This is a genomic window from Marinomonas lutimaris (assembly GCF_019426345.1).
GTDB classification, from domain to species: Bacteria; Pseudomonadota; Gammaproteobacteria; order Pseudomonadales; family Marinomonadaceae; genus Marinomonas; species Marinomonas lutimaris.
Genome location: NZ_JAHLLW010000004.1, coordinates 57,672 through 173,014, shown reverse-complemented (window position 1 = coordinate 173,014; position 115,343 = coordinate 57,672). Strand labels below are relative to the sequence as shown.

115 protein-coding genes and 1 other RNA gene (2 of these 116 cut by a window edge) are annotated in these 115,343 nt (G+C 42.3%); 76 read left to right on the top strand and 40 right to left on the bottom strand.

Annotated elements, in window-relative coordinates; translation table 11 throughout:
- Together KPL72_RS07195 and KPL72_RS07190 are read right to left on the bottom strand one after the other, a co-directional pair.
- Positions 1-239, bottom strand: partial view of a DUF2927 domain-containing protein gene (locus KPL72_RS07195; protein WP_249422133.1) — the 5' end (the start) only. Its footprint begins 574 nt before the window's first position; the window shows 239 of its 813 coding nt (coding positions 1-239); its start codon is at positions 237-239; its stop codon lies off the left edge, out of view.
- The gene (locus KPL72_RS07190) at positions 196-732 is read right to left on the bottom strand and encodes an NUDIX hydrolase (RefSeq protein ID WP_212917975.1); all 537 of its coding nucleotides are present in this window, start codon (positions 730-732) and stop codon (positions 196-198) included. Before KPL72_RS07190 ends, KPL72_RS07195 begins: the two co-directional genes overlap by 44 nt.
- A 273-nt stretch (positions 733-1,005) precedes the next feature.
- Between KPL72_RS07190 and astE the strand changes: the two genes are divergently transcribed.
- The 7 genes from astE to traF all read left to right on the top strand — a co-directional run bounded on the left by astE (position 1,006) and on the right by traF (position 8,182).
- Complete coding sequence (astE, locus tag KPL72_RS07185) at positions 1,006-2,022, top strand: succinylglutamate desuccinylase (RefSeq protein ID WP_219702316.1); 1,017 nt, start codon at positions 1,006-1,008, stop codon at positions 2,020-2,022.
- Positions 2,023-2,130: 108 nt separating this feature from the next.
- Positions 2,131-3,105, top strand: a complete 975-nt coding sequence (gene znuA, locus KPL72_RS07180) for a zinc ABC transporter substrate-binding protein ZnuA (RefSeq protein ID WP_219702315.1) — start codon at positions 2,131-2,133, stop codon at positions 3,103-3,105.
- Positions 3,106-3,221: 116 nt separating this feature from the next.
- On the top strand, positions 3,222-4,208 hold the full coding sequence (locus KPL72_RS07175; RefSeq protein ID WP_212917978.1) for a KpsF/GutQ family sugar-phosphate isomerase: 987 nt from the start codon (positions 3,222-3,224) through the stop codon (positions 4,206-4,208).
- Positions 4,209-4,282: 74 nt separating this feature from the next.
- On the top strand, positions 4,283-5,149 hold the full coding sequence (gene kdsA / locus KPL72_RS07170; protein ID WP_219702314.1) for a 3-deoxy-8-phosphooctulonate synthase: 867 nt from the start codon (positions 4,283-4,285) through the stop codon (positions 5,147-5,149).
- Positions 5,150-5,152: 3 nt separating this feature from the next.
- Entirely contained in the window at positions 5,153-5,734 is a 582-nt protein-coding gene (locus KPL72_RS07165; RefSeq protein ID WP_219702313.1) for a KdsC family phosphatase, read from the top strand.
- Complete coding sequence (gene kdsB, locus KPL72_RS07160) at positions 5,734-6,552, top strand: 3-deoxy-manno-octulosonate cytidylyltransferase (RefSeq protein ID WP_249411707.1); 819 nt, start codon at positions 5,734-5,736, stop codon at positions 6,550-6,552. Before KPL72_RS07165 ends, kdsB begins: the two co-directional genes overlap by 1 nt.
- A gap of 199 nt (positions 6,553-6,751) precedes the next feature.
- Positions 6,752-8,182: a conjugal transfer protein TraF gene (gene traF / locus KPL72_RS07155; protein ID WP_219702312.1), complete on the top strand. Its 1,431-nt coding sequence runs from the start codon at positions 6,752-6,754 to the stop codon at positions 8,180-8,182.
- Positions 8,183-8,186: 4 nt separating this feature from the next.
- On the opposite strand, the gene KPL72_RS07150 is transcribed toward traF, so the two are convergent.
- The 3 genes from KPL72_RS07150 to KPL72_RS07140 form a co-directional block, all read right to left on the bottom strand.
- The gene (locus KPL72_RS07150) at positions 8,187-8,771 is read right to left on the bottom strand and encodes a 5-formyltetrahydrofolate cyclo-ligase (protein ID WP_219702311.1); all 585 of its coding nucleotides are present in this window, start codon (positions 8,769-8,771) and stop codon (positions 8,187-8,189) included.
- A 4-nt stretch (positions 8,772-8,775) separates the two neighbouring features.
- A non-coding RNA gene (gene ssrS, locus KPL72_RS07145) (6S RNA) lies at positions 8,776-8,953 on the bottom strand.
- Positions 8,954-9,082: 129 nt separating this feature from the next.
- Positions 9,083-9,382 carry a cell division protein ZapA gene (locus tag KPL72_RS07140; protein ID WP_012068846.1) on the bottom strand — a complete coding sequence of 100 codons (300 nt, stop codon included), beginning with the start codon at positions 9,380-9,382 and terminating at the stop codon, positions 9,083-9,085.
- Positions 9,383-9,526: 144 nt separating this feature from the next.
- Here KPL72_RS07140 and prfB point away from each other — a divergent pair.
- From prfB to KPL72_RS07105, 7 genes are all read left to right on the top strand, one after another.
- Positions 9,527-10,622, top strand: a protein-coding gene (prfB, locus tag KPL72_RS07135; RefSeq protein WP_212917983.1) for a peptide chain release factor 2 whose coding sequence is annotated in 2 segments (ribosomal slippage) — positions 9,527-9,598 and positions 9,600-10,622 — 1,095 coding nt in all. Because the reading frame shifts where the segments join, the coding sequence is not laid out codon by codon here.
- A gap of 49 nt (positions 10,623-10,671) precedes the next feature.
- Complete coding sequence (gene lysS / locus KPL72_RS07130; RefSeq protein WP_219702310.1) at positions 10,672-12,174, top strand: lysine--tRNA ligase; 1,503 nt, start codon at positions 10,672-10,674, stop codon at positions 12,172-12,174.
- Between the two features lie 111 nt (positions 12,175-12,285).
- Complete coding sequence (hisC, locus tag KPL72_RS07125) at positions 12,286-13,347, top strand: histidinol-phosphate transaminase (RefSeq protein WP_212917985.1); 1,062 nt, start codon at positions 12,286-12,288, stop codon at positions 13,345-13,347.
- 122 nt (positions 13,348-13,469) lie between these two features.
- On the top strand, positions 13,470-13,946 hold the full coding sequence (locus KPL72_RS07120) for a prolyl-tRNA synthetase associated domain-containing protein (RefSeq protein ID WP_212917986.1): 477 nt from the start codon (positions 13,470-13,472) through the stop codon (positions 13,944-13,946).
- 47 nt (positions 13,947-13,993) lie between these two features.
- Positions 13,994-14,410: a hypothetical protein gene (locus KPL72_RS07115; RefSeq protein WP_212917987.1), complete on the top strand. Its 417-nt coding sequence runs from the start codon at positions 13,994-13,996 to the stop codon at positions 14,408-14,410.
- Positions 14,411-14,479: 69 nt separating this feature from the next.
- Entirely contained in the window at positions 14,480-15,049 is a 570-nt protein-coding gene (locus tag KPL72_RS07110) for a sigma-70 family RNA polymerase sigma factor (protein WP_212917988.1), read from the top strand.
- Positions 15,046-15,810, top strand: a complete 765-nt coding sequence (locus tag KPL72_RS07105) for an anti-sigma factor (RefSeq protein WP_219702309.1) — start codon at positions 15,046-15,048, stop codon at positions 15,808-15,810. Before KPL72_RS07110 ends, KPL72_RS07105 begins: the two co-directional genes overlap by 4 nt.
- A 103-nt stretch (positions 15,811-15,913) precedes the next feature.
- On the opposite strand, the gene KPL72_RS07100 is transcribed toward KPL72_RS07105, so the two are convergent.
- From KPL72_RS07100 to KPL72_RS07090, 3 genes are all read right to left on the bottom strand, one after another.
- Positions 15,914-17,101, bottom strand: a complete 1,188-nt coding sequence (locus KPL72_RS07100) for a quaternary amine ABC transporter ATP-binding protein (RefSeq protein WP_219702308.1) — start codon at positions 17,099-17,101, stop codon at positions 15,914-15,916.
- Complete coding sequence (locus KPL72_RS07095; protein ID WP_219702307.1) at positions 17,091-17,993, bottom strand: ABC transporter permease; 903 nt, start codon at positions 17,991-17,993, stop codon at positions 17,091-17,093. Before KPL72_RS07095 ends, KPL72_RS07100 begins: the two co-directional genes overlap by 11 nt.
- 85 nt (positions 17,994-18,078) lie before the next feature.
- A complete protein-coding gene (locus KPL72_RS07090) occupies positions 18,079-19,083 on the bottom strand; it encodes an ABC transporter substrate-binding protein (RefSeq protein ID WP_219702306.1) in 1,005 nt (334 codons plus the stop codon).
- Between the two features lie 409 nt (positions 19,084-19,492).
- On the opposite strand from KPL72_RS07090, the gene KPL72_RS07085 reads away from it, so the two are divergent.
- From KPL72_RS07085 to KPL72_RS07070, 4 genes are all read left to right on the top strand, one after another.
- Complete coding sequence (locus tag KPL72_RS07085; RefSeq protein ID WP_219702305.1) at positions 19,493-19,918, top strand: DUF7282 domain-containing protein; 426 nt, start codon at positions 19,493-19,495, stop codon at positions 19,916-19,918.
- Between the two features lie 428 nt (positions 19,919-20,346).
- Positions 20,347-20,739: a rhomboid family intramembrane serine protease gene (locus KPL72_RS21185; protein WP_219702304.1), complete on the top strand. Its 393-nt coding sequence runs from the start codon at positions 20,347-20,349 to the stop codon at positions 20,737-20,739.
- Complete coding sequence (locus KPL72_RS07075) at positions 20,729-21,118, top strand: T6SS immunity protein Tdi1 domain-containing protein (protein WP_212917994.1); 390 nt, start codon at positions 20,729-20,731, stop codon at positions 21,116-21,118. The genes KPL72_RS21185 and KPL72_RS07075 overlap by 11 nt, the downstream gene beginning before the upstream one ends.
- 40 nt (positions 21,119-21,158) lie before the next feature.
- On the top strand, positions 21,159-21,605 hold the full coding sequence (locus KPL72_RS07070) for a hypothetical protein (RefSeq protein ID WP_219702303.1): 447 nt from the start codon (positions 21,159-21,161) through the stop codon (positions 21,603-21,605).
- Positions 21,606-21,684: 79 nt separating this feature from the next.
- On the opposite strand, the gene KPL72_RS07065 is transcribed toward KPL72_RS07070, so the two are convergent.
- Positions 21,685-22,632: a LysR family transcriptional regulator gene (locus KPL72_RS07065; protein ID WP_219702302.1), complete on the bottom strand. Its 948-nt coding sequence runs from the start codon at positions 22,630-22,632 to the stop codon at positions 21,685-21,687.
- A gap of 89 nt (positions 22,633-22,721) precedes the next feature.
- Between KPL72_RS07065 and KPL72_RS07060 the strand changes: the two genes are divergently transcribed.
- The 4 genes from KPL72_RS07060 to KPL72_RS07045 all read left to right on the top strand — a co-directional run bounded on the left by KPL72_RS07060 (position 22,722) and on the right by KPL72_RS07045 (position 24,645).
- Positions 22,722-23,150: a DMT family transporter gene (locus tag KPL72_RS07060; RefSeq protein ID WP_219702301.1), complete on the top strand. Its 429-nt coding sequence runs from the start codon at positions 22,722-22,724 to the stop codon at positions 23,148-23,150.
- An 11-nt stretch (positions 23,151-23,161) separates the two neighbouring features.
- Positions 23,162-23,623, top strand: a complete 462-nt coding sequence (locus KPL72_RS07055; protein WP_219702300.1) for a DMT family transporter — start codon at positions 23,162-23,164, stop codon at positions 23,621-23,623.
- A 215-nt stretch (positions 23,624-23,838) separates the two neighbouring features.
- Complete coding sequence (locus KPL72_RS07050; protein WP_219702299.1) at positions 23,839-24,282, top strand: GNAT family N-acetyltransferase; 444 nt, start codon at positions 23,839-23,841, stop codon at positions 24,280-24,282.
- Between the two features lie 30 nt (positions 24,283-24,312).
- Positions 24,313-24,645: a YnfA family protein gene (locus KPL72_RS07045; protein WP_219702298.1), complete on the top strand. Its 333-nt coding sequence runs from the start codon at positions 24,313-24,315 to the stop codon at positions 24,643-24,645.
- A 36-nt stretch (positions 24,646-24,681) separates the two neighbouring features.
- On the opposite strand, the gene dxs is transcribed toward KPL72_RS07045, so the two are convergent.
- From dxs to KPL72_RS07030, 3 genes are read right to left on the bottom strand one after another with little or no spacing between them, the layout of a single operon-like run.
- On the bottom strand, positions 24,682-26,559 hold the full coding sequence (gene dxs / locus KPL72_RS07040; protein WP_219702345.1) for a 1-deoxy-D-xylulose-5-phosphate synthase: 1,878 nt from the start codon (positions 26,557-26,559) through the stop codon (positions 24,682-24,684).
- 50 nt (positions 26,560-26,609) lie between these two features.
- On the bottom strand, positions 26,610-27,503 hold the full coding sequence (locus KPL72_RS07035) for a polyprenyl synthetase family protein (RefSeq protein ID WP_219702297.1): 894 nt from the start codon (positions 27,501-27,503) through the stop codon (positions 26,610-26,612).
- Positions 27,500-27,742, bottom strand: a complete 243-nt coding sequence (locus KPL72_RS07030; RefSeq protein WP_212918001.1) for an exodeoxyribonuclease VII small subunit — start codon at positions 27,740-27,742, stop codon at positions 27,500-27,502. Before KPL72_RS07030 ends, KPL72_RS07035 begins: the two co-directional genes overlap by 4 nt.
- A 174-nt stretch (positions 27,743-27,916) precedes the next feature.
- Between KPL72_RS07030 and pomA the strand changes: the two genes are divergently transcribed.
- From pomA to dapB, 3 genes are all read left to right on the top strand, one after another.
- A complete protein-coding gene (pomA, locus tag KPL72_RS07025; RefSeq protein WP_212918002.1) occupies positions 27,917-28,672 on the top strand; it encodes a flagellar motor protein PomA in 756 nt (251 codons plus the stop codon).
- A 26-nt stretch (positions 28,673-28,698) separates the two neighbouring features.
- Positions 28,699-29,691: a flagellar motor protein MotB gene (locus KPL72_RS07020; RefSeq protein WP_219702296.1), complete on the top strand. Its 993-nt coding sequence runs from the start codon at positions 28,699-28,701 to the stop codon at positions 29,689-29,691.
- Positions 29,692-29,828: 137 nt separating this feature from the next.
- Positions 29,829-30,629: a 4-hydroxy-tetrahydrodipicolinate reductase gene (gene dapB, locus KPL72_RS07015; protein ID WP_212918004.1), complete on the top strand. Its 801-nt coding sequence runs from the start codon at positions 29,829-29,831 to the stop codon at positions 30,627-30,629.
- A gap of 215 nt (positions 30,630-30,844) precedes the next feature.
- Here dapB and KPL72_RS07010 read toward each other — a convergent pair whose 3' ends face one another.
- The 4 genes from KPL72_RS07010 to KPL72_RS06995 form a co-directional block, all read right to left on the bottom strand.
- Positions 30,845-31,333 carry a MarR family winged helix-turn-helix transcriptional regulator gene (locus tag KPL72_RS07010; protein ID WP_212918005.1) on the bottom strand — a complete coding sequence of 163 codons (489 nt, stop codon included), beginning with the start codon at positions 31,331-31,333 and terminating at the stop codon, positions 30,845-30,847.
- Positions 31,334-31,486: 153 nt separating this feature from the next.
- Positions 31,487-32,899, bottom strand: coding sequence for a deoxyribodipyrimidine photo-lyase (gene phrB, locus KPL72_RS07005; protein WP_219702295.1), 1,413 nt, complete (start codon positions 32,897-32,899; stop codon positions 31,487-31,489).
- Between the two features lie 14 nt (positions 32,900-32,913).
- Complete coding sequence (locus KPL72_RS07000; protein ID WP_219702294.1) at positions 32,914-33,894, bottom strand: YbgA family protein; 981 nt, start codon at positions 33,892-33,894, stop codon at positions 32,914-32,916.
- A gap of 31 nt (positions 33,895-33,925) precedes the next feature.
- Positions 33,926-34,939, bottom strand: a complete 1,014-nt coding sequence (locus KPL72_RS06995) for an NAD(P)/FAD-dependent oxidoreductase (protein ID WP_219702293.1) — start codon at positions 34,937-34,939, stop codon at positions 33,926-33,928.
- A 184-nt stretch (positions 34,940-35,123) separates the two neighbouring features.
- Here KPL72_RS06995 and KPL72_RS06990 point away from each other — a divergent pair, with 184 nt between their 5' ends.
- Together KPL72_RS06990 and KPL72_RS06985 are read left to right on the top strand one after the other, a co-directional pair.
- Positions 35,124-36,050, top strand: coding sequence for a MerR family transcriptional regulator (locus KPL72_RS06990; RefSeq protein ID WP_249422132.1), 927 nt, complete (start codon positions 35,124-35,126; stop codon positions 36,048-36,050).
- Positions 36,051-36,153: 103 nt separating this feature from the next.
- A complete protein-coding gene (locus KPL72_RS06985) occupies positions 36,154-36,393 on the top strand; it encodes a DUF2061 domain-containing protein (RefSeq protein ID WP_212918010.1) in 240 nt (79 codons plus the stop codon).
- A gap of 106 nt (positions 36,394-36,499) precedes the next feature.
- Here the strand turns inward: KPL72_RS06985 and KPL72_RS06980 are convergent, their stop codons facing one another.
- The gene (locus KPL72_RS06980; protein ID WP_212918011.1) at positions 36,500-37,858 is read right to left on the bottom strand and encodes a sodium-dependent transporter; all 1,359 of its coding nucleotides are present in this window, start codon (positions 37,856-37,858) and stop codon (positions 36,500-36,502) included.
- 446 nt (positions 37,859-38,304) lie between these two features.
- On the opposite strand from KPL72_RS06980, the gene ectA reads away from it, so the two are divergent.
- The 5 genes from ectA (at position 38,305) to KPL72_RS06955 (ending at position 43,561) form a co-directional block, all read left to right on the top strand.
- The gene (gene ectA, locus KPL72_RS06975; RefSeq protein WP_249411709.1) at positions 38,305-38,805 is read left to right on the top strand and encodes a diaminobutyrate acetyltransferase; all 501 of its coding nucleotides are present in this window, start codon (positions 38,305-38,307) and stop codon (positions 38,803-38,805) included.
- 180 nt (positions 38,806-38,985) lie between these two features.
- On the top strand, positions 38,986-40,299 hold the full coding sequence (gene ectB / locus KPL72_RS06970; RefSeq protein WP_219702291.1) for a diaminobutyrate--2-oxoglutarate transaminase: 1,314 nt from the start codon (positions 38,986-38,988) through the stop codon (positions 40,297-40,299).
- A 148-nt stretch (positions 40,300-40,447) separates the two neighbouring features.
- Positions 40,448-40,921: an ectoine synthase gene (locus KPL72_RS06965; RefSeq protein WP_219702290.1), complete on the top strand. Its 474-nt coding sequence runs from the start codon at positions 40,448-40,450 to the stop codon at positions 40,919-40,921.
- Between the two features lie 66 nt (positions 40,922-40,987).
- A complete protein-coding gene (gene thpD / locus KPL72_RS06960; protein ID WP_283247981.1) occupies positions 40,988-42,025 on the top strand; it encodes an ectoine hydroxylase in 1,038 nt (345 codons plus the stop codon).
- Between the two features lie 93 nt (positions 42,026-42,118).
- Entirely contained in the window at positions 42,119-43,561 is a 1,443-nt protein-coding gene (locus KPL72_RS06955; RefSeq protein WP_212918015.1) for an aspartate kinase, read from the top strand.
- 135 nt (positions 43,562-43,696) lie between these two features.
- Here the strand turns inward: KPL72_RS06955 and KPL72_RS06950 are convergent, their stop codons facing one another.
- Both KPL72_RS06950 and KPL72_RS06945 read right to left on the bottom strand, forming a co-directional pair.
- Positions 43,697-45,892, bottom strand: a complete 2,196-nt coding sequence (locus KPL72_RS06950) for a bifunctional diguanylate cyclase/phosphodiesterase (protein ID WP_212918016.1) — start codon at positions 45,890-45,892, stop codon at positions 43,697-43,699.
- A 236-nt stretch (positions 45,893-46,128) separates the two neighbouring features.
- Positions 46,129-46,713 (bottom strand): HupE/UreJ family protein, encoded by a 585-nt coding sequence (locus tag KPL72_RS06945; protein WP_212918017.1) that lies wholly within the window; start codon positions 46,711-46,713, stop codon positions 46,129-46,131.
- A gap of 251 nt (positions 46,714-46,964) precedes the next feature.
- Between KPL72_RS06945 and KPL72_RS06940 the strand changes: the two genes are divergently transcribed.
- Positions 46,965-47,600, top strand: coding sequence for a LysE family translocator (locus tag KPL72_RS06940; RefSeq protein WP_219702289.1), 636 nt, complete (start codon positions 46,965-46,967; stop codon positions 47,598-47,600).
- 28 nt (positions 47,601-47,628) lie between these two features.
- Here KPL72_RS06940 and KPL72_RS06935 read toward each other — a convergent pair whose 3' ends face one another.
- Entirely contained in the window at positions 47,629-48,732 is a 1,104-nt protein-coding gene (locus KPL72_RS06935; protein WP_219702288.1) for an OmpP1/FadL family transporter, read from the bottom strand.
- Between the two features lie 179 nt (positions 48,733-48,911).
- On the opposite strand from KPL72_RS06935, the gene KPL72_RS06930 reads away from it, so the two are divergent.
- Together KPL72_RS06930 and KPL72_RS06925 are read left to right on the top strand one after the other, a co-directional pair.
- Entirely contained in the window at positions 48,912-49,175 is a 264-nt protein-coding gene (locus KPL72_RS06930; protein ID WP_219702287.1) for a DksA/TraR family C4-type zinc finger protein, read from the top strand.
- Positions 49,176-49,367: 192 nt separating this feature from the next.
- A complete protein-coding gene (locus KPL72_RS06925; RefSeq protein WP_212918021.1) occupies positions 49,368-49,952 on the top strand; it encodes a hypothetical protein in 585 nt (194 codons plus the stop codon).
- Between the two features lie 79 nt (positions 49,953-50,031).
- Here the strand turns inward: KPL72_RS06925 and KPL72_RS06920 are convergent, their stop codons facing one another.
- Together KPL72_RS06920 and KPL72_RS06915 are read right to left on the bottom strand one after the other, a co-directional pair.
- The gene (locus KPL72_RS06920) at positions 50,032-51,243 is read right to left on the bottom strand and encodes a phosphoribosyltransferase family protein (protein WP_212918022.1); all 1,212 of its coding nucleotides are present in this window, start codon (positions 51,241-51,243) and stop codon (positions 50,032-50,034) included.
- A gap of 222 nt (positions 51,244-51,465) precedes the next feature.
- Positions 51,466-52,410, bottom strand: a complete 945-nt coding sequence (locus tag KPL72_RS06915) for an AraC family transcriptional regulator (RefSeq protein ID WP_219702286.1) — start codon at positions 52,408-52,410, stop codon at positions 51,466-51,468.
- Between the two features lie 131 nt (positions 52,411-52,541).
- Here KPL72_RS06915 and KPL72_RS06910 point away from each other — a divergent pair, with 131 nt between their 5' ends.
- The 4 genes from KPL72_RS06910 to KPL72_RS06895 all read left to right on the top strand — a co-directional run bounded on the left by KPL72_RS06910 (position 52,542) and on the right by KPL72_RS06895 (position 54,581).
- Positions 52,542-53,708, top strand: a complete 1,167-nt coding sequence (locus KPL72_RS06910) for an MFS transporter (RefSeq protein WP_219702285.1) — start codon at positions 52,542-52,544, stop codon at positions 53,706-53,708.
- 17 nt (positions 53,709-53,725) lie between these two features.
- Positions 53,726-53,950: a DeoR family transcriptional regulator gene (locus KPL72_RS06905; protein ID WP_212918025.1), complete on the top strand. Its 225-nt coding sequence runs from the start codon at positions 53,726-53,728 to the stop codon at positions 53,948-53,950.
- A 102-nt stretch (positions 53,951-54,052) separates the two neighbouring features.
- The gene (locus KPL72_RS06900) at positions 54,053-54,301 is read left to right on the top strand and encodes a CopG family ribbon-helix-helix protein (RefSeq protein ID WP_110577332.1); all 249 of its coding nucleotides are present in this window, start codon (positions 54,053-54,055) and stop codon (positions 54,299-54,301) included.
- The gene (locus KPL72_RS06895; protein WP_219702284.1) at positions 54,273-54,581 is read left to right on the top strand and encodes a type II toxin-antitoxin system RelE/ParE family toxin; all 309 of its coding nucleotides are present in this window, start codon (positions 54,273-54,275) and stop codon (positions 54,579-54,581) included. Before KPL72_RS06900 ends, KPL72_RS06895 begins: the two co-directional genes overlap by 29 nt.
- Position 54,582: 1 nt before the next feature.
- Here KPL72_RS06895 and KPL72_RS06890 read toward each other — a convergent pair whose 3' ends face one another.
- From KPL72_RS06890 to KPL72_RS06880, 3 genes are all read right to left on the bottom strand, one after another.
- Entirely contained in the window at positions 54,583-55,182 is a 600-nt protein-coding gene (locus KPL72_RS06890; RefSeq protein ID WP_219702283.1) for a hypothetical protein, read from the bottom strand.
- Between the two features lies 1 nt (position 55,183).
- Entirely contained in the window at positions 55,184-55,489 is a 306-nt protein-coding gene (locus KPL72_RS06885) for a hypothetical protein (RefSeq protein ID WP_219702282.1), read from the bottom strand.
- Positions 55,490-55,722: 233 nt separating this feature from the next.
- Complete coding sequence (locus KPL72_RS06880; RefSeq protein ID WP_219702281.1) at positions 55,723-57,249, bottom strand: DUF3612 domain-containing protein; 1,527 nt, start codon at positions 57,247-57,249, stop codon at positions 55,723-55,725.
- A 143-nt stretch (positions 57,250-57,392) separates the two neighbouring features.
- Here KPL72_RS06880 and KPL72_RS06875 point away from each other — a divergent pair, with 143 nt between their 5' ends.
- From KPL72_RS06875 to KPL72_RS06840, 8 genes are all read left to right on the top strand, one after another.
- Positions 57,393-59,564: a malate synthase G gene (locus tag KPL72_RS06875; RefSeq protein ID WP_219702280.1), complete on the top strand. Its 2,172-nt coding sequence runs from the start codon at positions 57,393-57,395 to the stop codon at positions 59,562-59,564.
- 60 nt (positions 59,565-59,624) lie between these two features.
- Positions 59,625-61,226 (top strand): isocitrate lyase, encoded by a 1,602-nt coding sequence (locus KPL72_RS06870; protein ID WP_219702279.1) that lies wholly within the window; start codon positions 59,625-59,627, stop codon positions 61,224-61,226.
- Between the two features lie 188 nt (positions 61,227-61,414).
- Entirely contained in the window at positions 61,415-63,232 is a 1,818-nt protein-coding gene (locus KPL72_RS06865; RefSeq protein WP_219702278.1) for an ATP-binding protein, read from the top strand.
- Positions 63,233-63,351: 119 nt separating this feature from the next.
- Positions 63,352-63,624 carry a hypothetical protein gene (locus KPL72_RS06860; protein ID WP_212918032.1) on the top strand — a complete coding sequence of 91 codons (273 nt, stop codon included), beginning with the start codon at positions 63,352-63,354 and terminating at the stop codon, positions 63,622-63,624.
- 154 nt (positions 63,625-63,778) lie between these two features.
- Positions 63,779-65,197, top strand: a complete 1,419-nt coding sequence (locus tag KPL72_RS06855; RefSeq protein WP_219702277.1) for an esterase-like activity of phytase family protein — start codon at positions 63,779-63,781, stop codon at positions 65,195-65,197.
- Between the two features lie 204 nt (positions 65,198-65,401).
- Positions 65,402-67,393, top strand: a complete 1,992-nt coding sequence (locus KPL72_RS06850; protein ID WP_219702276.1) for a cache domain-containing protein — start codon at positions 65,402-65,404, stop codon at positions 67,391-67,393.
- Positions 67,394-67,564: 171 nt separating this feature from the next.
- Complete coding sequence (locus KPL72_RS06845) at positions 67,565-68,044, top strand: MgtC/SapB family protein (RefSeq protein ID WP_212918035.1); 480 nt, start codon at positions 67,565-67,567, stop codon at positions 68,042-68,044.
- 1 nt (position 68,045) lies between these two features.
- Positions 68,046-68,474 carry a GNAT family N-acetyltransferase gene (locus KPL72_RS06840; protein ID WP_219702275.1) on the top strand — a complete coding sequence of 143 codons (429 nt, stop codon included), beginning with the start codon at positions 68,046-68,048 and terminating at the stop codon, positions 68,472-68,474.
- A 1-nt stretch (position 68,475) separates the two neighbouring features.
- Here the strand turns inward: KPL72_RS06840 and KPL72_RS06835 are convergent, their stop codons facing one another.
- Positions 68,476-69,513, bottom strand: coding sequence for a GGDEF domain-containing protein (locus tag KPL72_RS06835; RefSeq protein ID WP_219702274.1), 1,038 nt, complete (start codon positions 69,511-69,513; stop codon positions 68,476-68,478).
- Between the two features lie 264 nt (positions 69,514-69,777).
- Here KPL72_RS06835 and KPL72_RS06830 point away from each other — a divergent pair, with 264 nt between their 5' ends.
- Entirely contained in the window at positions 69,778-70,497 is a 720-nt protein-coding gene (locus KPL72_RS06830; protein ID WP_212918038.1) for a YccT family protein, read from the top strand.
- A 73-nt stretch (positions 70,498-70,570) separates the two neighbouring features.
- Here the strand turns inward: KPL72_RS06830 and KPL72_RS06825 are convergent, their stop codons facing one another.
- Entirely contained in the window at positions 70,571-71,446 is an 876-nt protein-coding gene (locus KPL72_RS06825; protein ID WP_212918039.1) for a carboxylate/amino acid/amine transporter, read from the bottom strand.
- 315 nt (positions 71,447-71,761) lie between these two features.
- On the opposite strand from KPL72_RS06825, the gene KPL72_RS06820 reads away from it, so the two are divergent.
- Complete coding sequence (locus KPL72_RS06820; protein WP_212918040.1) at positions 71,762-72,376, top strand: OmpW family outer membrane protein; 615 nt, start codon at positions 71,762-71,764, stop codon at positions 72,374-72,376.
- A gap of 129 nt (positions 72,377-72,505) precedes the next feature.
- Positions 72,506-73,144, top strand: a complete 639-nt coding sequence (locus KPL72_RS06815; RefSeq protein ID WP_219702273.1) for an HD domain-containing protein — start codon at positions 72,506-72,508, stop codon at positions 73,142-73,144.
- Positions 73,145-73,150: 6 nt separating this feature from the next.
- On the opposite strand, the gene KPL72_RS06810 is transcribed toward KPL72_RS06815, so the two are convergent.
- Positions 73,151-73,480: a Rieske (2Fe-2S) protein gene (locus tag KPL72_RS06810; RefSeq protein ID WP_212918042.1), complete on the bottom strand. Its 330-nt coding sequence runs from the start codon at positions 73,478-73,480 to the stop codon at positions 73,151-73,153.
- Between the two features lie 288 nt (positions 73,481-73,768).
- On the opposite strand from KPL72_RS06810, the gene KPL72_RS06805 reads away from it, so the two are divergent.
- Together KPL72_RS06805 and KPL72_RS06800 are read left to right on the top strand one after the other, a co-directional pair.
- Positions 73,769-76,069 (top strand): transglycosylase domain-containing protein, encoded by a 2,301-nt coding sequence (locus KPL72_RS06805; protein WP_219702272.1) that lies wholly within the window; start codon positions 73,769-73,771, stop codon positions 76,067-76,069.
- 284 nt (positions 76,070-76,353) lie between these two features.
- Positions 76,354-77,181 (top strand): substrate-binding periplasmic protein, encoded by an 828-nt coding sequence (locus tag KPL72_RS06800; protein WP_219702271.1) that lies wholly within the window; start codon positions 76,354-76,356, stop codon positions 77,179-77,181.
- A 74-nt stretch (positions 77,182-77,255) separates the two neighbouring features.
- Here KPL72_RS06800 and glgA read toward each other — a convergent pair whose 3' ends face one another.
- Positions 77,256-78,692, bottom strand: a complete 1,437-nt coding sequence (gene glgA / locus KPL72_RS06795) for a glycogen synthase GlgA (protein ID WP_219702270.1) — start codon at positions 78,690-78,692, stop codon at positions 77,256-77,258.
- Between the two features lie 93 nt (positions 78,693-78,785).
- Here glgA and glgC point away from each other — a divergent pair, with 93 nt between their 5' ends.
- From glgC to acpS, 8 genes are all read left to right on the top strand, one after another.
- The gene (gene glgC, locus KPL72_RS06790; RefSeq protein WP_219702269.1) at positions 78,786-80,039 is read left to right on the top strand and encodes a glucose-1-phosphate adenylyltransferase; all 1,254 of its coding nucleotides are present in this window, start codon (positions 78,786-78,788) and stop codon (positions 80,037-80,039) included.
- Positions 80,040-80,409: 370 nt separating this feature from the next.
- Positions 80,410-81,042 (top strand): riboflavin synthase subunit alpha, encoded by a 633-nt coding sequence (locus KPL72_RS06785; RefSeq protein ID WP_219702268.1) that lies wholly within the window; start codon positions 80,410-80,412, stop codon positions 81,040-81,042.
- A 245-nt stretch (positions 81,043-81,287) separates the two neighbouring features.
- Positions 81,288-83,093: a translation elongation factor 4 gene (gene lepA / locus KPL72_RS06780; protein WP_212918048.1), complete on the top strand. Its 1,806-nt coding sequence runs from the start codon at positions 81,288-81,290 to the stop codon at positions 83,091-83,093.
- A 50-nt stretch (positions 83,094-83,143) separates the two neighbouring features.
- Positions 83,144-83,968 (top strand): signal peptidase I, encoded by an 825-nt coding sequence (lepB, locus tag KPL72_RS06775; RefSeq protein WP_219702267.1) that lies wholly within the window; start codon positions 83,144-83,146, stop codon positions 83,966-83,968.
- Positions 83,969-83,985: 17 nt separating this feature from the next.
- Positions 83,986-84,669: a ribonuclease III gene (gene rnc, locus KPL72_RS06770; protein WP_212918050.1), complete on the top strand. Its 684-nt coding sequence runs from the start codon at positions 83,986-83,988 to the stop codon at positions 84,667-84,669.
- Positions 84,662-85,564 carry a GTPase Era gene (gene era, locus KPL72_RS06765; RefSeq protein ID WP_169459435.1) on the top strand — a complete coding sequence of 301 codons (903 nt, stop codon included), beginning with the start codon at positions 84,662-84,664 and terminating at the stop codon, positions 85,562-85,564. The genes rnc and era overlap by 8 nt, the downstream gene beginning before the upstream one ends.
- A 5-nt stretch (positions 85,565-85,569) precedes the next feature.
- Entirely contained in the window at positions 85,570-86,307 is a 738-nt protein-coding gene (gene recO / locus KPL72_RS06760) for a DNA repair protein RecO (RefSeq protein ID WP_219702266.1), read from the top strand.
- Positions 86,308-86,335: 28 nt separating this feature from the next.
- Positions 86,336-86,719, top strand: a complete 384-nt coding sequence (gene acpS, locus KPL72_RS06755; RefSeq protein WP_219702265.1) for a holo-ACP synthase — start codon at positions 86,336-86,338, stop codon at positions 86,717-86,719.
- 6 nt (positions 86,720-86,725) lie between these two features.
- On the opposite strand, the gene KPL72_RS06750 is transcribed toward acpS, so the two are convergent.
- Entirely contained in the window at positions 86,726-89,518 is a 2,793-nt protein-coding gene (locus KPL72_RS06750; RefSeq protein ID WP_219702264.1) for a response regulator, read from the bottom strand.
- Between the two features lie 382 nt (positions 89,519-89,900).
- Here KPL72_RS06750 and cysM point away from each other — a divergent pair, with 382 nt between their 5' ends.
- The 9 genes from cysM to KPL72_RS06705 all read left to right on the top strand — a co-directional run bounded on the left by cysM (position 89,901) and on the right by KPL72_RS06705 (position 101,423).
- A complete protein-coding gene (gene cysM / locus KPL72_RS06745) occupies positions 89,901-90,794 on the top strand; it encodes a cysteine synthase CysM (protein WP_212918054.1) in 894 nt (297 codons plus the stop codon).
- Positions 90,795-90,936: 142 nt separating this feature from the next.
- Positions 90,937-92,253 (top strand): 23S rRNA (uracil(1939)-C(5))-methyltransferase RlmD, encoded by a 1,317-nt coding sequence (rlmD, locus tag KPL72_RS06740; RefSeq protein WP_219702263.1) that lies wholly within the window; start codon positions 90,937-90,939, stop codon positions 92,251-92,253.
- Positions 92,254-92,269: 16 nt separating this feature from the next.
- Positions 92,270-94,519, top strand: coding sequence for a GTP diphosphokinase (gene relA, locus KPL72_RS06735; protein ID WP_212918056.1), 2,250 nt, complete (start codon positions 92,270-92,272; stop codon positions 94,517-94,519).
- A complete protein-coding gene (gene mazG / locus KPL72_RS06730; RefSeq protein WP_219702262.1) occupies positions 94,516-95,325 on the top strand; it encodes a nucleoside triphosphate pyrophosphohydrolase in 810 nt (269 codons plus the stop codon). Before relA ends, mazG begins: the two co-directional genes overlap by 4 nt.
- A gap of 69 nt (positions 95,326-95,394) precedes the next feature.
- Positions 95,395-98,025: a phosphoenolpyruvate carboxylase gene (gene ppc / locus KPL72_RS06725; protein ID WP_212918058.1), complete on the top strand. Its 2,631-nt coding sequence runs from the start codon at positions 95,395-95,397 to the stop codon at positions 98,023-98,025.
- A 225-nt stretch (positions 98,026-98,250) separates the two neighbouring features.
- The gene (adk, locus tag KPL72_RS06720) at positions 98,251-98,907 is read left to right on the top strand and encodes an adenylate kinase (RefSeq protein ID WP_212918059.1); all 657 of its coding nucleotides are present in this window, start codon (positions 98,251-98,253) and stop codon (positions 98,905-98,907) included.
- 7 nt (positions 98,908-98,914) lie between these two features.
- Positions 98,915-99,622: a tRNA (adenosine(37)-N6)-threonylcarbamoyltransferase complex dimerization subunit type 1 TsaB gene (gene tsaB, locus KPL72_RS06715; protein ID WP_212918060.1), complete on the top strand. Its 708-nt coding sequence runs from the start codon at positions 98,915-98,917 to the stop codon at positions 99,620-99,622.
- A gap of 4 nt (positions 99,623-99,626) precedes the next feature.
- Positions 99,627-100,427 carry an undecaprenyl-diphosphate phosphatase gene (locus KPL72_RS06710; RefSeq protein ID WP_219702261.1) on the top strand — a complete coding sequence of 267 codons (801 nt, stop codon included), beginning with the start codon at positions 99,627-99,629 and terminating at the stop codon, positions 100,425-100,427.
- Positions 100,428-100,628: 201 nt separating this feature from the next.
- The gene (locus KPL72_RS06705; protein ID WP_212918062.1) at positions 100,629-101,423 is read left to right on the top strand and encodes a class I SAM-dependent methyltransferase; all 795 of its coding nucleotides are present in this window, start codon (positions 100,629-100,631) and stop codon (positions 101,421-101,423) included.
- An 11-nt stretch (positions 101,424-101,434) separates the two neighbouring features.
- Here KPL72_RS06705 and KPL72_RS06700 read toward each other — a convergent pair whose 3' ends face one another.
- Positions 101,435-101,647, bottom strand: a complete 213-nt coding sequence (locus KPL72_RS06700) for a SlyX family protein (RefSeq protein WP_072839623.1) — start codon at positions 101,645-101,647, stop codon at positions 101,435-101,437.
- Positions 101,648-101,936: 289 nt separating this feature from the next.
- Here KPL72_RS06700 and KPL72_RS21365 point away from each other — a divergent pair, with 289 nt between their 5' ends.
- Entirely contained in the window at positions 101,937-102,407 is a 471-nt protein-coding gene (locus KPL72_RS21365; RefSeq protein ID WP_012068975.1) for a cold-shock protein, read from the top strand.
- 26 nt (positions 102,408-102,433) lie between these two features.
- Complete coding sequence (tpx, locus tag KPL72_RS06690; protein ID WP_212918063.1) at positions 102,434-102,931, top strand: thiol peroxidase; 498 nt, start codon at positions 102,434-102,436, stop codon at positions 102,929-102,931.
- Between the two features lie 80 nt (positions 102,932-103,011).
- Here tpx and panD read toward each other — a convergent pair whose 3' ends face one another.
- The 4 genes from panD to dapE form a co-directional block, all read right to left on the bottom strand.
- A complete protein-coding gene (panD, locus tag KPL72_RS06685; protein ID WP_212918064.1) occupies positions 103,012-103,392 on the bottom strand; it encodes an aspartate 1-decarboxylase in 381 nt (126 codons plus the stop codon).
- A gap of 67 nt (positions 103,393-103,459) precedes the next feature.
- The gene (locus KPL72_RS06680) at positions 103,460-103,834 is read right to left on the bottom strand and encodes a hypothetical protein (protein ID WP_219702260.1); all 375 of its coding nucleotides are present in this window, start codon (positions 103,832-103,834) and stop codon (positions 103,460-103,462) included.
- 107 nt (positions 103,835-103,941) lie between these two features.
- On the bottom strand, positions 103,942-104,208 hold the full coding sequence (locus KPL72_RS06675) for a hypothetical protein (RefSeq protein WP_212918066.1): 267 nt from the start codon (positions 104,206-104,208) through the stop codon (positions 103,942-103,944).
- A gap of 42 nt (positions 104,209-104,250) precedes the next feature.
- Positions 104,251-105,393 carry a succinyl-diaminopimelate desuccinylase gene (gene dapE, locus KPL72_RS06670; protein WP_219702259.1) on the bottom strand — a complete coding sequence of 381 codons (1,143 nt, stop codon included), beginning with the start codon at positions 105,391-105,393 and terminating at the stop codon, positions 104,251-104,253.
- Between the two features lie 79 nt (positions 105,394-105,472).
- On the opposite strand from dapE, the gene KPL72_RS06665 reads away from it, so the two are divergent.
- A complete protein-coding gene (locus tag KPL72_RS06665; protein WP_212918068.1) occupies positions 105,473-105,676 on the top strand; it encodes a hypothetical protein in 204 nt (67 codons plus the stop codon).
- On the opposite strand, the gene KPL72_RS06660 is transcribed toward KPL72_RS06665, so the two are convergent.
- The 5 genes from KPL72_RS06660 to map all read right to left on the bottom strand — a co-directional run bounded on the left by KPL72_RS06660 (position 105,673) and on the right by map (position 112,008).
- A complete protein-coding gene (locus KPL72_RS06660) occupies positions 105,673-106,056 on the bottom strand; it encodes an ArsC family reductase (RefSeq protein WP_346729498.1) in 384 nt (127 codons plus the stop codon). The two genes, KPL72_RS06665 and KPL72_RS06660, sit on opposite strands and share 4 nt — an antisense overlap.
- A gap of 34 nt (positions 106,057-106,090) precedes the next feature.
- Entirely contained in the window at positions 106,091-107,128 is a 1,038-nt protein-coding gene (dapD, locus tag KPL72_RS06655) for a 2,3,4,5-tetrahydropyridine-2,6-dicarboxylate N-succinyltransferase (protein WP_212918070.1), read from the bottom strand.
- A gap of 46 nt (positions 107,129-107,174) precedes the next feature.
- Positions 107,175-108,362: a succinyldiaminopimelate transaminase gene (dapC, locus tag KPL72_RS06650; RefSeq protein ID WP_219702258.1), complete on the bottom strand. Its 1,188-nt coding sequence runs from the start codon at positions 108,360-108,362 to the stop codon at positions 107,175-107,177.
- A 6-nt stretch (positions 108,363-108,368) separates the two neighbouring features.
- On the bottom strand, positions 108,369-111,062 hold the full coding sequence (gene glnD, locus KPL72_RS06645; RefSeq protein ID WP_219702257.1) for a [protein-PII] uridylyltransferase: 2,694 nt from the start codon (positions 111,060-111,062) through the stop codon (positions 108,369-108,371).
- Positions 111,063-111,150: 88 nt separating this feature from the next.
- Complete coding sequence (gene map / locus KPL72_RS06640) at positions 111,151-112,008, bottom strand: type I methionyl aminopeptidase (protein WP_212918073.1); 858 nt, start codon at positions 112,006-112,008, stop codon at positions 111,151-111,153.
- 331 nt (positions 112,009-112,339) lie between these two features.
- Between map and rpsB the strand changes: the two genes are divergently transcribed.
- The 4 genes from rpsB to frr all read left to right on the top strand — a co-directional run.
- Entirely contained in the window at positions 112,340-113,074 is a 735-nt protein-coding gene (gene rpsB, locus KPL72_RS06635; RefSeq protein ID WP_072839633.1) for a 30S ribosomal protein S2, read from the top strand.
- Between the two features lie 85 nt (positions 113,075-113,159).
- Positions 113,160-114,020 carry a translation elongation factor Ts gene (gene tsf, locus KPL72_RS06630; RefSeq protein WP_212918074.1) on the top strand — a complete coding sequence of 287 codons (861 nt, stop codon included), beginning with the start codon at positions 113,160-113,162 and terminating at the stop codon, positions 114,018-114,020.
- A gap of 130 nt (positions 114,021-114,150) precedes the next feature.
- Positions 114,151-114,873, top strand: coding sequence for a UMP kinase (gene pyrH / locus KPL72_RS06625; RefSeq protein WP_212918075.1), 723 nt, complete (start codon positions 114,151-114,153; stop codon positions 114,871-114,873).
- A gap of 7 nt (positions 114,874-114,880) precedes the next feature.
- A protein-coding gene (frr, locus tag KPL72_RS06620) for a ribosome recycling factor (RefSeq protein WP_212918076.1) crosses the window boundary here: on the top strand, positions 114,881-115,343 show its 5' portion. It continues 95 nt past the right edge of the window; 463 of the gene's 558 nt are visible here — the first part of the coding sequence; it begins with the start codon at positions 114,881-114,883; its stop codon lies off the right edge, out of view.

The window sequence follows — 115,343 nt, the reverse complement described above, 5'->3', positions numbered from 1 at the left end:
TTGGCATCACCACTGTCACTTTCAAAGAACAGCTTAATAGGTTTGTTCCAGCGGATTAATTTAGGGTATTTGGTTTCTTTGTATTCTCGTTCCAAGGCAATTTTAATAAAACTGTCTTGGATATAAGCATCGTTCTGCCAGCGCTCCTCACTCAAGGCGAGTGAGGAGATAAAGAAGGTTAGTAGCCAAAAAGGACTAAAGCGGATCATCAATCTGAGGTTGAGTAAGTTTGTTTGCATAGTGCTGTAATGCACTAAGCGAGTCGGGTGTAAATGGCATCTTTTCTGAGTTATTTAGTATGCTGTCGATGCTCATTTCATGGACAGAAGCGACTTCTTTGGGCTGCAATGTCAGCTCACCATGTATCGCTGCATCATAGTGGCAAGTAAATATCTTGCCCCATATTTTGAATCCTTCGCCCTCGGTAAAAAAAACGCCTTGGCTTTCGAGTGGTGCATCGAAGCCTAGTTCTTCTTGAAGTTCTCTGTGGGCCGAATCGATATAAGATTCGCCTTTTTCAACCACGCCACCCGTTGTTACGCCGTAGAAGCCTGGGCAAAAAGCTTTGTCATCAGTTCGTTTTTGAATGAGTAAATTTCCGACCTTGTTGAACACCAAAATATAAGTGACACGATGGTAATCTCTGCCAAAATTCATTAAGTGTCGCGGCACATCGCCAATTATCTTGTTGTTTTTGTCGACTAAGATAATGACTTCGTCATTTTCGGGCATAAAATACTCAATTTAAAAGTGAATCTGGTAGAAAGCAAAAGGGTATCGGCATTTGTCTTGAAAGAAAAGCCTTCTTGGGTATTAAAGAAAAGGGAATAGCCTAAGATAATAGGCCTGCTTGAGAACATAAGGTGTCGAAAAAGCGACCTATTTTTGCGTATTATGTACGGCCTGACATTATTTACCTTATTATTTGATGGAAAACGGTATCATAGGTGCTTGCTTTTAGGCTGTATTTTGCCATGAAATTGATAGGGGAAGTTGGTAGGAAAGATGTCCATTTTAAACAATGATTTTTTAGCCTTAACACTTGCACACCAAGATGGTATTGCGCCTTTTGAAGTTTCTTTTCCAAGTGGTCTAGGTTTTGTTGAAGATACAGGGATTCTACGCCTTGAGCCTAAGCAATCTAGTGCGACTAGCCTTGTATTGTCTGTTGGTGTACATGGTAATGAGACCGGACCGATTGAGTTAGTAAATAAATTGGTCACCGCGATTTTAGACGGTACGATCCCATTAAATATTCGGCTGCTAATATTAGTTGGTAATCCTGTCGCTGCAAATTTGGCAAAACGCTTTTGCGATGTGAACCTGAATCGTTTATTTCGTGGTGCTTGGCAAGAATACGCTGGCTTTGAAGCTAAGAGAGCAAAGCGCCTAGAACAAGCAGTTTGCGACTTCTATTCGCTTACTGAAAATAAAACGGATCAAGTAAAACTGCATTACGATTTACATACTGCGATTCGTGGTTCTGTTCATGAAAAATTTGTCGTTTATCCCTATGTTGAAAATGCCATTTATAATAAAGATCAATTGGCGTTCTTGGCTGCAAGTGGCATTGATGCTGTTTTATTGTCGCATCAACCAACAACAACCTTCTCGTACTATAGTTATGCCGTGCATGGTGCTCATGCTTTTACGGTAGAACTTGGGAAAGTGTATCCGTTTGGTGAAAATGATTTGTCGCGTTTTGCCGATCTTGAAGCCAGTTTGACTCTATTGCTGGAAAAGGGCGTTTTAGCGCAATCTTCCTTGTCTAGTTTGCATGTATTTCGTGTATTAGACAGCTTGATAAAAGACGACGACAGTTATGAGCTCAGTATTGCCGGCGATGTAAAAAACTTTACTCAGTTTGAGGCTGGTTATCGCATGGCTCATTCTGATAAAAGTGATTACTACATTAAGCAAACAGGAGATGCGATTGTATTTCCTAACACCAATCTTCCTATTGGGCAGCGCGCAGGCTTGATGGTTAGACCAGTAGGGCTTGGCGATTTACAGTTAAGTTAAGTCAAACTTGTTTCGTGTGTAAAAAAAGAGATTTAAGCCAAACTGCTTGAATCTCTTTTTTTTATATCGTATTGTTACGTTATAACATTAATTTAACGGTATTAAATAATGAATAAACTTCTTTTTGCGTTGGGTGTGTCTGCCCTGTCTCCTCTAGCTTTGGCAAAACCAGTAATTGTTACCAGTATTAAACCTGTTTCTATGATTGTTGCCGCGATTGCAGGTGATAAAGCTGAAATTCAACAGATCGTATCTAGTACCGCATCACCCCATGATTTTGCTATGCGCCCTTCAGATCTTAAGAAAATCATCAATGCTGATACTGTCGTCTGGGTTGGTGAGTCACTAGAGCGTTTCTTAGAAAAACCGCTTGAAAATGCAGGCAAAGAAGAGTCGTCAATTGAATGGCTTGCTCTGGATGGTATGGCATTGCATAACTTTGCTAAAGAACATCATCATGATGAGGACGAAGCTGAAGAAGATCATGACCACGACCATGAAGCGCATGGTGATCACGAAGAGCATGGAGATCATGACGAGCACGAAGGTCATGAAGGCCACCATCATGACGGTGTTGATCCGCATGTTTGGCTATCACCTGACAATGCTAGAGTATTGGCAAAAGCAGTGACAGCCCGCTTGGTGTCATTGGATTCTGCGAACGCTGAATATTACAAAGACAACTTAGCATCGTTTGAAAATGGCCTTAGTGCGAAAGACGCAGAAATACGTAACGCTCTGAACAAAGTCAATAAAGTGCCTTATATTGTTTTTCATGATGGCTATAGTTATTTTGAACAGCATTACGGTTTGAGCCATGCGGGTGAAATTACGGTCAGCCCAGAGCGCAAGCCTGGCGCGAAAAAAGTCGCTGAAATCCGTCATGAAATCCAAGAAAACAAAGTGCAGTGTGTTTTTAGCGAACCGCAATTTAGCCCAGCGATAGTGAAAACCTTGCTGGAAGGTTCTGACGTGAAAACGGCACCTTTAGATCCATTGGGCAGCAAAGTGAAGATGGGAACAAATGCCTACTTCTCATTTTTAGACAGTTTGAGTGGTCAATTCCTTAGCTGCTTAGGTTAATTCCTTCTCCTTCACCAAAGAGTAAGTGATGAAAACTTGCTCTTTGGTAGGCGACCCGCTTCCTCCTCTGTATAATGATGCCACTTTACGATTATTACATTGAGCAGCGAGGCTTTATGAGCGATCTATTTAATTTGAGTGCCGATTCGAGTACTGACTCCGATATCCTTATTGAAAGTGCTCGACGTACTTTATCAACACAAGCTCAAGCTCTAGCCAATTTAGCTAATCAAGTCACCGAAGAATTCCCAAAAGCCGTTCGAATGATTCTTGCAAGTAAGGGTCGTACCATTATTTGTGGCATGGGAAAATCTGGTTTGATAGGTAAAAAAATTGCCGCTACATTAGCCTCCACAGGTACACCGAGTTTCTTTCTTCATCCGGGTGAAGCCTTTCATGGTGACTTGGGTATGATCCAGCCGGAAGATGTCTTAGTGCTGATTAGTTTTTCGGGTGAAACTGAAGAGCTGATGCGTTTATTACCTTCCCTAAAAAGTTTTGGAAACCCAAGCATTGCCATGGTGGGAAACATTGATTCTACCTTGGCGAAGCATTGTGATTGTGTACTAGACCTCTCTATCGATAAAGAAACCTGCCCAAATAATCTAGCGCCAACCACATCAACGACCATGACAACTGCAATGGGTGATGCTTTGGCTGTGGCCTTGATGGAATGCCGTAATTTCCAGCCGCAAGATTTTGCCCGTTTTCATCCTGGTGGCAGCTTAGGCCGTAAACTATTAACTCGTGTTAAAGACCTAATGCACAAAGAAAACCTTCCGGTTTGCACGCCAGAAACCACATTAAAAGACGCTATTTCCGTCATGACTCATGGCAGAATGGGCGTTGTATTGATTCAAGAAACAGGTAAGTTGCTGGGTATTTTTACCGATGGTGACTTACGTCGTGCCATGCTCAAAGAAAGTGAAGGCATGATACATAAAAGCATGGCAAGCTTGATGACACCGAACCCAAAAACCATCAATGAAAACGTGATGATAGTGCAAGCTGAAGAACAAATGCTGCGCGATAAAATCACCTTGCTGGTGGTCGTGGACGATGCGAAAAACTTGTCCGGAATTTTAGAAATTTACGATCGATAAAAACGGGTCAACTAATTTTACGCCGCTTTAGACGTGTTTAGAGTGAGCAAATCTAGATTAAAAATGGAGTTCTCATGACGCAGTCATCTCAAGAATCAAAAATCATTAAAATTGGTAACAAAATTGAAGTCGCTAACCACCTTCCTTTTGTTTTGTTCAGTGGTGTTAACGTATTAGAGTCTCGCGACTTGGCAATGCGTGTTGCGGAAGAACATGTGAAAGTGACGCAAGCGCTGGGAATTCCTTATGTATTTAAAGGTTCCTTTGATAAGGCGAACCGTTCGTCTATTAATTCTTTCCGCGGCCCAGGCATGGAAGAAGGTCTAAAAATTCTGCAAGAGATCAAAGACACTTTTGGTGTGCCAGTGATTACCGATGTGCATGAAGAGCACCAATGTGCGCCAGTGGCCGAAGTAGCAGATGTGATTCAGTTGCCGGCGTTCTTGTCTCGTCAAACGGATTTGGTTGTGGCAATGGCGAAAACTGGCGCAGTGATCAATATCAAGAAAGCGCAATTCCTAGCGCCACATGAAATGAAGCATATCCTGACAAAATGCCAAGAAGCCGGAAATGATCAACTTATGCTTTGTGAACGTGGCACCATGATGGGCTACAACAACTTGGTTGTTGATATGCTTGGCTTTGGTGAAATGAAAAAGTTTGGTTTCCCTGTCATGTTTGATGTAACCCATTCTTTGCAGCGTCCAGGTGGTCGTGAAGATTCTGCCGATGGTCGTCGTGCGCAAGTAACCGAGTTAGCCCGTGCCGGTATGTCACTTGGCTTGTCTAGTTTGTTTTTAGAAACCCACCCAGATCCAGATAATGCTAAATGCGATGGTCCATGTGCTTTGCCTTTGGGTAAATTAGCGCCATTCCTAAAGCAGATGAAACAGCTTGATGAATTGGTAAAAACCTTCGAAACATTGGATACGAGCGTTTAATAAATGGATGCGGCTTTTCTTTCTTCTTATCCTACGCTTGCAACTGATCAAGGTTTGTTAGCTAAACTACAAGCCTTGAAGTTGGTGGTTTTTGATGTGGATGGCGTACTAACCGATGGCCGTCTGCTTTATACCGAGCAAGGCGAAACAATAAAACGCTTCAATGTAAAAGATGGTGTGGCAATGAAGTTGTTGCCAAAGTGGGGGATACAAGTCGCTGTGATCACCGCAAAAGACTCTGCACCATTAAGACAGCGGATGAAAGAGCTAAAAGTAGAGCATTTCTATCCCGGTTGTCATAACAAAGCTGAAGCGTTTGATGAGTTGGTCGAGCGTTTGCGGATTACGCCAGAAGAAGCCGCTTATGTAGGGGATGATGTGATTGACCTTCAGGTTATGCCTAAGGTTGGCGTTGCTTTATGTCCCGCTGATGCGCATATTTTATTGCAACGTCATTGTCCGATTATACTCAGTAAAGCTGCCGGTGAAGGTGTCGCTAGAGAAGTCGCTGACATGGTGTTAGCCTCTCGAATGTCCTTAGAACACGCTTATGAATTGGCTCAAAAGCCGGAGTTTGAAAAATAATGACTGACTCTTTAGATACAATGATTGGTTCAGCAGCGCTACCGGATTTTCATATAGTGATTCCGGCTCGCTACGCTTCTCAGCGTTTTCCACAAAAGCTGATGGCCGATTTAGGTGGCAAGCCGGTACTGCAATGGGTTTATGAGCTGGCACTAAAAGCTGGTGCGCAATCGGTGACGATTGCCACAGACCATCAACTTATTGAAAAAGCGGCAATAGGTTTTGGTGCTTCAGTGGTGATGACTCGTGATGACCATGAAAATGGCACTGAGCGTCTTGCTGAAGTGGCTGCAAAAATGGGTTGGCAGGGCGATGAAATTGTCGTCAATGTGCAAGGCGACGAACCCTTTTTGCCAGTTAACTTGATTCATTCCAGTGTCATTGCTTTAAACAAAGACAAAGAAGCCGAAATGGCAACGGTCGCTTGTGTGATTGATCAGGTTGAAGATTTCTTTAACCCAAATGTGGTGAAAGTAGTGTGTGATGAAAAGCAGCGCGCGCTGTATTTTAGTCGTTCACCTATGCCTTGGGATAGAGACGGCTTTGCCAGTAATCCTGAAAGGACAGGCATGTTGCCAGTTGGCTTCCCTGCGCTGCGTCATATTGGCTTGTATGTTTACCGTGCCAGTTTATTAGCAAGATACGCAGATCTACCTATGTCGCCATTAGAGCGTTGGGAAAAGCTTGAGCAATTACGCTTTTTGCATCAAGGCATCAAGGTTCAAGTGGCTTTGGCGGATGGTCTGCCTACTCATGGCGTGGATACGCCAGAAGACTTGGAAAAACTTAGGTATCAGCTGTCTTTGGATAGTATCTAGTCTTTTCATTCAAAAAGTTTTCATTTAAAACGCTAAATCTTAATAAGGTTTGGCGTTTTTTTTTGTGTCCTAATCTTGCATTTAAAGTGTAAAGAAATGATAAAGAAAGCCGATAGCTTTATAAGTTATCGGTTTTTTATGGCCTGATTTTTTTGTTTTGTACGCTAGACAAAACAGTATTTATTGAAAAGAGTGACAGATGAGAAAGTATTTGACGATTTTTAACCTAGGTTTAATGTTAGGTCTGGGTGTTTCTAGCTCTGTAGCTATGGCCTCTATGTATGTTTATCAACCTATTGGCTCAAGTACCGTGTTAGGAAGCTATGGAAATCGTCATGCGTTATCGACTGCTGCAGGTAATCCTGCTGCTTCCTATTTGATGGCAAATCTACAAGGCTTCCGCGTCGGTTTTTTAGGGCCGATAGGGATAGGTATTGAGGGCGGAGGTGTAGATGACATAAACGATAGAGTAGATGAGCTTGAAGCTATTTTTGATGAGGACTTTACTTCTAGTATTGATATTGACGCGATTAAAACTGAAGCTCAATCGGCTCCAGATCCTGATGCCTTCGTGGTCGCTAAAATTGATGAGGTGTTAGCGGATATTAATGACTCTCTTGATTCGGCTGACGTGGTTATTTCCGATATCAGCCGAACCACGTACGCAAAATTTTCGACCACAGTCCAAGGGCCTTTTTTGCCTATTATTTATAAAACTAGACGTCGTGGTGTTTTTACGTTAGATGCTAGTGCCTCTCTAGTCGGGCGGGCTGATGTTTTGGCGGACAATTTAACACTCACGGGTGTGGACGAATTGGAAGCAGTTACCAGTGCTTCTGATCTTGATACTGTTAATGTCGACGATGCAGATGTAGAGTCTGATACCTCTGTGTATATGAAAAGGGCGTCGGATCTTCGTTTTAGCTTGGGTTACAGTGAGATGGTATCTCGCTCAGAAACCAGTGCGCTAATTGTCGGTGGTCGACTGAACTTTCATCGTCTTGCTTTAGATCAAAAACTTACGGTATTGAGTGAAGATGACGACTCTAGTGTTTCTTATAGTGATTTTTTCTTAAGTCGAGATTCTGTCTCATCTGGTATTTCGCTGGATTTAGGGCTTATTTTGACCGGCCGAAATTTTCAATTAGGCGCTTCAATAGCGAACGTGAACGAACCTGAGTTTGATTACAAAGGTTTAGTCAGCAACTGTTCTGGATTAACGGGAGCAGATAAAACCAGTTGTGAAACGGCGCTTAGGTTTGCTGGAAAAGGTGTCTTTTCATTAAACGAAACTTATAAGATGGAAGCCCAGATGACGGTTGATGCAGCTGTAAAAAGCAAGGATCAGCATTTCTCATTAGCAGGATCTTATGATGTGAACGCGATAGCAGATCCATTGGGTGATGAATATCAGTGGGCGACGGTATCCTTGTCTTATTATACTGATAGCTGGGTTTTACCGGGTATGCGTATTGGCTATAGAAAAAACTTGGTTGGTAGTGAGCTAAATTATTACACTGCGGGTCTAACATTCTATCGGCGCTTAGACGTTGATGTTGCTTATGCACCTGAAAACGATGATGGCAATAGTGGGGCTTATGTATCAGTTGGTTATAGTTTCGTCTACTGAGTGGCTACACTTTAATAGTTTGTCTGGGCGTAATAATGGCTTGCAAGGGCACATCCCAGCCTTCAATGGGTAGGCTTTTTACTTCTTGGCAGTCATGTGCCAAGCCTATTAGTAATGGCTTTTCGTCGGCTCTTTTGTTGGCAAAGGTTCTGTCGTAAAAGCCGCCTCCCATGCCAAGGCGTCCGCCCTTTGAATCGAACCCAACCAAAGGTAACAAGACAATATCAAGCTCGTTGCCTGATAAATATTCTGTCGTTACTGGTTCTTTTATGCCGAAAATATTCTCTTGCCAGATTGTCTCAGCAGTATAGCGAGCAAAGGAGAGTTGTTTGTCTTGTACGACGGGAAGATAGGTTTGGATATTTTGCTGCCAAAAATAGTCGCACAATAGATGGGGGGAAATCTCACCGTCATTGGTGAGGTACAAAGCAATTCGCTGAGTGTTATCTATATTGAGATAACTAAGCTGTTCTTTGAAGTTAGACAATAAACTAGTAGATGCGCTAAGCTGCTCATCTTCGGATAAACTTCTTCTGGTTTGACGTAATTGACGACGGAGTGTCTGTCTAGGATCTAGATGAGAGGTCATAAAAGAGTTTCCCAAGTTGCCGTTTCGGCTATTGGCCTTGAACCCAGTGGTTCAAGGTGGAAAGAACTGTGACTCTTTAGGCTTTCCGACGCACGGACATGCACACCAAGCCAGCAGGCTCTTTCCGGGGTATTACTCATAGGCTCAAGGGCGTTAAGCCGCTTCGAACAACCCAGGAAACGAATTCCAGTATAAAGTAACTCACTGTAGAAATCACTCAATAGCACAAATCGTTTTCTGCGTTGTATGAAGAAAATTCGTGTTCTACGCTTGCAATCAAAAAAGTAGATCAAGAAATAAACCATAGATGTTTATTCGTTAACCAACTTTGTTTCATGCGCTAAAGCCGCATCAAGCTGCGACGTCAGTTCTCGCAACTGTTGCTCGTTAGAACGGGCGTATTTTCGATTATTAAGCATATCGTGAGTAATATTCAATGCAGCAAGTACTGCTATTTTTTCAAGGCCGACTATTTTTCCGCTGGCTTTGATTTCACGCATTTGATTGTTTAAATACTCAGCAGCTTCTTTCAAATCTGCTTCATGCCCTTTAGGGCAATTTATCTTATAATTTTGTCCCAGTATGGCGACTGAAACGGTTGGCTTATCCATATTGACTCCATTTGATAGCAAGGCCCACAAAAAATGGTCTGTTTTTCCATCATTGGGTAGCGAATGGCATTTTATGCTGCGACTAAATTCGTTACAATTCCGAATCACATTTATCCACACTGTTTATAGCAAATTGACGCCAATATGGAAATAAACCCGATACTTTCTAAGATAAAAGACCTTTCAGCTCGTGCTTTAACCCTTCGGGGGTATCTTTGACTACGAGTCAAAGAAAGAACGCTTAGAGGAAGTTAACCGTGAACTGGAAGATCCAGCTATTTGGAACGATCCAGAATACGCCCAAAAACTTGGTAAAGAGCGTGCTGCGCTTGAAGCCGTTGTTGAAACCCTAGACAGCATGGAATCCGGTGTTAACGATTCCAAAGAGCTGCTAGACATCGCCGTAGAAGAAAACGACGAAGATTCCGTAGAAGCGGTTGAACTTGAACTAGAAGAGCTAGAAGCTTTATTAGCCAAGTTAGAATTCCGTCGCATGTTTTCCAAAGAAATGGACGAGAACAGTGCTTTCTTGGATATTCAGTCAGGTTCCGGTGGTACCGAAGCTCAAGATTGGGCCAACATTCTATTACGCATGTATTTGCGCTGGGGTGAAGACAAAGGCTTTAAAGTTGAGCTGATGGAAGTATCTGCAGGCGACGTAGCGGGAATCAAATCCGCGACTATTCGTTTTGAAGGCGATTATGCTTTTGGTTGGTTGCGTACTGAAACAGGCGTGCATCGCTTGGTTCGTAAGTCTCCATTTGACTCTGGTAACCGTCGTCATACGTCATTTGCGTCCGTCTTTGTTTCACCAGAGATCGATGACAACGTTGAGATTGAAATTAATCCAGCGGACATTCGTACTGATACTTACCGTTCATCCGGTGCCGGTGGTCAGCACGTAAACACCACAGACTCTGCGGTACGTATTACCCACGTTCCTACGGGCATCGTAGTGCAATGTCAAAACCAGCGTTCTCAACACGCTAACCGTGACTTTGCCATGAAACAACTTCGTGCCAAATTGTACGAGTTTGAAATGATGAAGCGTACCGAAGCGGCACAGGCTGTGGAAGACAGCAAATCTGATATCGGTTGGGGCAGTCAGATTCGCTCTTACGTATTGGATGCGTCGCGTATTAAGGATTTGCGTACAGGAGTGGAAACTTCCAATACTGGTGCTGTGTTAGATGGCAATTTAGACCAGTTTATTATTGCAAGTTTAAAACAAGGCCTATAAAGCGCCGTTCCTTATTTAGAACATTTGAAAAAGAGTAGATAGCAAAATCATGGCTAACGAAAATAACACAGAATTCACAGTACAATCTGACGACAATCGCTTAGTAGCAGAACGTCGCGGTAAATTGGCAGCTATTCGTGCAGAACGTAATGCTTACCCAAATACATTTCGTCCAAATGCGTATGCAGCGGATCTTCAAGCGGAATTCGGTGAACTAGAAAAAGCCGATCTAGAAGAGAAAGATCATAAAGTGAGCATCGCTGGTCGCATCATTCGTAATCGCGGTGCTTTCATGTTGCTACAAGACATGACAGGTCAAATCCAAGCTTACGTAAACCGTAAAGCTTTGAGCCCTGAGCTATTGGCTGATCAAAAAACATGGGATTTGGGCGACATCATCGGTATTTCTGGTCCTGTGCACAAATCTGGCAAAGGCGACCTGTATATTGATATGCAAGAAGCGCAATTGCTAACCAAATCTCTACGTCCATTACCTGACAAGCACCACGGTTTGTCTGACATGGAAATGCGTTACCGTCAGCGTTACGTTGATTTGATCGTAAACGAAGAATCTCGCGAGACTTTTCAAATGCGTTCAAAAATTATCTCTACGATTCGTCGCTTCCTAGAAGATCGACGTTTCATGGAAGTTGAAACGCCAATGTTGCAAACGATTCCAGGTGGTGCGTCAGCGCGTCCATTTGTTACGCATCATAATGCCATGGATATGAGCATGTACTTGCGTATTGCGCCAGAGCTTTACTTGAAGCGTTTGGTTGTGGGTGGTTTTGAGCGTGTGTTCGAAATTAACCGTAACTTCCGCAATGAAGGTACCTCGACTCGTCACAATCCAGAATTCACCATGATCGAATTCTACCAAGCGTATGCAGACTACAAAGATCTAATGGATCTAACGGAAGACATGCTGCGCACGGTTGCAGAAAAAGTACTTGGTACAACAAAAGTGACATACCAAGGTTCTGAATACGATTTCGGTGCGCCGTTTGTCCGTATGAGCATGCTTGATTCGATTTTGCACTACAATCCAGAATTGACTGCTGCAGATCTCGAAACGCTGGAAGGCGCGACGGCTGTTGCGAAGAAACTAAAAATCGATGTGAAACCGATTTGGGGTCTTGGTAAGCTTTGGACTGAAATTTTCGAAGAAACCGCAGAGCACAAATTGGATCAACCGACTTTCATTACTGAGTACCCAGCGGAAGTGTCTCCACTGGCGCGTCGTAATGATGATAATGATTTCATTACAGACCGTTTTGAATTCTTCGTTGGTGGTCGTGAAATTGCTAACGGTTTCTCGGAGCTTAACGATCCAGAAGACCAAGCAGAGCGTTTCATGCGTCAGGTCGCAGAAAAAGACGCGGGTGATGATGAAGCGATGCATTACGATGCAGACTACATTAATGCGTTAGAATATGGCCTACCACCAACCGCTGGTGAAGGTATTGGTATCGACCGTTTGGTGATGTTGTTCACCAATGCGCCTTCGATCCGTGACGTATTGTTGTTCCCGCATATGAAGCCTCAGGACTAATCCTAGGCCGGATAGTGACTGATAAAAAATTCTAATGTATTTATAAGGCCTCAATTGAGGCCTTATTTTGTTTCCATACTCTATTTTTGATGACGTACAACGGAGCATTCCATGAGTCGTTTTTGGACAGATAAAATTGCTTCTCTTGACCCTTATGTGCCAGGCGAACAACCGCAAGACAAAAAGTACATCAAGCTAAATACTAACGAAAGCCCATACTCGCCATCACCTAAAGCTATAGAAGCGATGGCTCTAGAAGTCAGTGAGCGTTTACGTCTTTACCCAGACCCAAACTGCGTGACCCTGAAAAACGCCTTGGCAAAAAGTTATCAGCTAGACGCTAATCAAGTGTTTGTTGGCAACGGCTCGGACGAAGTATTGGCGCTTGCCTTCATGGGGTATTTTGCTGGAGACAAGCCGTTGGCATTTGCCGACATCACCTATAGCTTTTATAAAGTGTACGCTGGCTTATATAGCATCGAACCAAAACTGATTCCGCTTAATGATGATTTCGACATCATTCCTGCGGATTACGAAAACCTAGACGTGTCAGGTGTGGTTATCACCAACCCGAATGCGCCGACGGGCAAAGCTTTACCTTTAGCTGATATTGAAGCAATTCTAAAAGCGAATCCTGATGTGGTTGTGCTGGTAGACGAAGCCTACGTGGACTTCGGCGCACAAAGTGCCGTGTCTTTGATCAATCAATATCCAAATCTATTGGTTGTGCAAACCTTGTCTAAATCCCGTGCCTTGGCAGGAATTCGTGTTGGTTACGCACTGGGCCATCCAGATTTGATCGAAGGTTTGGAGCGTTTGAAGAACTCCTTCAACTCCTATCCAATTGATCGGATTGCCTTGGCTGGTGCAACTGCAGCAGTGGAAGATGAAGCATATCTAAAAGAGATTTGCGAAAAAACCATTGCCACTCGTGAGCAATCAGTTGAAGACCTTGAAGCACTGGGATTCAACATCATTCCTTCCGCAACAAACTTTGTTTTCGCGACACACCCAGACAAGGATGCTGAGCAAATTTACTTGGCTCTAAAAGAGCTGGGCATCCTTGTGCGTTTCTTTGGTAGCAACAAACCACGCATCGGCAACTACCTTCGCATCACTATTGGTACTGACGAAGAAATGGCGGCGCTAACGGCTGCGTTGAAAACCTTGTAATAGCCTATTTATAGTTTGTATTAAACGCTATATCCTAAAAACCGCTTATAAATGAGCGGTTTTTTTATGTTCTTAGTTTTTTGTTAGGCTAGGTTTTTATGGAATGTTCTGGAGAGTGAGCTATGGATGTATTTGAAACACTTAATGGGTTGAGCATTTCATATGAGAAGTTTGATCATGCCCCTGTTTATACGTGTGAAGAAGCCAATCTTATAAACACTCATATATCCGGCGCGAAAACGAAGAATTTGTTTTTACGAGATCGCAAAGGAAAGCGACATTTTTTAGTTGTTGTTTCGGATGAGAAACAAGTAGATTTAAATTTTTTGTCTGACTGCCTTGATGTTAAACAGTTGAGCTTTGCCTCGCCTGAACGCCTAGATAAGTACCTAGGTACAAAGCCTGGTTCAGTGTCTATCTTGGGCGTCATTAATGACCCAGATGGTTTCGTCGAACTCATTGTTGATCAAGATATATGGCAATCCGAGGCATTACAGTGTCACCCCTTGGTGAATACCTCTACCTTGGTTATTAAGCTTAGTGATATTAAAACGTTGTTTGAGCATTTGGGGAGGGTGAGTAAGATCATTAAGCTTTAAATGTTTAACTGGTTTTCTGGAAGTTTAATATGTTCAAGGAGTTATAGATGCTGGGCCCTGTAATACAAGAAGAAACCACAGGATGTGGTATCGCTGCTGTGGCGAATATTTTGGGTAAAACCTATTCACAAATGAAAGCCTCTGCCAATGCGATGGGAATTTATGCGGATGATAAATCTCTTTGGTCGGATACCCAGTATGTTAGAGAAATGCTGTCTGCTGTTGACGTGAAAACATCGACCGAAGAGATTCCTTTTGCATCATGGAGCACTCTGCCAGATTTAGCTTTGCTTGCTATTAAACACCACCAAGAAGCAGGTAAAGACTTCTGGCATTGGGTGGTGTTTAAGCGAGTTGATGGCAAAGCTTTTGTGCTAGATTCCGCCAGTTACTTACCTGCCAATATTCGAACAGACTTCGAGGATATGCAGCCAAAGTGGTTTATTGAAGTTATAGTTTCTTGAATTGGGTTTGAGCAAAAATAGTGTAATACTGACATCTTACGAAGTGGGTACCTAATCGATGCGAGTCTTATGAATCAATCTTTATTAGCGGAACAGCACACCACGGAATCCTTGGCAAATTTACTGATTCGAGTGGCAAAAGAAGATCGTTCAGCCTTCTCTGAACTGTATGAAGTAACTTATCGGAAACTTTTTGGCATTGTTTATCGTATCTTGAAGAATCAGGCGGTATCCGAAGAGGTGTTGCAAGAGGTTTATCTTAAAATATGGGATAAAGCCTCGAGTTTTGATGCGAACCTTGCGTCACCCATTACTTGGATGGCAACCATTGCACGTAATCGTACCATTGATGAAGTGCGGAAAAACCAATTGCCAAGCAGTGATACGGATGTGGATTTTGATTTAATCGTAGATGACTCTATGGCGCCAGATGATTCTTTTAGCAAGAGCCGAGATTTATTAAAGCTTGAGTCTTGCTTGGCTGGTCTTGAATCGCCTCGTGCACAAATGATAAAGGCTGCATACCTTGATGGTTGTTCCCGTCAAGAGCTTGCTGAGCGTTTTGAACAGCCTTTAGGTACTATTAAAACTTGGCTTCATCGCAGCATCAAACAGCTGCAAGGTTGTATGAACTTATGAATAACGACGAAGAAACATCCATTCACACATTAGCTGCAGAGTATGTACTGGGTACTTTGGATAAAGATGAGCGCGACGCGGTAGAAGCACGACGTGCGAATGATCCTTTGCTCGAGCAAGCTATTGTAAACTGGCAAGTACACCTTGCTGGGCTAAACGACTATGTGCAGGATGCAGAGCCAAGGGTAGGTTTGTTTGATGAGATTTTAGCTAAGCTCGATCAACAAACTGATAAAAAATCTTTGAGCAATGATTCGCTAAACTTAGCCGCTTCAACCGTTGTTGTCGAAATGGAAGCGATGCGTGCAAAGCTAAAGCGCTGGCGGTTTACTGCATTTGGCGCCTCTGCTATTGCCGCGTGTCTTGCTGTGTTTATGGTCATTAAACCACCAGTTGCGCCAGTCGTTCAGGCTAATGCACCTTTTGTTGCGGTTTTTCAAGCGGACGATAAACAACCTGCTTTTATTATGTCACTGGATATTGACACTCGTCAGCTTACTGTTCGCCCTGTTAGTGCACAAGGACAGGCAGAGGGGAAAACCTATCAGTTGTGGATTAAAGCGGATGAAATTGGGCCAACACCGCGATCTTTAGGTTTGTTGGCGAATGTGGCTTCGCCAATTCAAAAGCAAATTAATTACGATCCGGCGGTGATTCGTCATGCAACGTTTGGAATCAGTGTTGAGCCTGCAGGCGGTTCTCCAACCGGAGTACCAACTGGGCCAGCCATTCACGGTAGGCTATATCCAACGTCTTTGTGATGAAGGAATCGTGGTGGCGCAAAGTTGAACTAAAAAACAGCCCCAGCAGGTAGCTAGGGCTCATTAGTAATCAGTATCATCTTTTTTTGAGCAAAGTTTTGCGTCAAGCGGCGTCAAAACTTGGGCTTAATACTTCTGCAATGGCATCATTTGAAAGACAGCCAATAACTTGGTTGTCACTGTCTAGCACTGGCAACAAATGATGGTCTGCTAAAAGGGCGATCGGTAACACGGTTTGTAAGTAGTCTTTCTCTTTCACACTACTTTGATGTAAAAGTGGTGAATCGATACGACCAGCTTGGTAAGCCGCTAGACGATTTTTACTGACCACACCTTGCAGCTGGTTGCTTTTGGTCCAAACCAAGATGTCATGTTTTTTGAACGCATCGGCTAAGCCTTCTGCAGAATCGCAATCTATGACTCTGTTCTTGCTTCGCTCCATAATATGCTTAACTTTTAAAGCCTTGGCGCGGTTTACGTCTTTGGCAAAATCTCTTACATAGTCATCGACTGGATTTAAAATAATATCTTCAGACGTACCGACCTGAATCATTTCTCCGTCTTTTAGTACGGCAATGCGATCACCTAAGCGTAATGCTTCATCTAGATCATGGGTAATAAAAATGATGGTTTTCTGCAGTTTGCCTTGTAGTTCGATTAACTGAGTCTGCATCTCATAGCGGATCAGTGGATCAAGCGCTGAAAAAGCCTCGTCCATTAAAAGGATTTCAGCGTCTGTGCACAGGGCTCGTGCTAACCCCACCCGCTGTTGCTGACCGCCAGACAGTTGAGAAGGGTATTGATCTTCGTAGCCTTCCAGACCTACGACTTCGAGCCATTGTTTGGCTTTGTTTTTCCAAATACTAGGTTTTTTCCCTTGAATTGATAAGCCGTAACCTACATTGTCGAGGACGCAGTGGTGAGGCATCAAGCCAAAATGTTGGAATACCATGGACATCTTATGGCGACGGAATTGAATTAACTCTTTTGGGCTTAGGGTTAGAATGTCTTCGCCTTCCACTTTTATCTTACCGGCTGTTGGGTCGATCAAGCGGTTAAAGTGACGAATCAAGGTGGATTTGCCAGACCCTGATAGTCCCATGATGACAAAAATTTCACCGCGATTAACCGAGAGATTTATGTCGCGTAAGCCAACTGTGTGACCCGTGGTAGCGAGCACATCGCTTTTGCTCATACCATCATTCACCTTTGGTAATACCTTTTCTGGGGTATTGCCAAAGATTTGAGTGAGGGATTCAATTTCAATAAGTGGAGTTGAATTATTTTCCATTGTGGTCGCCTCTAAGATGTTTTTGTGTGCGCTTTGCATAGCTTTGAGATACGCGGTCAAACATGATAGCGAGGGCTACAATCGCTAATCCATTCAATAAGCCTAGGGTAAAATATTGATTAGTGATGGATTTTAAAACGGGCTGTCCAAGACCTTTTACGCCAATCATGGAAGCGATAACGACCATGGCGAGTGCCATCATAATGGTTTGGTTGATACCAGCCATAATCGTTGGCATGGCGAGTGGTAGCTGAACTCTAAACAGACGTTGTGTTGGAGTTGCTCCAAATGCTGTCGCCGCTTCCAAGGTTTCGTGCGGTACTAGGCGAATACCCAAATTGGTTAAGCGAATGACGGGCGGTATAGCGTAAATTACCACTGCGATGACCCCTGGGATTTTGCCTATACCCAATAGCATTACGACAGGAATTAAATATACAAAGGCTGGCATGGTCTGCATTATGTCTAAAAAGGGGGTGATGATGGACTGCGCTCGATTTGAGCGTGCCATCATGATTCCCACGGGAATGCCTATGACTATGGCCAAGAAGGTACAAACGGTAATAATACTGAGCGTTCGCATCGTATTATCCCACATGCCAAAATAGCCAATGGCTAATAAGGAGACAGAGACACCAACACAAAGCTTCCAAGATCGGCTCATGAAATATACTAAGCCAGCTAAAACCCCCAATACTAACCACCAAGGTGTATTTAGCAGTAAGTTTTCAAACCACACTAGGAAACTCAGTAGAGGGTCGAAGAACGCTTCGATTTGATCACCATAAGCGCGTGAAAAATCTCGGTATGCGCCATCCAGTGTTTTTCGTATTCCCAGAAGTTCTCTGCGGCTCATATCGGGAAATTCAGTAAGCCAAGATTGATCAGCCATAGTATTTTCTTTCGGTTATATCAGGTAGGAAAAAATCACGAGCAAGGAAAGGCCTTACTCGTGATATGAATGTCATATGGCAAGCTTAGAGGTTATCTAGTGCTGTCATAAGTTTGTTTTTTACATCCGCGCTGACCCACTTAGACCAGACATCCTCATGCTCAAACATAAAGTTTTCAGCGGCATATTGGCCATCCGCCTGATTTTCTTCAATCCAAGCAAGTAGGCCATTCATTTGCTCGTTAGTGAAAGAGCGTTTGCCTAGGTAGTCATATGCTTCTGGTGATTTGTCAGCGAACTCGTCAGTGGTAACTGTGTAGACTGGAGAAGGTGGGTACATGGACACTTTTGGCTCTAAACAGTCTGCTAGCGCAATACAGTTTATAAATTCCTCTGTTTTTACACCTGAGCCAAAGTCGACCTTAACCATTTTGTACTTACCTAGCACAGCTGTTGGCGCCCAGTAGTAACCAAACCATGGTGCTTTACGCTCATAAGCTTTGGCGATAGAACCGGCTAGACCCGCGCCAGAACCTGGGTCGATCAATTCAAACCCTTCTTCCTTCAATTTTAGGGCTCGAAATAAATTAGAACTGGAAATCTGACAACCCCAACCTGCAGGACAGCCGTAGAAGCCAGATACGTTATCATCTTCAGGGTGTGGGAATTCTTTTGCGTGTTTGATCACCCCTTCTATAGTGGCAAGTTCTGGGTCTTCTTCAACCATGTAAGCAGGAACCCAGAAACCTTCTTCACCACCGTCAGATAGAGACTTACCAGCGAGTTTTAAGCGACCCTCATCAACACCTTGGTTCAATAAGTCATTGAAGGAGTTCGTCCAAAGTTCTGGTGCAATGTCTGGCTGGCCTTTTTCAATCATTGATGTACCTGTTGGCATAGTATCACCTGGTACTAATTCTGCATCGCAACCAAAGCCATTGGTTAGAATGAACTTATCAATGTTAGCAATCAGTGAAGCCGAGCTCCAGTTCATGTCTGCTATGGTCACTTTTCCGCATTCGTGGTGAGCCGCGAATGCTCCTGAAGCTCCCAGAGTCAGGGCAACAGAAAGTAGTAATTTACTTTTCATAATTGTGTCCTTTAGTGATGATTTTTATCAAAGAATTTTGGTTTTTTTTATAGGAAGTTGACTATTAACTTACATATCTAATTATTACATTTCAAATTTTTAATCATTTTAGTTGTGATTGAATGCATCCAATATGCTTGATTTGGTTGCTTTTTAAGTGAAAAAGATACACTGAGTATTTGAAGCTTTGTGTCTAAATTAGATGTGTGAATTGTGTTTTTGTCGGGTTCAAGCCTTCTCCTAATTAGAAGAATTTTTACGTCACATGTGTGATTAGTTGGCATTTATTTTCAAGTGTAAAAAATAATTTTTAAAAACACTTATTTGCTGAAACCTTTTTCAAGTGTGCTCGTAACTATGAGTGTAAAAAGAAAATACTACTCAATAAGACACAATTTAGAGGTTTATTATGAAAAATACATTTTCACGTATTGCGCTTGGTTTAGGTATTTTGACAATGACTGGTGTTACGTTAGCTGGTGGAATGAGCGGTAAACTTGCAGTTAAAGGCAGTGATCAGGATGTCTCGGGCGGAACTGTCAGTGCCGACATGATAATGGCTGAGAGCAATGGTTGGTTGGTTGTTCATCGTACAGATAAGGCGATGAAGCCTGGTCCTGTGGTAGCTTATGCGCCACTTAAAAAAGGCGAAAATCATGATGTGGCAGCGATTCTTACTGAACCTGTTAAGTCTGGTGAAATGCTAATGCTGATGTTGCATGGCGAAGCTGGTGGCATGAAAACAGGTATTTTTGAATATACCTTGGGCGCGAAAGAAGATGGCCCAATCAAAGTAGACGGCAAGCTGGTGATGGACGTGATCAAAGCAAAATAATGTAGAAGATTAGTCAATAAGGGCTGGTGAGTTCGCATCTGCCCTTTTTTTTCTTATGCATATAAGTAAAATAGGCTGAATATATGAGAGGGATTTACGACTATCTAAAATGTTGTGTATGAGTTCCCGCGCTCATGTTAAGGATTGTATATCATAAGATAGGATGTGTTATGAACAAGGAACAAGCTCAGCATTATATCGAGAATAATCTGAATGATGGCGATGTCTTTAAAGGTTTTTTTCAAGCTATTAGCCCACCAAAAATATTGCTATTTCTTTCTAATAGGTCCTTTTTTTTGTTCTAAGTATGAAATCTTACATGATAGGTGTAAGTGAGAGTGGCATATATTTTTTTAAATTGAGCTATCTTGGCAAGTTTAAAAGTATGGACTTCTTTCGATTTGATGAAATAGAAAAAATAAATTTTGGTGTTCTACGTTACCACTGACTTTGATTTTGTTGTTAATGAACTTGACTACTTTCAATATTCACTCATTAATGATGCCGATATATTTTTGTCTTCCCCTTACCGAGTTTTCACCAATATATTTATTCACGCCGACTTTGTGCATTTTTTGGGTAATATTTTGGGGTTAGGTTTGTCGTCACTCTATGAACGCCGAGTGGGAGCAAAACGTTTTCTACTGGTTCTTTTTATCAGTTGCATGGTGTCAAACTTGTCTATTCTGTTTTACTCAGGTGATGTAGTAGAAAGTGGTATGTCTGGGGGCATATTTGGTTTAGGTGCTGCAGGGGCTATTCTATATTGTCGGTTACGGCAAATATGTAGAGAATCTTTTGGGATGGTTAATGACCGATGAGAATATGACTCGCCTTCCTATAGCGATAACCGCTTTTGGCGATATTTTATATTATCGTTTGTTAAACGAAGAAGGTGATGATGAGGTGATTGAAGATGTTTCATTTATTGATCCTCATACCTCCGACACGGGCGCCCTTGCTTGGGATGCTGTGGATTTCTTCAATGACTGGTGTTGCGACCAAGACGTTATTAATGACTTTTTTGTCAAAAGTAAAGTAGAGGCCATCCAAGCATTAAAAGGCCCATTGGCTGTTGATGAGATGTATTTTTATACGCCTGCTTTACGATTAGGTGGGTCAGACTCAGTGGATAGTGGTGATAAAGGCAATGCAGTAGTCCATTTGGATATTTTGTTGAATACGGCGTTAAACGGTTAAATTTATTAATAATGGCCCATCAAGGCTGATGGGCTGAGTTATGAATACTGAAGGGAGCTCTTCTATGGAAGCCTATGAGTACGGAATTTATTGTCGATTAGAGGATGAGAAAAAACTGGTTCAAAATATCAATCAGTTTTTAGTGTCGCTTAATTATCGGAAAATGTATAAAACCGAGCCGAGAGCCATTCGAGATCCGGACAATCCTGAAGGTGAAAAGCGTTATGCCTATTGTTATCGCCAATTTATGAAGGAAGTTCCTCGGTGGTACTTTGATATTTATCCCAATCAAGATTTAGATGGGCAGTCTCGATTTCCTGACTATCTTGATATCGCATGGACTCTTTATGTGCGAAAAACAGACCATGTAAAAAATTCAGCTGAAGATCGTATTTATTTGGATGACTTCTTTTCCAGGCTCTCTTCTTCTTGCGGTTTTCCCGTTCAGCTACTTCACTCTTATTTTGAAGGTGAAAACCGTAAGTAGAGTGTTGGCGCTTTGTGTATTTCTCCGCTGCTGTCTACTTAATAAGTTAGCAAAGGTCAGTTATGGGACATAGCTGGCTTTATAGCTCATTAAGCGTTTTATCCCAGTATGGATGTGAACGGCCAAAAAAATCAGCCATAAAGTCGAGAAAATACACGACCTTTGATGACTTCATTCGATTTCCAGGATAGAGGGCGTAAATACTTTGTTGAGTATCTTTTTCCGATCCTTCCCAGTGTTCTAGCAAGGCGACCAATTCCCCAGACGCCAAATGCTGAAACACCAACCAGCGTGGAAATAAGATAACTCCTTGGCCTGCTAAGGCTGCTTGTACCAAGATATCCGCATTATTGCTGCATAGGTTGCCAGTGACTTCAATGTACTCAAATGAGGTCTTGTCTTCTTGTCGGAAGAACCAGTTACGACGCCCGTTATTTCCTTTATAAACCAAACAGTTTAAATCAAGCAGTTGCTTCGGCTGAGATAGACTATCGATTTTTTCTTTTATATTTTCAAGATAACTTGGCGCTGCGCACAGTACAAATTGCTCGTCTGCGATGGCTTGGTAACTCAGGCTAGAGTCTTCAAAACCGCCAATGCGAATAACAATATCTGACCCATTTGCCACGGGATCCACATAGGCATCGGTTAGCATCAACTCAACATTAATGTCTGGATAGTGTTGTTGAAACTGGCAGATTAATTTGGACAAGTGTAAGCGGCCAAATGAAACCGGCGCATTAATGTTTAAGTTACCTTGTGGCGTAAGGAGAGAGCCTTTGGCATGCTCTGTCGCCAAGTCTAAACTCGTTAATGCTTCTCTTACTTCGGCGAAATAATAGGCGCCCACTTCAGTTAGTTTTACTGCGCGGGTGTTCCTATAAAATAGCCGCTGGCCAAGCTCTTCTTCCAAGGCTGAAATGTATCGAGAGATAGAAGAGGGCGGTAAATCCAACTCGCGCGCTGCCGCAACAAAGCTACCTGTTTTGGCAACGGAAAGAAAAACCCTAAGAGGTTTGATGCTCATAATGCAATTATCACTTGTTATTTGTGTTATTGATTTAATTTAAGCACTAATGAAGAATGCCCGCAACGAAAACGAGTGGAATGAAACGTATGCAAATAATTGTTTATCTCCTAGTGTTAGCTGCGGGTATGGGGTTGTCTATTGAGGCTGGACTCTTAGGGCCTTTAGGTGAGTTAGTCGGGCACTTTTCAGCCACGCTAGCGATTTTTATGATTGGTTCGATATTGTTGTCATTGATTATGATTTTCTTTGCCAAGCCTAATTTGTCTGAACTATTCAAGCAGCCTAAATGGTTACTGACCGGCGGCGTGTTGGGCCCTATTTATGTGGTATTCCTCACCATAGCGACACCGATTATTGGTGTCGGTATGACAATGACCAGTGTTTTGTTAGGGCAAATCGGCATGAGTCTGGTGATTGATCATTATGGTTTGTTAGGCAGTGAAAAACGCGGGATTGATCTGTATCGAATTTTGGCCGTGGTGATGATTGTTGTTGCCCTTTGGCTTTTGAGTTAGGAGCAAATAGTATGACCGTATTTTTCGCAGTTTTTATGTTGATATTGGGTGGTGTTGCCCTGTCTGTACAATCTTCAATTAATGGACGTCTTGGTAATAGTGTTGGCGTAATAGCCAGTGCTTGGCTGACTTTTGTGATTGGTTTCGCTATCTCGTTCTTATTGTTTTTCTTCTTTGAACCAAATCATGAAGTCACTCTTTTTAGTGCGCCTAAATGGCAGCTTATCGGGGCCTTATTTGGCGTAATGTACATGTTGATAGTGGTGTTTGTTGTGCCTAAAATTGGTATCGCAGCGGCGACAGTGTGTACCATTTCTGGTCAGTTGATTATGAGTTTGATCATCGATCATTTTGGTTGGTTAAATAATAATATTATTCCATTAGACAGTAATCGGTATGTTGCCATTTTATTATTGATTGGCGCTATCACAATGATTTATCTGAGTAATAAGCGCATCGCAAAAGCCGCTTAATAAACCATCATTTCATTTTTAATGGCCTAGCCGGTCTATAATCAATAGATTGGCTAGGCTATTTTTGTCTTTACTAGTTCATCACGAGAAGCCTTCTCAATTGAGCTGTCTCAATAAAAGTCTCCGAACTGCGTTCTGTATTTTGCATTTAGCTTGTAAACTGGCATTTTTGGCGAAACACTGCCGACTATAAAGTCAGTAATTACGGAGTAGAAATGGATATTCAGAAAGTTGATATAGCTGATTTGGAACTTGTTAAGCACTTTATTGGCCAAGTATCTGCTGTGGATGTGTTGCCTAATTTTAATGATCAAGGTAAGGCTGAGTACAAAGCGCGTGTTTTGCCAGATATCGTAACAACGTTTGATATAGAACGTTTTCAGACTCTTAAAGCCGTTTGTGCAGGAGAAATTGTTGGTTTTGGTGCGTTACGCGATGGCAATTATCTTACTCATTTATTTGTTTCTAAATCAGTGCAAGGTCAGGGAATAGGAAAGCGACTCCTTAGTGCTTTATTAGATACGTCAGAAGCTAAAGAAATCAGCCTGCGCTCTTCAGTGAATGCGGTTGGCTTTTATGAATCTTATGGGTTTGAAGCAACAGGAAGTGAGGCTGATTTTAATGGTATTCGTTTTGTGCCTATGAGTTTACAACTTTGATATGTATTAAGTTAATAAGGGGATGTTTCTTTGCCTGAGTTAAAAATAATAGGTCTTTTTATGCTGACAGCACTGGCAGAGATTGTTGGCTGCTATTTACCTTACCTTTGGTTGCGTGAAGGCAAAACAATCTGGTTGTTAGTGCCAGCGGCGTTAAGTCTGGCGCTATTTGCTTGGCTGCTGACGTTACACCCGACAGCATCAGGCAGAGTCTATGCGGCTTATGGAGGTGTTTATATCTTCGTGGCTGTTTTATGGCTGTGGGTGGTTGACGGAGTTCGTCCAACCACTTGGGATATGCTTGGTTCTGCTGTGGCGCTTTTGGGAATGGCAATTATTATGTTTGCACCACGGACTGCATAACGACAGACCGTGGCTTAGATTTAGCCTTGGAAGCTTTTATAGCGAGTTCAGCTTCTTTTCGATGGCTTTTTGAATGCCTTCTGCGTCCAACCCTACACGTTTTAGCATGGAAGCATGGCTAGCATGTTCTTCATATTGATCTGGAAGACCAAGGTGAAGCGTTGGAATGTTTATGTTGTTCGCAATTAGGAACTCACTCACTGCTGAACCTGCTCCGCCCATGATGGCGTTCTCTTCAACGGTCACGATAAGTTTTGCATCACAATGAGCCAGTAGCGCTTTCTCATCAATTGGTTTAACAAAGCGCATGTCGATCAAAGTTGCGTCTAACTTATCCGCTGCTTTTAGTGCATCGTAAGTAGGGCGACCAAAACCGCAGATGACAATGCCAGATTGCCCAGTTCGTAGCGTACGAGATTTGCCTATCTCAAGAGTGCTTAATCTTGACTCAATGTCGACACCTTGACCAGTTCCTCGCGGATAACGCACGGCAGCGGGGCCTTTGTATTCGTAGCCTGTTTGTAGCATTTTACGGCATTCGTCTTCATCAGAAGGCGCCATAACAACCATGTTTGGAATGCAACGAAGGTAGCTTAAATCGTAAACGCCAGCATGAGTTGGACCGTCTTCACCGACTAATCCTGCTCGGTCAATGGCGAATAAAACATCAAGGTTTTGCAAAGCGACATCGTGGATAAGCTGATCGTAAGCGCGTTGCAGAAAAGTCGAGTAAATTGCGACAACGGGTTTAACGCCATCACATGCCATGCCAGCGGCTAATGTCACTGCGTGTTGCTCTGCGATAGCAACATCGAAGTAACGTTCAGGAAAGCGGTCAGCAAATTCAATGAGGTCTGAGCCTTCTTTCATGGCTGGTGTGATAGCCACAAGCTTATTGTCTTGTTTTGCCGCATCACATACCCATTTACCAAAGACATTACAATATTTCGGTAGTTTGCTTTTCTCTACGTTCGGTTTCGGATCGGGCTCGATCTTGTTAATAGCGTGATAGCCGATTGGATCGCCTTCAGCTGGCTCAAAGCCTTTGCCTTTCTTAGTAATGACGTGCAAGAACTGAGGGCCTGAACGATCTTTTAAGTTAGCAATGGTGGTTAATAAATGGTCCATATCGTGGCCATCAATCGGTCCGATATAGTTAAACCCCAACTCTTCAAACATCATGCCCGGCGATACCATGCCTTTCATGTGTTCTTCGGCTTTACGTGCTAGCTCGAGCGCGGAAGGCAGCCCGGAAAAGACTTTTTGTCCGCCTTTACGAATATTGTCGTAGGTTTTACTTGCCCAAATTCGAGCAAAATAACTGGATAAAGCGCCAACAGGTTTCGAGATAGACATTTCGTTGTCATTTAAAATGACCAACATGTCAGCTTTCACATCACCTGCGTGATTAAGTGCTTCGAATGCCATACCTGCAGACATTGCACCATCGCCAATGATAGCAACAGCCTTACGGCCGGTTTTTAGTTGTCGCGCAGCGAGAGACATACCAAGTGCTGCGCCAATCGACGTGCTGGAATGACCAACACCAAACGTATCGTATTCACTTTCATCGCGTTTTGGAAAACCGGATATGCCGCTTTCTTGGCGAATATTTAGCAAAGCCTCACGGCGCCCGGTTAAAATTTTATGCGGGTAGGCTTGATGGCCAACATCCCAAACAATGCGATCTTCTGGCGTGTTGTATAAATAATGAAGGGCAACAGTCAGTTCTACGACGCCAAGACCCGCGCCAAAGTGACCGCCAGTTTGTCCGACACTATAAAGCATAAATTCTCGTAATTCGCGGACAAGCGTGGGCAATTGCTCTTTTTTAAAGGCACGCAAGTCAGCAGGTGAGTTGACTTGATCAAGCAGCGGCGTGTCAGGTCGCGCGGTAGGTATCTCTTCGAACATCGGCACAGGTTTGGTCACATTTAATTAGTCTAAAAAAGCGGGTAAGTATATCAGTGGTTACGACCAATAATATAGTTCGCAAGCTCAACTAAAGGCTGAGCTGCGTCTCCAAATGGTGAAATTGCTGTAATGGCTTGTTCATGCAGACTCTTAGCAAGAGCTTGAGCGCCTTCTAAACCAAGCAGTTTAGGGTAAGTTGGTTTGTTTGCCTCTTCATCAGAGAACTGGGTTTTGCCCAGTGTTGCTGTGTCACTGGTGATATCAATGATGTCGTCTTGAACTTGAAACGCCAAGCCAATCGCTGCAGCATAAGTATCTAGAGCCGCAAAATCCGCTTCGCATATGGCGCTACTATTAGCAGAGGTGCTGATGGCGCCCATACGAATACTGGCTCGTATAAGTGCGCCCGTTTTATGTTGATGCATTTGTTCTAATTCATCAATGTTGATGTTTTTGCCCACATTGGCTAGATCAATCATTTGTCCTGTAACCATACCATGACGGCCAGAAGCTTGAACGAGTTCTTGAATTAATTGTAGTTGTACTTTGATGTTTTGGTGTTTTGAATCGCTCAATAGTTCAAAGGCAAAAGTCTGCAATGCGTCTCCAGCCAGTATAGCGGTCGCTTCGTCGTACTTTATGTGGCAAGTCGGTTTACCACGACGTAGGTCATCATCATCCATTGCTGGGAGGTCATCATGAATCAAAGAATAGGCGTGGATAGATTCAATCGCAGCGGCGCTGGCGTCAGTAAGATCATTTGCCTCGCCAAATAAGGATGCTGCGGCATAGGTCAACATAGGACGAATGCGCTTGCCACCGTTAAAGAGACTGTATGCCATAGCGCTTTGTAAGTGTGTAGCGGGTTCGTATTGGCTTAAACTTTGTGTAAGGTAATCATCAACTCTATGGCGAGCGTATTGAGAAAAATCGTCTAAATTCACGAATTTAATTCCGGATCAAAAGTTTCTAGGTGCTCACCATCTTGTTTTTCCAGCAGTATTTGAACTTTTTGTTCAGCTTGGGTGAGAACGGACTGACATTCTTGACTAAGCTTAACGCCTTTTTCAAAGGCTTTTAGTGCCTCTTCAAGAGATAGCTGATTGGATTCAAGTTGTGTGACAAGCGAGTCTAATTCACTGAGGTTTTCTTCAAAATGACGGACATTGGTTTTACGGGACATGATGATTACTCTTGTTTGAACCTACGTTTTGTAACAGAAAATGACCTACTGTTCGAGGGCGTGTTAACGAAAATTACAAAAATCATGTAAGAAGATGTCATTCTTCCGCTTTGTTTCGTATAGAATCATTAAAATGTATCGGTCGCATTATAGCTTTTTTGTTAGGAGACGTGTGTGGATATCGCAACGTTAATAGGACTTGTTGGATCTTTTATAGTAATTATTGCCGCCATATTTGTTGGTGGATCAGCAGGGATGTTTATAGACACCGCGTCAACGCTGATTGTATTAGTTGGATCTACCTTTGTTGTGTTGATGCAATATCCTTTAAGTCAATTTCTTAGTGCTGGTAAAGTTGCTGCAAAAGCCTTTATGTTTAAAAGCATTCCATTAGACACATTGATCGATGAGATCTACGGTTTAGCGGATGAAGCGCGTAAAGGTGGTTTGCTTTCACTAGAAGGCAAAGAAGTCAGCCATCCTTTTTTATCAAAAGGCATTCAAATGCTAGTGGATGGTCATGATGGCAATGTCGTGAGAAGCCAGTTGTCTAAAGATATGAACCAATCTTATTACCGCCATAGCGCTGGAGCGAAGGTTTTTAAAGCTTTTGGTGATGTTGGTCCGGCGATGGGAATGATAGGGACATTGGTTGGTTTGGTGCAGATGTTGGCAAACATGTCGGACCCAAAAGCAATCGGTCCTGCAATGGCGGTTGCCTTGCTGACTACGCTTTATGGTGCCATGTTAGCTAACATGGTGTGTTTACCTATACAGGCGAAGTTAAATATTCGTGCTGATGAAGAATTGACCTGTCAGAAGTTGATTTTGGATGCTTTGCTTGCTATTCAGTCTGGTCAGAACCCACGTATTTTGGATGGCGCACTGAAGACGTACATAGCGGAAGGTAAGCGAACTGAGCGTGAATAATATTTTTGTTGTAAACGGATTCGATAATGAGTGATGAAGAAGAGTCAGATTGCCCCGAATGTGTAGAGGGTTTACCTGCTTACATGGGAACCTTTGCGGATCTCATGTCTTTATTGATGTGTTTCTTTGTACTTTTACTGTCTTTCGCTGAAATGGACGTTATCAAGTTCAAGCAAATTGCAGGGTCATTGAAAGTGGCATTTGGTGTGCAGCGTGAAGTAGAAGCTGAGTCTATTCCAATGGGAACCTCAGTTATTGCTCAGGAATTTAGTCCAGGGCGCCCTGAGCCTACGCCGATCAATGAAATCAAGCAAAAAGCAGACAGTACGCCAGAGAATACGTTAGAGGTTATTTGCAAGCCCGGTGATGCCGAGCTTAAAGAGCAAAGTAACTCTGGTTCACCTTCGCCTGTTACCTTTGTTGATAAATCTCATGCAGACCTTGAAAAAGAGAAGAAAATTCAAGAAACAGAAGGTGATGCTCAAATGATTGCCTCAGTGATGCGGGAAGAGATCTCCAAAGGCACGGTGGAGATTGAAACCCAAGAGCAGACCATTACGATTCGGATTAAGGATCAGGGCTCGTTTGAGTCGGGTTCTGCTGAATTAAATTATGACTTCATTCCGGTGATTGATTTGATTCGTGATGTGTTGGTTGGAATTCAAGGTACTATTTCTGTTGAAGGACATACTGATAATGTGCCAATAGGAAGCGGGCGTTTCCGTTCTAACTGGCAATTGTCATCGGCTCGAGCTATTTCTGTCGCTGAGGAACTATTTTCGACAGGGCAGCTTGATCAAGGTCGATTTGCCGTAACAGGTTATGCTGATACTCGCCCCTTGGTCCCTAATGATACGTCTGCGCATCGTGCTACCAACCGACGTGTAGAGATTGTTATTAAGCAAAATGACACCTCTCGTCCCAAAATGCGTAATACGGTGGATGAGATACCTTCAGATGGGGTTATTGAGTTTGATAGAAATATGGTTGAAGAATTGAAACCAAACGAAATATTTTAATCAATTTTTCTATTGCCATAAAAAAGGAGCGTCGGCTCCTTTTTTATGCTTCGAGATATGTCTTATTGATTTTTAATGCTGAGATTCAAGTGAATTTTTGCTATGGTTTGCGCAGACAAAATTGAGGAAGTAGATAAATGCGAGTAGCAGTCATTGGCGCATCAGGGCGCATGGGAAAAAATCTAATCACCGCCATTCATGATGCCAAAGGTGTATCTTTAGGTGCAGCCATTTTAAAACCGGGCAGTAGCTTGGTTGGTGCTGATGCTGGCGAGATTGCTGGAGTTGGTAAGTTGGGGGTTGCAGCTGTAGCTTCACTGGCTGATTGTGTGAATGATTTTGATGTTTTGATTGACTTCACCACACCGACGTTAACTTTAGAGAATGCCGCTTTTTGTGCTAAACAGCAAAAAGCCATCGTTGTCGGGACAACGGGTTTAAGCGATGCTGAAAAAGCCAAGTTAAACGAAGCTGCTCAGCAGTCACCGGTGGTTTTTGCACCTAATATGAGTGTTGGCGTGAATTTGACCCTTAAGTTGCTTGCTACTGCCGCGAAGATTTTGGGCGATGAGTATGATGTGGAGATAGTAGAAGCGCATCACCGTCACAAAGTTGACTCTCCTTCTGGTACGGCATTGCGAATGGGTGAAGTGGTTGCAGAAGCATTGGGTCGTGATTTGAAAGAATGTGCTGTTTACGGCCGTGAAGGTCAGACTGGCGCTCGTACTCAAAAAGAAATCGGCTTTGAAACCATCCGTGCTGGTGACGTAGTTGGTGAGCACAGCGTGTGGTTTGCTACCGAAGGTGAGCGTATTGAGATTGTTCACAAGGCAAGTAGTCGTATGACTTTCGCGAAGGGGGCGGTGCGTGCAGCAAGCTGGTTGGAGGGTAAGTCGGCTGGTATGTATGATATGCAGGATGTACTTAATCTGAAGTGATACTTTTCACGATTACTGTGCTCGGCAATACTTTGTTAAAAACAGACTCAAAATACTCATTTATAACCCATAAACTCCGTTTTTTCGTCTGTTTTTGCCTCGTCTTGCCTTTGCTCGTGACATCGTGAAAATGTCTCAAAAATAATAGAATGATAAACCTGATTTAAACAAAAATGGCCGCAAATTTGCGGCCATTTTTTTATCTATTTTTAATTTTAAACTGATGCATCGGGTGAATTGATATCTAGTAAAGGTGCAGCGTCTAGATTTTCTGCATCCATCATCATCGCAATGCGTTGTAAGGATGCAAGAACTTGAGTTTGCTCCCAGCCTTCTAGTGAGTCGAATTCATCAATGAATTTCTCGTGCAACAACGGCGGTGTGGTTTTAAGAATTTCCATACCTGTGGTCGTTAACCGAGCATTGACGATACGCTTGTCTTTTTGCCCTCGAACTCGTTCCACGTATTTTCTATCTTCTAAGCGATTCAATATGGTCGTCACAGTTGCTTGACTTAGGGACACACTGTCGGAAATTTTTCGCACAGTAACGTCGCCTAGTTCTTCAATAGAACGAAGCACCATGATTTGCGGAATCGTTAATCCACAGGCTTTTACAACGCGTTTTGATTGTAAATCCGTGGCACGAATAATGCGTCGTAAGTGGACAAGAACATCGTGTAAGTGTTGTGGTGAGTCTGGCATAGCTATTAATTAATCCAAAAAAATTTTACGGATTATATGATTTTGTTTTGATCTGTAAAAGCTTAGTTTGAGAAATATTACAGTTCAAAGTATAGGTGTGTTTTTCCATTTTGCCAATATTTTCGAAATAGCCACTAGAAAAACACACCTAGCTTAACGTTCTTTTAGCTCATCGAATGCAGCGATAGCGGCTAATCTAGCTGGTTTATAATCGATAATTGGCTCTGGGTAATGGCATTGTTTTCTTTGTTCTGGCTTAGGGTCATGAATGGATTTTGCATCTAGTTTGGCGAGTTCAGGCACAAAGCGACGGATGAAATCGCCGTTTTTATCATAGGTCTGCGATTGTCTGGTTGGATTGAAGACTCGGAAGTAGGGGGCAGCATCACAGCCAGTTGATGCGCTCCATTGCCAGCCGCCATTGTTGGCAGCGAATTCACCGTCAATTAATTTGCTCATAAAATAGGCTTCGCCTCTGCGCCAGTCGGCAAACATTAGCTTGGTAAAGAAGCTAGCAGCCACCATTCTTAAACGATTGTGCATCCAACCCGTTTGGTTAAGCTGACGCATGGCCGCATCAACAATAGGAAAACCTGTTCTGCCTTCGCACCATGCCTGAAACTCTTCCTCGTTTTGCCGCCAAATTAATGCGTTTGTTTCTGGCTTGAACGGTTGGCTCTTACAAAGAAAAGGAAAATGCGCCATTAGCTGACGATAGAAATCACGCCATGCAAGCTCCTTTAACCAAATACTGTCTTGCCAGCGTCTTTCCTCTTGACTACACGTGTAGAAAATCGCTTCCAGACATTGTCTTGGACCTAAAGCGCCTAGTGCAAGATAGGGCGATAAAGTACTGGTGGCTGGCTCAATAGGATAGTCTCTACCTTCTTGGTAATGACGTTCTTTGTGGTGACAAAATTGCCAAAGTTTTTGCCTGGCTGTGTCGTGATCAGCAGGCCATAAATCCTCTCGGAAGGGCTTTTCCCACGTTAGGTCCAAACTGGGTTCTGGCAAGGCTTTAGCCTGTGGATCAGGCGTTGGTAGGGGGGTTATATCTTGCTGAGCAAGCATGGCAATCCATCGATTAAAGAATGGTGTGAAGACCTTGAATGGTGTGCCTTGCTGGCTGAGCACATCTTGCGGAACAATAATATCTGTTGCCTGAATGTGAGTGCTTATCTGGTGTTGCTGTAATTGTTCGCATACCGCTTGATCGCGCTGTTGCTCGTGAATAGGTAGGTCACGGTTGAACCAAAGGTGTTTGATATTATTACTGAGACAATATTCTGTGATGGCATTTGGAAGCTGATCAAAGGTATCTGTCTCAAGGACATGCATTGGAATGCCAAGCGTTGCCAACGTCTTTGCTAGGTTTTTGATTAGCCCAGCACGAAGCCCATTCTTAGCGTCTGATTCGTTATGCTGTGCCCATTGTTTTGGTGTGGGAGTGACTATAACGGCAATGCCTTCTTTAGCTGAATTCGCTTCTAAAGAAGCAAAATAAAGAGCCGGATTATCTAGACAGCGAAGGTCGTTTCTTAACCAAACCAGATGTGTAATCTTCATTCTATTGCGTTACCTTAAACCGTATTACGGATGCCAAGAGGCGATGGATAGGGGATGAAATAGCTTTGCTCATTGATGTATTCACTGCCGTAATGTTTTAGGTAGTGATGGAGCAAGGTGACAGGCGTGGCAAGATTCACTTCGCCACGACGGTACTGCTCAACTACATCCAAAATATCTTTTCGAACGGACACATCCACCGCATGTTTTAAGTAACCCACAAGATGCATGAGCACATTACAGTGATTTTTACGCTCTGCTGGTTTTGACAGGGTTGTCATCAAAATTTCAAAGTACGCTGTTTTTAATTCGTTAAAGGGTCTTGGGTCATTACCTGAAAGCATACGTCCTAGCTTGCGATAAATCGGTTGAGAATGCGCCATGACCATATATTTATAACGGCTATGGAAAGCAATAAGGTCTTTCATTTGAGCGTCTTCGCCCATACTGTGACGAAAATCATGGTGAGTGAAAACGCGCAATAAAAAATTCTCTCGTAACGCTGGGTCATTTAAACGACCGTCTTCTTCCACTGGTAATAATGGATAGCGTTGTTGTAGTGCTTTGGTAAAAAGTCCTGCACTTCTTTGCATGTGAGGGTGACCGTTTTCTTGATAAACCTTTATACGTTCCATGCCGCAGCTTGGGGATTTTTTCATCAAGATGTAGCCATCCAAATGTGATAGATTTTCCAAATATTTGTTAGATGCCGCCATGAATACCTCAGAAACATCTTCTTCAGAATTTTTGCTGAAGACCATTCTTGGTTCGTCTGGATTGCCTTCTAGGCGCAGAGTTGGGCGAGGTGTACCAAACCCTGCGGCCACTTCTGGGCAAAATTTTTGATAATCAAAATAATGGCTGAGTACTTTGTCGCAATAATCAGAATGGCTATGTCCGCCGTTATATCGTACATTTTCACCTAATAAACAGGCGCTAATTCCGACAGGAATCTTATGTGTTAACTGATCTGGTGATGGTTGAGAATGTGGCATGAATGAATCCTCCAAAAGACAAGATAGTTTGTTATTTCGCGTCTTCTATATGCTTAATAAGAAAGTGTGCGCTGAGCAGTGCGCCTTCAGCATCACCTTGGCATAACCAGTCACCGGCTAGTCCTACATTATGTTCTGATGACCAAGCAAAAGTGTTGTTGCCTTTGTTTTCGGCAAACCTGCTAAGGAACCAACGATGTGGATCACCATGTTTTAAAACTCTATGTTCAGTTATTTCCGCAAAAGCTTGTAGCAATGTTTGAGTGACCCATTCTTTATCTGAATCAAGGTGCTGCTTTGTCCAGTTTGGATCGGATTGGATAACCCAACGGTCTATTTTTTCGCTATGACGCAGTGGCTTGTAGTTGTCTTTTATCATGCGTTTTATTGGAGAACCTTTAGGCTCAATCAATGCATTCAAGTCACATGGCTCTGTTTCTAACCACATAGCCCATTGTGAATCATAAGAAGCGCTAGCCTGATTCGCTCTGAGTAAGAGTACAGCTAGCTTTTCGTGCGAAGCCAGTATTGATGCGGCTTGTGGTGCTGGCGCTGCAATAATAATTTTTTTCGCAATTACAACGGGCTGATATTTATCATCTCTCAATAGCCAGCTTGGCTGATCATCGCCTTTTTGTGTGATCTGATCCAAATGATGGATACGAGTACCTGTAATGAAGTTTGCATTCTGAATCCAGTGACGGGTAATAGCACTCATTTTTGGTACACCGACAAAAGCTTGAGAGCCGGTTTTACTAAGTTGTTTCCATGGTGCTGCTACATGCTCTTCGGTGAGCTGTTTGAAGAGTGCGAGGGTGTCTGGGTGTTTGGCAACAATATAAGGTGTACCCAGGTCACAGCTGATGTCACCGTCTAGTCTTTTGCTACTAGCTCGACCGCCACTGCCGCGGCTTTTGTCTATGATACAAACGGTTTGTCCTGACTGGGATAGCAAATATGCACATAGGCTGCCAGCTAGGCCAGCGCCAACAATGGCGATGTCAAAGGTTGGGGTGTGAATTTGACCGGTAGTTAATGTGTTCATCTTATTTTTCCCAGTGTTCATGTTGCTTTTCTTATACAATATAGAAAATCGTATAAGAAAAGCAACTATCTTGTACAAAAAAATATTTGTATAGTTTTTTATTGTGTAGTCTTTGGTAGTTATAGAAGTTTAGGTCACAATAGGTTTATTGCCTTAGATGAATGATGATTTATTGGAAAAATGTATGAGTCAGCCAAATCAAAATGCGGAAGCAAAAAAACAAGATTCTTTAGATGAATTAGCGTTATTGGATAGCTCTGAATACTTTCCTATTCGGGAGTTATCTCTAAGAACCGGGGTGAACTCTGTTACATTGCGAGCTTGGGAGCGACGTTATGGCTTGCTAAAGCCGAAGCGAACTGACAAGGGCCATCGATTGTATGACCAAGGCGATGTACAGCGAGTAGAAGGCATATTGCGCTGGATTCAACAAGGGGTGGCTGTCAGTAAGGTGCGAGCTCTGCTGGAGAAAGGCGCGATGCTTGATAGTGTTGTACCGTCGAATGAATGGCTGGAATGGCAAGGGGCCTTGGTTAAAGCGGCTGAGTTTTTTCAAGAAGACAAAATTGAGCAGATGTATCAGCAAATCTTTTCTCAATACCCTGCTGATATTGCCATACGAGATTGGTTGTTGCCAAGCTTTGAGCAGTTAGGGAAAGGCGCACCCTTAGCATTTTGCGAGTCGGTCTTGCTATCATGTTTAATGGCTCGTGTAAGCAACTTTAAAGGGCAAAAAAAGAATGTGCCAAAGGTGTTGATTGCCGGATTAGCTTCACAGCGTAGTATGTGGTGTTACATGGCTGCAGCTATTTTATTGGATAAAGGCTTGTCCTGCTGTGTCGTTCCAAATGTACAGCATAGTAATGATTGGTCTAGCTTAGTTGAAGGTGTTCAGGCTCAGTCTGTATTGGTTTTTTGTGAAAATGAATTGGGTAATAAAGCGGAGGAGTTGATACATCAAATGCAGCAATGGCAACGCCCAGTGGCAGTTATTGGCGCGAGTTTTTGGTTGGCGGCTCATGACTCTAACATGACGGATCTTGGCGAGGTCAAAGTCTACTCTGAGGCGTTAGAAGGTGTGATTAATTTCATGGATCAAACTGTAAGATGAGAAAAGTAAAAAACTATTAAGTGGATATCTATAATATATTTTTCTTATTGTTAGCTTGGTTTTACTCTTCTTCTATCAAATAAAACAAAGAAGGAGATTTAACATGGCTAAGACAATGACTTTTGCAGTTATGCACTTTTCTATCGCGTTCTCTGTCGCATATCTCATTACGGGGAGTTTGTTGGTAGGTGGTTTAGTCGCTATCGTAGAGCCTGCCATTAATACCGTAGCGTTTTATTTCCATGAGATTATCTGGAACAAAATCCAACAAGCGGACGTTGCATCTGAGTTGAGTAAGACAATTCAAACAGCAGGAGAGAATTACGCGTTAAGATCGATGTGATTTTTTGTCGCTATAAGTTTTCTACCGCTATAAAAAAGAAACCCCACCAGCGCAGGGCGCTAGCGGGGTTGGTGCCTGTATTGCCAACACTTAAATTATTTAAGTGTTACTTCATAGGGTTGATCAAGAAGTACAGCACAACCGCAACCGCGATTGGTGCCGTGAACTTCATAGAGAAATTCCATAGTTTGAATACAGTTTCAGATAGGTTTAGTTCGTCCTGTGCAAACTTGTTCTTAACAATCCAGCCAGAGAATAGAGCAATAAGAATTCCACCCAATGGCAGCATGATGTTCGCTGTAATGTAATCTAGGAAATCGAAAGTGTTTTTGCCGAAAAAGGTTACATCAGACATAAAGCTGAATGAACCTAGGCAAGCAATACCCAATCCCCATACTACAATGCCTAAGCTAATAGACGCTGTAATACGTTTCATTTTGAAACGTTCTACTAAGAAGGCAACGGTTGGTTCTAGCAAAGAAATAGCAGAAGTCCATGCCGCTACGCCAACTAAGACGAAGAACAAAACACCGAACAACTGACCGAAAGGCATTTGACCAAAAGCAACTGGCAAAGAGATAAACATCAAGCCAGGGCCTGCCGCAGGATCCATTCCGTTAGAGAAAATGATTGGGAAGATAGCCAAGCCAGCAACCAAAGCAACAAGCGTATCTAATGCGCCAATAGCCAATACCGTTTTACCTATAGATGCATCCTTGGTCATGTAAGAGCCGTAAGCCATGATGGTTCCCATACCCAAAGATAGGGTAAAGAACGAATGGCCTAGTGCAATCAAAGCCGCATTCCAGGTCAGCTTGCTAAAGTCAAACTCGAACATGAAATTCCAACCTTGCGCAAAACCGCCAGTTGTCATCGCATAACCAAGTAGGATGATGAGTAATACAAACAAGGCTGGCATCATGATGCGAGTTGCCGTTTCAATACCTTTATTGATGCCTGCTGCAACCACAACTACCGTCATAATGCTGAATAGTGTATGCCAAGCTAAAAGTGTTGCAGGGTCTGCAAGAAGAGCACCGAAAGCTGCGCCTGCATCATCAGATGAAATGCCATTCATTTCACCCGTTAGCATGGCTTTAATGTAATAAAGTACCCAACCACCAACGACAGAATAAAATGAAAAGATAAGAACGCCAGACAGCATTCCCATTAAACCTATTAAACCCCAAGAGCGAGTGCTACCAGATTCTTCAGCGACGTCACTTAAAGCATTAATTGGGTTTTTGCGTGCACGACGACCGATAAACACTTCGGCCATCATAATAGGAATGCCGACCAGCAAAATACAAACCAAATAAACCAGAACAAAAGCCCCACCGCCGTTTTCACCAGTGATGTAAGGGAATTTCCAGATGTTACCTAAGCCTACAGCGGAACCTGTCGCCGCCAAAATGAATATCCATCGACTCGCCCAGGAGCCTTGGATAGATGTTTTATTTGTCATAGTTATCTCTAAATGATTGAAAGCAAAATATATCAACAGCGATCGGAGCTGGTTTTTTTACCCATACCAATGCTTCCCACTTCACCAGCATGAATGAATGCTGGTAAGCAAAACTCCGAATAGGGGCGGGATTTTCCGAATTTCGATGCAGATATGCAACAAAAAATGTTCTTTTATAATTTTTTTCGCTATTTGCTGTGTGCTTTTCATCCTAGATATGGTCTAGCTTTGCGGAAAATATTACGCCTGTAATAGTTAGTTCTCTAAATAAATTGCTGGACTTGAATTTGCTTTCAGGTAGAATGATTAGACATCAAATCAATTTGATTCTAAAAATCAGTTAAGTAACATTAAATTCATATAAATCAGCGATTATCGTTATTTCTCGTAAGCTAATTTATACAATTAACTGGTTAATAATGCTTTGTTTTCTAATGGATGTGATTATGAATTCAGAAAAAATTATGTTTACTAAACCCAGTGCGGTAGATGGCATGGCAGTTAATCAGCTGGTGGCATCTTGTCCGCCACTGGATACAAACTCGGTTTATTGTAATTTGCTGCAAGCCAGTCACTTTAGCGATACATCTGTCGCAGCGCGATTTGAGGGCGGTGAGATGATTGGGTTTGTGTCTGGTTATGTTGTTCCAAAACAACTAGATACCCTGTTTGTTTGGCAAGTGGCAGTGAGTGAAAAAGCTCGAGGTCAAGGCTTAGCAAAAAGAATGGTTTCATCATTGCTTGAACGATCTAGCTGTTCTGGCGTGCGTTACTTAGAAACCAGTATTACGGCATCAAATGAAGGCTCTTGGGCTCTGTTTCGACGTCTCGCTGATCAGCTAGATGCTCCGCTAGAAGAATCTGTGATGTTTGATAAGCAGGATCACTTCAAAGGACGACATGATACCGAGTACCTAGTCAGGATTGGTCCATTTCCCGTAAATTAAAAAGCCCATAAATTAAAAAGCCTATAAATCAAAAAGCCATATGAACTCACAAGCTCAATGAATTTATATGCAAGTGAGTTAGAAATGCGATGAGTTAGAAAGTCACACTTTCACTCTCAGCTTTTGCTTTCTACTCAAGCTCTAAAATTACTGTTTATGAACTTAAAGGATGATAGAAATATGAAAATTTTTGACGAAATCGAATCAGAAGTACAATCTTACGCACGCTCTTTTCCACGTGTTTTTCACCGTGCACAAGGTGCGTATTTATTCGATCAGGAAGGTAATAAATATCTAGATTTCTTGGCCGGTGCTGGCACATTGAACTATGGTCACAACAACCCAGTCTTCAAAGAGAAACTAGTGGAATACATCTTGGATGACGGTATTACACATGGTCTAGATATGCACACAAAAGCCAAAGGCGAATTTCTTGAAGTCTTTAAAAAGCATATTCTTGAGCCTCGTGGTCTTGAATATATGGTGCAATTTACTGGTCCTACTGGCACGAACGCGGTCGAAGCCGCACTCAAGCTAGCCCGTAACGTCACTGGTCGTGAAAATATTATTAGTTTTACCAATGGTTTCCATGGTTGTAGTTTGGGGGCTTTATCTGTGACAGGTAACTCACATCACCGTGGTGCAGCGGGTACTAGTCTAGGTGCTGGCGTTTCTACCGTACCTTTTGATGGTTATTTAGGTGAAGGCATCGAGACAACAGAATATTTAGACAAGGTGTTGTCCGATTCTAGTAGTGGTGTTGATACGCCAGCTGCTGTAATTGTTGAGACGGTTCAGGGTGAGGGTGGTATTAATGCTGCTAGCTTTGGTTGGTTACAGAATCTAGAAGCTGTTTGTAAAAAACACGATGTTCTATTGATCGTTGATGATATTCAAGCGGGTTGTGGTCGTACTGGTACTTTCTTCAGCTTTGAAGACGCTGGTATTAAGCCAGACATTGTTACCATGTCGAAATCACTAAGTGGTTACGGTTTGCCATTTGCTGTTGTTCTAATGCGTCCAGAATTAGATGAATGGAAACCAGGTGAGCACAACGGTACGTTCCGTGGTAATAACCTTGCATTCGTTACCGCAAAAGTAGCTATTGAAACTTACTGGAAAGACGACACGTTTGAAAAAGAGATCAAGCGCAAAGGTGAGTACATTCATGAGCGTACACAAGCTATCGTCAATGAATTTGGTGAAGGCAACTTCACACTTCAAGGTCGAGGTATGATGCGCGGTATCAACTGTGTTAGCGGCGAATTGGCTGGCAAGATTACCAAGAAATGCTTCCAGAATGGTCTGATGATCGAAACCTCTGGCGCCGATGACCAGGTGGTAAAATTTCTTTGTCCTCTTATTATCAGCGACGAAGATCTAAAGCAAGGTATCGATATTCTAGAGCGCGCTATTCGTGATGTGTGTGCCAAAGAAGATGATATGCCAGAAGCAAAAAGCTACTTCGATGAGAACTACGACATCGCTGTCTAGTTTTTCTAATCCTAAAATTGCCTTCATTTTTGAGGGCAATTTTTTGATAAATACTTGAGTGAAGTAAATAGTAAGTTAAGAACCTCAAGTCTCTTCCGGTAACTCTTTACCGGCATTTAATAGATCTTCGGATCATAAGGAGAAAAGAATGTTTGCACGTGATTTAGCTGAATGTGAAAAAACTGAACGCCGCGTAGTGTCCCCAGATGGTAATTGGGAGAGCACACGTCTTTTGTTAAAAGAAGACAATATGGGATTTTCGTTTCACATTACGACTATTTATGAAGGTAAAGACTTTGATATGCATTATCAAAATCACCTTGAATCTGTGTACTGTATCTCTGGAGAAGGCGAAGTAGAAAGCCGCGAAACAGGTCAAAAGCACCACATCAAACCAGGTGTTGTGTATGTGCTGGATAAGCATGATGCGCATANCGAAGTAGAAAGCCGCGAAACAGGTCAAAAGCACCACATCAAACCAGGTGTTGTGTATGTGCTGGATAAGCATGATGCGCATACCTTGCGAGCTTTCAAAGAATTGAAATTGGCTTGTGTCTTTAATCCGCCAATTACGGGTAAAGAAGTGCACAACTCAGAAGGCGCTTACGAGATTATAGAATAAGCCACCTAGACAACTATTTATCAGATCATGTCGTTAACGGTAAGGAGATAATAAGGAGTCGCGATAATGTCATCGGTTCTAGCATCTGAATATTTAGATGATGAATTTACTAATCAGAGGATTGCTAAGCAGAAAGTGACTAACCATAAGCTTTCTAGTTCAAAATTTTCTGATAAAAAAAGCGTAGATTCATTGGGTGTTGGAGGTATTCAGCAAGACCAATATCCATCTAGACTCTATTCTGAACCTATGTATATACAGCGCCAAGACCCTATTATCTACGCTAATGACCAGCTAAAAGCGCCTCTTGATGAGGTGCTTTTAGATCACTATGAAAAGAACGGCTTTTTGTTTCTGGATGATATTTTTAGTGACGAAGAAGTCATTAATATGCAGAAGCATATGCAATGTTTACGCGATGATGGCGAGATTAAGCAACGCGAAGAAAGTGTTACAGAGGCTGATAGTGGTGATATTCGCTCGGTATTTGATGTACATAAATTAGACGCTTTTATTAAAAGTGTGGCTGAAGACCCAAGATTAGTTCGAATCGCAGAATATCTTTTAGGTGATGAAGTCTATCTTCATCAGACGCGTTTGAATTATAAACCAGGTTTTCGTGGCAAAGAGTTTTATTGGCATTCAGACTTTGAGACGTGGCATGTGGAAGATGGTATGCCACGCATGAGAGCTTTGAGTATGTCCATTACACTTACCCCTAATGATCACCACAATGGCCCTCTGTTGTTGATTCCTGGCTCTCACCACACATACGTATCTTGTGTTGGTGAAACACCAGAAAATAACTATCTATCTTCTCTTAAAACACAAAATGTTGGCGTTCCTGATGATGTGTCGCTGCAGTCATTGATTGAACAGAATGGTATTGAAGCCGCAGTTGGTCAACCGGGCAGAATTATTTTGTTTGATTGCAATGTGTTACATGGTTCAAACGGCAATATTACATCATCGCCTCGCTCGAATTTATTTTTTGTCTACAACGCCTTGTCGAATCGTGTGGTTTCGCCGTTTGGTAACACCACTCCAAGGCCTGAATACATCGCGGCTAGGAAGTCGATTAAAGCGCTTAAAAAAAGCGATTAATGCTTAAATTTTCCGCAACCTTATGACAATATAGCGGCAGTTTTGGATTTCGGCATAAGTTGGCTTTTAGCCCCTTAACATATTGGAAAAATGATGGGACAACATACAGTTGAAAAAATTGGCGGCACGTCCATGAGTGACTACCGTTCAGTTAGAGATAATATAATTTTCAAACCCACTTTAGTGAACAACATGTACCAACGTGTTTTTGTTGTTTCTGCTTATGCCGGTATGACCGATAAGCTGTTAGAACACAAGAAAACAGGGGATGCTGGAGTGTTTGCTTTATTCGCTCAAGAGCGTAAGCAAAACAATTGGTTTCCAGCGTTACAAGATGTTCGTACAGCCATGTTAGACATTAACCATAGCTTGTTTGAAGCTGGGGAGTTGCGCCATAAAGCAGACGCATTTTTAAATAGCCGTTTGCAAGAAGCACAAGAGTGTCTTGAAGATCTACATCGCCTTTGTCAGCACGGCCATTTTTCGATTAGCGAGCATCTTGCTACCGTACGAGAAATGCTTGCCAGTCTGGGTGAAGCACACAGTGCTTGGAACACCGCGCATTTGTTACAACGTGACGGCGTTAATGCTGTATTCGTTGACTTGACTGGTTGGAATAGCCCAAGTCACATGTCGCTTGATGAACGTATTTTAGATGCGTTTAAAGACATTGATTTGAGCAAAGAGCTTCCAATTGCGACAGGTTATGCTCACAGCGAAACCGGTCTGATGTCTACCTTTGACCGTGGTTACAGTGAAATGACGTTCAGCCGAATTGCGGTTCTGACGCAAGCACATGAAGCCGTGATCCACAAAGAATTTCACTTAAGTAGTGCTGATCCTCGTTTAGTCGGTGAAAGCAAAGCGGTACCAATCGGTCGAACTAATTACGATGTAGCTGATCAGCTTGCTAACCTTGGTATGGAAGCTATCCATCCCAAAGCAGCAAAAGGTTTGCGTCAAAGTGGTATCTCATTGCGAGTGAAAAACACCTTTGAACCAGAACATACTGGTACGCTTATCACTGGCGATTACGTAAGTGATGCACCGTGTGTTGAGATCATTGCAGGTTGTCGTGGTGTATTTGCCGTAGAGCTATTCGACCAAGATATGGCTGGTGATATAGATAAATTTGATGTGGATATTCTTAAAGTATTAAGACAGTTCCACGCTCATATCATCGCTAAAGATATTAATGCCAATACGATTACACATTACTTGGCGATCAACCTGAAAACCTTGAAACGTGTCATGAGAGTGCTGCATGAGCGTTTTGCGGATGCTGAAATAACGCAGCGTAAAGTAGCGATTGTTTCTGCCATTGGTAGCGATATGAAAACCACAGGTATGCTGGCTAAGGCAGTAAAAGCCATTGCAGAGCAAGACGTCAACGTATTAGCTATGCACCAATCTATGCGTCAGGTAGATATGCAGTTTGTTGTTGATGAAGAAGATTACGAAAAAGCGATTTGCAGCCTGCACAAAGAGTTGGTTGAAGTACATAATCATGGTCGTGCTATTTGCCTAGCGTCTTAGGGTGTTAATGTAGCAGTAATGCAACTTTGTATTGCTCGAAAGCTAAAGTATTCAAAAGCCTCAAGTATCAGAGATGATACTTGAGGCTTTTTTATGTTTAGGGTGTTGTCTTTATTGTGAGAATAATAAAACGTTCTAATCTTTATGGATAATTGGTTGGCCTTGATTGAACACATCAGCGGTTACCGCTTTGCTAACATAGTAGCCTTGGCCAAAATCACATTGGAATTCGGCCAACATTCTCCATTGCTCTCTGGTTTCTATGCCTTCAGCTAGTACCTTGATATTGAGCTTGTGTGCCATGGCAATGATTGCTTCGACGATTTTTCTATCGTCGGGGTCGTTCTCTAAATCCATCACAAAACTGCGATCAATTTTTAGTAAATTTACGGGAAGGTTTTTGAGCTGAGACAAAGACGAATAACCGGTTCCAAAATCATCAATGGCGATACAAATGCCCATTTCTTTGAGAGCTTGTAATAAATATCTAGCAAGGTGAATGTCTTCAAGAATAGAGGTTTCAGTAATTTCAAAACCAATTAAATGAGCAGGCACTTGATATTTTTCAAGCAGCTCCTGAACCAGAGTGACAAAGTGAGGATCTGATAATTGCTCCGAAGCAAGATTGATATGCAATAGAATATCAGGTCGGCCTTCCTCTTTACGTTTTGCTAGATAGGCGATGCTGCTTTCTAAGACCCAATATCCCAACTGCACAATCTTCCCCGTGGTTTCAGCAAGAGAGATGAAATCATTAGGAAAAATTAAGCCTTTTTCTGGATGGTTCCAGCGAATAAGGGCTTCAGCACCAAAGACACGATTAGTATGAAGGTCAAACTGAGGCTGGTAATACATCTCAAATTCATTTCTTTGCAGGGCAAGAGACAAATCATCTTCAGCCTTAATAAGATTATGCGTACTAATTTTCATATTTTCAGTATAAAAAGTGTACTGATTTTTACCCATTAGTTTTGCTTGATACAATGCCATATCGGCATTTTGCATAATGGTCACAAGGTCATAACCATGTTCTGGGATCATAGCTATCCCCAGTGACGTGCTTAAAATGTGTTCTCTACTGTCCATTTTTATGGGAGTTCGAATACTGTCTAAAATTCGATTGGCTTGTTCAGCGGCTTGTCTATCATTGCCAATATCACCTAGTAATATGCCAAATTCGTCGCCACCCAAGCGTACAACAAGATCGGATACGCCTTTTAGTTTGTTTAATCTATCCCCAACAATAACGAGTACTTGGTCGCCAACATCGTGACCTATCGTGTCGTTAATACGTTTGAAGTTATCTAGATCAAAATAAATAAAGGCAGATATACGTTTGCGTCGCTGATTGCTGTACAGAATTCTAGGCAAGCTATCTTGTAAGAATCGTCTATTCGGTAACCCTGTTAATGGGTCTTTATAAGCAAGCTCTTGAAGTTCAGCGGTCTTTTCTTTCACCAATATACGCAGTTTTAACGGTTGTATTAGGATAGCGTATAACGCAATCGAGAGTAAAAATGCCACGGTAAAAGTGATGGCATAGCCCGTTATCTTACGTTGTTTTAACTGATCATCTAATGCTCGGCTAATTCTGAGAGTCCAAGTGCCAACAGGCAGAATCAGGTTGGTTGATGCTTGTATATCTGAAAGTGGGTTAATAGAAGAAGACAGTATGATGGTTTCTTTTGTCGCAGCATGCTTTCTTGACAAACTGTATTGATAACCTTCGTTTTCCAGTTGTTTTAATTGCGTTGCTTCTAGCAGGTTATCTAAATAAATTACGGCAGAGGCAAAACCCCAAAAGAGTTCTCTTTGAGTGCCTTTATGCAAAAAAATAGGCGCACGACTAATGACGGCAACACCACCTTGCACTAAAGCAACAGGACCAATGACAAACATCCTATGATTCTTGATTGAAAGCATCGCTTCATCTTTAAATTTAGGTGTCGAGATAATGTCAAACCCGATGGCTGTTTCATTTCCTTCAAGCGGGTATATATCAGAAATGATGCCATCTGGTGCCAGTTGAAGGTTTTCAATACCACCAATCGACTCGATTAGTTTACTGGCATAATTTGGAAACCATTCGCCATTACCGTTATTTTGCTCAACTTCGTAAGCTAAAATTTGTGCGGAGGTAAAGGCCGAAGAAAGACGTCTTTCTAGAACAGACGCTTGTGTCCTAGATATGCCACTTAAAAGAGATTGCTGCTGATTGACGATGGACTTATTGGTTGACTGAGTCCAATAGCCGCCAAATACAGCAATAGCGAAGAAAGCAATCAATGAAAAAAATAAGGCGGAAGGCTGCTTAAACTCTGCTTTCTTCAATTAACGATCCTTTATTAGATAATTAATAAACATAAAAAAATCATACACATAAATTCCTGCTGGGTATTTGATATTTTTGTAAACAGATGCGTTGTAACGTAATAGTATTAATCTAACTGAGAATAAGTGTAACTGCTTTTTGGATAATTTATAGGCAAGTAGAAAAATAACGTAAAAAATAAAAAGCCACGGTTTTTTGATTTAAAAAACCGTGGCTTTAGTTGTGGTCTACGCTCTTATGCTAGCGCTAGAAATAGTCCAGCAATGGCAATTAAACTGCCTGTTACGCGAGTCACAATAGGCGCTTGGAAGCGAGCAACCGCCATACCAAAACCGATACCTGCAACATGCAAAAGTGCGGTTGCTGCAGCAAAGCCCAATGCGTATTCTGCACCGTTAGCATTTAACGGCATTTCTAAACCGTGTGCCGCACCGTGGAATAAAGCAAACAGTCCAGCAATGCCAGCACAAACGGCAACAGGGAAACGGGCAGCACCAACAAGCAAAGCCCCCATCAGAATAACGGACAAGACAATACCTTGTTCGATGAAAGGAACTTGCACACCAGCAACAGCCAAAGCGCCACCAGCCAGCATAGTGCCGACAAAAGCTGTAGGCACAGCCCACAAAGCACGACCGCCAAGGCTAGCGGCCCAAAGGCCAATGGCTAACATAGCTAATAAATGATCTAAACCACCCATTGGGTGCATAAAGCCAGTCATAAAACTTGTTGTGTGTTCATGTCCTGGGTGAGCGGATGCAAGAGCTGGTATTACGGCAACAAGTGCAGCTAATCCCATTTTAAGCGTAGATAAACGCATGGTGTTGTCTCCAAAAAAATATATAAATAAAAGACCTTATAAAATAGTCTTCCCTAAACCACCGCTCTTGCGGCTGGAATCGTGAATTCTAACATACCCACAGAGAGGGTAAATTGAATGATGTTGCCAATAGGTAACGAAATATTCAGCTTCTAACAAAATATGGTGGTAAATTAACCTTCTACTTAGATTAACAATCTATTTTATACTAAATTTAGACAATCAATGCTGCACTTATTTAGAGGTAACCTATGACTTTCCATTTATGGACTTTGTTTTTCTTGGCTTACTTAGTGACCACGTTGTCACCGGGGCCGAACGTGTTGTTAGTGCTTAAAAATAGCATTCAATTCGGTTGGAAATCTGCCTTTATTACTATTTTTGGCAATTTGACCTGCCAATTTTTGATTGTTTGTTTGGTTGCCTTGGGCGTTGGTGCACTCTTACAAGCGTTACCAGTCTGGTTTCTGGTGATGAAAATAATTGGCGGAAGTTATTTGATTTACCTTGGAATTAAAGCGCTACGATCAAAAAAGAAATCAACCTTTGACGCTATAGATAATACAGCCGTAACTAAGTCGACTAAAACCGGACTTTCGCTGTTTGGAGAAGCATTCTTGGTCTCAGCAAGTAATCCAAAAACATTAATATTTTTGTCTGCCTTCTTACCGCAGTTTTTAACCCTAGAGTCGCCAGCGTACCAACAGTTTTCGGTCATGTTTGTTACTATCTGTGCTATCGTGACCAGCGTACATATGGGCTATGCTTTTGGCATTGCTCGTTTAGGAAAACGTTTTTCGTTAAAAAACATGGAAGCCAAAATCACCAAACTAACGGGCGGCTTGTTTATCACCATGGGTGGCGGAATATTGTTGAGTAATCGATAAAGCTTTTTTGCTATCTCGCTTTAAGGTATTAAAAATGATGAGAGAGCTTCACTCCAAAATTCACGCTGTGGTTATCTTCGAACGTTACTTCATTTCCTGCTAGATTGGTCTTAGCTTCGCCAATCCATGTATAAGATATACCTGTCGTAATGGCTGTGTTTTGTGTTGCTTGATATTTTAGTCCAGCAGTTAATGAAGTATAGCCATCGGTTGGTGACAGATTACTCACGACATTGCCTGACGGCTTTTCATACGCGACGGCGAGCAATCCTGTAAGTGTATCTGTTAGCTTCTGACCAAGCCCGAGAGAGTAGGTGATAGTGTTTTCTTTATAGCCAACGAGGTTATTTCCGGCATTAACGAACTGAGTGAAAAGCTCGGGTGTGATTTTTGTCTTTTCCCATTCGACCCAACGTGCAGCAAACATCAGAAGAGTGGATTGCGTAATACCCGTTTGAAAGTCAAAGTTTAATGATTTAGGCATATCGACATTAAACGAAGTCTTCTTCGCAAAAGATGAACTGACAATATTTTCTTGGCTATTAAAATCCACCTTTATTGCTGAGTTATAGGTTAACGAGATCCGAAGAGCTATATCTGGGATTTCATAAGCAGCGCCAAATAGATAACCCCAATCGTTCTGAGTGTCCGTTTTCATTGTGTAGAGTAGATTATTCGATGGCTGATTCACGGTAACTTCACCGCTTGATGTGATATTTCTTAGTCCGCCGTAGACTGAAAAAGGTGTATTTATTTTATAGCGAATAATTCCGTTGATGGCTGTAGTGTCGACAGAAGCACTGGTTCTAGAAAGGGGATAAGTTGAGCTAGAAGGGTAGCGAATATCTGCACCAAAAGGTTGATCGATAATAATGGCCATTGAAGTCGAGTTAGAAAAATCTTGTTTATAGGCTCCACCGAAGAAATAACTTTTTTTCGCCACGTTTCCTGATTGGATTGAGTCCGTTAGTTTTCCTGATACTTCTGGATCAAGGGTATAGGCGCTTAATTCAATATACGTTCCTTTCTCGAACAGGGGAGCGATAGATTGTCTTGATAGATCCATGCCGCCGGCATATATTTTTGTGGTACTAATCGTACAAAGAGTGGCCAAAATGAGTGATTTATTCATTAGATTTTTTACCTGTTATTGGCTCCTTGCCGACTAGACTTATAAAATGATGTTGTAAAAGTCACGTAACGCAAATAAAACATATTTAGAGTGCCTTTTATGGCGGCCAATAATAAAGTAATTACAAAAAATTACTAAATGATAAATCAGTTATTTATAAAGTTTGAGGCTTAACTATTATGGCGAGCGGTTGGGCGCAAGATGGCGCAGTTCAAGATCAAATAGACGCAACGGTTGACTCTGAAATAGAGCGTGCAAAAAACAGTATGCCAAAAGGCGAGAGCTTGACCCATTGTGAAGAGTGCGACACTGTGATTCCTGAACCTCGGCGCAAAGCCATTCAAGGAGTGCGTTTGTGCATTCAATGTCAGTCCGAGCAAGAGAAGAAAGGCCGCTCTGCTTTGTATAATCGTGCCGACAGTAAAGATAGCCAGCTAAGATAAGATAAGATACGTTAGCTGTTTTCCCTTGTTTCATTGATCTAAATGCTAATGCTATTCACTGAATCTGCGTATTTATCGTTGAATTTTGTCTGCTTGATCTTCCTCAATATGATATCGTTTCGTCTATCTATAAGGGTGTTTTGACCTCGAGTCTGATGCTCTGTTTCTTTCAGAATAAATAAGGATGAGGTTGTGGCAGACACTTACTCAACAGAAGTAAATAAATTAGAAAAACTACGCGCGGCTTGGTTACCAGCGGTCGAGTTTCTATTTGGCGAAGCCGTTATCGAGGCCAAATTTGATGGCTTTGAAGTTTGGGATGATATAGCCAAACCAAGCGCGGTCTTTGAGCACGCTGATGAACCTTATCGCTATAAAATTCACATGCCAGCTAGAGTATTCAGTAATGATGTTATGCTGTTAGCGGATATCATCCAAGAGATTGTACGTGGTCAATATCCGGTTGGTTATGACGGTGCGACAACGTCAGCTTTGTGTGAAGGTGTTGCTGTGTTTGGTGCTGTTACGGCGATTAAGCAAGTGTTTGGAGAAGAGTCAGTCGACTCTTACTTAAATGCGCTCAAAGAACAGGCTTTTTCTTACTATGATGCTTTTTCTTATGTTGCCGTCTTGCTGGCTGAAGATCCACAAGCAATCAAGAAACTACGCGCTGTTCAGCCTTTCTTGTACAAGGTAGAAAGAGCCGATTTTGAAACGGCACAAGTAGAAATAGATCGTAAAATCAAAGATATCCTCTTGCTGGCGTTTCGTGCCTAAGAAATATTATTGAACACAAGAAACAAAAATGCCGCGTGATCGCGGCATTTTTATTAGCTAACTTAGAAGCAGCTGAATATTAACTTTTTAGTTCAGATAGCTCTTCACTGAACCAAATTTTGCGTTTAAATCGTGGGTTTTTAGAAGACATATCGATCTTGTAAGGATTTGGCTCGTGAGTTTGTGGCAGATCAAGAATGTTACAGAGCTCTTGAGCAAGCCATTTCTCTACTTTTAGCACGACCATTTTCTTACGTAAGCGACCTTGCTCATCACGGTTTAAAATCGTTGGTAAGGTATTTAGCGTTAAAATTTCACCAATCGCTGGATGTGCCATACGCTCACGACCTTCATCGCTGGCATAAAAATGCGATACCGCAAACACCATACGTTCAGGATTGATTTGCTGTAAGAATTGGCAAGATTTCACAACAGTAGAGCCAGTACGAACCATATCGTCGAACAATACAATACTAGCTCCATCTAGTCCGTCGAATGTGTGTTCGCTTTCTTTGTGTAGAGTGATTTCTACTTTGCGTTCAGCGGTGCGGTCTTTATCAAGCATGATGAATTTTGCTTTGCTTAGACCTAGAGTTTTGAACATCTCTTTAACGAAATCGCGTGCGCCTTTGTCTGGTGCACAGAGAACAAGTCCTTCGCCGTCTTCGCCGTAGTTAAGAATGTTTGAATTCAACAAGTAGTGGGCGTAAATCTCATAAGGGATTAAGTTATGGAAGTCGCCTTCAAACACTTCGGTAAACATCTTTTGCACAGAATCTGAGTGGTTGTGAATTGTCATCACAGTATCCACACCAGAAAGCTTTAATAGCTGAGCATAAAGCTTAGCAGTGAAAGGCTGGCCATCGAATTTTTTAACGTCTTGGATATCACGTTCAAAACTGGTTTCGCCTAGGCTTTGGTGAGGGCCACGGTCTTGTGCGCTGTAAAATAAATCAGGCTCAACCAAGATGACGCGATCTGCACCGTTTTCTTTCGCCGCACGGGCAATTATTAGATTTGACATGGCTAGTTCTTGGCGGCTTTTTACATGACTGCCAGTACTTACGATGATGACAGCTTTACCCTTAAGTTTGCGGCCAATGTTTTCAAAATCTGCTTCGTCAGAAATAAAACGAGGGCAAAATTCAGAGTTCATGAATTGCTTCATACTGATCAGATCAGCGATGTCTTCGTGCTGGCCCATTGCATAGGCAACATCAATAGCAAAGGGATTATCAGAAGAGTTACTAACAACTACGACATTAGTTGACTGACTGGTCGACAAAGTCATGAGGTTTCCTTAACTAAGGGTAGGGGAATTTGCGCTGATTTTAATACTTGTGGGCGTATTTCGATAGGGCTGATTGAGGAAAAAGGCATTTTTATGTCGATCTAATGGAGTCCTGCTTTTTCTTTAGCCAAAAATGAGAGGTAATCTTCAGTGTGTTGTCGGGGGGTAATAACTATTCTCATTTATGTTTGATTTCTGATATGTGCTTTTTTACAAGAAACATTATTTCGTTTTTGTTTCTTGTAAATGGTTAGCTACTGGATGATCCAAAGTAACACTGTAATTTTTGCGGAATTGCATTGGGGTGACATCAAAGCTCTGTTTAAATTTTTTGGAAAAATAGGCGGAGCAGTTGAATCCACTTGCGTAGGCAATGTCAGCGATTTGTCGGCTAGTTCCGGTTAACAATAGCGCTGATTGTCTTAGCCGATAATTCAATAAATAGCTGTTAGGAGAGCAGCCCAACGCATTACGAAATATACGATAGCACTCACTTTCACTAATGCTTGCTGCTTGGCTGATATCGGCAATGGAAATGCGTTCATCATAATGGTCATGAACAAAATTGAGTAAAGTTTGTACTCTTCTTTCATTCGTTCTCGAGGCATTCTTTGAAGAGGTGATGTCGTGATGATTCGTACAGAAAATATGCCAAAATTTCATTAAGGCTATATTCATATAGAACTCGCGATCAGAGCGTTTCGCATCCCATACCTTAAAAGCACTCGCTAATTCATTGATGACTTGTTGGTGCCAGGTTTCATCTGTAGAGAATTTATAGAACATGAGTTCTTTGTTATTAATAACCGGAAGTACGTGCTTTTTATAGATGAGGCCAAAATCGCCACCACCGAGTATTTTTGGGCTGAATACCACATTGAGTATACGGCAATCTTCAGTTCCATGGTTTGTTAGCTTGTGTAGAGTGTTCGCGTTGATAAAGATGATTTCTCCTGTTCTTACAATGTCGCTGGTATTGAGACACTCGACCTTAGTAGCTCCTTCGATAACCAATACAACTTCAATTTCATCGTGCCAATGCCATGGAACTTCGCCACCAACAAAATGGGAAAAACGTTCGTCATAAGATCCACAGGGAAAGTCATGGCTACCGTGGGTAGTCAGTTCTTTGCCATTTTTTTCTGTTTCAATTTTATAAATTTGCATGGCATCACTTAGTAAATTTGTTTGGCGACGTTGTTTCGATAGAATCGTTATATTTTAAGGAAGTATATATCTATATTCAAAATCAATTAGGCAGTATTGTTTTAAAAAATCATATATAGGTCAAGATTGTCATGCTATTGCTTTTTATTATTTATATCGCTTTTATCAGTTTAGGATTACCTGATGCTGTACTTGGGTCATCGTGGCCAGTAATGAGGAGCGACTTAAATGCCTCAATGGAATTTGCGGGTGTCATTTCTCTCATTATTAGTGCTGGTACCGTTCTTTCTAGTCTTTATGTGACAAAAGCAATTAACTGTTTTGGGATTGGAAAAGTCGTCGCAATCAGTGTTTTGCTGACAGCCATCGCATTACTTGGTTTTAGTATGTCCAATGTGGCTCTAGCGCTTGTATTTTTGGCTATTCCTTTGGGTCTTGGGGCAGGGGCTGTGGATGCTGCATTAAACAACTTCGTGGCTTTGCATTACAAAGCTAAACACATGAATTACTTGCATTCATTCTGGGGCGTGGGGGCGACGGCAGGTCCACTATTAATGGCGAATTACCTGACTCTCAGTGAAGGCTGGCGTGATGGTTATGCAACAATTGCTGTAGTGCAATTGTTGCTCGTTATTTTACTCTTTTCCTCCCTGCCACTGTGGAAGAAGTTTGTTGTTAAATCTTTAGAAAGTAATGACACTGGTGGGGGGCTAGTGTCGAATGCGACCGCCTTGAAAATAAAAGGTGTTCCATTGCAAATGGCGGCGTTCTTTTGCTATTGCTCAATAGAAATGAGTACTGGATTGTGGGCGGCAAGTTATCTCACGACACAAAGAGACGTTTTGGCTGCCGATGCCGCATTCTGGGTCGCTATGTATTATTTGGGGATTACGGCTGGGCGGTTTGCCTGTGGCGCCATTGCTGAAAAAATTACCGAAGAAGCTCTAATACGAGCAGGCGTGTTCATTATCTTATTGGGTTGTATATTACTGGCTCTGCCGTTCTTTGATGGACTTGCAAAAATGGGCTTGATATTGATTGGGCTCGGTTGCGCCCCCATCTTTCCTAATACCCTTCAAATGACCCCAAAACGCTTTGGCTCGGCTGCATCACAAACCATTATAGGCTTATCTATGGCCTCTGCTTATATAGGAATTATGATAGTTCCGCCTGTGCTAGGTGGTGCCGCAACGGTCTTCACTTTCGCCTCATTGCCGGTGATATTAGTCTTTCTTTCCGTCATTATATTAGTGACGACTGAGCGATTACGACGTTACAGCAACACTTCCTTACGTTAATAACTAAGAGCGACGTAATGATGAGCTTCGCGAATAGGAAAAGCATTCAGCGACAACAAACCATACTGTTGTTGTTAGCACTGGATGGAAAAGTATTCTCTGAGACGTTAAAGCAGCGATTTAATGTGTCGGATAACATCATTTACAACGACATGATTTATCTAGAAAAAGCGGGTTTGTTAAAACGTATTGACGCTGGGGCTGTTGCTGTAGAAGCGTGTTCGGAGCTAGAAGAAAAGTAGTTATTATCTTGTCTTATTCATCGTCAAATTTTAAGAGTCATGAAGACAAAGAAACATGAATGAACTATGATTTAGATTCTTAGAGAACCTCGGAGAATTTCAATGTCTTTAAAAGCAACCTCCGTCAGACTAGACGAAGAGACACTGCAACGTGTCGGCCAAATGGCTGAAGCAATGGATAGGCCTCGTGCATGGCTAATGGCGGAAGCTATTAAACAATACGTTGCCCGTGAAGATTGGTTTATCCATGAAGTGGAAAAAGGCATTGAGTCAGCGGACAAAGGGAAATTGATCGACCACTCGGATATTAAAGCGAAATGGGATGCAAAGCGTGCTGCTCAAATGGACTGATTTAGCCGAACTTGATTTAGAAAAAATTGAAGCTTACATCGCTGAGGATAATAGCCAAATCGTTGCCATTGATGTGGTGATGAAAGTCATTGATAACGTACATCTTATTCTGTCTGAACACCCGAGAGCTGGACGCTATGGCAGAGTGAAAAACACACGAGAACTTGTGATTGCAGGCTTACCTGTTGTCGTCGTTTATCGAGAAAATTTGTCTGTAAATTGCCTAGAAATCTTACGTATTCTTCATGAATCGCAGCATTGGCCAATGAGTGAACAATAGCTCATGCAAAAGCCGCTGCGAAGTTTTGTAATTCAGCTAGATGTTTAGGCTGTTTAGGCTGAACGATGTCCTCATTGATTCTAAGTATCAGACTTTTAAAGACTTCCGTGTTATTTTTCAGTTTTTGCGATGCCATTAAGGATTTGATTTCGTTAATACTCTTTTCATTAAGCTTAACTGAAAAGCGCTTTGAGGCTTTTGCCTTGGCAAGGTCGGATGTTAACAGCAAGCCTAAGTCCTTTTGAGAGAATCGATTGGAACTTAAGGCGTGAAGATAGTACAAAACCAAGGCTTTATTAAAGCTGTCTCCCAAGCTGGCGTCTATTTTTTGCGTCGCTATATTTAGAATATCTAAAAAGTGAGCAGGCAAACGCACATCGATTGGCGTTTTGATTTTATTGTACTCGGCACGCACTTTCGCGGTGGATTGTTTTGGGAGGCTAACTACTGTATTACAGTGATTACACACCGCCGCCAAGATATTTTTCACCATGCCTGAATCATCATTAAAACTGACATCTCGAAGCTGATAAGTCGCGTGTGTTAAACCACATTCTGGACAAATGACCTGTCTTGAATCACCTTCTTTAACTATCTTCATTTTACACTCCGCTTTCGTGAACACTGATAAACATGGCATCGGGCTCGATAAAGTAAAATTTTATATACCATCGTTCACCATTCTTGAATGGCTTTAATACATGTACATCAATAGTAGGTGCTTGATGGTGAGGGCTGGATTCATATTCGTTGCCGCGAGTATGGCGTATCAGCTCAATAACCTCATCATCGGTTAACTGACCGCACTGGAAAAGGTTTTTGACATCAATTTTTTCTCTCACTTCATGGTCGTATGAGCCATTTTCTAAGCAAGTTATCACTTGTGATTTCACATCCTTGAAACCCATCACTACTCCTTCTGTACGAAATAAATCGTACTTTTTTATTATACGTCATTATTCGTACTTTTCAATCCGTTATCTTTATTTTAGTTCAAACTATCACCAAAAACCGAGACGATAAAAAAAACATAAGTAGAAGTTAGCCGTGTAGTGTTTTGCGCTGACGACGTCAGTGACGCAAGCAAAACACCACACGGCTTGGCTTCCACTGATCAACTCTCCTTAAACAAACAAACTAACTAACGCCCCTCGCATTGTTGATAACAACTCGGTTTCCTTGGGCAGACGGCGCCGCGGGAGCAAATCAACCGAGCATCGTTGTCTATGCCCCGTTCTACCCAATTGATATTGAGAATTTTTGCCACGCTCATGAGGTCTTTTTTGATGCTTCTCGGGATCTGTGATGAACCGCCTTTGGTGACGCAAGCTTCCCGTAGATCTGCCGCGATGGAGAGGGCGTCTTTGCCTTGGGCATCAATGGCGGGATTCAGGTCTATGCCGGAGCAAAGTACGTGGTTGTTGCCAGCGAGGTCTTGGACTTTTACCGATTCACACGCGTAAATTCTTGGCTCATCACCGACATTAAGAATCGATATTTGTGCAGAGGTGCCAGTACTTGGTTCACTGATTTTGCGAAATACAGACCAGTGCTGACAAGGGTCTTCCACCATGCTCATATTGCCCCAAGGTAGTGGAATACCATTACCTCGATACACGGCTTTGAGTTTGCCCGGTGCATAAGCATCAAAATAGTGCCAATGGGGATAAGGCGACGCTGCGGTCATGCGGCGCATGGTGACGGATTCAGAAACACCTGCTAATTGTGCAGTATTAATTTCGTAGCCATTACGATCCAGCATTTGTCGAAACGGTACTTTTGGACAAAGCAAAGCCCCAGCAAAGAAGCTGCATTCGAAGTCTCGCCAAGCGTACAAAATATCCTGAGCATCCATACCTGATGATTGTATTTTCGCATTCTGCGCTTGTAAGGGTGATATCTCATTTCGCCCTGTGACCAAGACGTTTTTCATTCCGTCTTTATCGTGTAAAACCGTGTGACCAATATGCACAGCAAGATTGTATTTTAACCTTTGTGGCTGGGCTTTCATGATTTGGTTGATGTAAATCGTACTTGGTGGATCAAAGAAAGATGTCACCACATGGCTTTCACTAATGCCCATTTCTTGTAACACCGCTAAGGGTGTTTTTCTAAACCACTTGATCTGCAAACCCATTTGCTTGGTGATGGCGACAATCTCATCAAGGCTCAATGGCAAGCGCTTGAGTCCCACTTCTTCAGCCGCGCGTTCTAAATCAGGGAAATGATTTTGATGATGCTCTTGGTGGGCGCGAATCAACAAATGCGCAAATTGACGACCGCTGGTACCCGTTTGCGAAAGCATTTCCGGAATGGCGATTTGTAGTATTTCTTTGGAGAACAAAAAGTTTGGCTCTAACGCCATACCATTAATGCCACCACCAGATCCTTTCGTTGGAGTGATGGCTTCTTCTTCCGGAATATCGTCTAAAAACCATTCGACATCTTTTTGAAAAACGCTGGCGATGACTTCCAATACGTCTTCACTGGGGATGCGTTTCCCCCTTTCTATCATGGATAAATAAGACACTGATGGGGCCGATTCTGCGTCGACTTTTATGCATCGCGCCGACAGGTCTTCCATCGTCAAACGGTTGCGTTTACGCAGGTTGCGGATCTTAGTACCCAAAAAATGGGCTTTGCGATTGAGGCTATTTTTATTTTTCATTTTTGTAAAATTTACACTGTGTAATTCTTATTGTGAAATTTTATCTTAGTAGGGCATAGACTATAAATCAAGCAATCGTAAGAGAGATCAAACGAATTGCTAACCCTAAGAATCAGAGTGATATGAGAAAGAAGGAAAGTGAGATGAATATGCCCCAAGCTAAAAATAACAGTGTGATTCATCCAGGGTTTTGCCACTTCATCAATGAAGAAGTGCTGCCACTTCACGCTATCGAACCGACAAAATTCTGGCGCGATCTTGAACAGCTGATTGCTGATCTGTCACCGATTAACCGCCAACTATTGGCAACTCGTGACCATATGCAACAACAAATTGACCAATGGCATATAGCTCGAAAAGGCCAAGCCATGGACATAAATGCCTATGAAGCCTTCCTGCGTGAGATTGGTTACTTGGTCAAAGAGGGCGAAGATTTCACTATCACTACGGCGAATGTCGATGAAGAAATCGCTCACTTGGCTGGACCTCAATTGGTTGTGCCAGTAAAGAACGCACGCTTTGCGTTGAATGCCGCCAATGCGCGTTGGGGCAGTTTGTATGATGCTTTTTACGGTACGGATGTCATCGCGAAAACACAGGGTCTTGAGACAAGCAAAGGCTACAACCCAGCTCGTGGCGAAGCGGTGATTGCCAAAGCCAAAGACTTTTTGGACGAAGTGTTTCCGCTGGAGTCTGGTTCCCATAAAGACGTGGTCAGCTATGTTGTTTATTACCACCATTTGTTGGCCTTTTTCCAAGATGGTCATCAAACCGGTTTGAAGCAGCCTTGTCAGCTGGTGGCGGTAAATGGCCAACGCAGTGAACCAGAAGCCATTTTACTGAAAAACAATGGACTGCACGTAGAAATCCAGTTTGATCGTAACGGTAAAAACGGTGCGAAAGACCCAGCCAATATCAATGACATTCTAATTGAGTCGGCATTAAGCACCATTATTGATTGTGAAGACTCTGTGGCAGCGGTGGATGCGGAAGACAAAATTGAAGTGTACCGCAACTGGTTAGGACTGATGCAAGGCACGCTGGAAGCCAGCTTCGAAAAAGACGGGCAAATGCAAACGCGCCGCATGAACCCAGACCGTATTTTTACGGACTTAGACAATCAGGAATACCGTCTACATGGGCGTTCATTATTGTTGGTACGCAACGTGGGTCACTTGATGGAATGTGACTTGATGCAAGACGAGCTAGGTAACTTTGTACCGGAAGGCATCATTGATGCGGTAGTAACAAGCTTGATTGGTGCGCTGGATTTACAGCGTACTCAAGGCATGCGCAATAGCCGTACTGGTAGCATTTATATCGTCAAACCAAAGATGCACGGACCAGAAGAAGTGGCGTTTAGCTGTGAGTTGTTTGGTCGAGTAGAGCAGATGCTTAGCTTGCCAGAAAACACCATCAAGATCGGCATTATGGACGAAGAACGTCGCACGACCTTGAACCTGAAAGAGTGTATTCGTCAGGCGCAATCAAGAGTCTTCTTCATCAATACGGGGTTTCTGGATCGGACTGGTGATGAAATTCACACCAGTATGCAAGCGGGTGCTTTCTTGCCAAAAGATCAGATTAAAAACCAGCCTTGGATTCAGGCTTATGAAAATCGCAATGTAGACATTGGATTGCAATGTGGTTTGCCAGGCAAAGCACAAATCGGCAAGGGAATGTGGGCGATGCCGGATGAAATGGCGGCCATGATGGCAGCCAAAATTGCCCACCCAAAAGCTGGCGCAAATACGGCTTGGGTGCCATCACCAACAGCGGCCACACTGCATGCTTTGCACTATCACCAAGTGAATGTGTTTGAAGTGCAGGAGCGTATTAAACATCGCCCAAAAGCGAATCTAACGGATTTATTAACTATCCCAACGATTCCAAGCAACCTTACTTTGTCGCAGCAAGTGATTGAACATGAAATCGAAAACAATGTTCAAGGGTTACTCGGTTATGTGGTGCGCTGGGTAGAAGCGGGCGTTGGTTGTTCAAAAGTTCCTGATATTAACAATGTGGGCTTGATGGAAGACCGTGCCACTTTGCGAATTTCCAGTCAGCACTTGGCTAATTGGTTACTGCATGGAATCTGTAGCAAAGAACAAATTGATGAGGTGATGCAACGCATGGCATTGGTGGTAGATGAACAAAATAAAGCCACCGAGGGATATCGTCCGATGGCGAATAATGCCAATAGCGTCGCTTTCAAAGCCGCGCAGGATTTGATCTTCAAAGGTGCCATTCAACCTAACGGTTATACAGAGCCCTTGTTACATGCCTACCGAATACAGGTGAAGGATACGCATTGAAAACGAATTAATTGTTAAGAGTTTGTACCCATTTAAACAACCTAAAGAGCGAGAAATACCATGCATACTTACAAAAATAAAACGCAACAAGCTAGCCAAACGATTCATTCACAAGGTCCAACTTGGGCCGCGATGAACCCAGAATCTGTGGTTAGAATGCAATTGCAAAACCGTTTCAATACAGGGTTAGACATCGCCAAATACACAGCTAAGATCATGCGCGAAGACATGGCGAGCTACGACAAAGACCCAGCGAACTACACTCAGTCTTTAGGTTGCTGGCACGGCTTTATAGGCCAACAAAAAATGATTTCTATTAAGAAGCATTTTGGCACCACGCGCAGCCGCTACTTGTACTTGTCAGGCTGGATGGTTGCGGCCATGCGTTCTGAATTTGGTCCATTACCAGACCAGTCTATGCATGAGAAAACCTCCGTGCCAGCTTTGATAGAGGAGCTTTATACCTTCTTAAAACAAGCGGATGCCCGTGAGTTACAGCATCTTTTCAAAGAAATGGATGAAGCGAGAGCCGCTGGAGATCAAGTGCGTGAGCAAGCGGCACAGCAAAAAGTGGATAACTTTGAAACCCACGTTGTGCCGATTATTGCCGATATTGACGCGGGCTTCGGTAACGAAGAAGCAACCTACTTGCTAGCGAAAAAAATGATCGAAGCGGGGGCTTGCTGTATTCAAATTGAAAACCAGGTATCAGATGCTAAACAATGTGGTCACCAAGATGGCAAGGTAACCGTGCCGCATGAAGACTTCTTAGCGAAAATTAACGCGGTGCGTTATGCCTTCTTGGAGTTGGGCGTGGACAATGGCGTGATCGTAGCTCGTACTGACTCTTTGGGCGCGGGTTTAACGCAAAAGATCCCAGTATCACAAACGGCTGGCGACTTGGCGGAACAATACAATGCGTTTATTGATGGCGAAGAAGTAACGTCACTTGCGCAAATGAAGTCTGGCGATATGGCGATCAAAATGGGGGAGCGTTTGATTAAGCCAACTCGTTTAGCCAATGGTTTGGTGCGCTTTAAACCCAATACAGGTGAAGATCGTGTGGTATTGGATTGTATTACGTCTTTGCAAAATGGCGCGGATCTATTGTGGATCGAAACTGAAAAACCACACATCGGTCAAATTTCTGCCATTGTGAATCGTATTCGTGACGTCATACCAAACGCGAAATTGGTTTACAACAACAGCCCGTCTTTTAACTGGACATTGAACTTCCGTCAGCAAGTGTTTGATGCTTGGTTGGCTGAAGGTAAAGACGTTAGCGAATACCAACGCGAGAAACTAATGTCTCAAGATTACGATGGTAGTGTGTTGGCAGACGAAGCAGATGAGCGTATTCGTAGCTTCCAAAAAGATGCAGCGGCACAAGCAGGGATTTTCCATCATTTGATTACCTTGCCGACATACCATACGGCCGCCTTGTCTACGGACAATTTAGCGAAAGACTACTTCGGTGAACTTGGCATGTTGGGTTACGTAAGAGAAGTACAGCGTAAAGAAATTCGCCAAGGTTTGGCCTGCGTGAAACACCAATATATGTCCGGTTCAAACATTGGTGATGATCATAAAGAGTACTTCTCTGGTGAGCAGGCGCTGAAAGCGTCTGGCAAAGATAACACCATGAATCAATTTGCAGTCTGATTGAAATCAGAGTGTATTGATAACAAAGGCCAGCAGTTTTCCCCCTGCTGGCCTTTTTTCGTAAAGCGCTTATTAAGGCGCTACTAGTCGGTTTTCAATATAATCGAAATGTTCTACTATCTAATCAATCTGTATTTCTTTGCTGAAGTATTTAAAATTTTTAACGACCATTGAATCTGAGAGCCTTATTGAATAATTCACGTTATGCGCTGGGTGATAAGCAAGTCAATGACATTAGCTTAAAAGATTTAGCTAAACGTTCTAGGTATGGCGGAATCTTCTATCTACTTGCATTTTGGGCGGCTGTTTTTAGTTCAGCAACGGCTCGTGAACACCTAGTTATTATTGGCTTTTTCTCTGGTTGTTTTTTACTGCTTCAGCTTTATCGTTTGTTTTTATTTTTCAAAGTGTTTTCCTCACACGAAATTGACTACCCGTCCTATTTCTCCCGTTATGCTTTTATTTACAATTCTTCTGCAATTGTGTGGGTAAGTGGTTCTGCTTGGCTTTTTTACGTTAATCCGATTGTCGACTTGGCAGTGACTATTAATATGATGGCTGCGGCAGGCATCAGTATTGGTGGTATTACTGTATTGGCACCTTCTTATAAAACAATGCGCAGTTACTGGTTGCTGATTTGTTGGCCTTTTGCCTTGGCTGCTGGCTTTTTTCTCAATGAGCCAGGAAACTTGATTGTTGTTGGCTTAATTCTTGGTTATGGCCTGTTTATCTTAGTCACAGGAAAACAACAGAATCGCGCTTATTGGCAGGCACTTAATGATAATTTAAAGCTTTCAGAGCAAGCTGAGGAACTAGAGAAAGCAAAAATAGCCGCCGAATTGGCAGGGCAAGCTAAAGCCGATTTTTTATCCGCGATGACACATGAAATACGAACGCCAATGAATGGAGTGCTTGGTATGGCTCAATTACTGGCAATGGGAGATCTCAACGAAAAGCAGCAGCAGCAAGTGACAGTAATCAATAATGCTGGCCGAACCTTGATGCATATAATTAATAATATTCTAGATTACTCTAAGATTAACGCAGAGCAGTTGGAGTTAGAAAAAATCGCATTCAGCCCACGTAATGTCGTCAATGAAGTGATGTTATTGCTTGCCCCTCAGTTTGAGAAAAAGCCCATAAAGCTAACTTGCTCTACCAGTGATATTCCAGAGTTAGTGCAAGGTGACCCTTACCGACTTCATCAGATTTTATATAACCTGATCGGAAATGCCTTTAAATTTACGGAAGAAGGCCAAATCTCTGTAGAAGTATCTTGCCCTAAAAAAGATGGCATGGATCCCGTACTGATGTCTTTTACTATTCGAGATACTGGCATTGGTATTGCGCCTGAGGATCAGCAACAGATTTTTGAGCAGTTTTATCAAGTCAGTCAGTTTCACCCTAACATTCGAGGGACTGGGCTTGGGCTAAGTATTACTAAGCGTTTAGTTGATCTCATGGGAGGGACTATCTCGATTGAAAGTGACGTTGGCACTGGGAGTCAGTTTACCGTTGCTCTTCCGTTTGCTCGTGCTTTTGAAGTGAGCCCTAAGGAATCAACTAAGTTGCCGGAAAGGTCTAGCCTAAGTCCTAAGGTCCAACCTGATTTACATGTCTTGTTGGTAGAAGATAATAAAGTAAATCAAATGATCTGCGAGCAATTCTTCTTAAAGTTAGGCTGTTCTGTTGATTTGGCTGAGAATGGCTTAATCGCTCTGGATAGATTCAATAGCTCACAGCGCTACGATGTGATTTTTATGGATTGTAATATGCCAGAAATGGATGGTTTTTCAGCTGCCATCGCTATCCGAAAAATTGAGAAAGACAAAGGTTTAAATCAAGTGCCAATCGTTGCACTGACGGCTCATGTAGAAGAAGATATTAAACGAAAATGCCTTGAGTCAGGTATGAATACTTTTATCAGTAAACCTTTTTTGTTTGAAGATTTAGAGTCAGTGATTAACAAGGTTCGAAGTGGTGGGATAATCAATCAACAAACCTGAAAAATGATACAAGGCCCATTTTTTGTCTTTTATAGACATCCTCATTTTTTGGATACTAGCTTTGCCTTTCATTGATAAACTACCTAGCATAATCCAATAAGATTGAGCGGAGTATCTGTGTGAAAGTTGTAAATCAAATACTGAAAGGGCTGGTGGTTAGCGTTTTTTTGGGAAGTTTAGCTGCGTGCTCGTTATTTTCGAATGATGGTTATCACGGTGGTGATCATCGTGGCGGAGGTCCAACAGGGCCGCTGACGGGAACGGCCAGTGCTGCTAAAGTTGAGCCTGTTAAGAAGGATGATACTGGTAAAAATGCAGTCAAAGAAGACGCTGATGTTTACTCAGGAGGGGATCATCGTGGTGGTGGCCCGACTGGTCCATTGAGTCAATAATTACATCAAAAAGAATACTCTTTTAAGCCTGAGTCATTGATAGCCAATGCTCGGGCTTTTTAATGCCTGTTCATCAAACCGTCATGGCAAGCCTTTACCCTGAAGTGAGAATTATAAAATGCACTGATGTGCGATTTCACAAAAGGAGTGGAAAATGACAGGTAAAATTTGGTTAGCAACTTTGGTTTCAGTTGGCGTGTTGTCTGGTTGTGCAAATAATTCATTGATAACGCCGACATCTCGTTTTGCAGATAACTTCCCAAAGCAAGGTAGCGAGTTACCGCATTCCATATTGCGTGACGATCTGATTGATAACAAAACGAATCAGCCATTTGAAATTCGTAATGGTGGTTTTGGTTCTGCTATGACGTCGAATCCAAATCAAGCTAACCAGTTTTATGCTCTAACAGACCGTGGGCCGAATGCTGATTACAGTGGTGAATATGGTAAAGGTAAGAGCTTCCCTGTGGCGTCTTATACTCCGCGTATTGGTTTATTCGAAGTCTCTGTTGATGGTAAGGTTTCGATGGTGAAAAGTATTTTACTGAAACGTCCAGAAGGCAGTTTGATTACAGGATTACCAAATACTTCTGCGTTAGGAGGCACAGGGGAGACGCCTTATCATTCAAATGGCCAGCCTGTTTTAATGAATGATAATAAGCCTTATGACAAAGCAACTAATCCAATTAAATTAGATGATTACGGTTTAGATGGTGAAGGTTTAGTCGCTCTGAAAGACGGGACTTTTTGGGTGAGTGATGAATATGGCCCACATATTGTCCACTTTGACAGTAATGGTGTTGAAATTGGTCGCATTAATGCCTTTAAGGAGGACAGCCGTGATATTTATCATCTTCCTGCTGTATTCCAGCATCGTCGTGCTAACCGAGGTATGGAAGGTTTAGCTATCACACCAGATGAATCTACCTTGGTAGGTATTATGCAATCAACGTTGCAGAACCCTGATAAAGCGGCGCAAAAAAGTGATTTGACGCGTATTGTCACAGTGAACTTAAGCACAGGTAAAACTGAGCAGTATTTGTATCGCCAAGAAAAAAATGAAAACTCTAATTCTGAAATATCCACTTTAACGGCGAATAAGTTTTTGGTTATCGAGCGAGATGGCGCTTTTTTGCTAGGCGGCCCTGATGGCGAATCTAAAGCTAAACCGAGCGCTCAAAAGCATGTTTACCGTATCGATTTAAGCACAGGAACGCCGCTTTCTAATGTCGCTTTGTCCTCTTCTATCACTCGTGATGAGAGCCATGGGTTAATGATTGATGGCTTAACGTTAGAGCAGTTCACTATTAAAAATGGCTGGGAAGCGTTAGCAGAAAAGGGAATTAAACCAGTTAACAAAACATTAGTGGTAGATATGGTAAAAGCGGTTGCTTATCCGCACGATAAAATGGAAGGTTTGTGGGTGATTGATCAGGATCACCTTGGTGTATTGAATGACGATGATTTCGCTACTTGGGCGACCAACGGCAAATTGGAGCAAAAGCATCTTGATAAAAACACCATTGATTCAAATCGACTCTACATAATTAAAGCGGATTTGATGGGCGATTGATTTTTAGCCATTATTTGAACCGTTTTATAAAGGAATGCTAAAGAGCATTCCTTTTTTTATATCTAAAATAATTAGCGTCATTATCTATTTTCTTGGTCTTTATTATGCATGATTCACTATTATTTTATTTTTTCTTAGTTATATCGAATTTGGCAGGCTAATTGCTGTTTATGGCGATCTTTAATGCTTTCTAGGATATTTGTAGTGGACGTGTTCCTTTCTAAAAATCAATCATCGATTAAACGTTTTATAAAAGGAATTGATCGATACGATCAAACATTAAAATCGCTGAGTACTTGGTGGGAAAAAATAGCCTTAATTGGCAAGATTAATAGCTTTGAAGTCGCTTCGACGATTTTAGAAGACATGGATAATACCTTGGGGCAGTTCCATCTTCTTCAAAAACGCTTGATTGAAAGCCTGACAAACGAGCATGCACGAAAGGTCGTTATGCAAGATTTGTCCCGTTGTCAGATGGCTATTGATGTGTTGATTCGTAATCTTTTTGAGCGAACCGCGGATATTGGCTTTTTGGCTACAGATCGTGATGTTGTCCAGTTTTTTAAAAATAGCGATAGAAATGAAGGCGATAGCGTGTTTTTAAGGCAGCGCCTACAAGCTTATGTTGATATTTATTCTGTCTATCAAGATGCATTATTAGTAACGCCTGATGGTGAGTTGATCTTTCAGCTGAGCCAGCCTTCTCGAGGTGGCAAAGTACAGGATGAGTTAATTCGGCAAGCGATTAAAGATCCAGAACATTATGTAGAGTATTTCGGGCAAACAGATTTGATGGCAGGTTCCCAGCCAAATCTCTTGTACGCCAATGCGGTAATCGATGAAGGACGTGTTGTTGGGGTTATTATCTTGTGTTTTCGTTTCCAAAATGAACTAGAAGAAATTACCAATCATCTTTTATTCGAACAGGAAGAGAATCATTTTTTGCTCTTAAATAGCGCGGGAAATGTGCTGTTTGCTCCACAAAGTTACCAACAGTTTTGTCCGACTCATCTATCTTTAAGCGCTTCGCCAAAAGTGGTGTCGGTTCACCATAAAGACAGGGTTCAAGTGACGACCAAAGGTCAGCCTTATCAAGGTTATACGGGGCCTGAAAATTGGCATATGGGATCGTTATTGGCATTAGAAAATATGGATCGAGGGGTAAGCGATACACAGGATCATCAAACCTTAATTGCTGATCTTGCTGGGCTTATTTCAGCTGATTTGTTTGATATCCGTCATCGGTCTATCTCTATCAATGATGATTTAGAGTTGATTGTATTGAATGGTATTATTACGGCGGCTCGCAAAGATGCTGTAGAGTTTATGCCAGTATTAGAAGCGATCAAAAAAATTGGTCGAGATATAGACAATGTGTTTGCAAACTCCATCGATTCTTTATTTTCTACCATTATATCCGGCCAATTGAACGCGATACGATTGCAAGCCAGTTTGGCCGTAGACATTATGGATCGTAACCTGTACGAACGTGCAAATGATTGTCGCTGGTGGGGGTTGAGCACTTCGCTACAAACGGCATTATCTGCTCCCGATGTCGATAAAAAAAGTATTCGCCAGACGTTAGTAAAAATTCATTCTTTGTATACGGTGTATCACACGTTATACGTTTATGATCAGAACGGGCGTTATATTGCGTTTTCAGATGATGCTTGTCAGCATCGAGTTGGGCAGCATATCGAGTCCAATTCTGGTGGTCAGGCCGTGTTTCACATGCAAGATATCTACGCTTATAGTGTGTCGCCATTTTTACCTTTCGATTGCTATGATGGCGCTTATACTTACATTTATAATGCGGCCATTCGTAGTTCACAAAAAAACAATGAAGTGATTGGTGGCATTGGTGTCGTATTTGATTCTACTGTGGAGTTTCATGCCATTCTTAAGGATATTTTGCCAAGTGACAATGGCGTTATTAAAGCAGGCACTAAAGCTTTGTTTACCACAGAAAAAGGCTTAGTTATTGCGAGTTCATCAGATGCTCATGCTATTGGTAGTGTCTTTTTTCCTACGGTTAATATGACTGAGTTGCACCGAGATGGTAGTACTGCTACGGCCATTAGGATGGATGATCAGGTGTATCTTATTGGCGCTGCGAGATCGAACGGATATCGTGAATACAAATGCCAAGATGGTTATGAGAATACGGTCATTTCTTGGGTGCTTGTTCCTTGTTAGTGTGAATATATCAACATGATGTCATGGAAGACGTTCATGGTTTATTTCATTTCTCCTTCTTATTTTTCTAACTAAATCGCTGATTAATCACTGTACTAATATTAAAAATTGAGTACCTTAATAAGAAGGTTTTATTCTTCTAGTTATGGCGTTTGTCCTAAGAAATATTGTATGAATTTAGAGTCATTATTTTCAATTACTCCCTTTAGTTGGAGCTCGGTTGCTACTGCTATTTTTTGTGGTGTCATTGTTGGTTTAGAACGACAGCTAAGAGGTAAGCCAGTAGGGATCAGAACCTCAGCGTTAATCGTGTTAGGTACTTATGTGTTTATTGCCTCATCGATGTTTGTTGCTGCTGAGACGACGGATCCATCACGAATTATTGGTCAGGTGATTACCGGAATTGGCTTTCTTGGTGCTGGCGTGATGTTGTCTAAGGATGGTGCTGTTATTGGTGTTACTTCTGCTGCGACAATCTGGACGCTTGCTGCAATTGGTGTTTGTATTGCTATTATCGGTTCTTATGTGGCGATAAAGCTGTCGATTATTGTGGTCGCTATTTTATATGGTGTGGATATTCTTGAGGAGTATTCGTCCGCTTTTACCCGTGGAGTACATTCTAAATACAGTCGTTGGCGTAAGAGAGATTAAAATGGTGTCAGGTTATCGGGTTAGTTGTGATCGTGAAGAAATGGAGTTTGATGCTATTCATAGTTACATATCAAACACGTATTGGGCAGAAGGCATACCTAAAGAAACGTTAAAAAAAGCACTGGATAACTCGCTGTGCTTTGGTGTTTTCTCGGCAGAAGGGAAGCAAGTTGGATTTGCTAGGATGATAACGGACCAAGCAACCTTTGCGTATTTAGCGGATGTGTTTATTGATGAAGTACATCGAGGCAAAGGCTTATCAAAGTGGCTGATGCAGGAAGTTCATGACCATCCATCACTGCAGGGATTGCGAAGAATCTTATTAGCGACCAAAGATGCTCATGGCTTATATCAACAGTTTGGTTACACACCGTTAAGTTCGCCAGCAACCTTTATGCAAAAATGGCAGCCTGACATTTATAAGGGATAGTCTATTCAGACTGCTCTACACAATTTCGCCCTTTATCTTTACCTCTATAGAGGGCTTTGTCTGCGCGTTTGATCATTTTTAGCGCGTTATCATTGTCTTTGTTGTATTCAGTCAAGCCTTGAGTAATGGTCAGTACTAAATTAAGGCTACTGAATTTTTGTTTAGAAATAAGGACTCTTAATTTTTCTGCGATACTCGCGGCTTCACTTTTTGTCGTATTTGGCAAAATAATGATAAATTCCTCTCCACCAAAGCGAGCAAGAATGTCGTTCTTTCTTATGGCTTGTGAAAGATTGCTGGCTATTTCTATCAAACAGATATCGCCAATGTCATGCCCATACATATCGTTTATTTTTTTAAAGTAATCAATATCAATAAGTATCAGGCTTAAAGAGGATGAGCTGGCGTCTGCACTGTCTAATTCTTTGCTGAAATGTAAGTTTAAGCCTCTTCTGTTGAATAGTCCTGTTAAGGGGTCTTGGATGTTTTCATTTTTTAGTTGTTGCGTAAGTTCAGTATATCTTTTTAAGAAAAAGCGACCAAAAACGCCACTAAAAATGATAGACGTTGTTAACCAAAAACCTCGGTCTATTGATTTTTGTTCGGAATACATCGCCCCCGTTAAGTCAGTAATATGCTGACTGAAAATAGTCGCTAATATGATACCTATCGCTAAAATGATAGTGACAATTAAAGACTCCCGATAGCCTCCAATAAGAGCCGCCATAATCGGGTAAAGAGGTAATAGATAGGCTACTTGGCTATTTACGCCACCGGAAAGGGCAAATGAAGGAGTGATAATGATGATGGCTACGAGTAGAGACAATATGATCTCTAGTGTGGGAAAAATGTTAAAACGAACAATAATATAGAGACTTGTCACTATTGCTAAATCTAACAGGCCAATCCAAGTAAAGTAGATTGGGAGTTGAACAAGCAAGGGGCGTAAGGTTAGATCAATAAGTAAGGTTAAAATTGATAGTTCCACTATGCGCAATATGAGTTTATGGCTCAGCTGATGTTGTGTATTGTCTGGCATAGTTTTGTGCCACTGTCCTTTTTTAGATATAAGTAAAAGAGTTTAGAGAGAAGGTGTTCATGGTTTCCAGTCGCCAACTTTACTCTAGAGCGAGATGGTTATTCGATTCTTTTTCAATTAAGTCTCTATATTTTTGTCTCTTTTTAGCAACGAAAAAAGACAAAATCTAGTAAGTGGCTTCAAAGTAGAGTAAACCAAGCAAATAAAGCACAACTATATGCTAGATTCATTCGCTATGTTGTTATGTGTTGTAAGGAGTATTTAATGAAGGTAAAGAATCGTTTAATGGCATTTGGTGCTTTGTGGTGTGGTTTAGCGGCTTTGCCTGCTGCTGCGGCAACTTTTGAAGTACCAAGAACTTTTGAAATTATGTATGTTGACCTTGAAGGGGCGAGGCAATTTGGTAATGATTTTAAAGTAGATATTGATGAGGGTCAGCATCAAATTGTTGTACGTTTTAATAATTTGTTTCGCAGTGGCGGTGATACTCAAGTGTTTCAATCTGAGCCGGTTGTTCTGGATCTACAGTTTGAAAAAGATACCCATTTCACCTTAAAAGCGCCTTACATATCGACTCAAAAGCAAGCAGAGGCGAATGCTAAGGATCCTCAGTTTACGATTGTTGATGAAAAGAGTGGCAAAGAAATTAATTATCAACAACAAGTTTTGACGACTAAATCTGGTTTTCAAAATACCCGCGATTACGTGACAGAAATTGAGCGTTTAACAGCAAAGAATGCTCCTGCTCCAAGTGATGGGCCTGCTGCTGCTCCGATTGTACTGACGGAAGATGTTGCATTAGAAATGATGCAGTTTTGGTATAACCGATCCGATGAAGCAACGCGAAAAGAAATGCGTATTTGGATTGCTGATGATATGTACAAACCAACGGTGTCAAATATTCAGTTAGAAATGTCTCAGTTTTGGTTCAACAAAGCAGACAGAGAAGCGAAAAAAGCCTTTCAGGCTTGGCTTGTTGAATAGAATATACCTAATTGTCTGATCAAAAAAAACGCTCAATATTAGTTGAGCGTTTTTTTGATCTATTAAATATTTCTTAAGCGGTTGCTTGGGTCTTAGCAAACTTTTGATTGAATTTATCATTAACCCAAAGTGCTAATAATATAATGCCGCCGCCAATGCTTAAGCGTAAAATATCTGCATCTCGATTCCAGAAAATCACATTGACTAATATGCCAGCAGGGATTAGCAGGTTATTAGCCACAGCCAATGTACCAATATTCACCATGGTCGCGCCTTTATTCCAAGCAAAGTAACCTAAGCCCGATGCAATCACACCTAGGTAAGTCAAAATAGACCATTGCAGCGTTGTTGTTGGCAGCTTATCTGGATTTCCTAGTGCTAGGTAACATGGAATAACAACCGCTAATGCGCCAAGGAAGAACCAACCAAAGACAGTGCGTTGAGGTAGGTCTGGACGTTCTTTTGCAATTATACGTTTATAGCCTACCTGACCAGAAGCAAAGCAAATATTAGCGCCTTGAACGATTAATAGCCCCTTAATAAAGCCTTCATCTATTCCTTGGTAGCGAATGGCTACGGCACCAAGAATCGCTAGTATTGCACTGATGGCAAAGCCGATATTAAGACGGCGATCAAGCATGTCATTAATGAGTGTGACATACAGAGGTGTCATTACAGTAAAAAGCAGGACTTCAGGAACGGACAGATACAAGAAGGATTGATAATAAAATCCATACATAATACCAAGCTGTAAAGCACCGCAGATCATTAATTTAAAGGCAATTTTCGCCTCAATCTGACGAAGTTTTAAGAAGGGTAAGAAAACCACTGTTGCAAGTGTGACACGCATTAATACAGAGAACCAGGCATCGACCTGACCTGCAAGATATACCCCAATCAAGCTAAACGAAAAAGCCCATAGTAGGGTGACCGCAATGAGTATTGGCATATTGATTGATTCCAGATGAAAATTTTCGCAAAGTTTACCGACTTCTAGATGAATGGTAAAACAGTTTACTTTTTTATTTTTATTGGTTTACTAATGTGTCGATAGTGTGCCTTTTGTTGGTGGATCTTTTTATCTGCAAGATTGGGAGGAAAGTGATTTTATTCAGATAATCAGCGTTTTGTTGATCTGTCTTCGGTATTGTCGACATTACCTTTCTAGTTACTGCAAAACCTTGATCTAGATTAATAATTTAATTTTTTATCCTGTTACCTTTTTTGTCACAGACATTTTATTTGATCAAAAAAGGAATCGATTATGAAAGCTTTACTTCCTGTAGCTCTTGTTTCTGCGCTTTGCTCATCTGTTGTGTTAGCGCATGATGCTGGTGATATTTTTGTTCGTGGTGGTCTTGCGGTAGTGATGCCAAATGAGAGTAGTGATGATGTTGCGGACTCAGGTGAATTAGAACTTAACAATGATACTCAAGTTGGTGTGACGCTTACTTACATGCTGACCGATCAATTTGGTGTAGAAGTGCTAGCGGCGACGCCGTTTACACATAAAGTATCGACTAAAGGATTAGGTGAAATAGCTGAAGTATCTCACTTGCCTCCTTCTATCATGGCGCAATATTACTTTGGTCAATCGAACAGCCAAATCCGTCCTTATATTGGAGCCGGCTTGAATTACACTATTTTCTTTGATGAAAAAGGTAAAGGATCGACTTTGGGTGGAACGGACGTAAACCTTGATAATTCTTTGGGCTTAGCGGCTCAGGTTGGTGTAGACGTGAACTTTGCTGAAAACTGGTTTGCCAATGCTTCTCTTTGGTACATGGATATCAATACTGATGTACATACTGTTGCTGGTACTTTTGATGCAGACATTGACCCAATTACCTTTATGGCAAGTGTTGGTTATACCTTCTAAAGGTTTATCTAAGTGTTAAAAAAAAGGCTTTGATTTTCTAATCAAAGCCTTTTTTTATTGTGCTATTTCATAAGACTGAGGTAGGCTTTTTCATTTTAATGTAGATGCCTCATTTCTCATGGAAAAACAATGTCATTAGAATTTTCACCCGAACTTGAACGTCATTGCTGTGTTTTTTTGCAAGCTCAAGGGCATGCGGACTCAGCTCATGATGTGAGCCATATTTCCCGCGTGGTAAAAGTTGCAAAAAAACTTGCTCTTGAAGAGAGCGCAGACTTAGCTGTTGTGGTTCCTGCTGCTTGGCTTCATGATTGCGTCTCTTTGCCAAAAAATCACCCAGAGCGGCACTTAGCCTCAACATTGGCTGGCGATAAAGCGATTGAGTTCTTAACGTCGATTTATTATCCCAGTGAGTATTTTGATGCAATACATCATGCCATTCGTGCACACAGCTTTAGCGCCAATATTCCCCCAAACACTCTTGAAGCCAAAATCGTCCAAGATGCTGATCGTTTAGATGCGCTGGGAGCGGTTGGTATTGCGCGCTGTATGCAAGTGAGTGGCGCCTTAAATCGTCCTTTATACTCTTGGAACGACCCGTTTTGTGAAACGCGTGAGCCTAATGATGCGCTTTACTCTATTGATCATTTTTATACTAAGCTATTTTGTATTGCGGATAGTTTGAACACGCCTTCTGCACAGTTAGAGGGAAGAAGGCGTCAAGAGGTTATGCGTGTTTTTTTAGATGATTTAGCGTTAGAAATTTAAATATGTTCAAGCAAACAGTAAGTAACAATTACCTTGCTCTATTCCGACGGTCGCTTTTTTAAGGTGACTGCCTTGGCAGGGCCCGGCGATACAGGTGCCGTCTAGTGGAGAGAAAAGTGCACCGTGATGATGGCATTTTAAATAATCACCTTCGTCATCTAATGCTGGGTCAGATGACCAATTCAGTTGCTTTTTTTGATGAGGACATAAGTTCTCATAAGCAAGAATTTGACCTTTTTGCTTAGTGACTAAAAAGTTGTTTTTTTCTACTTTTATGTTTAGCGCTTTACCTTCAGGAAGGTTTTGCGCATTAGGGATAAGATACTTCTTAAACACGTGATTACCGCACTTTTTTTATAATGAATGTTGTTTATTTCAGTAGAATTGACGCTTTCCATAATCATGCGAACTAGAGTGAGAGCAAAAGATGTCGCATTCTAGCGGTGTTTTCTTTTCAATTATACTGTCTACTAAGTGAATGAAGTTCAGCAAAGCGTCAGTTAAATAAACTTTCCGTGAGTAAAGACTCTAAAGCGCTATGAGTGATGAGTCAATATGCAAGAATTGAGTTAGTTGATTTTAGATCGTTGCTTGCTTATGGCAAGCTCCTTATAATTGCCCGTTATGACTAAAAAAACTCCGGCAAAACCTTCACGTAAGTCCCCGACTCAAAAGAAAAAAACACCTAGATCTTCCTTTTTGAAGAGGATGTTCCGTGCCTTTTTTAAATGGGGGGTAATTATTGCTTTGATTGGGAGTATTCCTTTTGCCGGCTGGGTATGGTGGCTAAACGGACAAGTTGTTAGCCGTTTTGAGGGGCAAAAGTGGCAAGTTCCTTCAGAGGTCTACAGTGCACCTATTATTTTATCGAGTGGGGCACCTTGGAAAAAACAAGATTTAGAAAATTTATTGGAAGAGACTGGCTATCGATTTGGCCGAAACAGTCAAAACGTAGGGTGGGCGGCTCGTAGTCAAACAAAAGTCAGCGCGCATTTGCGTTCCTATGTTGATCACCTTGGTTTTCATGAAAGTGAAAGACGCATTTTTTCGTTCCAAGATGGTCGCTTGATTATCCAAGCTCTAAACGGTGATGAAATAAACGAAGCAAGAATTGAGCCTCAACGTATTGGCTTCCTCTATGGTGGTAATACTGAAAGCCGCCAGATTTTAACCTACGATGATATTCCTAAGCCCCTGATTGATATTTTGATTGCAGTAGAGGATCGCGACTTCTATCAGCATTGGGGGATTTCCCCAACGGGGATTGCGCGAGCAGCGTTCGTTAACCTAACTCATGGCTCAAGACGCCAAGGAGGTTCAACGTTAACTCAGCAGCTTGTGAAGAACATGTACCTTACTTCTGAGCGAACTTACACGCGCAAGCTGACTGAAGTGGTGATGAGCTTATTGCTTGAGTACCATTACTCAAAAGAAGCCATTCTCACGGCTTATATGAACGAAGTGTATTTAGCGCAGTTAGGTAGTAGTGCTTTGCATGGTTTTGCTGCAGCAAGTCAGCATTTCTTTGGTCGTCCATTGAATGAGTTGAACCTCGATGAATTCGCTTTGCTCGTTGGTATGGTTAAAGGTCCTTCACTTTATAATCCTGAGCGCTCTCCAAATCGTGCAAAAGATCGTCGTAATACCGTATTAGCAATATTAAAAAACCAAGGGCGATTGTCTGAGGCAGATTATAACAGCCTCATAAAGCAACCGATTCGACTTGCTGATAAGCAAAAAGAACGTTCTGTGTTTGGTGATTATTTGGATTTGGTTGCCATGCAATTGTCACGAGATTTTGATGAAACGACGTTAGCGACGAAAAACCTACGCATTTATACCGGTGTCGATATACGAGCGCAACGAGCGGCAAGTTTAGCAATGCAGCGTCAAGTGGCTGCATTGGAAAAGCGCGACCCTAGACTAAATGGTTTGCAAGGTGCCATGGTTGTGACCGACCGACTAACGGGGCAAGTACGTGCCGTGGTTGGCTCTAGTGGACAGAATTATACCGGCTTTAACCGAGCGCTTGGGGCGGTCAGGCCAATTGGATCATTAGTAAAACCACCACTTTATTTATCGGCGTTAGCAACAGGACGTTATACATGGTGGACTGAAATAGAAGATAAAAAGCTGCGATTTAATGTAGGTGGTCAGATCTGGGAGCCAGAAAACTATGATCGAAGAACTCATGGCGTCGTACACCTTTATGAAGCCATGGCGAAATCCTATAACCTAGCGACTGTTTCGTTAGCTCAGCAAATCGGCTTTGATCGAGTGGGTGATACTTTGCGACAGTTGGGTGTGAAGCGCCACTTTATAATGCATCCAGCAATGGCATTGGGTGCATTAGAATTATCGCCGTTCGAAGTGTCGCGCTTATATCAACCGATTGCTTCTCAGGGAAAAAGTAGTGAACTAGGCGTCGTGCTTGCGGTCATGGATCAAAAAGATCAACTAATGAAACGCTTTAATCAGCAAAATGATGTGCCTTTTACTGATGCTTTACTTGCTGTAACTCTGGATGGAATGACGAAAACGCCGAAAATTGGTACTGCCAGAGCTGCTCAGGCTGCTTTCCCTGATTTGAATTTCGCAGCGAAAACAGGAACAACCAATCAGCAAAAAGACAGCTGGTTTGTTGGTATTACGGGGGATTATTCCTCTACGGTATGGCTTGGTGATGATAATAATGTGCCGCTAAGTATTACTGGTAGCACTGGCGCATTAAAAGTGTGGGTGGATTTTACCAAAAATGTAAACCCAAGATCTTTGCCTGATACTTTGCCTAACGGAGCTGCTCGTTACAACGTGTTGGATAGTAAGTTTGAGATCGCTGCAGACCGTTGTAAAGACAAGACACCGTTAGCGTTTATTTTGGGTACTGAGCCAAAAGATAGTACTTCATGTTTTTGGCCTTTCTAAATTCATCTAGATGAAATTAGAAAAGAAGATTGATAATTGTTTTGTTCTTATATAGCCTTTTAGTTTGTTGAAAATTAATAAATTGCTTTCATTTTAAAAGTTAAGTAATTGTTGTTGAAGGTTATTGGTGCCTTTATGGAAGTAGGATATTAAGGCGACTTGGGAAAAGTTGTCGAGATGAGAAGCACGTTAAAATGCTTCTTAGAAATAACACCACCTTATATATGCAAAAGAAAAAAGCTTCGCTTATCGTTTGAATTTTATTTGTAAGGGAGTGGCGCTATATGCGGCTGCACACACACATGGTTTGCTGTTTATTAGCGGTGACTTTTTTTAATACCGATATTGCTCTCGCGCAGGAAGAAGCGTCTTCTTGTGCGTTACTTACTGCATCTGGTAACTCGGAATACCCGCCTTTTTTGTGGCGCGAAACGCCTACCTCAACAGAGCTTCATGGTGTGAATCGCATCATTATTGATGAATTAAGTCACCGTATTGATATTCCTATTAAGTTGATTCATGTGGGGCCTTGGTCACGTGCTCAAGGTGAAGTAAAGAGTGGTCGCGTTGATCTTATGGCTGGTGCTTTTTACACCAATGAGCGAGCCGATTATATGGATTATTTCACACCAGTGATGTTGCATACGGCAAGCGGAGTTTGGCAGCGTAAAGATAAGCGTTTTCCATTTAGTAGAAAAGAAGACTTAGTCGGAAAGTGGGGAGTGACTGTCATCAATAACAGTTTTGGTCAAGACTTTGATCAATATGCCCAACGTAACCTTAATGTTTTAGCGGTAGCTAGCTTGTCGCAAGCGTTACGTATGTTGGCTGCGGATCGCGTTGATTATGTGTTGTATGAAAAAAATCCAGCGCAGGCCTATGCTGCCATGTTAGGGCTATCTGATACTATTGTTCCTGTACTGCCTTATATTAGTAGCGAGGGTCTTTATTTGACTATGTCTAAGAAATCCCCTTGCAACATCCCCAGCATCAAGCAAAAGATTGCCATTGCTTTACAGGAAATGAAACAAGAGGGAGTCACTGAACAAGCTGTGCTCGATGGTGTTCAGGAATGGGAGGCCCGAAGTCGAGCTGGTATCGCTCTACAATAGTAGCTAACCAATAAAAAGAGAAAGGAAGATAAAGCCATACGGCCGCTGTCTCCCTTTATCTTGTTTTTTATTGATTATTTTTTCTGGTACAAAGATTCATATAGGCTAATCCATTGGTCCGTAACAGCCTCCCAGCTGTAGTCATAACCCATCGCATTTTTCTGCTTTTCCTGCCAACGATTCCTATCATGAAAGCATTCAATACTGCGCTCCATTGCTGCCTGTAAGGACGCTGCATTAGCGTCTTTGAAAACAAAACCATTTGCTCGTTCACCTTCTTCGAACACGGTATCTGCTAGCCCACCAGTTTGTCTTACTACGGGTAATGTTCCGTATTTGAGCGCATAGAGTTGTGTTAAGCCACAAGGCTCAAAGCGTGATGGAATGAGAAGCGCGTCGATGCCTGCTTGAAGTCGGTGTGAGTAGTCTTCAAAATATCCTATGCGCACAGCAACTTGATCTGGGTAATTGTTTTGAAGTTCTAAATACCCAGATTCTAAATGCTTGTCACCTGAACCCAGTACGACAAGTCGAGCGCCTTTTTCCAATAACGCTGGCATAACTTGTAAAACAAGATCTAATCCCTTTTGTTCAGTGAGTCGGCTAACAACACCAAACACTGGCTGATTTAAGTCTTCTGATAAGCCATTTTCTCGCAATAAAGCGAGCTTGTTTGCTTGTTTTTCAATAAGTGTGTCTGTGTTGTAATTTTGTGGAATTAGGGTGTCTTTCTCTGGTGACCATTGGTCGTAGTCGACACCATTTAAAATGCCAACTAATTTGTCTTGCATCGCTCTGAGTGTCCCATCTAAACCGTCGCCGTATTCCGGGGTGAGGATTTCTTGCGCATAGGTTGGGCTGACTGTAGTGACTGCGTTCGCATAGACTAGTCCAGCTTTAAGGCCAGAGAAGCGCCCGTAAAACTCCATGCCGTGCATACTGAGTAATTCCGGCGATAAGTGCATGGCTGAAAATTGATTCATGTCAAAACTACCGTTATAACGTAAATTATGTACGGTTGTGACAACAGGTATGTGCTCTGTTTTCCAGCTTTCAAGATAAGCGGCGGCAAAGCCTGTTTGCCAATCATTTAAGTGCAGTATATCTGCTTGCCAATCCATTAGGTCTCCATGCAGTGCTAACGTAGCTGTAGCCCATGATAGCGCTGCAAAACGCAGATGGTTGTCCGCGAAATCAAGGCCGTCTTTATCGACATAAGGACCGTCCTCTCGCTCATAGAGTGCTTGGCATTGTAGTAACCAAATTGGCGTATCATTTTCGGGGATATGGGATTCAAGAAGTAACAAATCTCCGACGCCAAATGGATTTCCTAGGTTGATACTCTTTTGAATTGGCGCTACCTTTTCAAGTATGCCTTGGTAAGCAGGCATGATAAGTTTGACATCGTGGCCTTTTTTTCTCAAAGCAACGGGTAGAGCGCCTGCAACATCGGCTAATCCACCGGTTTTAATTAGAGGGTAAATTTCGGAGGCAGCAAATAGTATTTTCATTATTAGGCATCTTATTGATTTGGAATAATGATAAGAGTATACCTAAATGAAACCTCGAATAGAGTGTGTTGATAAAAATTTTAAGGGCATCACATGGATTTAAATACGGCGCGTATGAAAACTCTGTCCATTATTCTAGCCGGTGGACGTGGTTCAAGATTAAAGCAATTAACAGATAATCGTTCAAAGCCTGCAGTGCCTATTGCCGGTAAGTATAAAATTATTGATTTTCCACTATCTAACTGCATTAACTCAGGCATGCGTCGCATCGCTGTCCTGACCCAATACCGCTCCCACACTCTAAATCAACATGTTCAAAGGGGCTGGAATTTTCTACGTTCAGACTTCAACGAATTTATAGAGCTGTGGCCTGCTCAGCAACAGACTGGTAGTGATTGGTATCGTGGTACGGCAGATGCGGTTTATCAAAATTTGAGCATGATTGATGGTTTGGAAAGTGAGTATATTTTGATTCTTGCTGGTGACCATGTTTACAAGCAAGATTACAGTCTTATGCTACAAGAGCATATTGAAAGCGGAGCGGATGTGACTGTTGCCTGCATAGAAGTTCCGCTGAAAGAAGCGGATCAGTTTGGCATCATGCATGTGGATGAAGACGACAATATTATTGCGTTTGAGGAAAAACCCTCTAATCCTCCAACTATGCCCGGCAAGCCTGATGTGTCCCTTGCGAGCATGGGGATTTATATTTTTAACACTAAATTCTTGTCTGATAACTTGCGTTCAGATGCGAGTGACGATGCATCGAGCCATGATTTCGGTAAGGATTTGATCCCCTTATTTGTTGGTCGCAGTAAAATTAAAGCGCATCATTTTGCGAACAGTGTCATAGATAACAAGAGCTATCCTGATGAGCCTTATTGGCGTGATGTAGGGACGTTGACGGCCTATTGGGAAGCCAATATGGACCTGACTCGTTTGGTTCCTGAATTGGATTTATACGATGAAGAGTGGCCGATTCGTACTGCTCAATATCAGCGTCCAGCTGCTAAATTTAACTACAATTACGAAGAGCGAATTGGCACTGCGCTGAATTCTGTTGTGTCTGCGGGTTGTATTGTATCTGGCTCAACGGTTGAGCAGTCCATCTTGTTTAATAACGTTCGAGTGAACTCTTACTCTCACGTGAATAAGTCTGTCATATTGCCGCGTTGCGATATTGGTCGACATTGTCGCTTGAATAAAGTAGTTGTGGATTCGGATTGCTGTATTCCAGAAGGAACGGTCATCGGGGAAGATCCGGTTGCTGATGCAGCGCGCTTTTACCGCAATTCGGATGGCATTACTTTGGTGACACAAGGCATGATCGAAGCATTATCTGACTAGTTTATTGTGGTTTGGTTGTTTTTTATGTGACGGAAAGCCGCTTTAATTAAGCGGTTTTTTTATGCCTGAAGTAAGTGGCTATGTTGTTTTTCGCTGCCACTGGGCAACTTATATCAAACTAATCTCTCTCTTAATGCTTGAAAAAAGATAAATTGGGCGCATTAGTAGGGTTTAGATTTTCGTTATTAGATTGTGTGTCGGTTATCCCCGTAACCTGTGGATAACCCTATTGGTGAACCTTTGATAACTTACGCAAAAGCAGTCACTATGCAGCTTTTGGTATAGGTGTTCATTTCTTCTGCAGTGTTTGGTTTAACATACGTTATTTGGCAGATGTGTTTATATTTTCACCTGAAAATGAGGATGTTTTATGTTTACGGGTATTGTTCAGGGCAAAGCGACGGTCCAGACCGCGAGTCAAGTTGGGCGTAATAAGCGTCTTGAAATTGTGTTTCCTGCTGGTGTGATGTTGAGTCAGCAACTTGGTGCCAGTGTTGCGATCAATGGTGTTTGTCTTACGGTTGCGGAAATTGGCCATGATGTGCTGACATTTGATGTTATTGATACTACTTTGGCATTAACTAACATTGGTTTGTTGCAGACTGGAGATGTGGTTAATTTTGAGCGTGCTGCAAAAATGGGCGATGAGATTGGTGGTCATGTTATGTCTGGCCACATTATGACCTCTGTCACCGTATCGCGTATCGAGAGAATTGAAGAAAGTGTGCATATTCGCTTTACCACGGATCGTCAAAAAGAAGTGGACGCTAGACGTTATTTATTCAATAAAGGTTATGTTGGCTTGAATGGCGCTAGTTTGACGATAAGTGATATTGGTAATGATTGGTTGGAAGTTTCTTTGATTCCTGAAACGCTTAGGCTAACGACGTTTAGTAGCTTGTCGGTTGGCGATAAAGTGAACCTTGAAATAGATGCTCATACACAGGCGACAGTAGATACCGTTGAGCGCATTCTAAAAGAGCGAGGGATTGTCTTACCGTAAAGGCTGTTTCATGTGAATTATTGGGACTCTATCTTGTTTGATCTCTGAAATAAATGGAGTCCTAGCTCGATTTTCGGTAGAATGCTCGCCAATTTCTATCCTGAATACTTGTTGGTAAGTTTTTCATTGAGCTGGCGTGATAATGTTGGCTAACTAATGCACGATTTAGATTAAAAAATGTGCATATGTGGCGTATTTATCAACAGGTAATCATTCAAACATCGCTTTTAAAGTGTGAGTAAATAGTGTCTTCCAATAATCTTAAGCACATACGCAATTTTTCTATAATTGCCCATATCGACCACGGAAAATCGACGTTAGCCGACCGCTTCATTCAGACTTGTGAAGGTTTGAGCGAGCGAGAAATGTCAGCTCAGGTTCTCGATTCTATGGATATCGAGCGTGAACGAGGCATTACCATCAAGGCGCAGAGCGTAACTCTTGATTACCATGCAAAAGACGGTCAAGTTTATCAATTGAACTTTATCGATACACCTGGACACGTTGATTTTTCTTACGAAGTTTCACGTTCTCTAGCTGCCTGTGAAGGTGCATTGCTGGTGGTTGATGCTGCGCAAGGTGTTGAAGCTCAATCTGTTGCCAACTGTTATACCGCAATCGAGCAAGGCCTCGAAGTTATGCCGGTATTGAACAAAATCGACTTGCCTCAGGCTGAACCAGAACGTGTTAGTGCTGAGATTGAAGAGATTATTGGTATCGATGCGATGAATGCCGTGACCTGTTCAGCAAAAACAGGCATGGGTGTTGATGATGTTCTAGAGCGTTTAGTCGCGACTATTCCACCACCAGAAGGTGATGTCGATGCACCGCTTCAAGCTCTTATTATCGATTCATGGTTTGATAATTACTTAGGTGTTGTCTCTCTTGTTCGTATTAAACAAGGTACTTTGCGCAAAAAAGACAAAATTTATATCAAGTCGACTAAGCAAACGCACCCTGTTGATATGGCGGGTATTTTCACCCCAAAACGTAAAGAAACAGGCGTGTTGAAAGCGGGTGAAGTGGGTTTCGTTGTTGCGGGCATTAAAGACATTCATGGTGCTCCAGTGGGTGACACCATTACTCATGCTTCGACACCTGATGTTGCTCAGTTAGCGGGTTTTAAAAAAGTTAAACCACAAGTTTATGCGGGTTTGTTCCCAGTGAGCTCTGATGATTATGAAGATTTCCGTGTTGCTTTGAATAAGCTGACATTGAATGACGCATCATTGTTTTTTGAGCCAGAAAGCTCCGATGCGTTAGGCTTTGGTTTCCGTTGTGGCTTTTTGGGTATGTTGCATATGGAGATCATTCAAGAGCGTTTAGAGCGTGAATATGATCTTGATTTGATCTCTACAGCACCAACAGTGGTATTTGAAGTTGAGCTCAATAACGGCGATGTGATCAATGTAGACAGTCCTTCAAAAATGCCCGATCCAGGCACAATTAAAGAAATGCGTGAGCCTATTGTGGAGGCCAATATATTGGTGCCACAGGAATATTTAGGTAACGTCATTACCTTATGTGTTGAAAAACGCGGTGTTCAAAAGGACATGCTATACGTTGGTCGACAAGTACAATTACGTTACGAATTGCCAATGAACGAAGTGGTAATGGATTTCTTCGATAAACTGAAGTCTTGTAGTCGTGGTTTTGCCTCTCTGGATTACAGCTTTTCTCACTTTAGCCCTGCACCGTTGTGTCGTTTGGATATATTGATCAACGGCGAACGTGTAGATGCATTGGCGCTCATTATGCACAAAGATAATGTGCAGTTTAAAGGCCGAGCATTGTGCGAAAAAATGAAAGACTTGATTCCTCGTCAGATGTTTGATGTGGCTATTCAGGGGGCTGTTGGTGCGAAAATTATTTCTCGTACAACAGTCAAAGCATTGCGCAAAAACGTTATCGCTAAGTGTTATGGTGGTGACGTAAGTCGTAAGAAGAAATTGTTACAGAAACAGAAAGACGGTAAAAAGCGCATGAAACAGGTTGGTAACGTTGAAGTGCCACAATCTGCTTTCCTTGCGGTTTTACAATTGGATAGCTAGCCAGATAATCAACAGGTGTGCTAATGCACACCTTGGTGGAGAAATGAAGTATGGGTTTTGATTTCGAATTGATACTGGCCATTGCGTTTTTGGTGACAGGTGTCTTCTGGGTTTACGACCGCATTGTGTATTTACCAAAGCGTAAGGTCGTTTTGGCAAATATGGCGACAGAAACACGAAGCGCTTTAAGTAAAGATGCTCAGCAGCGATTGGCTGAAACACCTAAGTTTGTTGTGGAAGTGAAGTCATACTTCATCATCATTGCGGTTATTTCTGGTCTTCGTTCTTTTGTTGTTGAGCCTTTTCAGATTCCATCAGGTTCTATGTTACCTACATTAAAAATAGGCGATTTTATTCTGGTGAATAAGTTTGACTATGGTCTTCGCTTGCCAGTTCTAAATACGACTATCATTCCTACTACAGAACCTAAACGTGGTGATGTAGTTGTTTTTAAATATCCTCGCGATCCTAGTCTAAACTACATTAAACGCTTAGTGGGACTGCCTGGTGATCAAGTGAGTTATCACAATAAAGTTCTGACGGTGAATGGCGAGCAAGTGAGCAAAGAGTTTTTAGCTAAGTTGCCAGTATCATTGAACCCAGACCAAGAGCCTGTTGACTTGTTTAGTGAAAACTTGGGTGGTGTGCAACACGATATTTATAATAGTTACCGATTTACGCCACATGAAGGCGAATGGACTGTACCTGCAGGGCATTACTTTGTAATGGGCGATAATCGAGATAATAGCGCTGACAGCCGATTTTGGGGTTTTGTCCCAGATGAAAATATGAAAGGTCGTGCCTTTTATGTTTGGCTGCATTGGGATAAATTTTTCAGTATCCCAAGCTTTAAAAATAACGGTTTGATTGAATAAGTATTTTTGGAGACATTTTGAGTTCATTGTATCAGAAGCTGAGTCGGCGAATAGGGTACTTTTTTGCCGACCTTGGACTGCTTGAGCTGGCGCTAACGCACCGTAGTTTTGGTGGGAAAAATAATGAGCGCCTTGAGTTTTTGGGTGACTCGATTCTTAACTACGTGATTGCGGAAGATCTTTTTCATCGTTTCCCGAAAGCCAAAGAAGGCGAATTAAGTCGTTTGCGTGCTTCGTTAGTTAAAGGCGATACCTTGGCAGAACTAGCAAGGGAGTTTGAGTTAGGCGACTATCTTAAACTAGGTGCTGGGGAGCTGAAGAGTGGTGGTTTTAGACGCGACTCAATTTTAGCAGATACCGTAGAAGGGATTATTGGCGCTATGTATCTAGATGCCGGTATGGATGTTTGCCGCCAGCATATCTTAGAATGGTACAAAGAGCGTTTGGATGCGACATCACTAAAAATTGTTACTAAAGACGCTAAAACTCGACTACAAGAATATTTGCAAGCCCGTAAGCATGCGCTGCCTCAATATGATGTGGTTAATATTGTAGGTGACCCTCATGACCAGACTTTTCATGTTCATTGTCATATTGAACTTTGTGAAGAGTTCATTGAAGGTAAGGGTAATAGCCGCCGAATTGCAGAGCAAAATGCCGCTGCGAAAGCATTGAAAAAATTGGAAAAGAAAGATGTCTGAAGTTGAAGTTACGCACTGTGGTTATATTGCCATTGTTGGCCGCCCAAATGTGGGTAAGTCGACTTTGCTTAATCACATCTTGGGTCAAAAGTTATCTATTACTTCACGTAAACCACAGACAACACGTGACCAAATTCTCGGTGTAAAAACCGAAGGTCACGTTCAGGCTATTTATGTTGATACACCTGGTTTGCATTTAGGTGAAACAAAAGCCATTAACCGTATTATGAATAAAACGGCCGCTGCGGCATTGAAAGATGTGGATGTGGTGTTGTTTGTTATTGATGCAGATCGATGGACTGAGGAAGATGAGTCTGTTCTTCAGAAGGTTAAGCATGCGCGCTGCCCAGTTATCTTGGTAGTGAACAAAGTGGATCAATTGGATCAGAAAGAAGATCTTTTACCGCGTTTGGCTAATTTATCTGATCGAATGAATTTTGCTCAGATCGTGCCTATTTCAGCGTTGCGTAATAACAACTTGGATCGTTTGGAGCGCTTGGTAGAAAGCTATATTCCAGAAGGTACGCAGTTTTATCCTGAAGATCAGATTACTAACCGTAGTTCACGTTTTTTGGCTGCGGAAATAGTGCGTGAGAAAATTACTCGTCAGCTTGGCCAAGAAGTGCCTTATGAAGTGGCTGTACAGATCGAGGAGTTTGTTTACGAAGAATCTGCTATTCATATTAGTGCGTTAATTTTGGTCGAGCGAAATGGTCAAAAACGCATTATTATCGGTGAACGTGGTGATAAAATTAAGCTTATCGGTAAAGAAGCTCGTATTGATATGGAGAATTTATTTCAGCATAAAGTGATGCTAAATCTTTGGATCAAAATACGGTCTGGTTGGTCTGATGATGAGCGTGCGCTAGCCAGTTTAGGCTATCAGGAAGAATAGTTCCGATGCGCGTTTCTGCGTATGTGATTCATACTCGCCCTTTTCAGGACAGTAAAATCCTGCTTGATATGTTAACTCTTGAGCAGGGTTTGATTAGGGGAGTATGGCGATTACCAAAAAAAGAGGCTCGGGTGATACCTGGGCCTTTTTTATGTTACGAAATGGAGTTCGCTGGCCGTAGTGATTTAAAAACGGTAAAAAGTTTGGAGTCGATAAAGTCCGCGTCTTCTTTGGAAGGCTTGCCTTTATATGCGGCGCTCTATGTGCATGAGCTGCTCGAAAAGCTTTTACCGATTAATCTTCCATTGCCTGATGTTTTTGAATTGTATAAGTGGCTAATTGAAAGCTTGCACTCAGGTGCTCCGATTGCGCCTTTGTTAAGGCGTTTTGAGGTCGGGCTCTTCTCCGAGTTAGGTGTGGGCATTAATATGATATCAACGGGGCGTGGCGAGGTGCTTGAGGCACGTCAGCTTTATCAATTTCACTATAAGTTTGGTCTACGGCCCTATTATGGTGAAATACCGAAACAGATGCCTATGCTATTTGTCGAAGGTCAGGTTGCGCTTAATTACCATGCAGGCAAGTGGATGGATAAGCAGGTTTTAAGTCTTGCTAAAGAGTTGCATCGTAATTGGTTGGATAGTTTGTTAAATGGCAAGCCAGTTGTCTCTAGGCGTTTGTTACCAAAACAACCTTTTCAAGGAGAACGACATTTAGGTGTGCCTATTTTTCGTGCTCTATGATGATTGATTCTATGAAAGAGGTGAATGTTTGATTATTGGTGTTGGAACAGACTTGGTTGAAATAGCTCGTATTGCTCAGTCAATTGAGCGTTTGGGAGAGCGATTCATCGATAGAATATTAACCGTCGATGAGAAGCAACGTTGGTCGCAAATTAGCAATCTAGATAAGGCGAATGCCTATGTTGCAAAGCGTTTTGCTGCAAAAGAAGCGGCAGTTAAGGCGTTGGGCACTGGCATTGGTTCTGGTGTTAGTTTTCAACATTTTAATGTTAGTAACTTGCCTTCTGGCCAGCCAGTACTTGTGGTCGATGACAGCATAATTGCTCGCTACGACTTTCCTGTATCGTGGCATCTAAGTTTGACCGATGAAAAAGCCTACGCTCAGGCTTTTGTCGTTCTTGAGTCTAAATAGTTGAAACTAAATAGTTGAGTTCAAAGACTGAGGCCAAGGAATTAGTTGTCTGTGACTTAATAGGTCGTCTATTGCTTCAATAAAATCTTCTGCCACGCCGTCTGCGTCTTCTAATCCTAATTCCTTTAGGTGTGTTTCTAGAAATCCTGCGTGGCGTGCAATATTGATTGTTCCTGTGTATTTAGACGCGCCGTGTATTCTGTGTACTACTTCTATGAGTTTTGCTGTGTCTTGGTTTTCAAGATGATGCTTAATAAGCTTTTTCTCTGCGTCTAGAGAGTCGGCTAGCATGTCAAACATTTCCTTCGCAATGTCTTCTTTACCATCAACAATTTCCAGAGCTTTTTCTAAGTCGAAAATACCGATCAGCTTAGCATCGACTTGATCCTGAAAGGTTTCCGTATTGGAACGCCAAGTGTCTATGGTGTTAAGTAGTAGTTCCTCGTTAATCGGCTTAGTAAGGTATGCATTCATGCCACTTGCAAGTATCTGTTGCTGTTCTGAACCTAGTGCGTGAGCGGTTAGGGCAATAATAGGCGTGTTTTTATACTGCTCTATTTCCCTAAGTCGTTGTGTGGTTTCCATGCCGTCCATTTCTGGCATTTGGATGTCCATAAAAATTTGATCAAACTTCTCTCGCATCGCCATATCAATGGCTTGTTGCCCACTGTAAGCCAAAGATACTTCTATACCAATTGGGGTTAGCCAGTGTTTGAGTAGTTGTAAATTGATCGGTGAGTCATCTACCGCTAGGATTTTAAGATGGCTAATTTTTTCGTGTAGCGCATTGGTTGTGGGCTCTGTAGAGGAAGTGCAGTTGCTATTGAGGTGTTGCAATGCATTGTATAGTCGATCATGGCTGATAGGTTTAAGTAAAATATCACTGCATAGCGCTTTTAATTCTGGGTAATGTGCTATTTGGCCAGGCGGTTGAATCATTAAAATACAGGGAATGGAAAACTGCTGTGCCGCGTAAGTAATCAGTTCGCGTGCTTCTGCAACACTTTGATCGTCAGGCATAACACTTAATAGAATGGCGTCAATGGTATTGTGTTGTTTATTTAGCAAAGAGACCATTTGTTCTAAGTCAGAGCAAGTTGTGCAACTGACTCCAATACTTTGTAAGTAACTGTTTAGATAGCTTTTATAGGTTGCGCTAGGTTCGAGTAAAACCACATGGCGATTTAGTGCGCTTTTGTCATTGCTTAGCTTTGGTGAGGCTTTAAGGCTAATGGTAAAGCGGAAGGTCGAGCCAATACTTGGATCGCTGCTAACTTCAATTTTACCATTCATTTGCTCGACCAGCTTTTTGGTAATAACCAGCCCAAGTCCAGTGCCACCGAACTGTCTAGTGGTGCTGGTATCTACTTGTGAAAAAGGCTTAAACAAACGGTTTATTTTGTGCTCTGCTATGCCTATTCCAGTGTCTATAATCTGGAAAGATAATGTTATTTCCTTTGGGCTTTGCGAAGCGATGGATACCTTAGTGCGCACCGATCCTTGATGGGTAAACTTAATGGCGTTGCCTATCAGGTTTGTTAAAATTTGACGTACTCGAGTGCTGTCTCCGACAAACCATTCAGGCACGTCTTGGCTGACCTCTGGTACTAGATCGATTTGTTTTTCTTTCGTGAGTAAGTTAATACTAAGTATCTGATAAACATCATCTAATAGTGCTTTTAGGTTGAAGTGGTTACTCTCAAGGTTTAATTTTCCAGCTTCAATTTTTGAAAAATCTAATATATCGCCAATGATCGCGAGTAGGCTGTTGGTTGATTGTTCAATGGTGTCTACATAAAGTCGTTGTTGCGTATCTGTAATATCTTTTTGCAAAGTTTTGGTATAACCCAAAATAGCGTTCAGAGGAGTTCGGACTTCGTGGCTAATATTGGCTAAGAACTGTGATTTTAAACGATTTGACTCCATCGCCTCGCGGTTTGCTATGTGTAGTTGCGCGCTTTTTTCTTCCATACTATCCATGCTGCGGCGAATGTCTTCGGTTGATTGCTCAATACCTGCAATCAGTTCCTCATTGTGGTGCTCTAACCTTTCCGCCAGATCAAGTAAGTCTTTTTGGAGTGAATCGTACTCAGGTGGCAATTTCATTAGTTTTGCGCTAGAAAACTGACCTTTAACCAATTTACTTAACGCAGAGGAGAGTCTATTTATTGGTAGCGTTAATGTTTTTGATAGGCGAAAGGCTCCTAAAATAATCACAATATTGAAGATTAGTAGAATAAAAATGACTAGGCTGGCGTATTGGTATTTTTCTATTTGGATAGCGGATTTGTTAGTCTCAATTTTTACCCAGCCGATTAGGCTACGTTGATCTATAGAGTTGAATAAATCTGCTTGTGTATTAAAGGCACCATCGAGGGAGTTGTTGGTATAGTGAATGGCGCTAATAGATTCTAGATGATTGTCATATTCTTTTATGCTGATGTCTTCGGGAAAGCTTGTGTCACTTTGTTCCGGTGCTTTGCCAAGTTCTGCAATGAGTTTCTGTTCACTGTTAAAGAGTTGAACACTGCTTATATCTTGATTGTTTAGTGCATTTTGTAATATCCGATACATCATATTTTGATCGGAAAAAACAATGGCATACTCGCTAGTTGTGGCGACTTGTTCCGTGATATGTAATGTGCGTTCGTAGAGGTTGCGATTCAGGTCATTAAAACGGGTAGATAAAAGAAAAGTTCCGGCCAGCAATGACACGACAAAAACAGGTGCGAATAATGCCCAAAAAAGTTTATTACTTAGGGTGAGGGGGGGGAGGTTTGCGAAAGGTGATTTCTTCATGCTAAGGGTCTGGTTGGTGAGTTAATAGCAGGATAAGTTGCCTTTGTCTTTACGATCATTGCATTCTCTTTCATAGTTGTCGCATATCTGCTGTTCGTTGCTAGAAGGATTGCGAATGTAAGCACACTCGCGCCATTTCTTTCGGAGCTCTGCATTGTTTAGCTCACTTAGATCTTTTGTGGACTTGTTACAGCTACTTATCATTAGTGATAAAAAAAGTACGGTGGAAATACGTGCTATGAGCATATCTTTTGCCCTAGAATGCGAATTCGAAACTAAGTTTATAACGCTTTCTTATTGTACTGTTTAGTATAAGTGTTCTTAAATAGACTAAATGCGTTAAGTTTCATTCCCTAAGTCATCAATGTCAATGAAGTTTTTTATGATCCAATACCCTAGTATCGAGTCCTTAATTGGGCAAACCCCCTTGGTTCGCTTACAGCGTATCAACCCTAATCCAAGCAATACTGTTTTATTAAAACTAGAAGGACAAAATCCCGCTGGTTCAGTAAAAGATCGTCCTGCTTTAAATATGATACTTCAAGCAGAGCAACGGGGAGATATAAAACCGGGCGATAGTTTGATTGAGGCGACCAGTGGTAATACAGGGATTGCACTCGCCATGGTTGCGGCGATTAAAGGTTATAAAATGCACTTGATCATGCCAGATAATATGAGTCAGGAGCGTAAGTCAGCCATGACAGCATATGGCGCTATATTGCATTTAGTGACAAAAGAAGAAGGTATGGAAAAGGCTCGAGATCTTGCGCAAGAGATGCAAGATCAAGGTGTTGGTATTGTCTTGAATCAGTTTGCTAACCAAGACAACCCTAATGCTCATTACCTAACGACTGGGCCAGAAATTTGGCAGCAAACACAAGGTACGGTGACGCACTTTGTAAGCTCTATGGGAACCACAGGTACCATCATGGGGGTTTCGCATTATCTGAAAGAACAGAATCAAGACATTCAAATTGTCGGACTTCAACCTCAAGACGGTTCAAGTATTCCAGGGATTCGTCGTTGGCCAAAAGAGTATTTGCCATCTATTTTTGATGAAACTCGTGTAGACACCGTTATGGACGTGTCTCAAGAGGCGGCGGAAGTGACGATGCGTCGCTTGGCAAAAGAAGAGGGTATCTTTTGCGGTGTGTCTTCTGGAGGTTCCGTTGCTATGGCCTTAGAGTTGTCTAAACAGCTAAACAATGCAGTCATTGTGGCGATTGTTTGTGATCGTGGCGATAGGTATTTGTCTACCGGTGTTTTTGATAGCTAGGAGGTCGTTGCTTGCGCCATTGTGCAAAGATCTAATTATTAAGGCTCGCTTTCGCGTACTGTTCTGTATTCAGATGCGATAGAATGGTTGCGCATTTATCCTATTTATCCCAAAAAGAGAGTCGGGAACAAGAGAGCCACTTTTGAGAAGAAGAACACCCCAACGTAGAACAGCTAAACCACAGCCTATAGGTCCAGTGCAGTCCTTTAATGTGGATGGCTTGACGCATGAAGCAAAAGGCGTCGCCCGTTTGCAAGGTAAAGTGACCTTTATTGAAGGCGCTTTACCCGGTGAAACCGTCGAGGCGCAAGTTACCAAAGCGGGGCGTCGTTTTGATGAAGCCGTTTTGGTGAATATCATTGACCCCAGTGCTTATCGAGTCGATCCCTCTTGCCAACATTTTAATGTCTGCGGCGGCTGCAGTTTTCAGCATTTAGCAGATGAGCAACAACTCTCAGCAAAAGCTAATTGGTTACAAGGGCAATTGCGCAATGTGATCACAACCCAAGAGCTAGAGCTGCTTTCTGATAAATCAACAGGTTATCGTCGACGAGCTCGTATTGCTGTTAATCTAAAAAAATCACGGATTGCATTGGGCTTCCGTGGTAAAGCTTCAAGCGATATCGTATCGATTGATCAATGTGTTGTGCTTACCAGTAATTTGCAAAATACCTTTCTTTCACTCAAGCAAGCGCTGTCAGAAAATGATTTAGCGAGTGAACTTGGTCATGTGGAGCTGCTTGAAGACACCAAAGGTGTGTCTGTTTTGTTTCGATTAACCTCTTCAATTTCTGCAGAGCTAGAAAGTACGTGGGAAAAATGGGCTGAAAAGGCTCAGGTCACTTTATATTGGCAAGCACCAAAATCGAGCAAGGCCGAAGTTGCGCCTGAGAAAATGCGCTATTATGATCTTGGTGATCTAAGGTTGAAATATCACCCGCAAGACTTTATTCAAGTAAATGCCGCCATGAATCAAAAAATGGTGACACAAGCAATGGACTGGCTAAGTCCAAATAAGCACGATGTGATATTGGATTTGTTTTGCGGTGTGGGGAATTTTTCTTTACCGTTAGCGCAGCATGCACAAACGGTTATTGGCGTTGAAGTGCAAGAAACTATGGTTGAAGCTGCACGGGAAAACGCACGACTTAATGGCTTTGATAATTTGTCGTTTGTGGCAGCGGATTTGACTAAGCCTGTCAAAAATGAACTTTTTAAGCAGAACATTACCAAAGTATTGTTGGATCCACCTCGTGCTGGGGCGTTTGAATTTTTAGACAGCATAATAAAAATTGGACCGATGCAAATATTGTATGTTTCTTGCAATGCTTCTACTTTAGCAAGGGATGCCGAGTATTTAGTTGCAAAAGGATATCGTGTTTTACGTGTTGGTTTGATGGATATGTTTCCACAAACCTCCCATGTAGAAACGATGATGTTATTGCAGAAAAAGAAGTAAATTTAAGGGCAGATAGATGGTAACGGTAAGAAAAGATCACCCTGTATTAGAAGATGGTAGTGTTGATATTGACGCTTGGATGGGGCATTTTGCACATCTTATTGATGACAGTGCGCGAGTTCCTTTGCGTATGGCCTGTGAGTTGGCGCGTCAAGCTGAACTGCAGTGCGCTCGACCTTCTTACTGGGGCGCGCAAGCGAGTACTTTTCGTGCTGGGCTGGAAATGGTGGAAATCCTTTCTGGTTTTCGAGCAGACCAAGATTCATTAGTCGCTGCCGCCTTATATCGTGTTGTGAGAGAAGATCAACTCCCCATTTCCCGTGTGACCGACATGTTTGGTCGTAAAGTCTCTTCGATTGTCGAAGGGGTGATGAAAATGGGGGAAGTTTCGAAAAATTTGACGGCAGACTCTGCGGCTGAGGTGTTGGGTAGCAGTGAGAACCAGCTAGAATCATTGCGCAAAATGTTGGTCTCTATCATTGATGATGTGCGTGTCGTACTGATTAAACTCGCCGAGCGTGCTTGCGCGATTAAAGAAGCCAAGCATCAGAATGAAGAGCGTCGCGTTGCCGTTGCGCTTGAGGTTCAGAGTGTTTACGCGCCGTTGGCTCATCGCTTGGGGATCGGCCATATCAAATGGGAATTGGAAGATCTCTCTTTCCGCTATCTTTACCCTTCCGATTACAAGCGCATCGCCACTTGGTTAGACGAAAAACGTCTTGATCGCCAGCAGTTTATTGATGATGTTATTAAGCTATTAGATGATCGTTTAAAAGGCATTAATATTCACGCTGATCTCATGGGGCGGGCAAAACACATCTATAGTATTTGGCGCAAAATGAAGCGCAAAAATATTGGCTTTGATGAAGTTTATGATGTTCGAGCTGTGCGCATTTTAGTAGACGAACCAATGGAATGTTATGGGGTTCTCGGTGTCGTTCACAATCTGTGGCGTCCAATACCGCAGGAATTTGATGATTACATAAGTAACCCAAAATCGAATGGCTATCAGTCATTGCATACGGCGGTTGTTGGTCCCCAAGGCCGTGCTTTAGAGATTCAGATTCGAACCCATAAAATGCATGAAGATGCAGAACTTGGGGTTTGTGCTCACTGGAAATACAAAGGTACGGATCTAAGCTCCAATAGCAGCAGCTACGAAGAAAAACTTCAGTGGCTAAGAACTATTTTAGACTTCCACGAAGTGCAAGGTGATTTGGAGTCTTTGTCTGAACAGGTACGAAGTGACATCGAGCAAGATCGTATCTATGTTTTTACACCTGATGGGCACGTGGTTGACTTGCCTATTAATGCCACAGCGGTGGATTTTGCGTATCGAGTTCACACTGAAATTGGCCATCGCTGTCGTGGTGCCAAGGTAAACGGCAAAATCATTTCCTTGGTCACTCACTTAAAAACCGGCGACAAAGTTGAAATTCTCACCACTAAAGAGGGTGGTCCTAGCCGTGATTGGCTGCATCCGACATTAGGTTATGTACAAACTAACCGTGCTAGAGCCAAGATTCAGAACTGGTTTAGAAAAGAAGATCGAGATAAAAATCTGGATGCTGGTAAGCACTTATTAGACAAGCAATTGAAACGCCTTGGTCTTGAAGACAATCGTATCGATTTGCAGGCTATTTCTTCTCGCTTTAACTTTTCTTATGCTGAAGAAGTATACGTAGCGCTTGGTGCTGGAGACATTCAGTTATCTAAAGTGTTGCGTGTCATTGATGACTTCTACAACCTAAATGGCGAGACTGCCACACCACGCCCAATTCGTTTGAAAAAGAGTCGTCATAAATCTTCAGATAACGATATTCATATCTTGGGTGTCGGCAAATTATTAACGCAGATGGCTAAATGCTGTACGCCTATTCCTGGCGATGACATCGTTGGCTTTATCACTCAGGGTCGTGGCGTGTCTGTGCACAGGCAAGATTGTATTAATATCGTTCAGTTGGGCTTAGAAGAGCCTGAGCGTATTATTGATGTGAGCTGGGGTGAAGAGCTTGATAATCAATATCCTGTCAATATACAGGTGGAAGCTTATGATCGTACCGGCTTGCTGAATGACATCACTAGTTTGTTGGCGAATGAAAAAGTAAACCTGCTGTCGATGAACACCTTGTCTGCAAAAGAAAACCACACGGCAAGTATTCGCTTCACCATTGAAGTGGGTGAATTGAGCGTGCTAAGTAAGTTGCTGCACCGTATTAATCAGTTACCTAATGTGTTGAATGTGTTCAGAGAGAGAGACTTTTGAGCAGCAAGGTTGAACAGCTACAGTATTTGATGAGCTGCCTCAGGGATGAGGCGTTTGGTTGTACTTGGGATAAAAAGCAGACTTATAAAAGCATTGCACCTTATACCTTAGAAGAAGCTTATGAGGTGTTGGATGCCATTGAGCGTGAAGATTTCGATCATTTAAAAGAAGAGCTAGGTGATTTACTTTTCCAAGTGATTTTTTATGCGCAAATGGCCGAAGAAGAGCAACGCTTTACGTTTGATGATATTGCAGCAGGTATTGTTGAGAAAATGCTGCGACGCCATCCGCATGTTTTTCCAGAAGGTGATATCACTCGTTTTGGCGAACCAACAATGCTAAGTGAAGAGCAAATAGCACAACAGTGGCAGCAGATTAAAGCGCAAGAAAAAGGAAAAAAACCAGACGGTAGTAGCTTGTTAGATGAAGTGCCTGCTTCTATGCCAGCGTTAATGCAGGCGGTGAAAATTCAGCAAAAAGTCGCTAAAGTTGGTTTTGATTGGCCTGATGTGGCGCCAGTTTTTGACAAGATTAGAGAAGAATTGGATGAGCTCGAAGAGGCAATGAAGGAGCAAAATCGCCTTCATGTCGAAGAAGAAATGGGAGACGTTTTGTTTGCGGTCAGTAACTTGGCTCGTCATTTAAACGTTTCGCCTGATGTAGCATTGAATAAAACAAATATAAAATTCCGTCGTCGCTTTGGTAGAATCGAAGCTCTTGTGTCGGCACAAAATAAAACACTAACAGATTGTTCTTTAGAAGAGTTAGATCGTTATTGGGATCAAACCAAGCGTGAAGGCCTATAAGCTGGAAATCTGTGTGATGGATAATAAGGCGCTTTTAAAGAGCGTCATTGGCAACATTAGGAGGGTGAAGTGAGTGATAGTCAGGCGTCATTACGCGAAAATGTCAGGTTGCTAGGAGATTGCCTTGGCGAAAGCATGAGTAATCATTTGGGGGAAGGCTTTCTAGAAAAAGTGGAAAATATCCGCTTACTTTCTAAAGATGGACGTCAATCTGGCGATTCAGCTGCTCTTATTAAAGCCTTGGAGGCATTAGAAGATAAAGAGATTGTGCCCGTTGCTCGTGCATTTAATCAGTTCTTGAACTTATCTAATATTGCAGAACAATACCACCGAGTGCATCGCCGCCGTACTAATGAGAGTTTGGGTGTATACCACAACCCAGTGGGAGACTTGTTAACTCGTCTTTCCAAACAAAATTTTACTGCTGAACAAATGCTTGCATCATTGCAATCGCAATCTATTGAACTTGTTTTGACGGCGCATCCAACAGAAGTGGTACGCCGCTCGCTGATTCGAAAATATGACAATATTTCCAGTGAATTAGAAGCTCTCGACAAAGATAATATTCTTCCGTTAGAAGAAACAAAGCACATTCGTCGCCTGAAAGAAATTATTACTCAGGCTTGGCATACAGACGAAATTCGTGAAGAACGACCAACACCTGTTGATGAGGCGAAATGGGGTTTTGCGGTTATTGAGCAATCCTTGTGGCAAGCTGTGCCTCGCTTTTTTCGTCAACTTGATGAGCAGTTTAGCCAGTTTTCCAAAGAAGACCGTTTACCTCTTGATTTAGCGCCTATTCGCTTTGCAACTTGGATGGGCGGTGACCGCGATGGTAATCCGAATGTGACTCATAAAGTAACCAAAGAAGTGACTTTATTGGCTCGTTGGATGGCAGCGGATCTCTATATAAAAGATTTAAATGTATTGCGTTCAGAGTTTTCTATGACGCAGTGCAATGATGCTTTGCGTGCTCGTGTTGGTGACAGTGCACAGCCTTATCGTGAAGTATTACGTCATCTAGAAAATAAAATGCTAGCCACCAAAAATTGGGCGAAAGCGTGTTTAGATGGCAAGCCAACATCTGATGAGGATATTTTTCTTGATATTCAAGAGCTCACTGATGATCTAATTTTGTGTTATCAATCTCTATTAGATTGCGGTATGAAGGTGATTGCTAATGGATCATTGCTTGATCTTATTCGCTGTGCAGCAACCTTTGGTGCGACCTTAGTTCGCCTTGATGTTCGCCAAGATGCTTCCCGTCATATTGATGCGTTATCTGCGATTACTCGCTTCTATGGTCTTGGTGATTATGCTGAGTGGGACGAAGCGTCTCGTCAGGCTTTCCTACTGACCGAATTGAATTCAAAACGTCCGCTTTTACCAATGGAATGGACACCAACCGCCGAAGTCAAAGAAGTACTCGATACTTTTACAATGATTTCAAAAGGCCAGCAAAACTCCTTTGGCTCTTACGTCATTTCTATGGCCAGTGCGCCATCCGATGTGTTGGCGGTTGCTTTGATGCTGAAAGAGTCCGGTGTGAGTTTTCCAATGCGCATCGTGCCTTTATTTGAAACTCTTGCCGATTTGGATAACGCTGAGCCTATTATTGAGCAGTTATTTTCTTTGCCTTGGTATAAAGCTTATATCGATGGTCGTCAGGAAGTCATGATTGGCTATTCAGATTCGGCCAAGGACGCTGGCCAGATTGCTGCGACGTGGGGACAATATCGAGCGCAAGAAGCACTTACTCGACTATGTAAAAAACATGGTATTCACCTGACCTTGTTCCATGGGCGCGGCGGTACCGTAGGTCGCGGTGGCGGCCCTGCTCACGTGGCAATTCTGTCTCAACCACCTGGTTCTGTGAATGGTGCGATTCGGGTTACTGAACAAGGTGAAATGATTCGCTTTAAATTTGGTATTCCTGATATCGCGGTTCGATCTTTGGAGCTTTACTGCTCGGCAGTGATGGAAGCATCTTTGATTCCTGCTGAGGCGCCTAAAGAAGAATGGCGTGCCATTATGGATGAAATGGCCGAAGTAGGAATGAATCAGTATCGTTCTATTATTCGTGGTCATGACGACTTTGTGCCTTACTTTAGAGCAACCACACCAGAGCAAGAGCTAGCTAAGTTACCTTTAGGTTCTCGCCCAGCGCGTCGTCGTTCCGATGGCGGTGTGGAGAGTTTACGAGCGATTCCTTGGATATTTGCGTGGATGCAAATTCGTCTTATGTTGCCTGCTTGGTTGGGTGCTGAAAGTGCATTACAGCAAGGTGTAGACTCTGGTAATTTGGAAAAATTACGTGAGATGCATAAAAAATGGCCTTTTTTTGGCGCTTATCTAGACATGTTGGACATGGTATTGGCAAAAGCAGAACCCGAAATTGCTGAGTACTATGAAAAACGTCTGGTTGGTGAAGAATTGCAAGGTTTGGGGCGTTTATTGCGTGGTAAGCTCAAGCAAGTCAGTGAGCTTGTGAAGGTGCTTAAGAAGCAAGAGCGACTTATTGAAGACAATAAAACAATTCGTCAGTCTATCGATGTTCGTAATCCTTATATTGATCCATTGCACTATTTACAGGCGGAGCTTTTGTATCGCAGCCGAAAAGATGAAGACAATGCAGAGGTCAATAAAGCCTTAATGATTACCATGGCAGGTATTGCCAGTGGTATGCAAAATACGGGCTAATTGCAAATGTGGTTGATAAATGCTCAGTATGAGTAAGAAAATGATAAAAAAAGACACGTAAATTTGCATATTGGATGGCTGCTTGGGTATGCTTGGCGGCCATTCAATTTTTTATTATGCAATTGGTTTGTCTGTTCGCCTTGCTGCCGTGCTTATTGCACGTTGATGATGCACCGTGTCAGCCAGCCTTGCTATTCAGTTAACGCTGTCTTTTGGAGACTTTTTATGCGAGTAATATTATTAGGTGCGCCGGGCGCTGGTAAGGGCACTCAAGCTCAATTTATTACGGAAGAGTTTGGCATCCCACAGATTTCTACAGGAGATATGTTGCGCGCAGCTGTAAAAGCTGGAAGCGAAATGGGTCTAAAAGCCAAAGCGGTAATGGATGCTGGCCAACTTGTTTCTGATGACATTATTATTGGTTTGGTAAAAGAGCGTTTGACCCAAGACGATTGTGCTAAAGGCGCTTTGTTTGATGGTTTTCCTCGTACTATTCCTCAGGCAGACGCTTTGAAAGACGCGGGCGTTAAAATTGATTACGTTGTTGAAATCGATGTGGCTGATGAGGAAATTGTTAAACGTATGAGTGGGCGTCGCGTTCATGAAGCGTCAGGTCGTACTTATCATCTTGTTTATAATCCACCTAAAGTAGAAGGCAAAGACGATGTAACAGGGGATGACCTTGTGCAGCGAGCTGATGATACGGAAGAGACTGTTCGTTTACGCTTGGGGGTTTATCATGATCAAACAGCGCCGCTAATTGGCTATTACCAAGATTGGCTAAAAGCAGACAGTGCAACAGCACCTAAGTTTGTAAAGGTCAACGGCATTGGTGATTTGAATGAGATCAAGCAAAGTCTATTGGCATCCTTAAAGGCTTAATCATTCAATGACGGTTATTTTAGCATTAGATACATCAACGCCAGCTTGTTCGGTGGCGTTGAACATTGATGGCGTGGTGTTGGAAGACTTCCGTATGGCTCCGCGTCTTCATAATGATTTGATTTTGCCAATGGTAGATCAGATTCTTGGGCAAGCGGGACTAACTCTGACCGATCTTGATGCCATCGCTTTTGGGCGTGGTCCAGGATCATTTACAGGGCTCAGGATAAGCGCAGGGGTTGTGCAAGGGCTCGCCTTTGGTGCAGATTTGCCGGTTATCCCTGTTTCGACACTTGCTGCCTTGTCACTAGAAGGCTTTCAAAAAACGGGTAAAAATAATTGGCTCGCTGCTCTAGATGCTCGTATGGGTGAGATTTACATGGGCGGCTATAGTGTCAATAAAGTGGAAGGGCGCTACCAAATAGATTCATTGATCGATGAATGTGTTGTGAAGCCTGCTGCTTTATCTATGTTTTCAACCAGCTTTGATGGTGTTGGTTCTGGCTGGTGTTATGAAGATGTTTTAACGTCTTTGCTCCCGACACACCCTACTCATATTTTAACTGAATTAGCGCCTCGCGCGGCATGTATTGCAGAATTGGGATTGTTGCAATTCCAACGAGGTGAAGTGGTATCTTCTTATGATGCTATTCCAACCTATTTAAGAGATGAAATTAGCTGGGAAAAGCAGGCTCCGCGTATAGGGAAGCGTTAAATATATGTTGTGGTATCACATTGTCTTTTTGGCGGTTATTCAGGGATTAACTGAGTTTCTGCCTATCTCAAGTTCTGCTCATCTAATACTCCCAGCACAGCTGCTTAATTGGCCTGATCAAGGTTTAGCATTTGATGTGGCTGTTCATGTGGGGACATTAATGGCCATTGTTGGTTATTTTAGAAAAGACATCGTGCAAATTATTGTTGCTTGGTGTGTTTCTATTCGAGATAAGCGCTCTACACAGGATAGTCGTTTGGCTTGGTGGATTTGTCTTGCCACCTTGCCAGCTTGTATCGCAGGCCTTCTATTTGATGACTTTATTAGTACGAACTTGCGTTCTTTAGAAGTGATTGCTTATACCACCATTGGTTTTGGTGTTTTACTTTGGTTGTCAGACCGCTATGGTGCTTCTCATAAAGCTGAGCAAGACTTTGGTTTGAAAAGTGTGCTGTATATTGGCTTTGCTCAGGCGCTTGCTTTAATTCCTGGAACCTCTCGCTCTGGTATTACTATGACGGCGGCACGCTTTCTCGGTTTTAGTCGTGAATGTGCGGCTAGATTTTCGTTTCTTTTGTCTATCCCTCTTATTTTAGCTGCTGGTGGTTTAAAGTCGATTGAACTTGTATCTTCAGATATTGCAGTGGATTGGTGGAGTATTTTGATGGGAGTTATTCTTTCAGCAATCAGTGCTTATCTCTGTATTTATCTATTTTTGAAGTGGCTTAATAGGATTGGCTTTTTTCCTTTTTTTGTCTATAGATTAATTTTAGGCTCCGTTCTCTTGATGATTGTTTATGTTTAAGTCGTTGAAGAGATTTATTCCATATTGAGTGTCTTGCTGTATTAGAGGTGTTCGTTTTTTTAGTTAAGATAAAAGCTTCTAATTTCTGAGGGGCTTTTTTCTATTTTACTATTGGATAATCTTGTCAGTGTGGTTTAACAGAAAGTGGACATACAGGCTTGCTTGTTGATTCTTGTTTTATAGTATTTTGGGGAGAGGCTTTTGCTTAATTCTATCGCAGTAGCAACAACAGATAAGTTTCTGGAGTCGGAGTCTCGCTCATTGGCTAAGTCGTTAAGTCTTGATTTTATGCTGCTGCATGAGCCTCTCAAGTTTGTCACTAAATATGATTATCTTTTATTGAAAACACCGGATGGAATTGCGGTAGCTAAAACTGGAAAAGGCGCGCCGAAGCCCGTTTATGTAGACTTTACCTCTGGGGCTGTTGATCATAGAAGGCGATTTGGTGGTGGAAAAGGGCAGGATATTGCGAAAGCAGTAGGGCTGAACAAGCGCGCTAATGTGTCTATACTTGATGCGACAGCAGGCTTAGGGCGTGATGCTTTTGTATTAGCATGCTTGGGATGCTCTGTTTCTCTTTGTGAACGCGTAGGCTTTGTTAGGGCGATGCTGGAAGATGGCTTGTACAGGGCCTCTTTTCATCATGAGGTGGCTACGATTGTTTCTAAGATGTCTTTGCTTGATACAGATATAGCCGGTATAGATAGCGGTGAGAAGTTTGATGTGGTGTATTTGGATCCAATGTATCCGCATACGGATAAATCCTCAGCAGCAGCTAAAAAAGAAATGGCTTTTTTTAGAGATTTGGTTGGTAAGGACTTAGATGCTGATAGCTTGTTGTCTTACGCATTGCGCTTAGCTGAATATAGAGTAGTTGTGAAACGCCCTAAAGGCGCTCCGTTTTTAGACAGTGTCGAACCAACTTATCAATTGGAAGGGAAGTCAGGTCGATTTGATATCTATGTTTTAAAATCGCTCGACACGCTTTCTGCTTAATTCATTAGTTATTAATAATGTGGTGGTCGATCACCATCATGAATAGGCTGTTGTTGGCGATAGGACTCTAGCTGATTGCCTAATAGAACCAGTTTTTCTCTCATCAATAGCATGTCTTTTTGCTGGCTGATAAGCGCCTGATTTAAACTATCAATCGTGTCTTCTTGAAATTGTAGTTTGAATTCTAATTCGTCGATGCGTTGATTGATTTGTGAGGTGTTCATAGATACCTTCTGTGTGTTAACCTTACTAGGCTAAATTCGTATTTAATGAGCGATTCTATACAAAAACATGACGCAAGTATTGGTCATTTTAAGTGTAAGAGTGGCGTGAAAATTGCTCTCATAAAGAAGTTGAGTATTTTACTACTATCTTCTTTAGCTTCACATGGTGATTTCGGAAAGAGTTTAGTAAAAATATTCATTTATTCACGTTTGTACTAACACAGAGTCTATTTTTTTAGAAATGGCTTTGCTTCACAATAATATTTAATTTAATAAGAGATATACTGTTATGAATGATCATCAGGATAATGTTTCGCGTAATAAAGGGTCTTCTGTTGGTTCCGGTTTGTTTTCGTTGCGCACATTTATAGTTAGCCTTGTTATTGCTTTGATCGTGCCTCTGCTTTTGGCTGGGGTATTAAAAGAAGAAATGGGCACAAATTTCCTAGTATATTTTGGCTTTGTTCTAGTATCTGTTTATGTCGGTGCTATGGTCAGCCAGGCTAGTTCTGCCGGTTATGATTCTGAGTCTGAAGAAGATGAAGATGATGACCGTGAGCAAGGAACGGTTAAGTGGTTCAACTCTTCAAAAGGTTTTGGTTTTTTAACTATGGAAAATGGTGATGATGTGTTTGTTCATTATCGTGCAATCCGTGGACGTGGTCGCCGTTTCTTGGTTGAAGGTCAGTTGGTTCGCTTTTATGTCACTGAAGGTGAGAAAGGCAAACAAGCTGAAAATGTATCTATAATCCGCGGTTAATTTTTCATTAGACTTAAGAGGTATTTATGGCAACGGTAACATTAAAAGGTAACCCTTTTGAAACTGTGGGTTCTCTTCCTGTTGTGGGGGCTGTAGCTCCTGCGTTCGAGCTTGTTAAAACGGATTTGTCTGTCGCTACATTGGCAGATTATCAAGGTGCTAAACTGGTATTAAATATTTTTCCATCAGTTGATACACCTACTTGTGCTACATCGGTTCGTAAGTTCAATGAGTCTGCGGCTTCTTTGAAAGGTGTTAACGTACTTTGTGTGTCTGCTGACTTACCTTTTGCTGCTGCGCGTTTTTGTGGTGCAGAAGGCATCGATAATGTTGATACTGGCTCTACTTTCCGTTCAACATTTGGTAAAGATTACGGTCTTGCTTTTGCAACTGGCCCTCTTGCTGGTCTTTTGTCTCGTGCAGTTGTAGTGCTAGATGAAAAAGGTTCTGTGATTTATACAGAGCAGGTTGCTGAAACGGCAGATGAGCCTAATTATGAAGCGGCTTTGGCTGTACTGGCATAATTTTATCATCATAAAAAAGCCGCTTCTAAGTCGATTAGAAGCGGCTTTTTTTGTCTTTACACAAAGTGCAGGGCGTTAGTTTAGTCTTTTTGTACTGGGATAGTGTTTGTGGTTCTTTCAACACTATTATCTTTGTTTAAATAGACTAATTTAGGTTTGAACTCATTGGCTTCAGCTTCGTTCATTTGTCCGTAAGCGGCAATGATTACGCGATCACCAACCTGTACTTTTCTTGCTGCTGCGCCATTCATAGAGATGGTGCCTGATCCTGATTCAGCCAAAATAACATAGGTGTGAAAGCGTTCACCGTTGTCTACGTTATAAATATCGATTTGTTCAAATTCTCTAAATCCAGCGAGTTCCACAAGGTCTTTGTCTATGGCGCAAGATCCGTCATACCAAAGCTCAGCTTGGGTGACGCTTGCCATATGGAGTTTTCCTTTAAGAAGTGTAATTTGCATGTATAAAGTCTCTATAAGTGTTTCTGTGGAGCATGTTTGCTTTTTTGCGTGTCTATTATTTGCCGTATTAATTCCAAATAAATGGGCCTTCTTCGTGGCTATTTATGCGCCACCATTGGTCTGGATCTTGGTTGCCTTCTTCTTCCCATCCTTGAAAGTTGCAACGTACTTCGCAGTTTAGGGATTCGAATGCCTGTTTGGCGCAAGCTATATCATCATCCCAAGGGGTTTTGTCTGAGTCGAACCAGATAGAGGTAAAGCGCTTTCCTGCTGCTTGTTCTAAAATGGTTACCTCAATTTCGTTATCATTTGATGTTATGGTGACTTTAGAGCAGAGTGGTGATGGGCTGCTTTTTTTAACCAGAGTGAATGCGCTCTCTAGCCAAGAAATGATCTTTTCTGTCGGGCAGGACAATACATATATTTCAATGTCAGCTTGCATCGTTCTAATCCTTCTTTTTAACCAGAGTGAATGCGCTCTCTAGCCAAGAAATGATCTTTTCTGTCGGGCAGGACAATACATATATTTCAATGTCAGCTTGCATCGTTCTAATCCTTCTTTTTAATCATGTGGTAAATTCTGAGAACGCTCATTGATAAATAGCCAACGAGAGTCCATAGCACGCCGCAACCCGCAAGTATCAGTCCAAATAGCGCCATAATCTCTTGGGCAAGAGACTCGACAACAACACGATCCGCCACCATAAGCATAAGAACGCCAAAAACGAAAATTAATCCGCCTTGGATCATCTTAATAAGGGCAACTCTGGGGTTGTTGCCCAATTTCATTGCTAGTTTATGTATGGCGTTTCTCATTTGGATACTTATTTATGTTCTCTCGGGTTATTTTGCTTCGGGCTATTTTTTAGTAAAGAGATTCTCAAGTATACGGGTGTAAATTTCTGAAAGCTGGTTTAGGCTTTCGGCTTCGACGCACTCATTTATTTGATGGATGGTTGCGTTGATAGGACCAAGCTCCACGACTTGAGTACCCATTTTGGCAATAAATCGACCATCTGAAGTGCCGCCTGAGGTGGATAATTCAGGGGTGATATTAACCGTTGTTTGTACAGCGTCAACAATCGCATCAACTAATTCGCCTGGGCGAGTTAAAAAGGGGAGACCATTGTATGTCCACTCAATGTCGTAGCGTAATTTGTGTCTGTCTAAGATTTCAAGTACGCGAACTTTAATAGCATCAAAGTCTAGTTCGGAGGAAAAACGAAAATTAAACTGAGCGTTTAGTTTGCCGGGGACAACGTTAGTTGCACCTGTTCCAGAATGAATGTTTGATACTTGGAAGCTGGTTGGTGGAAAAAAGTCGTTACCATCATCCCAGTGTGCACTCGCCATTTCAGCAAGAGCTGGAGCTGCGAGGTGTATTGGGTTTTCAGCTAAGTGTGGGTAGGCGACATGGCCTTGTTTGCCGTAAACCGTTAAGTCGCCACTGAATGACCCACGGCGACCATTCTTGATAATATCGCCAAGCGTTTTAGTGCTTGAGGGTTCGCCAACAATGCACCAGTCTACTTTCTCATTTCGTTCCATAAGAGCATCCACCACACGAGTTGTGCCGTCTACAAAAGGGCCTTCCTCGTCGCTGGTGATCAAAAAAGAAATTTGCCCATCATGATCTGGATGCTTGGCTACAAAATCTTCAGCAGCAGTCACCATAGCTGCAAGGCTGCCTTTCATATCGGCAGCGCCGCGTCCGAATAACATGCCATCTATGATTGTTGGAGAGAATGGTGGTACTTTCCATTCCGTTTCTGGTCCTGTTGGTACGACATCTGTGTGTCCAGCAAAACAAAGGTTGGGTCCGGATGTTCCACGTTTTGCGTAGAAATTTTTTACTTCGCCGAAGGGCATGTATTCGATCTCAAAACCAATGTTTTTTAATCGCTCTATCATTAGATCCTGACAACCTGCGTCTTCAGGGGTGACTGACGGGCGAGAAATAAGATCTAGGGCAAGTTTTAGTGTAGGGGACAAGTCAGACATTCTTTACCTTTGTATTGGTTTTCGCTACCTTATGGAAGATTCTGTTACTATAACAGGAGATTCAAATAAAGGTGGGGTTATGAAGTTAGGTGTCGTTGTTTTTTTGGGTTTGATTTCTACTGGTTGTAGTCTTTTTGAGCCGCCTGTCATTCAGGAATCATATTTTGTCCCAGTGATCCGCTCGGATGTGTCATCTTCAGGTTATACGCCAACAGTGACACCTATGTCGTCGCCTCAGTCGAACAGAGAGAGGCCACGTATTTACACACCAGTCTTACGCTAAAGTAACTTTTGCGCGTAATCTTCTGCATTGAAGCCTAAATAAATGGATTCATTAACTATCACTAAAGGGCGCTTAATGATAGAGGGTTGAGCTATCATAGTTTGGATGGCGCTATTGTTGTCCATAGTGTTTTTTGTTTCTTCATCTAACTTGCGCCACGTGGTGCCGCGTTTATTGATGATGCTTTCCCAGCCTAGTTCTTCTACCCACGCTTTTGCGATGGCTTCGCCTACACCTTCTTTTTTATAATCATGAAAACAGTATTCTAGGTTGTTTTCATCTAACCAGCGAAAAGCTTTTTTCATGGTGTCGCAGTTTTTGATGCCAAATATTTCAATCATTTTTTTATCCCGCAATGCGCCATTTGAGGATATGTTCAAATGGCGCTCTTTGGTGGTTGGTGCTTTTTATTGATTAGTTGTGAGCGTGAAGCGCTTCGTTTAATTCAATAGCTGTTTTGTTGGTCTTGCACTCGATTGCGCCAGTTGCTGAGTTGCGACGGAACAATAGGTCGGATTGACCTGAAAGCTCGCGCGCTTTTACTGTAGAAACAACTTGATTGTTTTCATCAAGAACGGCAACTTTAGAGCCCGCTGTGATGTAAAGACCGGATTCAACGATGCAGCGATCTCCAAGGCCGATACCGATTCCGGCATTCGCGCCGATCAAGCATTTTTCGCCAACTGCGATAACGATATTACCGCCGCCAGAAAGTGTGCCCATTGTTGAGCAGCCACCACCAAGGTCGGAACCGTTACCTACAACAACGCCTGCAGAAATACGGCCTTCAACCATGCTGTTGCCAAGTGTTCCAGCATTAAAGTTTACAAAACCTTCATGCATCACGGTTGTGCCTTCAGCAAGGTGGGCGCCTAAACGAACGCGAGCGGCATCGCCAACACGAATGCCAGTTGGTACGATAAAGTTCAGCATTTTAGGGAATTTATCGACACTGAATACTTCGATTGTACGTCCTTCCATACGAGCGCTTAGTTGACGGTCTGCTAGTTCACGAACATCAATAGGGCCTTCGCTTGTCCATGCAGTGTTGATCAATAGGCCAAACATACCGTCCAGTACTGTGTTGTGAGGTTTTACTAAACGATGGGAGATAAGTTGTAGCTTTAAGTACACTTCAGCTGGATTGGTTGGTGCTTCGTCAGTGGCCAATATACAAAGGATAACAGGTTTTGTGGAGGCTTTTAAACGAGATGCCAATTCTGCTTGTTCGATGTTGCCAGCTTTTAAAAGGCTCATGTGCAAGCGATTTAAGTCGCTTTCATCTAATACCAATGTGCTGTTTCCACCTTCGTAGTTGGTGCTTTCTAAAAGTGCATCTTGCGTACTTTTTTCTACGTTTAGACTCGGTGCTGAGTAGAATACTTCTAACCAGTTGCCTTCTTTGTTCTGTGAGCCGATACCAAGACCGAACGCGAAAATTGTATTACTCATGTGATTCTCCAGCTGAGTTATCTGTCTAAAGGGGGTTACTAATAGTTTATCTGCGACTGAGGAAGTCTCTAATTCTTTTGGCTGCCTCAACGCATTCTGATTCTTCTGCAACTAGAGCCATTCGTACATGGCGGTTGCCAGGATTGACGCCTTCTACTTCACGGCCTAAATAGCTGCCAGGTAAGACTAAAACGGACTCTTCTTGATACAGTGAAGTGCAAAACTCTTCATCTGTCATGCTGAGTTCTGGCCAAAGGTAAAAGCCCGCTTCGGGCTTAGATATTGGCATAATAGGTGACAGTATTTCTAAAACCGAATCAAATTTACGTGTATAAATTTCGCGATTTTTAATTACATGTTCTTCATCATTCCATGCCGCGACCGATGCATCTTGATGGTGAATTGGCATAGCGCATCCTTGGTAGGTGCGATACAGCAAAAATGGCTTAAGGATAGATGCATCACCTGCGACAAAACCAGATCTAAGGCCTGGTAGGTTGGAGCGCTTTGATAGGGATTGGAAGATAAGGCAATGTTTATAATTTTTGTGTCCCAAAATCTCGCAAGCTTCTAATAATCCTAGTGGTGCTTTATCGCCAAAATAAATTTCGGAATAGCATTCGTCTGCCACAATGGTGAAGTTGAAGGCTTTGGCTTTTTCTATCAGGTAAGCGTATTCCTCTAGCGTGGTGATGCTGCCGCTAGGGTTGTTAGGGGAGCAAACAAACAATACTTCGCAGCGTTGCCATGTGGCGTCATCGACGAGTTGATAATCTACCTTGTAGTTTGTTTCTGAACCGCAAGGTAGGAAATACAGCTCTGCACCAGCAAGAATGCCTGCGCCTTCATAAATTTGGTAAAAAGGGTTTGGGCTGATAACAAGAGAGTTTTGTTTTTCGCCAACCAACGTTTGGGTAATGGCAAACAGTGCTTCTCTGGTTCCAGTAACGGGTAAAATCTCCGTGTCAGGATCGAGTTTTTCTAAATGAAAGCGACGCTTCGCCCATTTGCTAATGGCATCTCTAAGTGGAAGTTCGCCTTTGGTGCTTGGGTACTTGCTAACGCCGGCTAGGCTGTTGGCGAGAGTTTCAAGGACGATGGCTGGTGCATCGTGTTGCGGCTCCCCAATCGTTAATTTGATCAGTGGCTTTTCTGGGTTTGGTATCAACCCTTCTATAAGCTCTGCAAGCTTTTGGAAAGGGTATGGGTGCAAAGAATGTATAAGGGGGTTCATTGGTCTTTAGTCCATGGCTTGAGAGAAACGGTCTATTTTCTCTTTTAAAAGGGTGCAAATCTTATTCATGCTTTCTGGGTCGGTAATGAGATCGCCGTTTTCTTCAGTGATGTAAAAGGTGTCTTCTACACGTTCGCCGAGAGTGGCAATTTTCGCCTTATGAAGCATGATGTTGTTGTTCATGAAAAATTGTCCCACTAAGGCTAGCAAGCCGGGCCTGTCAGGAGCGGTTATTTCAAGAGCTGACCAGACTTCTTCTGGCTGGCTGACAAAGTGAGCAGTCGACGGGGAGTTGAAAATCTTCAGAATCCTCGGTGTGTGACGCTGAACGACACTTTCGTAAAGCGATGGTGTTTCTAGTTGCTCCATCAGTGTTTTGCGAATAAGAGTTATGCGTTCTTTGTCTAGATGTAGATTGGTGTCGCTGTCGTTGCTGTCCATGACAACAAAGCTGTCTAAGCTGTAGTTGTCTGTGGTGTGACTAATTTTAGCGTCTAGAATGGTGAGGCCAAGTTGTTCAAATGTCGCTGCAGTGACGGCAAATAGGTGTTTAGTTATTAGGGTGTAAATGAAGATTTTGCTAGCACCAGAGAAGTTTCGACCACCTAGTGGTGTGATGGCAATTAATGGCTTATCACTAGGGCGGTGGCGTAAAATGGCTTCGGTATTCCAGGCGATTTCATCGCCGTTTGAGCGAATAAAGTACTCTTCTTCAATGGTTTCCCAAATGGCTTCTGCTTCAATGATATCGACGTTGCGCTCGATGATGATTTCCAAAGCGCGTTGTTTGTGCTCGTCACTTATCATGTCAGCATCAATAGGGAAATCCAGCCCGCGGCGAAGTGCGCGTTTTGTTTCTAAATAAAGCTGACGCATTAGAGAGGCTCGCCAGCTGTTCCACATGGTTGGGTTGGTTGCGTTGATGTCAGCAACAGTAAGGATGAACAAGTGATCTAGGTGTTCTTGATCCTTGACGTAGCTGGCAAACTCCCAAATCACTTCAGGGTCAGAGATGTCTTTACGCTGTGCGGTAACTGACATGAATAGGTGGTTACGAACTAGCCAAACGACAAGATCTGTGTCTTGTTTTGACAGTCCATGGCGCTCGCAAAATGCCTGTGCATCGACGCAACCTAGCTCAGAGTGATCGCCACCTCGACCTTTGGCTATGTCGTGGTATAAACCTGCAATGTATAGTAATTCAACTTTTGCTACGTGGCGAATTGCTTGTCCTGAAATAGGGAATTTTTGTTTGAACTCTGGTAGCCAAAGGCGACGTAGGTTCTCTACTAGTTGTAGGGTGTGAGCATCAACTGTGTAAATATGAAATAAGTCGTGCTGCATTTGTCCAATGATTGCTCCGAATTCAGGTAGGTAGCGACCCAGCAAGCCTAGGTGTTTCATTGAGCGTAATATACTTGTCAGTCGATATCGGCTGGATATGATATCGAGAAACAGGTCAGTGTTTATTTTGTCGTTTCTAAAATCATCATCAATCAGGTCTAAGTTGTCGCGCAGTTGTCTCATCGTATTGGCGCGGATGCCTCTGATGTTTTCATGGGCTCCAAGCAAGACATATATTTCCAGCATGCTGGAAGGGTTGTCTTGAAATAATGTTTTGGAGCGCGCCTCAAGTTGACCGTTGGCAATCTGAAAGTGATCATTGATGACTTCAACTGTATTGATGGCGTCTTTGGTTAAAAACGACTCTTCGAAGTGTTGAAGTAACAAGTCGTTGAGTTGCTGAATGGCGGCGACACTTTGGTAATATCCCTGCATAAAGCGTTCAACGTTGCGCTTTAAATCGTCGTCGTCAAAGCCAAATAGTTTGGTTAAGGTGCGTTGGTGATCAAAAAGAAGTCGATCTTCTTTGCGTCCTGCAACCATGTGTAAAGCCCAGCGAATGCGCCATAGATGGCTTACTGCGCCTTTAAGTTGGATGTATTCATCTTCGGACAGGAAGTGTTTGTCAATTAAAGCGCTTAATCGATGTGTGTGAAGGTGGCGTTTGGCTACCCAGTCAATGACTTGCATGTCTCTTAGGCCGCCAGGGCATTCTTTTAGATTTGGCTCTAAATTGTATGCTGTGTTTTGATATTTTGCGTGACGTTGTTTTTGCTCGGCTAGTTTAGCTTGGTAAAAAGAGTGCCCATCCCACATTTGGGATATATCAACGTGTAGTTTGAGTGTGGCTAATAAGTCAATTGGCCCTATAAGTGTACGCGACTCAATCAAGTTGGTGATAATGGTAATATCTTTAGCCGCCATCTCGGAGCATTCGTCAATGGTACGCACGCTGTGACCGACATCTAGATTAATATCCCAAAGAAAAGTGATAAAAGCTTCGATTTTGTTTTTGGGTGCGGAGATTTCATTCTCCATTAGAATCAGTAGGTCAATGTCGGATTTTGGGTGTAATTCTCCGCGCCCATATCCGCCAACTGCAACAAGGCTTACATGTGATTCGCTATCTAATCCTTTTGATATCCAGGCAGCCTGCATTACTTCGTCATAAAAAGAAGATAGGCCTTTTACGAGCTTTTCTATTGGATATAAAGAGTGGAAAAGGTCGTTGAATATGGCTGTCTTTTCTTCAATGATTGCTTTGTAGCGTGAAACAGAGCACTTCGGTAGCGATAGCTCATGTTTCTCTTCCTGTGTTAATAATGGCGGAGCGTCTGGAAAAGCAGGGAAGTCCATACAAGAGCCTCGAAGAATGAATAATTGTTATAGGGTGTTTGTAATAAATTTAAAGTTGCTAAACTATTTAATTTAAAACTCGCTTCTCTTATGAAAAGCGAGTTTCTTCTGGTCTGCGGGTAAGTACTTCAACCCCATCGGCAGTGACGAGAAGGGTGTGTTCGTATTGCGCTGATAAGCGGCCGTCTTTGGTTTTGGCAATCCAGTTATCTGGACCTGTGTGCTTAACCTGTTTTTTGCCTGCGTTAATCATTGGCTCAATAGTAAGAGTCATGCCTTCTTCAAGCATGACGCCAGTGCCTGCTTTGCCGTAATGAGCGACTTGTGGTTCGCCATGGAAGGTCGTTCCCACTCCGTGGCCGCAGTACTCTTCAACTACCGTATAGTGATGTTTGTGTGCATGGGCTGAAATAGCGGCACCAATATCACCAAGGCGTGTGCCTGGTTTTACCATATCGATGGCAAGATAAAGGCATTCTTGAGTGATGGTGGCTAAGCGTTCCGCGTGTGGTAGGGCTGGGCCTGCAAAAAACATTTTGCTTGTGTCCCCATAGTAACCATCCTTAATGATGGTAATGTCAATATTGACCACATCGCCTTTCTTTAGCGCTTTGTCATTTGGGATGCCGTGACAAATAACGTCATTCACAGAAGTGCAGCATGACTTAGGGAAGCCGTGGTAATTCAATGGTGCAGGGATGGCGCCTTGAACTTCAATAATGTAGTTGTGGGCGATAATGTCGATCTGCTCTGTTGTTACGCCAGGAACCACGAACTCTTCCAGCATAACTAAAACGTCAGCGGCTAATTTGCCAGCGGTACGCATACCCTCTATATCGCTGATGTCTGTGAAGCGTGTCGATGCTGGGCGCGGAGTCCAGCTTGGTGCGTCAATTCGACCGTTTTTGGTCAGCTCTTCAACTTTTTGTAGGATTTCGTTGCTCATAATTCACATGTCTTAAAATGGTTTGTATCTATGTTGATAGTATGTTGCGGGATATTCTACATGACTTAAGCAACAGAATCGCCTCTCTAACTGAAAAAAACGTGCCTCGGGTTGCGTGTAAAAAATCCGTTCAAGTCTTTTGGTTTTGGGTTAAATGTGGTATAAAACGCCGGCTTGTTGGGCTTGTGCCTAAAATAAGTGAATTTACTTAAATCAACGATCTTGCCGCTATAAAAGAAAGTGTCTTGGGTGTCTTAGGTTGCCTTAAACCTTATTTGACTGACGCTTTTAGCTGGTAAGCACAAATAACCCAAATTTAAAGGATAGTAAAATGCCTACAGTTTCTATGCGCGACCTATTATTGGTTGGTTCACACTTCGGTCACCAAACTCGTTACTGGAACCCAAAAATGAAGCCTTTCATTTTCGGTGCTCGTAACAAGATTCATATCATTAACCTTGAACATACTGTTCCAGCTCTTAATAACGCTCTTGAGCTTGTTAAAAAAATGGCTGAAAACAAGAACAAGGTTTTGTTTGTTGGTACTAAGCGTGCTGCATCTAAAACGATTAAAGAGCAAGCTGCTCGCTCTGGTATGCCATATGTTAACCACCGTTGGTTAGGTGGCATGTTGACTAACTACAAAACAATTCGTGCATCTATCAAGCGCCTTCGTGAGCTTGAAGTTCAAATGTCCGATGGTACATTCGATAAGCTGACTAAAAAAGAAGCTTTGATGCGTACTCGTGAGCTTGAAAAATTAGAGCTTTCTATGGGTGGTATCAAGGATATGGGTGGCCTTCCTGATGTATTGTTCGTAGTTGACGTTGATCATGAACGTATTGCAATTAAAGAAGCAAACAAATTAGGTATTCCTGTTATCGGTATCGTCGATACTAACAGTAATCCAGATGGTGTTGATTACATCATCCCAGCTAACGATGATGCGATTCGCGCAGTTCAATTGTACGTTGGTGCTTTTGCTGATGCTGTTCTAGAGGGTCGTAATGCGACTGCTGGTACTGCTGACGAATTCGTTGAAGTAAGCGAAGCTACTGAAGCGTAAGCAAACTTTCTAGTTTGTTCTGGTTTCTAAAGGGAGGTGTCTTACCTCCTTTTTTAAATTTGAATTGGTATAAAGAGGATTTAACATGGCCGCAGTATCTGCAGCATTGGTAAAAGAGCTACGTGAACGTACTGGCCTAGGCATGATGGAGTGTAAAAAAGCACTTGTCGCTGCTGACGCTGACATCGAAGTGGCTATCGAAGAACTACGTAAATCAAGTGGCATGAAGGCAGCTAAAAAAGCGGGCCGTACTGCAGCGGAAGGTACGATGGTTATGCGCGTAGCAGACGATTCTTCTTACGCTATTTTAGTTGAAGTTAACTCTGAAACTGACTTCGCTTCTCGTGACGAAGGTTTTATTGCTTTCGCTAACAAGGTAGCTGACGTTGTTTTCACAACGAAAGAAACTGACATCGAAGTATTGCTTGCTGGCGAAATTGGCCAAGCACGCGAAGCTTTGGTTCAGAAGATCGGTGAGAACATCTCTCCTCGTCGTGCTGTTATCGTTGAGGGTGGCTTAGTAGGTGGTTACCTTCACGGTAACGGTCAGATCGCTGTATTGACTCAATTGGAAGGCGGTTCTGCGGAATTGGCTAAAGATGTTTCTATGCACGTTGCTGCAGTGTCTCCTCGCGTTGTTCGCGGTGAAGATATGCCTGCTGAAGTTCTTGCAAAAGAAGAAGAAATTATTCGTGCGCAGCCAGACATGGCTGGCAAGCCAGCTGAAATCGTTGATAAAATGATTGTTGGTCGTATGAAGAAGTTTTTGGCTGAAAACAGCTTGACTGAGCAGCCTTTTGTTAAGAATCCAGAAATTAAAGTTGGTCAGTTAGTTAAAGATGCTGGCGCAACTGTTACTTCTTTCATTCGCCTTGAAGTAGGTGAAGGTATTGAAGTTGCTGAAGTGGACTTTGCAGCAGAAGTAGCAGCACAACTTAGAGGTTAATTCTTTGTTGTAATGTCTTGCAAAAAAAAGGGGCAGCTTGACTGCCCCTTTTTATGAGAGATGAATGCGATGAGAGTCGGTTATATTGACCTCAGTTATTCAAGAAATAAAATCATTGCCGGAGGTTGATATGCCAAAAGAAAAGAGTCCAAAATACAAAAGAATTTTGCTTAAGCTGAGTGGCGAAGCCTTGATGGGTGATGAGTCCTTTGGTATCGATCCTAAAGTGTTGAATCGTATCGCTCTAGAAATCGGTCAGTTACGTGGTATTGGTGTTGAAGTTGGTATTGTTATTGGCGGTGGTAATCTATTTCGCGGTCAGGCGTTGAGTCAAGCTGGTATGGATCGCGTTACTGGCGACCATATGGGGATGCTAGCAACGGTAATGAATGCGCTGGCAATGCGAGATGCATTGGAGCGTGCAAATATTGCTACTCGTGTGATGTCGGCTATCACTATGACGGGCATTGTAGAGCCTTACGATAGACGTCGTGCCATGCGCTTGATGAAAGAAGGTGATGTGCTCATTTTCTCTGCTGGCACAGGTAATCCTTTCTTTACAACTGACTCTGCTGCTTGTTTGCGCGGTATTGAGATTGATGCAGATGTCGTATTGAAGGCGACTAAAGTTGACGGTGTTTATTCTGCGGACCCAATGAAAGATCCTACTGCAGTGAAATATGATACATTGGGCTACGATGAAGTTCTTGAAAAACAATTAGGTGTCATGGACTTAACTGCAATATGTTTAACCCGTGATCACGGCATGCCGATACGTGTGTTTAATATGAATAAGCCGGGAGCCTTGGTAAATATCATGGTTGGTGGCAGTGAAGGTACACTGATTAAGTGAGGAAGTTATGATTAACGAAATTCTTAAAGACGCAGAAGATCGTATGAGCAAAGCTGTTGCTTCTGTTGAGTCTGCGTTTAAAAAAATCCGTACAGGTCGTGCGCACCCTAGTATTCTAGATTCAGTGAAAGTGAACTACTACGGTTCTGAAACACCATTAAGTCAAGTGGCAAATATTACCGTAGAAGATGCGCGTACGTTGGGTGTGTCTCCTTGGGAAAATAATTTGGTTCCTGAAATTGAAAAAGCCATCATGAAATCTGATCTTGGCTTGAACCCAGCTACAAATGGTAATTTGATTCGAATTCCTATGCCTGCTTTGACTGAGGAAACTCGTAAGAACTACTTTAAGCAAGCAAAGAATGAAGCGGAAAATGGGCGTATTGCTATCCGTAACATTCGCCGTGATGCAAATGGTAGCCTTAAAGATTTAGTGAAAGAAAAAGAAATTTCTGAAGATGATGATCGTC

What these genes read in the sequence shown, in the direction of transcription:
- KPL72_RS07190 (WP_212917975.1), bottom strand. Translation starts at nt 732, where the DNA reads ATGCCCGAAAATGACGAAGTCATTATCTTAGTCGACAAAAACAACAAG.
- astE (WP_219702316.1), top strand. Translation starts at nt 1,006, where the DNA reads ATGTCCATTTTAAACAATGATTTTTTAGCCTTAACACTTGCACACCAA.
- znuA (WP_219702315.1), top strand. Translation starts at nt 2,131, where the DNA reads ATGAATAAACTTCTTTTTGCGTTGGGTGTGTCTGCCCTGTCTCCTCTA.
- KPL72_RS07175 (WP_212917978.1), top strand. Translation starts at nt 3,222, where the DNA reads ATGAGCGATCTATTTAATTTGAGTGCCGATTCGAGTACTGACTCCGAT.
- kdsA (WP_219702314.1), top strand. Translation starts at nt 4,283, where the DNA reads ATGACGCAGTCATCTCAAGAATCAAAAATCATTAAAATTGGTAACAAA.
- KPL72_RS07165 (WP_219702313.1), top strand. Translation starts at nt 5,153, where the DNA reads ATGGATGCGGCTTTTCTTTCTTCTTATCCTACGCTTGCAACTGATCAA.
- kdsB (WP_249411707.1), top strand. Translation starts at nt 5,734, where the DNA reads ATGACTGACTCTTTAGATACAATGATTGGTTCAGCAGCGCTACCGGAT.
- traF (WP_219702312.1), top strand. Translation starts at nt 6,752, where the DNA reads ATGAGAAAGTATTTGACGATTTTTAACCTAGGTTTAATGTTAGGTCTG.
- KPL72_RS07150 (WP_219702311.1), bottom strand. Translation starts at nt 8,771, where the DNA reads ATGACCTCTCATCTAGATCCTAGACAGACACTCCGTCGTCAATTACGT.
- KPL72_RS07140 (WP_012068846.1), bottom strand. Translation starts at nt 9,382, where the DNA reads ATGGATAAGCCAACCGTTTCAGTCGCCATACTGGGACAAAATTATAAG.
- lysS (WP_219702310.1), top strand. Translation starts at nt 10,672, where the DNA reads ATGGCTAACGAAAATAACACAGAATTCACAGTACAATCTGACGACAAT.
- hisC (WP_212917985.1), top strand. Translation starts at nt 12,286, where the DNA reads ATGAGTCGTTTTTGGACAGATAAAATTGCTTCTCTTGACCCTTATGTG.
- KPL72_RS07120 (WP_212917986.1), top strand. Translation starts at nt 13,470, where the DNA reads ATGGATGTATTTGAAACACTTAATGGGTTGAGCATTTCATATGAGAAG.
- KPL72_RS07115 (WP_212917987.1), top strand. Translation starts at nt 13,994, where the DNA reads ATGCTGGGCCCTGTAATACAAGAAGAAACCACAGGATGTGGTATCGCT.
- KPL72_RS07110 (WP_212917988.1), top strand. Translation starts at nt 14,480, where the DNA reads ATGAATCAATCTTTATTAGCGGAACAGCACACCACGGAATCCTTGGCA.
- KPL72_RS07105 (WP_219702309.1), top strand. Translation starts at nt 15,046, where the DNA reads ATGAATAACGACGAAGAAACATCCATTCACACATTAGCTGCAGAGTAT.
- KPL72_RS07100 (WP_219702308.1), bottom strand. Translation starts at nt 17,101, where the DNA reads ATGGAAAATAATTCAACTCCACTTATTGAAATTGAATCCCTCACTCAA.
- KPL72_RS07095 (WP_219702307.1), bottom strand. Translation starts at nt 17,993, where the DNA reads ATGGCTGATCAATCTTGGCTTACTGAATTTCCCGATATGAGCCGCAGA.
- KPL72_RS07090 (WP_219702306.1), bottom strand. Translation starts at nt 19,083, where the DNA reads ATGAAAAGTAAATTACTACTTTCTGTTGCCCTGACTCTGGGAGCTTCA.
- KPL72_RS07085 (WP_219702305.1), top strand. Translation starts at nt 19,493, where the DNA reads ATGAAAAATACATTTTCACGTATTGCGCTTGGTTTAGGTATTTTGACA.
- KPL72_RS07075 (WP_212917994.1), top strand. Translation starts at nt 20,729, where the DNA reads ATGACCGATGAGAATATGACTCGCCTTCCTATAGCGATAACCGCTTTT.
- KPL72_RS07070 (WP_219702303.1), top strand. Translation starts at nt 21,159, where the DNA reads ATGAATACTGAAGGGAGCTCTTCTATGGAAGCCTATGAGTACGGAATT.
- KPL72_RS07065 (WP_219702302.1), bottom strand. Translation starts at nt 22,632, where the DNA reads ATGAGCATCAAACCTCTTAGGGTTTTTCTTTCCGTTGCCAAAACAGGT.
- KPL72_RS07060 (WP_219702301.1), top strand. Translation starts at nt 22,722, where the DNA reads ATGCAAATAATTGTTTATCTCCTAGTGTTAGCTGCGGGTATGGGGTTG.
- KPL72_RS07055 (WP_219702300.1), top strand. Translation starts at nt 23,162, where the DNA reads ATGACCGTATTTTTCGCAGTTTTTATGTTGATATTGGGTGGTGTTGCC.
- KPL72_RS07050 (WP_219702299.1), top strand. Translation starts at nt 23,839, where the DNA reads ATGGATATTCAGAAAGTTGATATAGCTGATTTGGAACTTGTTAAGCAC.
- dxs (WP_219702345.1), bottom strand. Translation starts at nt 26,559, where the DNA reads ATGTTCGAAGAGATACCTACCGCGCGACCTGACACGCCGCTGCTTGAT.
- KPL72_RS07030 (WP_212918001.1), bottom strand. Translation starts at nt 27,742, where the DNA reads ATGTCCCGTAAAACCAATGTCCGTCATTTTGAAGAAAACCTCAGTGAA.
- KPL72_RS07020 (WP_219702296.1), top strand. Translation starts at nt 28,699, where the DNA reads ATGAGTGATGAAGAAGAGTCAGATTGCCCCGAATGTGTAGAGGGTTTA.
- dapB (WP_212918004.1), top strand. Translation starts at nt 29,829, where the DNA reads ATGCGAGTAGCAGTCATTGGCGCATCAGGGCGCATGGGAAAAAATCTA.
- KPL72_RS07010 (WP_212918005.1), bottom strand. Translation starts at nt 31,333, where the DNA reads ATGCCAGACTCACCACAACACTTACACGATGTTCTTGTCCACTTACGA.
- phrB (WP_219702295.1), bottom strand. Translation starts at nt 32,899, where the DNA reads ATGAAGATTACACATCTGGTTTGGTTAAGAAACGACCTTCGCTGTCTA.
- KPL72_RS07000 (WP_219702294.1), bottom strand. Translation starts at nt 33,894, where the DNA reads ATGCCACATTCTCAACCATCACCAGATCAGTTAACACATAAGATTCCT.
- KPL72_RS06995 (WP_219702293.1), bottom strand. Translation starts at nt 34,939, where the DNA reads ATGAACACATTAACTACCGGTCAAATTCACACCCCAACCTTTGACATC.
- KPL72_RS06990 (WP_249422132.1), top strand. Translation starts at nt 35,124, where the DNA reads ATGAGTCAGCCAAATCAAAATGCGGAAGCAAAAAAACAAGATTCTTTA.
- KPL72_RS06985 (WP_212918010.1), top strand. Translation starts at nt 36,154, where the DNA reads ATGGCTAAGACAATGACTTTTGCAGTTATGCACTTTTCTATCGCGTTC.
- KPL72_RS06980 (WP_212918011.1), bottom strand. Translation starts at nt 37,858, where the DNA reads ATGACAAATAAAACATCTATCCAAGGCTCCTGGGCGAGTCGATGGATA.
- ectA (WP_249411709.1), top strand. Translation starts at nt 38,305, where the DNA reads ATGAATTCAGAAAAAATTATGTTTACTAAACCCAGTGCGGTAGATGGC.
- ectB (WP_219702291.1), top strand. Translation starts at nt 38,986, where the DNA reads ATGAAAATTTTTGACGAAATCGAATCAGAAGTACAATCTTACGCACGC.
- thpD (WP_283247981.1), top strand. Translation starts at nt 40,988, where the DNA reads ATGTCATCGGTTCTAGCATCTGAATATTTAGATGATGAATTTACTAAT.
- KPL72_RS06955 (WP_212918015.1), top strand. Translation starts at nt 42,119, where the DNA reads ATGGGACAACATACAGTTGAAAAAATTGGCGGCACGTCCATGAGTGAC.
- KPL72_RS06945 (WP_212918017.1), bottom strand. Translation starts at nt 46,713, where the DNA reads ATGCGTTTATCTACGCTTAAAATGGGATTAGCTGCACTTGTTGCCGTA.
- KPL72_RS06940 (WP_219702289.1), top strand. Translation starts at nt 46,965, where the DNA reads ATGACTTTCCATTTATGGACTTTGTTTTTCTTGGCTTACTTAGTGACC.
- KPL72_RS06935 (WP_219702288.1), bottom strand. Translation starts at nt 48,732, where the DNA reads ATGAATAAATCACTCATTTTGGCCACTCTTTGTACGATTAGTACCACA.
- KPL72_RS06930 (WP_219702287.1), top strand. Translation starts at nt 48,912, where the DNA reads ATGGCGAGCGGTTGGGCGCAAGATGGCGCAGTTCAAGATCAAATAGAC.
- KPL72_RS06920 (WP_212918022.1), bottom strand. Translation starts at nt 51,243, where the DNA reads ATGACTTTGTCGACCAGTCAGTCAACTAATGTCGTAGTTGTTAGTAAC.
- KPL72_RS06915 (WP_219702286.1), bottom strand. Translation starts at nt 52,410, where the DNA reads ATGCAAATTTATAAAATTGAAACAGAAAAAAATGGCAAAGAACTGACT.
- KPL72_RS06910 (WP_219702285.1), top strand. Translation starts at nt 52,542, where the DNA reads ATGCTATTGCTTTTTATTATTTATATCGCTTTTATCAGTTTAGGATTA.
- KPL72_RS06905 (WP_212918025.1), top strand. Translation starts at nt 53,726, where the DNA reads ATGATGAGCTTCGCGAATAGGAAAAGCATTCAGCGACAACAAACCATA.
- KPL72_RS06900 (WP_110577332.1), top strand. Translation starts at nt 54,053, where the DNA reads ATGTCTTTAAAAGCAACCTCCGTCAGACTAGACGAAGAGACACTGCAA.
- KPL72_RS06895 (WP_219702284.1), top strand. Translation starts at nt 54,273, where the DNA reads ATGCAAAGCGTGCTGCTCAAATGGACTGATTTAGCCGAACTTGATTTA.
- KPL72_RS06890 (WP_219702283.1), bottom strand. Translation starts at nt 55,182, where the DNA reads ATGAAGATAGTTAAAGAAGGTGATTCAAGACAGGTCATTTGTCCAGAA.
- KPL72_RS06885 (WP_219702282.1), bottom strand. Translation starts at nt 55,489, where the DNA reads ATGGGTTTCAAGGATGTGAAATCACAAGTGATAACTTGCTTAGAAAAT.
- KPL72_RS06880 (WP_219702281.1), bottom strand. Translation starts at nt 57,249, where the DNA reads ATGAAAAATAAAAATAGCCTCAATCGCAAAGCCCATTTTTTGGGTACT.
- KPL72_RS06875 (WP_219702280.1), top strand. Translation starts at nt 57,393, where the DNA reads ATGAATATGCCCCAAGCTAAAAATAACAGTGTGATTCATCCAGGGTTT.
- KPL72_RS06870 (WP_219702279.1), top strand. Translation starts at nt 59,625, where the DNA reads ATGCATACTTACAAAAATAAAACGCAACAAGCTAGCCAAACGATTCAT.
- KPL72_RS06855 (WP_219702277.1), top strand. Translation starts at nt 63,779, where the DNA reads ATGACAGGTAAAATTTGGTTAGCAACTTTGGTTTCAGTTGGCGTGTTG.
- KPL72_RS06845 (WP_212918035.1), top strand. Translation starts at nt 67,565, where the DNA reads ATGAATTTAGAGTCATTATTTTCAATTACTCCCTTTAGTTGGAGCTCG.
- KPL72_RS06840 (WP_219702275.1), top strand. Translation starts at nt 68,046, where the DNA reads ATGGTGTCAGGTTATCGGGTTAGTTGTGATCGTGAAGAAATGGAGTTT.
- KPL72_RS06835 (WP_219702274.1), bottom strand. Translation starts at nt 69,513, where the DNA reads ATGCCAGACAATACACAACATCAGCTGAGCCATAAACTCATATTGCGC.
- KPL72_RS06830 (WP_212918038.1), top strand. Translation starts at nt 69,778, where the DNA reads ATGAAGGTAAAGAATCGTTTAATGGCATTTGGTGCTTTGTGGTGTGGT.
- KPL72_RS06825 (WP_212918039.1), bottom strand. Translation starts at nt 71,446, where the DNA reads ATGCCAATACTCATTGCGGTCACCCTACTATGGGCTTTTTCGTTTAGC.
- KPL72_RS06820 (WP_212918040.1), top strand. Translation starts at nt 71,762, where the DNA reads ATGAAAGCTTTACTTCCTGTAGCTCTTGTTTCTGCGCTTTGCTCATCT.
- KPL72_RS06815 (WP_219702273.1), top strand. Translation starts at nt 72,506, where the DNA reads ATGTCATTAGAATTTTCACCCGAACTTGAACGTCATTGCTGTGTTTTT.
- KPL72_RS06805 (WP_219702272.1), top strand. Translation starts at nt 73,769, where the DNA reads ATGACTAAAAAAACTCCGGCAAAACCTTCACGTAAGTCCCCGACTCAA.
- KPL72_RS06800 (WP_219702271.1), top strand. Translation starts at nt 76,354, where the DNA reads ATGCGGCTGCACACACACATGGTTTGCTGTTTATTAGCGGTGACTTTT.
- glgA (WP_219702270.1), bottom strand. Translation starts at nt 78,692, where the DNA reads ATGAAAATACTATTTGCTGCCTCCGAAATTTACCCTCTAATTAAAACC.
- glgC (WP_219702269.1), top strand. Translation starts at nt 78,786, where the DNA reads ATGGATTTAAATACGGCGCGTATGAAAACTCTGTCCATTATTCTAGCC.
- KPL72_RS06785 (WP_219702268.1), top strand. Translation starts at nt 80,410, where the DNA reads ATGTTTACGGGTATTGTTCAGGGCAAAGCGACGGTCCAGACCGCGAGT.
- lepB (WP_219702267.1), top strand. Translation starts at nt 83,144, where the DNA reads ATGGGTTTTGATTTCGAATTGATACTGGCCATTGCGTTTTTGGTGACA.
- era (WP_169459435.1), top strand. Translation starts at nt 84,662, where the DNA reads ATGTCTGAAGTTGAAGTTACGCACTGTGGTTATATTGCCATTGTTGGC.
- recO (WP_219702266.1), top strand. Translation starts at nt 85,570, where the DNA reads ATGCGCGTTTCTGCGTATGTGATTCATACTCGCCCTTTTCAGGACAGT.
- KPL72_RS06750 (WP_219702264.1), bottom strand. Translation starts at nt 89,518, where the DNA reads ATGAAGAAATCACCTTTCGCAAACCTCCCCCCCCTCACCCTAAGTAAT.
- cysM (WP_212918054.1), top strand. Translation starts at nt 89,901, where the DNA reads ATGATCCAATACCCTAGTATCGAGTCCTTAATTGGGCAAACCCCCTTG.
- relA (WP_212918056.1), top strand. Translation starts at nt 92,270, where the DNA reads ATGGTAACGGTAAGAAAAGATCACCCTGTATTAGAAGATGGTAGTGTT.
- adk (WP_212918059.1), top strand. Translation starts at nt 98,251, where the DNA reads ATGCGAGTAATATTATTAGGTGCGCCGGGCGCTGGTAAGGGCACTCAA.
- tsaB (WP_212918060.1), top strand. Translation starts at nt 98,915, where the DNA reads ATGACGGTTATTTTAGCATTAGATACATCAACGCCAGCTTGTTCGGTG.
- KPL72_RS06710 (WP_219702261.1), top strand. Translation starts at nt 99,627, where the DNA reads ATGTTGTGGTATCACATTGTCTTTTTGGCGGTTATTCAGGGATTAACT.
- KPL72_RS06700 (WP_072839623.1), bottom strand. Translation starts at nt 101,647, where the DNA reads ATGAACACCTCACAAATCAATCAACGCATCGACGAATTAGAATTCAAA.
- KPL72_RS21365 (WP_012068975.1), top strand. Translation starts at nt 101,937, where the DNA reads ATGAATGATCATCAGGATAATGTTTCGCGTAATAAAGGGTCTTCTGTT.
- tpx (WP_212918063.1), top strand. Translation starts at nt 102,434, where the DNA reads ATGGCAACGGTAACATTAAAAGGTAACCCTTTTGAAACTGTGGGTTCT.
- panD (WP_212918064.1), bottom strand. Translation starts at nt 103,392, where the DNA reads ATGCAAATTACACTTCTTAAAGGAAAACTCCATATGGCAAGCGTCACC.
- KPL72_RS06680 (WP_219702260.1), bottom strand. Translation starts at nt 103,834, where the DNA reads ATGCAAGCTGACATTGAAATATATGTATTGTCCTGCCCGACAGAAAAG.
- KPL72_RS06675 (WP_212918066.1), bottom strand. Translation starts at nt 104,208, where the DNA reads ATGAGAAACGCCATACATAAACTAGCAATGAAATTGGGCAACAACCCC.
- dapE (WP_219702259.1), bottom strand. Translation starts at nt 105,393, where the DNA reads ATGTCTGACTTGTCCCCTACACTAAAACTTGCCCTAGATCTTATTTCT.
- KPL72_RS06665 (WP_212918068.1), top strand. Translation starts at nt 105,473, where the DNA reads ATGAAGTTAGGTGTCGTTGTTTTTTTGGGTTTGATTTCTACTGGTTGT.
- dapD (WP_212918070.1), bottom strand. Translation starts at nt 107,128, where the DNA reads ATGAGTAATACAATTTTCGCGTTCGGTCTTGGTATCGGCTCACAGAAC.
- dapC (WP_219702258.1), bottom strand. Translation starts at nt 108,362, where the DNA reads ATGAACCCCCTTATACATTCTTTGCACCCATACCCTTTCCAAAAGCTT.
- glnD (WP_219702257.1), bottom strand. Translation starts at nt 111,062, where the DNA reads ATGGACTTCCCTGCTTTTCCAGACGCTCCGCCATTATTAACACAGGAA.
- map (WP_212918073.1), bottom strand. Translation starts at nt 112,008, where the DNA reads ATGAGCAACGAAATCCTACAAAAAGTTGAAGAGCTGACCAAAAACGGT.
- rpsB (WP_072839633.1), top strand. Translation starts at nt 112,340, where the DNA reads ATGCCTACAGTTTCTATGCGCGACCTATTATTGGTTGGTTCACACTTC.
- tsf (WP_212918074.1), top strand. Translation starts at nt 113,160, where the DNA reads ATGGCCGCAGTATCTGCAGCATTGGTAAAAGAGCTACGTGAACGTACT.
- pyrH (WP_212918075.1), top strand. Translation starts at nt 114,151, where the DNA reads ATGCCAAAAGAAAAGAGTCCAAAATACAAAAGAATTTTGCTTAAGCTG.